Source organism: Bradyrhizobium sp. AZCC 1588, assembly GCF_036924735.1.
Taxonomy (GTDB): domain Bacteria; phylum Pseudomonadota; class Alphaproteobacteria; order Rhizobiales; family Xanthobacteraceae; genus Bradyrhizobium.
The window spans coordinates 6,086,152-6,201,044 of the sequence record NZ_JAZHSC010000001.1 but is presented as its reverse complement, the minus strand read 5'-3'; the positions used below and the strand labels follow the sequence as shown (position 1 = coordinate 6,201,044).

The following is a 114,893-nucleotide window of genomic DNA, read 5'->3' as shown; positions in this document are numbered from 1 at the left end:
CCGGAGCAGCGTGCGCAGGCGGCACGCTACGCCGACCAGATGATCTTCGAGGGGTTCCTGCCGGGAACCTGATGCTGTCAGCGCCACCTTGAACTCGCCTGCCCGATGCACGATCTTTGCAGGGCGTTGGTCGCCATGCGCGCTGGCTGATCGCATGATGGGACCGGTTTGAATTTCTAGATGGCATCATCCGAAATCACCCTTGAAGCCGTCCCCTCCGTCAGCGACATCAAAGCTGCGGATTGGGACGCCTGCGCAAATCCGGCGGGCGACCCGAACGGCCTCGAAAACCTGGACACGCTGGCTGCGCGGAACGGCTCGTGCGCCGCTGCAAAGCCGGCCTATAACCCTTTCGTTTCCCACGCATTTTTTGCTGCCGCCGAGGCTTCCGGCTCGGCCTGCGCCCGCACGGGCTGGGGCCCCCGGCATCTGCTGGCACGGCTCAACGGCGAGATCGTCGGCGTCGTGCCGTGCTATCTGAAAGCCCATTCGCAAGGCGAATATGTCTTCGACCGCGGCTGGGCGGATGCCTATGAGCGCGCCGGTGGACGTTATTATCCCAAACTGCAGGTCTCGGTGCCGTTCACGCCTGCCACCGGCCCCCGACTTCTGGTCCGCGACGGCGTCGACCGCAAACAGATCGGCTCGGCGCTGGCGCGCGGGCTAATGGCGCTGTGCAACGCGACCAACGCCTCCTCCGTGCATGTGACCTTCGCCCGCGAGGCGGAAGCGAAGTTGTTGGGTCAGCATGGCTTCCTGCAACGGAACGACCAGCAGTTTCACTGGCACAACGAGGGCTACGGTAGTTTTGACGATTTCCTGAACTCGCTGAATTCGCGCCACCGCAAGGCGATCAAGCGCGAGCGACGCGAGGCGGTGGCCGCCGGCATCACCATCCACCGCTTGACTGGAGCCGATATCACCGAGGACACGTGGGATGCGTTCTTCGCGTTCTATATGGAGACCGGCTCGCGCAAATGGGGTCGCCCCTATCTCACACGAAAATTCTTCTCGCTGATCGGCGAGAGCATGAGCCGCGACGTGCTCCTGGTGATGGCCAAGCGCAACGGCCGCTGGATCGCAGGTGCTATCAATTTTATCGGCTCGGACACACTGTTCGGCCGCAATTGGGGCGCGGTCGAGCATCACCCGTTCCTGCATTTCGAGGTCTGCTACTATCAGGCGATCGATTTTGCGATCGAGCGCGGCCTCAGGATCGTGGAGGCCGGCGCGCAGGGCGAGCACAAACTGGCCCGCGGTTACCTGCCGCAAACCACCTATTCCGCGCATTTCATCGCCGATCCCGATTTGCGCCGCGCGATTGCCGACTATCTGAAGCGCGAGCGCGCCTATGTCGCGGAGGTCGGACGGGAACTGACCGAGGCCGGCCCGTTCCGCAAGGCCGCCGATGAGCCTTGACCGGTTGAGCCGGCGACGTGAGATTTGAGATCAACCTTGAGGGAAGAAGCCCATGCCCGCCTACGACGTCAACAACCCCTTCGCAAAAATCCTGCGCGGCGAATTTCCCTGCCACAAGGTTTATGAGGACGACCATGTGCTGGCCTTCCTCGACATCATGCCGCGTTCGCCGGGCCACACGCTGGTGATTCCAAAAGTCCCTGCCCGCAACATCCTTGACATCACGCCCGACGACTACGCCCATGTCGCGCGTGCCACCCACAAGATCGCCGCCGCCGCCATGAAGGCGTTCAAGGCCGACGGCATCACCGTGCAGCAATTCAACGAGCCCGCCGGGGGCCAGGTCGTGTTTCACCTGCACATGCACATCATGCCGCGCCATGACGGCGTCGCGCTGTTGCCGCCGGCGAGCCGCAAGGAAGATGTGAAGGTGCTGGAAGACAACGCGACCAAGCTGATGGCGGCGCTGGGGTAGCCCAATACTTGGTCATTCCGGGGCGCGCCACTTGGCGCGAGCCCGGAATCCATTCATCCACGTGTTACCTTCGTTGATCATCGCGAAACGGTTCCGCGACTACCTGATGGTCATCCTGGAAGACGACATACCCCGACCTGTTCGTCGTCCTCCCGCTCTCAAGGTCATATCAGCCCGCTTGTTTATCCAAATCCTTGTTTCGCAGCTCACAAGGTGCACGATGGATTCCGGGCTCGTCGCTGCGCGACGCCCCGGAATGACGGCTGACTACTCCCCCTCCACATCCCCGCTCTTCGCTACCGCCGGCGGCGAGAACTCGCAGCGGTCCGGCTTGACGTCGAGCAGCGGCGTTTCGTCGAGGCAGTCGAGGCCGCGCACCAGGATGACGTTGTCTTCGACGCCGACGAACTTCACGATCGACGTGCCGATCGGATTCGGCCGCACCGGCGAGCGCAGCGAGAAGGTGCCGCGGGTCTTCTGGTTGTTCTTCGGGCTCTGCAGCACCAGATCGCGGCGCGAGTGATGCAGCCAGTAGATCACCTCGAGATTTTCATAGAAGTCGACGCCCTTGATCGCAGGCACCCAGGGCTCGAAAATCTCCAGCCGGCAGACCGGGCCGTCGTGGCGGCCCTGTCGCGGTGTCTCCAGCCGTGATTTCCAGGGCGTGCGGATGCGGCCGATGAAGACCAGCCCAGCATCGCGGGCCGGCGGCATGTCGACGGTAACTTCGCCCTCGCGGAGCTTGGTATCCTGAACCATTGCCTAATCCAGTGAGATGGGTACCGATCGCGTGCAACTTTTCTTGTCGGGCGGGACAGTACCGGATTATGGGCCATGCAATCAACCGAGCCACCATTTGCCGACCAGAAGGATGATCTCGCCGGAGACCACGCCGGCAAAGATCGAGCGTCGCGTCAGCATGAACACCGCAAAGCCTGCGGCGACTGCGCCATAGCGCAGCCAGTCCGGCACGCCGGCCAGCGCGCCCGGCGGCTGCACCAGGATTTGCGCGATGACGCCGGCGAGAATCGCGGTCGCCACCGCCCTCACCCACACCAGGACTTCCGAGCCCTCGTCGACGCCGGCGCCGAACCACAGCCCGGCCATCCGCCAGATCTCGTTGGGCAGGAAACCTGCAAGCATGAGGACCAACAGCGCGTGCGGGCTGCCGAAAAACTCGCTCATGCGCGCGCCCTCTCCCGCCACCAGTGCACGCCGTAGGCAATGCTGCCGGCGGTGACGCCGCTGATCAGGATATCGACGCCGGTATGCAGCATCGACACCAGCGGAAACAACGAAAGCCCCAGCACCAGCGCCAGCACATCCGACACCTGCTTGCAGTTGCGTGCCGTCGACAGCAGGAACGCCAGCGGCGTTAGCAAGAGGATCGCCGCCGCAAACAGCGGCGGCAGCTTGGCGGCAAGTGCGTAGCCAAGCGTGGTCGCGATCATGCATACCGTGACAAGTCCGCAGCCGAGCCCATGCGTGAACGCAATCCGCCGCTCGCGCGGCACTTTTGGCAGCAGCCGATAGCATTCGACCCAAAGCGTGACGGCAATGAAATGCGTCGCCAACACGAGATGCCGGCGCCTGGTCTTGGGCGTCTTCATCAGAGGCAACACCGATACCACCATCGGAAACAGCCGGATCGCGCTCACAGTCACCGCAATCGCCGCCTGCACCGCGGTCGCCCCGGAGCCGAGCGTCGAAATCAGGATGATCTGCGCCGGCCCCGCCCAGACCAGCAGCGTGCTGCCGAGCACCCAGCCGAGGCTGAAATGGCTGTCATGGGCCAGCGCGCCGATGCCGAGATAGGTCGCAAACAGCACCAGCGTGAGCACCGTGGACGCAACCGAACTCACGCCCCATGCGAAGGCGCGGATGGGGCTTTTCCATTGGGGAGAGTCGATTGGAGGCAGCGCCACGGATGACCGGATGGAGGTTTGAGTCGTCGCGGGGCATAGGGCTGGCGAAAGCGGCCTGCGTCAACTAAGCCAAGGCTCAGGGCGGCTATGCGATGGACGACAATACACGCCGTCATTCCGGGGCGATGCGAAGCATCGAACCCGGAATCTCAAGATTCCGGGTCTGGTGCTTACGCACCATCCCGGAATGACGGAGCAAGTAAACTCAACCCGACACGCCCCTGTTCCTGAGCACAAAGCACGCCCCGCCCGCCTTGCGGATGCGGTTGCAGAGGTCGTCGGCCTCGCCGCGTGTGTCGGCGCCGAAGCGCACCTGGTAGAACGTCGCCGGGCCGCGGCTGCGCAGGCGCGAGGCGAGAATGCTGGGGTCGCGATTGCCGATCGCGCTCGAAAGGCGCGAGACCGCGCGCCCATACATCGCAAGCGCCTTGTCGCGGGAAAAGCCGGCGGCGAGCTGCACGCCCCACACCTTCGCGGCGGCGAGCTTCACGCGCTGCTCGAGCCCGGCGATAAAGGGATTGGGCGCCTGTTTCAAAAGCGCCATCAACTCGCGGCAGCTCGAGGTCCGGGCTAGCTCCGGTATCTTGCCGCTTCGTCCCGCCGCGGCCCACTCCTCCACCGTCGAACCGGTGATGGCGATCACGTAGCTGCGGGTCTCCTGCGGCATCCCGCCGGCGCCGGCCAGCCATTCCTGCACGCGCCGAGGGCCAGCATTGTACGCCGCGGCGGCGAGTCCGAGATTGCCGAACTGGTTGCGCAACTCGTCGAGAAACTCGGCCGATTTCGGCAGCGCCTGCACGGGATTGAGGGGATCGAGCAGGCCGCGTTCGTTCGCCGTTCCCGGCATGAACTGGGCAATGCCCTGCGCCCGCGCGCCGCTCCGCGTCACCGGCCCGACCGCATCCGACTGAAAGCGGCTCTCCTGCCAGATCACGCGCGCGAAGAACTCCAGCGGCAGGTCCGACGCCCTCGCCGCCGACTCGATCATCAGGCACATCGCTTCGCGCGCCTCGCTCTCGCGCGCGGTGGCCGGCTTTTGGCTAGCTGTCGCGCTCGACCGGGTAGCCTCACCCGCGTCCTCGGCGAAGGCGTTCGCAACTGAGGACAAAAGCCACAGCATGCACCATAGGGCGCGAAGAAACCGATCTCTTTGCATGGCAGTTCGCAATCCGGGAATGCGCATTGCGGTGAAAACGTTGGTCAAACGATCATGGCTTGCAGGTGGATCCGCCGCCTTTCCGCTGCGCGCCGCCTTTTTTGCGTTGCAATTGCTCCGAAATCCCCGCCATCGGAACCGGCGTTAATTTACGTTAACGCCGCATTTTGCGGCGGCCGGACTTTTACGGGCAACAAAGCGGGGTAAAAGTCTCCTCACTTTTTTGGGAGACTTTCAATGCAGGACCGGCGCGAGAGCGTGCGCGACAAGGTGATGTATGGCGGCGTCGCCGAGATCGGCGAATGCGGCGCGACGCGCGAATGCATCGTCCGCAATATCTCCGATCACGGCGCGACCATCGAATTCAGCAATGACGTGCAGTTGCCGAAAGAGCAGCTCTCGCTGCGCATCGCGCGCAAGGGCCGCTCTTTCCTCGCCAGGGTCATCTGGTGGCGCGACAACTTTGTCGGCGTCGCATTCAGGGCGGAAAGCCCTGCCGAGCCGGTCTCCGATCTCGAGGAGCGGCTGCGCAGAAGCGAAATCAAGAAGCGGCAGCTCCAGCGCCGGATCGACGAGTTGCTCAACGAGCGCTGAAGCTGCAAGACGCCAAAGAAAAAGGCCGGCTGTCGAGCCGGCCTTTTTGCATTCTCTCGTCGCGTCGCTCGGTCGAACGGCGATCAGACTTTAACCAGCGGACCCTTCGACGCCGGCCCCTTGGAGCCTCCGCCTCCGTTCGGACCGCCCGACTTCGGCTTGCGCTTGCGCGCCCCTGGCAGCTTTTCGGGCTTCGGCGTGACCGGACCCTCGACAAACTCGAAGCCGATCTTGTCCTTGCCCTCGGCGTCCTTGACCAACACGACGCGGACATGGCCGCCGCCCTTGAGCTGGCCGAACAGCACCTCGTCCGCCAACGGCTTCTTGATGTGCTCCTGGATCACCCGCGCCATCGGCCGCGCGCCCATCTGCTCGTCATAGCCATGCTCGATCAGCCATGCCTTGGCGGGCTCGGACAGCTCGATGGTGACGTCGCGATCGGCAAGCTGCGCCTCGAGCTGCAGCACGAACTTCTCGACCACCATGCCGATCACGTCGGCGTTGAGATGGGCGAACGAGACGATCGCGTCCAGCCGGTTGCGGAATTCCGGGGCGAACTGCCGGTTGATCGCCTCGTGGTCGTCGCCTTCCCGCTTGTTGCGCGTGAAGCCGAAGGCCTGCCGCGCGAGGTCGGCGGCGCCCGCGTTGGTGGTCATGATCAGGATCACGTTGCGAAAATTGACCTGCTTGCCGTTGTGGTCGGTCAGCCGGCCGTGGTCCATGATCTGCAGCAGCACGTTGTAGAGATCGGGGTGCGCCTTCTCGATTTCGTCGAGCAGCACCACGCAGTGCGGATGCTGGTCCACGCCGTCGGTCAGAAGGCCGCCCTGGTCGAAGCCGACATAGCCGGGAGGCGCGCCGATCAGGCGCGATACCGTGTGCCGCTCCATGTATTCGGACATGTCGAAGCGCAGCAATTCGACGCCGAGCGAGGCCGCGAGCTGTTTTGCCACTTCGGTCTTGCCGACGCCGGTCGGCCCGGAGAACAGGTATGAACCGATCGGCTTCTCCGGCTCGCGCAGGCCGGCGCGTGCCAGCTTGATCGACGCGGACAGCGACTCGATCGCCTTGTCCTGGCCGAACACCACGCGCTTCAGCGTCTGCTCGAGATGCTTCAGCACCTCGGCATCGTTCTTTGACACGCTCTTGGGCGGAATCCGCGCCATGGTCGCGATCGTGGTCTCGATTTCCTTGATGCCGATCGTCTTCTTGCGCCGGTTCTCTGCGACCAGCATCTGCGCCGCGCCCGACTCGTCGATCACGTCGATCGCCTTGTCCGGCAGCTTGCGGTCGTGGATGTAGCGCGACGACAACTGCACCGCCGCCTCGATCGCCTCATTGGTGTATTTCAGCCGGTGATAATCCTCGAAATAGGGCTTCAACCCCTTCAGGATCGCAATCGCGTCCTCCACCGTCGGCTCGTTGACGTCGATCTTCTGGAACCGGCGCACCAGTGCGCGGTCCTTCTCGAAATGCTGACGGTATTCCTTGTAGGTCGTCGAACCCATGCAGCGGATCGTGCCGGAAGCCAGCGCCGGCTTTAGCAGGTTGGACGCGTCCATCGCGCCGCCGGACGTCGCGCCGGCGCCGATCACGGTGTGGATTTCATCGATGAACAGGATGGCGTTCGGATGCGCTTCCAGTTCCTTCAAAACCTGCTTCAGCCGCTCCTCGAAATCGCCGCGGTAGCGGGTGCCGGCGAGCAGCGTGCCCATGTCGAGCGAGAACACGGTGGCGGCGGCGAGCACTTCCGGCACTTCGGAATCGACGATGCGCTTGGCGAGCCCTTCCGCAATCGCGGTCTTGCCGACGCCCGCCTCGCCGACGAACAGCGGATTGTTCTTCTGCCGGCGGCACAGCACCTGGATGGCCCGGTTGATCTCGGCATTGCGCCCGATCACCGGATCGATCTTGCCGTCCCGCGCCTTCTTGTTCAGGTTGACACAATAGGTCTCGAGCGCTTCGCCCTTCTTCTTGGCGTCCTCGTTGCCCTTGGTCTCGGTCTCCTCGTCGACGCCGCGCACGGGGCGCGCTTCGGAGACGCCCGGCCGCTTGGCGATGCCATGGCTGATGTAATTGACCGCGTCGTACCGCGTCATGTCCTGCTCCTGCAGGAAATAGGCGGCGTGACTTTCGCGCTCCGCGAAAATCGCGATCAGCACGTTGGCGCCCGTCACTTCCTCGCGCCCCGAAGACTGGACGTGAATCACCGCGCGCTGGATCACGCGCTGGAAACCGGCCGTCGGCTTGGCGTCGTCGGCTCCGTCCGTCACCAGATTTTCGAATTCGGTCTCGAGATAATTGACGAGGCTGGTGCGCAGCTTGTCGAGATCGACGCTGCAGGCGCGCATCACCGCAGCAGCATCCGAGTCATCGATCAGCGACAGCAGAAGATGTTCGAGCGTCGCATATTGATGATGGCGCTCGTTTGCAATCGCCAATGCACGATGCAGGGATTGTTCAAGGCTTTGGGAAAAAGTTGGCATTCGCGTCCTCTATGGTCCCCGGTCATCATGATCGCCATTACCCGGTGAGGCAACAACAACCTTCGTCATCCCCTGTCATATAGTTACACACGATCGTGGCGAAAGACCGGTTCCGCAAGCGTGGTTTTCCTCTAAATTCGCGGCACCACGGCGGCGGCACGCGACCTCTCCCCCGAAAAAACTGCCGAGAATACGGTCGGCGTCCATCAACACCGATCAATGCAATCCCGTTCCTTATTTCCGGCCGGATCGCGAGCCACGCGCGGCTATTTTTTTTCCATCACACATTGCAGTGGGTGCTGGTGCTTGCGCGCAAAATCCATCACCTGCGTGACCTTGGTCTCGGCAATCTCGTAGGTGAACACGCCGCACTCACCGATTCCGTGGTGATGGACATGGAGCATGATCTTGGTGGCCGCTTCGGCGTCCTTCTGGAAGAACTTCTCCAGCACATGAACGACGAACTCCATCGGCGTGTAGTCGTCGTTCAGAATAAGGACGCGATAGAGGTTCGGACGCTTGGTCTTCGGCTTGACCTTGGTGATGACCGACGTTGATGGACCGCCGGTTCCGGCGTTGCGGTTCTCGTCATTGCTCATTCGGGGAGCAGAAGATGACTTTGCCGGCACGGACGGACAAGCTTTGAAGGTTGGCTGCAACATGGCTCAGGCGTTCGAAATTCCAAAAGGGATGACCGGAGCGCATCCTGGCCCACACGCGATCGGCTCTGACATAAGCCACCGCCTAGTACCCAGTAACGCTTATTCCAGATCGCCGCTCCCGGTCCGACCCGTTGGCCGGATCGGCACCTGGAATATGGGTCCGTCGCCGGATCGCCGCAAGCGCATTGATGTTGCCTGCCACGTCCCGCGACCGGCCCGATTCCCGGTTCGGCTATCCGGAGCAAGGTTAATCGTTTCTGCCGGATTTGACAAAGGACCGCGACGGCCCGTTTAGCCGCCGTTGAGCATACCGGGGTCTTTTGGCGACCGGTCTGGCGGTGCACCGGCTTTGACCCGTTTTTACCGGAACCGGTTTACCGCCTGTTTAGCGGCCCGGGCGGAAATGCCCGCAAGAAATCACATTTGCGGTGAGGCCATGCTCGATACAGTCGCATTCCGTCGCTTTCGCACGGCTGCAAGCCGGTTTGCCGGCGCTAATGACGGCAACATCGCGATCCTGTTCGGGATCGCGGTACTCCCGATCATGGCTTTCGTCGGCGCGGCGGTTGATTACACGCGCGCTGTCAGCGCGCGAACCTCGATGCAGGCCGCCCTCGATTCGACTGCGCTGATGCTGGCGAGGGACCTGACCGAGGGCACCATCTCGACCTCGGAAATCCCGGCGAAGGCAGACGCGTATTTCAAGGCCCTCTATACCAACCCGGAAGCCAAATCGATCACGATCTCGGCAAGCTATACCCCAACCTCCGGCAAAGGCTCGACGATCCTGATCAACGGCTCCGGCGCCGTGGATACCACGATCATGCGGGTCGCCGGTTACCCGAACCTGGGCTTCAATACAAGTTCCACCTCGGCCTGGGGCAACGTGCGCATGCGGGTTGCGATGGCGCTCGACGTCACCGGCTCAATGGCGTGGGACGGCAAGATGCCGGCGATGCAGGAGGCCGCCAAGAGCCTGGTCGATCAATTGAGCAAGCTCGAGAAGAATAAAGGCGACATCTACATCTCCATGGTTCCCTTCGCCAAGGACGTCAACCTCGGCACCAGCTACAAGGACGAGACCTGGATCGACTGGGATAGATGGAGCAATCAGAACCCGTACTGGGGGACATGCAGCCAAGCCAACAAGACGGACAAGGATTCCTGCCTGGACGCCGGCAAGATCTGGACGCCGGACAAGACCAAGTGGACCGGCTGCGTCACCGACCGCGACCAGAATGAAGACACCACGAACACACCTCCGAGCTCGTCCAATGCGCCGACGATGGTTGTGGCGGAGGAATACGGCTCATACTGCAAGTCGGGCAACAATCCCTATGTCGGAAAGATCCTGCCGCTGAGCTACAACTGGGATACGATCAAGACAGAGATCGGCAAATTGCAGCCCACCGGCAATACCAACCAGGGCATCGGTATGGCATGGGCCTGGCTGACGCTCGGCGTTGGCGTGGCGCCGTTCAATGCCCCGCCCAAGGACACGGCGAACTATGAGTACCAGGACGCCATCGTCCTGCTGTCGGACGGCCTGAACACGCAGAATCGCTGGTACTCCAACGCGTGGCAGATCGATGCCCGCCAGAAGATCCTGTGCGCAAACGCCAAGAAGGCGCCGTACAACGTCGTGATCTACACCGTCCAGGTCAATACCGGCGGGGATGCGGAGTCTACCGTGCTCAAGGAGTGCGCCAGCGATGCGAACAAGTTCTACCACATCAAGGAGGCCGGCCAGACCGCGTCGGTCTTCAAATCGATCGGCCAGTCGCTGGCCAAGCTGCGCGTCGCGAAATAAGCGCCTCAATCGAGACGGAAAGAAAAAGCCCGGCCGTTACGGCCGGGCTTTTTGTTTGCGAAATATGAAGCCGCGAATTAGTGCGCGGCCGGGGTGAACTTCGCGACCAGGCCTTCGTAGGGCTTGTAGGCCTGCTTGGCGAGGTCGGTGTAGAGGCCGGCAATCTTCTGCGACTCCGCGACAAAGGTTTCGTAGGAAGAACGCGCAAATTCGGTCTGGGCTTCGAGCGCCTTGTCCAACGACTTCACGCCGGAGAGCTTTTCGACAAACGACTTGGTGTCTTCGAACGATTTCTTGGCGTAGTCGCCGTAGGCGGTGGCGATCGCCTGAACGCCGCTCTGCACGTTGGTTGCGGAAGCGGCAACCGATTCGAGATGCTCTTTGCCGTAGTTCTGAATGTCTTCAATTTTGACCATCATGGAGTCCTTTCCCAGACTGAGCGTTCCTATTGCCGGGAGGTCCCGGCTCCCTGACCACAACGCCCCTATATGTGCACCGCACAATAAAGTCAAGGAATCTTGTGCGACGCACAAATATGGTCAATTAACGGAAAACCCCGGGGTCTTACGCAACGGTTAATTAATCTTTTGGCAACTCGCTCCGCCTAACCTGATTCCTGGACTTGTTCGCCTTCCGACAGACAGCCCGAAAGCTGTTTGTGAACAGCATCTTAGCTAGAAAAGCGACCTGATCGGCCACTCCAGCCTCGCGTCATGGCCGGACCGGCGCTTCGAACGGGGAACCATCAGCGGCTGGTGGGCACAATTTTGCCTCACGAGCCGGTGATCAAGACAGAAATTGGGACGGGGAAGTAAATGCTTCGTACAACCTTGGCTTCCTCGCGCGCGTTGCGGGTGTGCGCCCTCGGACTCATTACCTTCACCACGGCAATACTGATCTCGAGCGAGAGCGCCGAAGCGCGCCGCTCCAAGCACCGTCGCCACCACCACGTCGCGCGCGAAAGCTACAGCCCGCAATTCTCCTCGATCATCGTCGACGGCAATTCAGGCGCGGTGCTCGCCTCCAACAATCCCGACGGTATCCGGCGCCCAGCGTCGCTGACCAAGATCATGACGCTCTATCTGCTGTTCGAGCGCCTGGAATCCGGCAAGATGAAGCTCGACACCGAAATGGAAGTCTCCGAGCACGCCTCCGAGCAGGCGCCGACCAAGCTTGGCCTGCGCCCGGGCCAGACCCTGAAGGTCGAGGATGCCATCAAGGGCCTTGTGACGCGTTCCGCCAATGACGCCGCCGTCGTGGTCGCCGAAGCGATTGCCGGCGATGAAGCCGAATTCGCCAGGCTGATGACGCGCAAGGCGCGCGCGCTCGGCATGAGCAAAACCACCTATCGCAACGCCTCGGGCCTGCCCAATGACGAGCAACTGACCACCGCGCGCGATCAGGCGACCCTCGGCCGCGCCATCCAGGATCGCTTCCCGCGCTACTACCGCTACTTCGCGACCTCGGTGTTCAATTATCGCGGTCAGTCGATCCGCAATCACAATCGCCTGCTCGGCAATGTCGAAGGCGTCGATGGCATCAAGACCGGCTACACCCGCGCGTCCGGCTTCAACCTCGTAAGCTCGATGCGCCGCGGCAACCGCCACCTGATCGGCGTGGTGCTGGGCGGCCGCAGCGGCGGCTCGCGCGATGCCACCATGCGCAACCTGCTGGCCGAAAACCTCGAGAAGGGCGCGACCAAGCGTACCGTCGTTGCGATCACCGAGCGCAATCCCGCCGACGGCACCGTCGATGTCGCCGCAGCCGAGACCGTTGCGCGTCCGGCCGAAACGGCTCAGTCCGGCGGCGCCCTCGCCGCCGCCGAACCGGGGCTCGCCGCCATGCCGGCAACCCGTTCGATCGCGCCGGCCAAGCCGTCGCTGATGGCAGCGGCCGCCGCTGCCCTGCCCCCGCCGCCCGCCAAGGTCGAACAGAACAAGTTCGAGCAGCAAGCCCGGCCCGAACCTGCACCATTGACCAACGGGGTCATCCAGACCCAGCCGATATCAGCCATCCCCGGCTCGGCTGAGCCGATGAAGCCGGTCAGGGTCAAGACGGTTCAGGTCAAGGCTGGACCGATGAAGCTCGCTTCAGCCGGCCCCTCGCAGCCCGCGGCGCCGCCGATCACCAACACCATTCCGGCGCGCCCTGAAATCGCCGAGACCTCCAGCGCCGTCGTCGCAAAGGCCGCGGAGACCAAGGCCGAAGCCGCCAAGGTCGCGATGCCGCCGCAGCCGGCCAATCACGGTACCGGACAAGGCGTGCTCGGAGTGTTGCCCGCTTCCAGCCTGACACAGACCCCCTCGCAAGCCGCGCACGGGCAGGCGCTGGCCTATGCCGATCCGGCGCCCCACGCCCAGCCTCCGGCCATGCAGCAGAACAGCGCCGTCAAGCCGGCCGCGCCGGCGGTGGTCCGCACCGGCTGGATCATTCAGGTTGGCGCGCTCGAAAGCGAAAGCGAGGCCAAGCAGCGGATCGATCTCGCCCGCGCCAAGGCCAGCGCCCTGCTCGGCAAGGCCGATCCGTTCACCGAGCCGGTGGTCGCCAAGGACAACCGCACGCTCTACCGGGCCCGCTTCGCCGGTCTCGAGCGCGACCAGGCCGAAGCGGTATGCAAGACCCTCAAGCGCGCCGACATTTCCTGCATCACCGTTCGCAACTGATCCGGACGTTTCGTTGACGTTCGCGAAGCCGGCGCCGCAAGCGCCGGCTTTGTTGTTTTCCAAACACAGTCGCGACGGCTCTCGCGAGATCACGCCCAAGGCGGTCCGCGAAAACTTCTCGTCAAGAATTTCCGGTTAGGTTTCCCTGCAATGAACGATCGACCACGCCGGACAACGGCGGGCGATGTGGGGCGTCAGTCAGAGAACGGCATGGAAGCAACTCGCGGTTTGTAGCGTCGGTGGCGTGAGCCGGAGTTAGCTAGAATGCGTGCGAAGAAGAGTATCCTTGGCCTCGTTTACGCGGGCAGCGAGATACGTCGAGCCCCCCTGGTCGGGATGGAGTTTCTTCATCAGGGCGCGGTGAGCCCGGCTGATGTCGTCACGCCCCGCCCCCGGCTGCAGGCCAAGGATCTGATAGGCTTCCTCGTTCGACATTTTTCCGCTCGCCGCCGTGCGGCGCTGCCCCCCTGCCGCATCGCCTTGCGCGTTCTGACGCCAAGCGGGAAACCGGCGGTCAAGATAGCTTTCAAGTAAGGCGACGCTCTCGGCGTCGAAGGCCGGTATCATCGCGATCAATTGCGGCAGGTCGAACTCGCCGAGCGAACGCCCGGCATTCGGCCCGTCCACGATCCGCCCCGACAGCTCGCCGCTGTCGTGATCGAGACTCATGTCGAGAAACTGCGAGCGGACGCGCGAGGCCTGCCCCGACGAACGCTGCGCGCCGCCGCCGAAGATTCCGCCGATATTGCTGAAGCCGCCCGGCCCGAATGGCGACCAGCCGAGCAGGCCGGCGCCGAAGATGCCGAGCGGAATTGCCACCGCAAGCTCGCCGCGCAGCCCGGTGAAGGCTGCGACCGCCAGCGCCACCACGCCGCCCACGATCTTGATCGTGCGCGCGAGCACGACCGGGTTGGCTGCACGAAACATCTGCAGCAGCAAGTACAGAACGACAACGGCGACGACGCCGGCAATCAGGGTTGCCATGGCTCTAATATAGCGGCACCGGCGCCGAAAAGCATGACGCTGGGCTTGATCACAACCAAAGTCGTAATCACTTCATCTGGCCGATCAGTGCGGCCGCGCCGCTTGCGGTCTTCGACAGCCGCAGCAGCGCTTCGCGCCCGCCGGCGGCGTAGGCTGCGGCGGCGCGCAGCAGCTCACGCAACTGCGCCGCGGCGCCGGGGTCGAACCTGCACCATGCGCCGCCGGTGAGCCGCGCAATCTCCCGGAACGCCTGCTCGGCGGTCGGGTCGTGGCCTTCCTGGAACATGAACACGGGCACCTTGAGCAGGCCGAGCTCGCCGGCCTTGGCGCAGAGGTCGTCGACGGACTCCTCCATGGCGTCGCCAACAAACACCATGGCGCGCACGCCGGACGCCACCGCCTCGCGGCGCGCTTCCGACAGCACCTTGCCGATCTGGGTATTGCCGCCCTGGCAATCGATCTTGCTCATCAGCCGTGCCAGTCGCGCGGAATCGGAGATCCAGCCCGTGGCGCGGCATTCGTTGAAGCCGCGGTAATAGACCAGCCTGATATCGAGGCTGCCGAGCGAGGCCGCCTCGCGAAACATGTCGGCCTGCAGCGCGCAGGCCATATCCCAAGTTGGCTGCCGGCTCATGGTGGCGTCGAGCGCAAACACCAGCCTTCCCCTGGCGTCCGGGCGGTGTGGCGACATCGCGCGCGCTTTCGCCACGAAGGCTGCGATGTCCTCCGACGCCGACGGCTTGGTCTCCGGCAACGGGCCGCCTTTGCGCGCATCGGCTCTTGCCGAAGCAACATCGCCTGCCGATTTGGGTTTGGTAGGTTCGCCGGCCATGAGCGCTCGCGGATAAGCAGCGAGCTTTATGTGGGACATTGCTTACAGCGGGTCAATGCGCCGGCCCGTGACGCAGCCGCAAATGCACGATGGCGGTCAGTCGTCTAGTTCGTAACCGGCTTGTTTTTCGGCGCGGGATTGCTGGCCAGCGGAACGGACAGCGGCACCGGTCCCGGGCTGCTGGTCAGAACGTCCGGCACCCTGGTCGGCACGGGCTTCAACACGCCACTCTTGTCGGACTCGTCGAGGAACCTGTCGAGCATCGACTGGATCGAGGATTTGGCGGCGTCAGGCCCGGTATCCCGCATATCGTTGTGCTGGAAGCCGGTGTTCACGACGGTGATGCCGGCCTGCTCGCATTGCTCGTCGTCAGGCACGACGCCGGGGTCCGCTTTGAAATGCGTGTCCTGGGAGCGGAACGACAGAATCTTGAACTTGCCGTCGGTCAGGAACGGCACGCGCAAATTGTCCAGTGTCACGACTTTCTTGATCTCGTCGGGATACTGCTTGGCGAAATACATCGAGATGTCGCCGCCCATCGAATGGCCGACCATGGTCACCTTGTCATAGTCGGCATTGGGCTGGATCTTCTTCATTTCGTGGACAGCGAAATGGATGTTGGCGACGCCGCGCTGAATCTGCGGCAGACGGCCGACATAGGGTTCACCAATCTTGGTCACCATCGGCGGATCGGTCGGTAGATCGTGCTGCGGGCTGACCGCAAGATAACCGCGCCAGGCGAACACGGTCGACAGGAACGAATACTCGGTGTTCTTGACGGTGTTGCCGTGATTGAGGATCGCAACCGGCAGCTTGATCAAGCCGGCATTGGCCTGCATTTCCTTGTCGCGGCGAACGGCGATGCTGACCGCCACCAGACGATTGTCGCGGACGGGATCATGAAACGCGATTGTCTCGTGCCGGATCGCCCACTTGTTCGCGGTAAAAAACGCGACAGCGACCAGCACGGAGAGTGAAAGCAGAACGAGAATTCCACGTTTCATATTTGTCTTCGTCCTCGCGCCCGCTAGGGGCTCAACCCTGTTTGAGACTCTTTCGGTCCCTTGTTGATGATATATGTCACGATGGCGTGACATAAAGGCCAAATGTTGTGTATTGACCGCCTGATCATTGTGCGACGCACCCATCCATTGGGCAGCCGCTCAGTTCCACAAATTCGACCTCTTTTTTACTACGACGTCTCCTTTCAAGCTTCGGTTCGAACATCCGATAAAAGTCTAATGAAAACGGCGTAGTGCGGGACCGGTTCCCGGGAACCGCTGCGTCACAACGCGTCACGGTGCGCTAGTACCGGCAACGGGATCCCCAGAGGGGATCTTAAACCGTCGTGTAGATGACAAGCTTCAAGGCCGGGTCGTCATTGGCCTGGAAGCTCGCATACTCCAGTTTGAGCCGCCCCTTTTTGGGATGGGTCAAGGATTTCCGTCCCGCCGCGACGCCGCTGACGTCATGGGCCTCCCACCAGCCAATAAATTCCGGACAGCCTTCACGCAGTCGCGCCAGCAGGTCGCGAAAGGCCGGATCGCCGGCCCACAGGTCATGCGTCGCCCTGAACTGGGCGACCATGCGCCGTGCCTCGTCCGCCCATGACGCACCGAACAGCCGCCTCGTCGCCGGATTGGTCAGTACCGAGAGCAGGCTGTTGCGGTCGGCTTCCGCAAGCCGGCTGAACGCAAAGATTTCGTCGGCGGCTGCATTCCAGGCGAGGATGTCCCAGCGTCGGCCGGTGACATAGGCCGGCAGGTTGAGTTGCTCGACCGTGCGGCGGACAGCGGGTGGCACGGTCTCGCGGACAAAGGCGCGCCGGTCGGCATTTTGCGTCAGCTCTCTCAGATGCCGGTGTTCGGCCCTGGTCAGCCGCAGCGCGCGCGCCAGCGCATCGATCGTTGCTGCCGAAGGGCTGACGGACCGTCCCTGCTCGAGACGGATGTACCAGTCGACGCCGATGCCGGCGAGGTCGGCCACTTCCTCCCGCCGCAGGCCGGGCGTGCGGCGCCGCCGGCCGCCGGGCAAGCCGACCGCCTTCGGCGTCAGCTTCTGCCGCCGCGAGCGCAGGAAGTCGCCGAGTTCGCTTTGCCTTGAATTCGTGCCTGATTCCGCCATGCGCGCCGCGCCCCGAGGAAGGGCTTTTCGGTCCTAGGATAATACCAGGTCTTGTTGGGGCAATGAAGCCTGCGAGAATGCGGCTTCATCGAAACGAGGAGGCCCCATGAAGGCTGCCGTTCTGAACGCGTTCGGATCGCCGCTTGCGATCGAGACCCTTCCCGACCCGCTGCTCGGCACCGGCGAGGTTATCGTCGACGTCATGGCGAGCCGCGTGCTGGCCTATGCCAACGAAGTGCTCGGCGGGCAGCGGAAGTACCTGATGGAACTGCCAATGGTGCCCGGCCCCGGCGCGATCGGCTGTGTCCGGGCTACCGGTCCCGACGCGACCCGCCTTCGCCCTGGCGATTGGGTCTATTGCGATCCGACCGTGCGCTCGCGCGACGACGCACTGTCGCCTGACATCGCCCTGCAGGGCCTCACCGCCGGCAGCGAAGGCGGGCTGCACCTGCAACGCCATTTCCACAACGGCGCCTGGGCCGAGCAGATGCGCGTGCCGACCGAAAACGCCGTTCCGATCGGCGACATCGACGAGAAGGATGCCGGCCGCTGGTGTGCGCTCGGCACCTTGCTCGTACCCTTCGGCGGCTTCCTTGCCGCACAACTGCAAGCCGGAGAGATCGCGCTGGTCAACGGCGCCACCGGCAGCTTCGGCAGCGCGGCCGTCGCCGTCGCATTGGGGATGGGCGCGCAATGCGTGGTCGCGACCGGGCGGAACGAGCAGGCGTTGTCTGAGCTAACGCGGCGGTTCGGTGCGCGCGTCCGGACCGTGCCGATGCGTGGCCACGAGGCCGACGATCGCACCCGCATCCTGCAGGCGGCGCCCGGCCCGATCGACTGCGTGCTCGACATCCTCCCGCCGGCGGCCAACACCGCGCAGGTGCGAACCGCCATCATGGCGGTGCGGCCTTACGGCCGGGTGGTGCTGATGGGCGGCGTCGGCATGCTCGGCGGCACCGGCCTCGACCTACCCTACCCCTGGATGATGCGAAACTGCATCGCCCTGCGGGGGCAATGGATGTACCCACCGCATGCGGCCGTGCTGATGGCCGGCCAGATCCGCGCCGGCCTGGTCAATCTCGATCATTTTGAGATCGCCGCGTTCGGTCTGGACCGCGCCAACGAGGCGGTCGCGCATGCCGCCGCACACAGTGGTCCGTTCAAAATGACGGTCATCCAGCCGCGATAGGCTGAGCCGGCTGCCGATGGAGATCAGGCGCTGATGATGTCGCCGATGATGTCGTGGACTTCGAGCGGCTTGTCGACCTGGGTGAACCATTCGGCGCGGTTGGCAGCGCGGCGGCGGCCGCGCTCATCGAGCGGCAGCTTGAGCTGGCGCAACAGGCTGGTCACTTCCTCGCGCGCCGTGACATGGCCCATGCTGGGCCGGGTGCCGAGGGTGGCCTCGTCGATGTTGTCCAGGGCCGTCAGTCCGCGCGGGAAGAATTCGCGGTAGACCACCCGCTCGGCGAATCCATCGATGGAACGGAAGCCGAGCCGCAGCGAAAGGTCCTTCAGGCTTTCGGCGACGAGCTGCTTGTTGCGCGATCCGATCATCGACAGGCGGTTGCGCACCACGATCCAGTCGGTGGTGGCGCCGTCGAGCTGGCGGCGCTTGCGCCTGGTGTCGCGCACCATCTCCGCATAATGGCTCTCGCCGGTTACCGTGTAGGTTGCAGGATCGACGGTGCCGAGCACGTCGAAATCGAGGAAGCTGTCGTTGATCGGGGTCACCAGCGTGTCGGCCATCGAATGCGCCAGCCGCATCAGGTAGGAGTCCGAACCGGGCGTATCGATGACGATGAAGTCGAAAGCGCGCTCGACCGTGCCGACCGCCGCCGCGAACTGCTGGAACTCGGAGTTTTCATTGTCGGCGATCTGCATCGTCTCGCCGAGCTTGATGCAATAGTGCACGGGGATTTCGAGATCGAGACCGGTGCGGCGGGCCCACGCGCTCCGGTTGGCGATGTAGCGGGTAAAACTCTGCTGGCGGCAGTCGAGGTCGATGGTGGCGACGCGCTGCCCGGCCTTCATCAGCGCAACAGCGATATGCAGGGCGGTGGTGGATTTTCCGGAACCGCCCTTCTCGTTGCCGAGCACGACGACATGCGCCGAACCAAATTGACCCTGACTCGCCTGAAGCAACATGATTCAACCCCCGCTCGATATCTTCAAATCACAGCGCGGCTGCGGTCAAGTGAAATGCGTGACGACGCATTCAATTCGCTCGCGGTGTGTCTTAATCATGAATCCGATGGTGCGGATTTCGTTCCGTTGCAGCGATCTGCTCGCAGCCTTTTCAACCAGCGAGGCGCGCACATCTAGCTTTCGCGTTGAGCTGCCGCAGGCTTGTTGAGCTGCCGCAGGCTTGCCATTCCCGAGTAAGCTTGGCGGCAAAGCTCCGGCCTTATAAGGTCGGCGCGCCCGCCGAAAGTATCGGGGCCACCGGCCCCCTCACCCCGTCACAAGCTGCAAGAGATCGAGGCAAGATGTCGCGAAGTCCCATGGTCGTCCGTACCGTTCCCGCATTGCGCCGCGCCGTCGAGGCCTTGCGCGCCCGCAAGGCCGCCGTCGCGCTGGTGCCGACCATGGGTGCGCTTCATGACGGACACATGTCGCTGGTCCGCCTCGCCAAGCGTCGCGCACAGAAAGTCGTCGTCTCGGTCTTCGTTAACCCGACGCAGTTCGCGCCGACGGAGGATTTCGGTTCGTATCCGCGCACCTGGAAGGCCGACCTTGCCAAACTCACCGCCGAGAAGGTCGACCTGGTCTGGAATCCGGACGTCAAGGCGATGTACCCGGACGGCTTCGCGACAAGGATCGTGCCCGAAGGTCCGGCTACCGCCGGGCTCGAGGATCGTTTCCGGCCGCATTTCTTCGGCGGTGTCGCCACCGTGGTTGGCAAGCTGTTCACGCAGGTCCGGCCGGACGTCGCGATCTTCGGCGAGAAGGACTTTCAGCAACTGCGGGTGGTGACGCAGATGGCCGCCGATCTCGACCTCGGCGTCAACGTGATCGGCTCGCGCACCGTGCGGGAACGAGACGGGCTGGCGATGTCCTCGCGCAACGTCTACCTCTCGGCCGAGGAACGGCAAACGGCACCGACGCTCCATCGCGCCATGAAGGAAAGCGCAAAACGGCTGAAGGCCGGCGAGGATTTCGAGGCCACGATGGCGGCCGGCCGCGAACTGATCACCGCCGCGGGCTTCGCGCTGGACTATTTCGAGGCCCGTCACGCCGGGACGCTGGCGCCGATTGCATCGATCAAGGAAGGACCGGTGCGGATCCTCGTCGCCGCGAAGCTCGGCACGACCCGCTTGATCGATAACATCGGCGTCTAGAGCCTTTTTGGTTCTGATTGAATCAGAACCGGGCTCTAGATTCTTGTTTTGACGCGTTTTCTTGACGCGAACCGGTGTCCACTTCGCTGGAAAACACTCTAAGACGTAGCCGCAGCCCCGGTCAGAGCAGCCCCAGATCGCGCAATTCGCGCCGCATCGGTTCCGGCATCGCGGCGACGCTGGCGGCGGAGGATTTGGTGAGGTCCGGCGGTGCTGCGTCCTCGGTCAAATAGCGCCAACCCTGGAACGGGCGCATCGGCCGCGGCGAGACAGCAAACACCTTGGGCTGCATCACCAGGCGGCACCGCCCGATACCGTCCTTGTCGCGGAATGGCTCGATCGCGATGATTTTTTCGCGGGCGGCGATTTCACCCTTGATGACCCAGTAGAGCGAGCCGCCGGCGAGGATCTCGCCGTCGCGCTTCGGCGTCATCCGCGTGATGTGGACGTGACGAAGCGGCAGGCCCTTTTTCTTGGCGGCTGCCATGCGTTCGGCAACCCACCCTTTGAGTTCTTTGACCGACTCGCAGCCAACGGCGAGCTTGATGAGATGAAGCGGCATGATCCCGCCGATGTAGCGGCCCAGGCGCTCTTTGAAAAGATCACTCCTTGTGGAGATCACTGCTCGTTGTCGGCAGCCCCCGAAGCCGACGGCGCGAGTTGGACCGGCGCCGCAGTGGACGGCCGTTTCGGCGGCGGTGGCTGCTTCTTGGCGGCGGCCAGCGCTGGTGAGGGTGACGGTGATGGTGCCGGCGGCGGCGCCGCGGCCGGACGCGGCGCCGCCGTGGCCGGTGGCGACGGCTTCGCCGGCGGCTCGGGCGTCATGATGCTGACCGGCGGAGTAGAGGCCGAGGTCGGGAATTCGGCATTGGTCGGCTTCCCCGTCGGCTGGGACGGCGGTAGCGCCGCCATCATGCCGGCCGCAGTCTGCGGCGGCGCGTTCCACGACGCCGCGTGGCGCATGACCAGGCTTTCGTAGACACGGTCTTCCATGTTGGCCGCCACCTGGCGCGTGTCGGTCAGCGAGCGGAACGCACGGCAGGCCGCTGGCGTACAGCGGTCACGCACCGTCAGCACATAGGCCATCAACCCGTAGCGGTCGCGCTCGACGGCGCGGCGCAGCGCTAGCAAGTCGGAGCCGCCCCCCTTGTTAGCGGTGGCGACATCGCCCAGCGAGGTCAACAGGGTGATCTGCGAGGCGGCGTAGGCGACCGCCGCCGCCACCGACTCCGCCGAACCGAACAGCGCCTTCTCGCATGCGGCGAGGACGGCATCACCGGCAAGCTCGTCGATACAGGAAAGCTGCGGCAATGCGGCGGTGGCCGTTGGAACCGGCCGTGCCTCGGTCGGCTGAACCGCGTTCGCCGTGCCGAACCCGCGGAAGGTCACGGCTCCCGCGACGCCGATCGCAAGCAGCGTGATGAGCGCCAGCACGCCGTTGGCCACGGATCTCTCCGAGCGCAGCAGCGTGATCAGAACGACAAGCCCGACAAAGCCGGCCGTGGCCAGCGTCAGGTACAAAGAAAGGTTCGGCGAGCGCCAGATCTGATCCAGCGAAGCAGCCCAGGCCCAGTTCATGCGCAGTGTCCCTCAACGCAGCATCAAACGCGATCGAAAGGCGAATGCGTCTTTATCGCATTCGCTTTTCGGCAGAATGGTTCTGCGAACGGGGCCTTTTGACGGCGCTTTGAATGGAACTCCGTCAGCGGGCTGCTTGCGCACAACTGTTTCAGGAAATCGCGAGCTGGCTTTCCTTGGCGACCCGTTCGAAAGCTTCGGTCGAGCTTTTGATGCGATACTGACAGTCGTCGCCATCAGTCGGCAGCAGCCGGATCACCTCATAGGTGCCGCTGGCGGCCGGACGGGCCACGTTGCTGGCAGTAAAATAGACAGTCTCTCCAACGGAGTACTTATGCTTCAACGCCCTCTCCATTACGCAAGAACGCCGGCCGCGCTCACGGTCCCGCTAGCTTTCGGCCGACTTGAGAACCCCGCGGCAACCTAGCACAGGCCATCGCCCAAAAGCCAGCGGCATCGAGGCATGGCAAATGCGCAAATTCTGCATGTTTTTCAGGGCGATAAACGCCAATCCAGGGGGTTCCCGGTCATCCGCCTACCCGGCATCGAAGCCGTCTTTCCCAAAATCGGACAGCCCGGCGGCAGATTGATCGAGGGCAGCAAGCCGCGGGCGGAGCCGCAGGGCCCCGCCGGCCCGCTCCGTCGTCAGACCGTCTCGAACCGATCGATGACAAGCGTTTCGGCAAGGCCGGCGCGGGTCCATTCCTGGAATGCCGGTAACGACGTCATCGCATCGAAATAGTGCCTCGCCTCGCCCGTCACCTCGATCGCATAGGTGCGAAAGCGATGCACCACCGGCGCAAACATCGCGTCTGCCCCGCCGAACGCGCCGAACAGGAACGGTCCGTCCTTGCCGTAACGGCGATAACAATCGGACCAGATCTCCTGAATGCGCGCCACATTGGCGCGTGCATCGTCCGACAGATCGACGGCACCGATCGGGCGGTGCAGGTTCATGCCGCATGCGTTGCGCAGCGGCATGAATCCCGAATGCATTTCCGCCGAAATCGAACGCGCATGCGCCCGGCGGGCGCGGTCTTCCGGCCACAGCTTCGCCTGCGGGTATTTCTCGGCGAGATACTCGATGATTGCGAGCGAATCCCACACCGTGACGTCGCCATCGATCAGCGTCGGCACCTTGCCCGAATCCGAAAAGCTCAGGATCCGGTCCTTGTCCGCCTTGTCGTTGGTGTAGAGCGGGATGAACACCTCCTCAAAGGGGATGTCATTGGCGCGCAGCGCCAGCCATGGCCGCATCGACCATGACGAATAGTTCTTGTTGCCTATAACCAGTTTCAACATTTGCGGGGAAATCCTGTTGGGACCGGCATCTTGCCATAGTGCGCCGCACACGTCCAACCTGTACATCACGATCGCACAAGCCATCATCGGGGATGCCGCCACATGGGCGCCTATTGGGTCGATATCGCCGCCGTCGCCTTCTTCGTCGTCGAGTGGCTGGCCTATGGCTTCACGCTCGAACACACGGCTTACGGCCGCGACAGCCTGTCGGCGCGCATGAATGCCTACCGCGAGGTCTGGGTGCGCAACATGCTCGATCGCGAGGCACGCATGGTCGACATGCAGATCATGGCCTCGCTGCAGAACGGCACCGCCTTCTTCGCCTCCACCAGCCTGATCGCGATCGGCGGCGGGCTGGCGTTGCTGCGCGCCACCAACGACGCCTTGGCCGTGCTTCGCGAGCTGCCGGTCGATCTCACCCCCTCGCCCGCGCTGTGGGAGATCAAATGCGTGGGGCTGATCCTGATCTTCATCTACGCCTTCTTCAAATTTGCCTGGTCGTATCGCCTGTTCAACTATGTCGCGATCCTGCTCGGCGCGATGCCGCCCTCGTCGCAGCGCGACACGGCGGAAGCAGAAGCCCATGTCATGCGCACGACGCGCCTGTTCGAGGCGGCGGGGCGGCATTTCAACCGCGGCCAGCGCGCGTTCTTCTTCGCGCTCGGCTATCTCGGCTGGTTCGTCAGCCCCTGGGTGTTGCTGATCACGACCGCGCTCGTCGTGATCGTGACCTGGCGGCGGCAGTTCGCCTCGAACGCCTGGCGGGCAATGGGGAACTGACGAGCCGGTGGCTTTATTGATGCCTCAATCCGCCTGTGTTATTTCTCCGGCCACCATGATGATGATCCGCATCTTCAATTTCGCTTCGGCCTTCTTCCTCAGCCGCTAACGGCTTGCCCGCGCCAGCGGGCGGAAACGAGCGCGTTTGTGCCGTTTTCGGCGCCAGAGCGATTCAAAGGACCGAATGAGCCGACCCATTCTCGCTGCGCGCGATGATGCCGGCTGGCCAAGCGATACGAGGATTTCATGCCTTCCAATACAATTCGACACGTGCGCGCGCTCAGCGACGCACAACTGAATCAGTTTGTTCAAGACGGGTTTGTCCGACTGGACAACGCTTTTCCCGAGCAGCTTGCCGAGGAAGCCCGCGCTATTCTCTGGCGCGACACCGGATGCGATCCCTTCGACAAGAAAACCTGGACGCGGCCGGTGATCCGGCTCGGCTATTACGGACAGGAGCCGTTTCGGAAAGCGGTGAACACGCCGGTGCTCCACGCAGCCTTCGATCAGCTCGTCGGAAGCGGCCGCTGGCGGCCGCGCGCGGACCTCGGCACTTTTCCGGTGCGCTTCCCGCATGCCGAGGATCCCGGCGATACCGGCTGGCACGTCGACCTCAGCTTCCCCGGCCCGTCGGACGATCCAAACGAGCGCAACGATTTCGCCTCGTGGCGAGTCAACGTGACGTCGCGTGGCCGCGCGCTGCTGATGCTCTTCCTGTTTTCCGATATTGGCGAACTGGATGCGCCGACCCGTATCCGGATGGGATCGCACCTCGATATGGCGCGACTGCTCGAACCTGCGGGCGAAGTCGGCATGTCGCACCTGATGCTCGCCGATGTGGCGGCCGATCGTCCGGAAGCGCTGACCGTCGGAAAAGCCGGCACGGTCTATCTATGCCATCCCTTCCTGATCCATGCCGCGCAGCCGCACCGCGGTTCGAGGCCACGCTTCTTGGCGCAGCCGCCCTTGCATCCGGCCGAACCTGTCCGGCTCGAACGGGAGGACGGCGATTATTCGCCCGTTGAAATGGCTATCCGGCGCGCGCTGCAGGAACATCCGGACTGAGAAGCGAACTCATGCCGCCCGGGTTGGGACCCCCGAACCGGGCGGCATTCGCGAAAATTGCTAGCCGCTCGTAAGATCCTGCGGCGTAAAGCTGAGGTCGAGCACCTTCCATTCGCCGTAGCGGTCTACCGGCAGCATGACATAGGGCTGGCAGGCCGAAAGCGCGCGGATGGCGCCCTGCATCAGCAACGGTCCCTTCATGGAGGCGCTGGCCTCGATCAGGATCGGTTCCGCGGCGAGCCTGCCGTCCGGCGTCATCAGGACACGCAGCTTGACCTTGACGTCGTCGGTGCCCGACAGCGAGGCCGGCAGTTTCGAGCAGGTCTTGAGGTGCCGCCGGAATTCCGCGATCAGAGTGCTCGAGATGTCGGCGGCTTCGGTCGCCGGCCCATCGAACTTGTCGTCGTCCTTGTTGCGGGCTTGCGCCGGCGCCTGCGGCTGCAGCGAGAGGTCGGGCGGCAAGCCCAGCAGCACGTGGTACTTGATCGAGATATCCGGCTCGGGCGGCGTGTAGGCTGGCGCCGCCGGTTGTGATGGCGGCTGTGCCACCGGCTGCGGCGGGGCTGGGCGCGGCGCAGCAAGCGCAGCCTGCTTCTGCGGTGGCGGCTGTAGCTGCCCTGATGGCGGATGTGGACTGGCAGCGGCAGGCGTTTCCAACAGCGAGAAATCAGGCTGCGGCGTTGGCGCTGGTTCCGGCCTGGTCTCAGCGGCTTGCTGTTCGGCCGGCTTTGGCTGTTCGGGAATTTCCTGCGGCGTAACGATCTCGACCGGGACCTGCTCGGCGGTCACCGTGCCGAACGGATGCACCTCCGAAAACAGCAGGAACAGCGTCAGCAGCGACACATGTGCGACTGCCGACGCCGTGATCTCAGTAGGTATGATCCGCCGCAGCTCCATCGTACCGAAATGAGGTTCGTCTTTTTACGGTCGCCAGAATAGCGTTCGGCCGCGCGGCTCCTCAATCCCATTTCGGCGCGAAGCCGAAATCCGTAAGCCGGCCGCCGGCGCTGCCCATGGCGGAAATCTCCTGCATGTCCTCGTCCGATAGCTCGAAATCGAAGATCTCAATGTTCTCCGAGAGCCGCTCGAGTTTCGAGGTGCGCGGAATTGCCGCCACACCCTGCTGCACCAGCCAGCGCAGGCAGATTTGCGCCGCCGTCTTGCGATAGCGGTCACCAATCCGCTGCATCGCGCGATCGCTTTTGATGCGCCCCTTGGCGACCGGGCTGTAGGCCACCAGCGCCATGCCGTGACGTGCGCAAGCCTCGCTCACCTTGGTCTGGTCGAGATAGGGATGGTACTCGACCTGGTCGCAGACCAGCGGTTCCGGGCATGCCGCCACCGCCTCCTCGATCAAGGCCACGGTGAAATTGGATATGCCGATGTGGCGGGCGAGGCCCTGCTGCCTGATCCTTGCCAGCGCGCCCAGCGTCTCCACCAGCGGCACCTGCGGGTTCGGCCAGTGCAGCAGCAACAGGTCGACCTCGGTCAGGCGCAGCCGCACCAGGCTTTCCTTGGCGGAACGTTCCAGGTCATGGGGCGCGAAATGCGAGGGCCAGACCTTGGTGGTGAGAAAAACCTGATCGCGCTTCACGCCCGCAGCCCGCAGCCCCTCGCCGACCTCGCGTTCATTGTCATACATCTGTGCGGTGTCGATGTGGCGATAGCCGAGCCGCAAGGCCTGCTCGACGATCCGCGCGCAGGTGCGTCCGCGCAATTCCCAGGTACCCAGCCCGATCGCCGGGATTTTTGCGCCATTGGCTTCGACAAACAGCATTGGTTGTATCCGCGGACCGTTCCCATTATGGGCTGCGGAAACAGCCGTGCCAACAGATAGCGCTTCGAGCGGAGCGAATTCCGGATAAGCGCGAAGAAACGCGCCAAATAAGCGCTAGGCCGGCGACGGTTCCGTGGCCAGCGCGGCGAAAACGGTCTCCGGCGAATGGGCGATCACCGCGAGCAGCGCCCGCGCCGGCCCGCGCGGCACGCGCTTGCCCTGCTCCCAATTCCGGATGGTTTCGACGGGCACGCCGAGCCGTGCCGCGAATTCGATCTGGGTCAGGCAGGCGCGACGACGAAGGTCGCGCACGGCGGGCAGCGCGGCGGTTTCGCCCGGCGCTGCGTCAGGCATGACGGTCGCGGTTGAAGGCGGCCCCGGCGCGAGCCCGGGCATCGTCGGCACGAGCGGGAACTCCTGCCCGTCCCGCAGTTCGACGATCCGCCCGTCCGCTTTCAGCCGCAACCGCTGCATGTTGACCTCGTGGGCCAACATCATCGGCGAAGCGCCTTAAGGTCCGATTAACGATAAATGAGGCGCTCGTTTTGACGCGTTTTCTTCACGCGAACCGGAATCCACCCCGGATCAAGTCCGGGGCAGGCTTTCGCTTGAAAACGCTATGCTACTTCAGCCCGAACCACAGCGTGGCGATACCGAGGAACGAGAAGAAGCCGACCACGTCGGTGATGGTCGTGACGAAAGTTCCCGACGCCACCGCCGGATCGGCGCGCACCCGGTCCAGCACCATCGGGATCAGGATGCCGCCGAGCGCGCCGGCCACCAGGTTGCAGATGATGGCGAGGCCGATCACGACGCCCAGACCGGGGATCTTGAACCATGCCACCGCAGCGACGCCCGTGATGACGGCAAAAGCGAGACCGTTGACGAGGCCGACCATCGCCTCGCGCATGACGACGCGGAACGCGTTGTTGGAACCGAGCTCGCGGGTCGCCAGCGCCCGCACCGCCACCGTCATGGTCTGGGTCGCGGCATTGCCGCCCTGGCTCGCCACGATCGGCGCGAGCACGGCGAGCGCCACCATCTTCTCGAGCTGGCCCTCGAACAGGCCGAGCACGGAGGACGCCAGAAACGCGGTCGCCAGATTGACCAAGAGCCAATTGAATCGGCCACGCGCGATGGTCCAGACATTGTCGGACAATTCTTCGTCGCTGGTGACGCCGCCGAGCGCCTTCAGGTCTTCATCGGCCTCTTCCTCGATGACGTCGACGACGTCGTCGATGGTGATGACGCCGACCAGCCGGTTGGTGGTGTCGACAACGGGGGCCGCGACCAGATTATACTTGCCGAACATCCGCGCGACCTCTTCCTGGTCGTCGAGCACCGAAACGCGGCGGCGGTCCTCCTCGATCAGGTCGACAAGCGGCACCGGGCGGCGTGCCCGCAACAGCGTGTCGAGCGAAACCGCGCCCTGCCAGTGCTGTTCGGAATCGACCGCGTAGATTTCGTAGAAGCGGTCGGGCAGATCGGGCGTGTCGCGCATGTAGTCGATCGCCTGCCCGACTGTCCAATCCGGCGGCACCGAGATAAACGCGGTCTGCATCCGGCGGCCGGCGGAATTTTCCGGGTAGAGCAGAACGCGCTCGATCGCGACGCGTTCGGGCGGCGGCAGCCTTTCGAGAATCTCTTCCTGGTCCTCCTCGTCGAGGCCCTGGAGCAACTGGACGGCGTCGTCGGACTCCAGTTCGCGAACGCCCTCGGCAACCGTTTCCGGCTCGAGCTCCTCGAGGATCTCCTCGCGGACGGCGTCGTCGACCTCGTTGAGCGCCGAGAAGTCGAAATCGGTGCCCGTGATCTCGACGAGGGTAACGCGGTCCTCGGGCTCGAGGGCCGCGATCAAATCGCCGAGATCGGCCTCGTGTAGTTCCGCCACCACCTCGCACAACAACGGCCGATCGGCAGCATGGATCGCGCGCGTAATCTCCTCGACAAACTCGCGGCGGAGCTGCCCCTCCTCGTCCCGCATCAGAAGATGATCGAGCACGGAGCGTTGCGCTGACAGCGCCTCGGCTTGGGCAACGTCGATATTCTCGGCCATGCCGCGCCTCGCCGGTTTGACAGATGAAAGGGAACTTGCCTGAGTTACGCTGCACGCTTACCCAATCGGCAACACCGAGCGCAATGCCAAATATGTCCAACCGCAAATGACCCGACATTTCAGCGTGGCATCGTTCATGGCGGCCGCGGCATTGATGACCTTGGCTGCGGCAGCGACGGCTGCCGAATGTCCCCGCAAGGACGCGCTCGGCACCTCACGCGTTCTCGCGTTGGACGCCGCTACCTACCCGCGCGTGGGCCTCAAGAGCTTTCCGCAGACGCTTCCGCTGGAAGACCGCGAGGTGGTGCTGACCTTCGACGACGGACCGTGGCGGCCGACGGACCAGAAGATACTGGCGGCACTGGCGCAGGAATGCGTCCGCGCCACCTTCTTCCTGCTCGGAAGGCGCGCCTCCGAACATCCCGAACTGGTGCGAGGAATGGCCGCCCACGGCCATACCATCGCGCACCACACCTGGACCCACCACAATCTCAAATACATGAAGCCGGAGGCTGCCATCAGCGAGATCGACAAGGGCATCGCGGCGGTCGAAAGGGCGCTGCACGGCACGGCCAACAAGACCCCGACCACGCCGTTCTTTCGCTTCCCCTATTTTGAAATGACGCCCGCCACGCTGGAGACCTTGCAAAAGCGCGGCATCGCCGTGTTCGGCGCCGATCTCTGGGCCAGCGACTGGACCCCGATGACGCCGGCGCAGCAATTGAAACTGCTCACGGACCGGCTGCAAATTGCCCGCAAGGGCATCATCCTGCTGCACGATCCGAAAGCGCAGACCGCTTCGATGCTGCCGGCCTTTCTGCGCTACCTCCGCGACAATCACTACCGCGTGGTCCACGTCGTCCCGGCAGATGCCAAAACCGTGTCCGGCAAGGCACATTAGAGCCAAAATCGGCATGAAGTTCAGTCGATTAAAGCACGATTTATCGCGTCTCGTGTAAGCATGGCCCGCCTGAAAGATTGAACCTTGGTGCTGGTCGTCAGGACCAAGGGTTGGAATGAAGCCGGTGTTCAATGATTGTTAGCGTATTCGAAGGCCCCCGAGCCCGGCCATGGGCCGCCTTGTGCATGGGAGTGCTGGCCTGCCTCACCGTACAAACAGCTTCCGCCGCCGAGTGCCCAGGTCATCCTGACGCCATCGGCACGTCACGCACCATCGTCGTCGATCCGCGCGCCTATCCCATCATCGGCACCATGCAGTATGGCAAGACGCTCCCGCTCGAAGACCATGAGGTGGTGCTGACCTTCGACGATGGGCCGCTGCCGAAATACAGCAACCAGATTCTCGATATTCTCGCCGCCCATTGCGCGAAGGCGACCTTTTTCCTGGTCGGAAGCCAGGCCAACGCCAATCCCGAAGGCGTGCGCAAGGTACGCGATGCCGGCCACACGGTGGCCACCCACAGCCAGAATCATCCCGCAGGCATGGATCGCCTGCCGTTCGACCGCTCCAAACAGGAGATCGAACAAGGCATCGCATCGGTGACCGCGGCGCTCGGCGACGGCACCGCGCCGGCGCCGTTCCTGCGCATTCCCGGCCTGCGCCGCACCGACGAGATCGAGGAATTCGCCGCTTCCAAGGGACTTCAGCTCTGGAGCGCCGATTTCCCGGCCGACGACTGGCGCGACGTCTCCGCCAATCGCGTCTATGAGCTCGCGATGCAGCGGCTGGAGCGAAAGGGCAAGGGCATCCTGCTGCTGCACGACATTCAGCCACGCACGGTCACGGCGCTGCCGAGAATCCTGAGCGAGCTGAAGGCGCGCGGCTATCGCATCGTCCATGTGGTGCCGGCGACGCCGGAGCGGCCGGCGACGCCGACCGAGCCGCAGCAATGGCAGTTGCGTCCGCCGTCGGAAGTGGTGGCGATTTCGCGCTGGCCGAAGGTCTCGAAATTCGCTGCTGCCGGCCCCGCCGAGCTCCCCGTTCCTGCGTTGTCCGATCTCGACTGGCACACGGCCGATCTTGGTGCCCACGCCCCGCGACGCGGGCGCGGCGTACCCCTGCCACCGGCAACGCCGTGGCCGCCCCAGACAAGTTTGTCGCCAGTCGGCACGCTGGCCGCGCTGCCGATTCCGGCGGAGAGTATTTTCAATATCCCGGAATCGACGCGCGTAGCCATGCTGGCCTTGTCCGCGCGGCGGACGACGTCGATTGCGCAAGTTCGGTCAACGGAAGTCTCCTCGGCAAGACTCGCCGGGAAATCCCGTCGCCACGACCGCGCAGCGACCGCTCAGCCGCCGGTCCCCTCCGGACAGACCGCTCAGGCGCCGGAGGGCGCCAGCGGGACCGCGCCGAAGCCGGCGGCACAAGCCAAGCGGAATGCGCGGTCGGTTCGCGTTGCTGGTCTGAAAAAGCGCTGATCGGGCGCGGTCCTGGCCTATTCGTTTTCCTGACGTCGGGCACCGCTCGCCCGCCATCGCAACAAAAGCTCAACTGGCCACGATCTTGGCAATGCAGAGTAGGATGACGATGGCGAGAAACAGCAGGTCGATATAGGCCTTGATCTCGCCGGCTTGGCGGAGCCCGCTGACTTCAGCGATCACCTGCTTGCGCGTAGACGTCGAACTCGGCCCCTCGCCCAGCGCCGCCACCAAACGGCGGGCCTCCAGCTCCAGCCGTTCGATGCGCTGGAAGAAGTGAAACGACCGCAGCGCGGACGCCGCATGCATGCCGGCATAGACCAGCACGAGAACCGCGACGACCACGCGATGCTGGTACTTTTCGAGGAAATTCAGAGCAAAATAGACCAGCGCCAGGAACACGAAGTTGGAGAGGAATCGATAGGCGTAGCTCAGAAACAGCATGAAGATGCTCCGGGTGGTCTTGGTAGTCTCGAACGTCTTGGAAGCGCCGAACCGCGGCGAAGCCAGCGGGAATCAGCCGCCGGCCGGCTCATTCAGTTTACGCGAACCGTGCGACGGCAGGGGCGTCAACCCGCGCCCCGTCCCACAGGAATTGCGGCGGCGTGTCATTGCGGACACGCACCTGCCTCACCGTAACCGATTGTGCAGGGCAAAAATCTGCAACTTTTGGTCTGAGCGCAGACCGGCCGATCAGGCGTCCCGGCCATCGCAGCACCGGCGCCGTGCGATCCCTGTTGCCGGATACCGCAAAGGAGACCCGCCATTTGCGGCGGGTACAAGTTTAGGGAGGAGACTTCAAAATAAGCTGATTCGTGGCACCAGCCGTGTGCCGCAATTCACACACGCTATTCAAAAACAAGTCTTCCCGTCGGGACGACAAAGCTGGTCGATGTTCCGGATAGCTCAACGCGGCTATGGCTTGCCTTCGATCATCTTGAGTTTGACGGTTTCGCAGGTCTTGCGGACGTGCTCGGTAAAGATCGAGCATTCCTCGATGCGCTTGAAAATCTTCTTGGCTTCCTCACGATACGACGCCGCGGTATCGCGCATGAAGGCAATGGCATTATGCACTTCGGCGGTCATTGCCTCGCATCTCTTCGCCGCACTGATCAGCTCTGCTCCCATTGCTTCGATTTCCTTGGCCGCGGCTTCATAGTCGCGTACCACGGCCTCGGCCGAGAGCGCGCCGACGCGCGTAACGCCCTCTTCATGCTCGACGTAGTCCGGCATCGGCCCCGATGGAGCCGCCCTGATCGCAGGAAGGCTCCCTACGACATCTTCCTCAAGCTTGGCTAAATCCAGCGGCGCAGTTTTGTGAAGTCGTTCGATACTCGCCATCGGTCATTCTCCATCACTCGATGAAAAACCCCAGCGCATGAGCATGGCGACCGATTCGTGGCGAAATCCTGCATGGAAGAAAGCAACGAAAAGGCAGACGTGTGAATGCAAGCACCGTGGGATAGTGCCGAAGTCGCTTCTGTTCATCCGAAGCGGCACCGGCTCACGCATTAACCATGCCGGTGCATCAGGCTGCGCGTGGCCTACGCTTAATGCGCATTTAACAGTTTTGCATCATTGATTGAGGATCAGCGCAAACTCCTTCAAGCCGCAAGAATTGCGGGCAGCACTCAACCTCTTTCAGGAGGATCGATTGAGGACGCTCCTTATTTGCGCCCTGGCTGTCGCCTTGGTCGGTTGCAGTAGCCAACAACCAACACAGCCATCCTGCGTTGGCCTGAACCCGTTGGCCTGTCTGACCGCGGTTCATGTGCCGATCGAACCTGAGTCGTATGAGAGCGATTCTGCCGCAACGAAACCGGTGTCCGCCGTCGCCTTGCGTGGCGACAGGCCGCCCCGATCTCACGCGGACCACGCGGTCCGTCGAACACCCAAGCCAATCAAGGTCGCGGCGAAGGCTGCCATTCCCATACCGGTTCCTTCTCCGCAAGCGAACCAGCAGACGACGGGCAATGCCGTTGCTTCCCAAGCGCCTCCAGCAAGCGCCGCCGATCCGCATCCAACGACTGACGTTCCGCCAACCCGAACGACAGAGGAGCAGGTGGCGGCCGCATCTGCCGTCGCGGAGCGAATGTCGGTCCCGACATTGGATGCGTCGCTGGATGCTCTCGTGGCCGTCCTCGTGACAGGTCCCGACGTCAAGGCGGTCCCCGACCTGGCCGGTAAGACAATTGCCATCGACGATAGATATTCCGAGTCGTCGATCGGCCGCGTCAGGACCGCGATGGCGGCAGCGGGTGCGCCCGACGTCCAACTGAGCAAAGGTCAAACCACGGCGATCAGTCGGCTGGTCGGCAAAGAAGTTCCGGCCGCGGTCGTCGGGTTAGTCTCTACCCGCGCCGCGGACAGCTTTCCTGAGATCGCGCGATACAAGACGTTCCAAATCCCGCTCAAACCTCGATCGAGCCCGGCCAGGCCGTAACGGGTTTGCTCCCTCCGCACCCGCAGGTTGATTTTTATCCGAGATTGATTGTGACTACTGTAGTCACATTTGATCGAGGTCGTTATGCGTGAAATTCAGCTTCGGGACGCGAAGTCCGGCCTGTCGGCGCTGGTTGATGACGCCGTCGGCGGCGAGCCAATCGTCATCACGCGGCACGGCAAGCGAGAGGCCGTGATCTTGAGCTATCAGGAATGGCAGCGGCTGTCGCAAGTGCCCTCCTTCGGCCGCTTACTGATGGCGGCGCCACTCGCGCCGGACGATCTGCCGCCGCGTGACACCAGGCCGCTGCGTCAAACCGAGTTCTAGTCGTCTTGTATCTAGTGGGCCATCGAGATCGGCATCACCCGACGACAGAGGTGAAAGCAGCGGCACACGCCTTGAAGTTCGGGCACCGAAACGCTATGTTAGACAAAATTGAAATCTGTCTAACATAGGCAAATTGCCGTGACAAAGGCGTCAGCAAGCAAATCCCCAGCGCGCCGCGGTAAGCAGGCGCCGGGCACGACCAAAGATAGCCTGGGGCAGATAAAGACCGTTCATCGCGAGTCGGCGACCGCCCGGTTTATCGTGAGCAAGGCGCGGTTCGAAGCGGTTATGCGGGCAGCGGAAAAGTCCGGTCTCCTGAACGAAAAAGGCAGCCGCATTGGCGGTAGGGTGAGTCCGGCATTGGTGAGGCAGGCCAAACGGCAGACAGGCATCGAGACAGATACGGACTTGATCGAGTTTGCCCTGGCGACGGTCGCGCTTGAGGATAACTTCGCAGACGTGTTCAAGGAGTCTCGTGGCAAGGTCGACCCAAAGCTGAAGCTCGGTTTTTGAGGTGGCGGAGTTTGATTTCGACGTTGCCCGGCGGTGGGCGCGCTTCGATCCGCAGAAAACGCTGACACGACGAAGTAACAATAGGCTGCCGTTCGTCAATCCGAGCTTAATCGGCGGACAGGGACTTCTGCTTGATATCTCCGTTTACATCGATCAGATGCAAGATCGTGCGCCTCAGATCCTGGACGATCTGATCGCGCAGCGACAGGTCAATCATTCGACTGTCGCGATCCAGGAACTGATGCACACGGTCGGCGCATTGAATCCATCCGACGCGCGAACTGCCACCGTCATTGACGTCATCGGCAAGCAGATCAGGGCGATGCCACCACATCGTATCTTTGCGCCGGACACCGAGGTCCTCGGACGTGCTGCGCTGCTGTCGGGGATACTCTGCCGTCTCCAAGGCTACGAAAAGGACGGCAAGCTACGCGCGCTTCAGGACTGCGCGCTGTTCCTTCAAGCGCAAAAGCTGGGCCTGGTTGTCCTGACTGCGAATGTCAGCGATTATGATATCCTACTCCAACTCATTCCAACCGGACGGGCGCTGTTCTATCACGCGAAATGACCCCCCATTGATGGTTTGAAAGAGCTTTTGACGGGGCCCGATCCGCCCGCACACTTTCGAAAACACCAGTCGTTGCAAGATTCGGCTAACCCCGTTCCGTGACGGCAGCTCTCGAACAGGCGGGCCTGGATGTCCATGCGGGGAGCGATTGGACGAACGAGCCTGTCCTCCTGCTGGCGGAGAAACGCGGGCTTTGAACGGCACGTAATCAGCCGCACGCCAGCGATCAGGCCGACACGATTCCGGCCAGACGTGTGACCACATCATCGATCTCGTCTGACGTGGTGGCCCTTCCCAAGCTGAAACGGATCGCTCCCATTCCAATTCTCTCGGGTATGCCCATAGCGGCGAGAACGGGCGAGAGCTCAATGTGCCCCGAATGGCACGCCGAACCCGTGGATGCTGCGACACCGTGCAGCTCTCTCAGAATGTCCGCGCCGATCCTGTCCACGAACGATACGTTGAGCGTGTTGGGCAAACGATCTATCGCATGGCCATTAAGCACGACACGATCGCCAAAACGATCCTGCAGTGTCTGCCAGAAGCGATCACGTACCGACTGGATGCGCTCCATCGGCGCAACGTTTGTGGCCAGCACGCAGGCCGTCCCGAGCCCGACCGCCAGCAGTGCGCTCTCGGTCCCGGCACGACGCCCCATCTCGTGGCCTGCGCCGTGGATCAACGGCTCCAGTTCGACGCCGCTTCGTACATAGAGTGCGCCGACGCCCTTGGGGGCGTAGAGCTTGTGACCTGCGATCGACAGCAGATCGACGCCGAGGTTGCCGACTTTGGTCGGTATCTTTCCGACCGACTGCGCTGCGTCAGTGTGAAAACGTATCCTGCGCTCCCGTGCGAGCGCGCCGATTTCCTCGATCGGCTGGATTGTGCCCACCTCGTTGTTAGCGTGCATGATGCTGATCAGGACCGTCTGCGGAGTAATGGCGCGGCGCACGTCCTCCGGATCGACCCGGCCCGTGCGATCGACCGGAAGGTAAGTGACCGCAGCGCCGAACCGTTCGAGAAACCGGCACGGAGCAAGAACAGCGGGATGCTCGATGGCCGAGGTGATGATGTGCGCACCTTTGCGGTTGAGCGCGAAGAAGGTGCCCTTGATTGCCAAGTTGTTTGCTTCGCTGCCGCCGCTGGTGAAGACGATCTCGTCGGGCGCAGCCCCGAGCAGCGCGGCGACTTGGCCACGGGCCTGCTCCAGGGCGGCTTTTGCCGGCGTGCTGGCCCAATGTCCGCTGGACGGATTCCCAAACGCCTCGTCCAAGAACGGCCGCATAGCTGCCGCCACCGCTGGATCGATGGGCGTGCTCGCGTTGTAGTCGAGATAGATCGGGAGCATATCAGTGAGACTCACTTTGAAATTAGGGACGCTGCACTGCTCTGGATCTAGGATCGCTACGGTAGCGCAGCGTCCGTCAATTCATTCTGTGACCGTCGCGGTGGTGGTGGCAGGTCCAGCGCCGGTCGCGCCTTCGCGCATGAACACCGCAACGACGACGCCAGAAACGAACGTCAGCGCCGCGATCGAGATGATAGCCGCTGCAAGCCCGAATTGGTCGGCGATGATGCCGGCCGACAGCGCGCCGATCGCGTAGCCGAGATCGCGCCAGAACCGGTAAACGCTGAGCGAGCGGGCGCGCCAACTCGGATGCGATGCGTCGGAGACCGCGGCGATCAGGCTCGGATAGACCATGGCCGTGCCGAGACCGAGCAGGAGGCTCGCGACGAGCCACCACTCGAAACGACTGGTGGCGGCAGTCAGGAACAGGGCCGCGGCCTGAATCCACATGCCTCCCGCGATCAGACCCTTGCGGCCCCAGCGGTCTGACAGCGGGCCGGTTGCGATCTGCAGAATGCCCCAGGTGGCCGGATAGACCGCCTTCAGGATGCCGATGCGCTCGACCGTCAGTCCAAACGACACAAAGAACAGCGGGAAGATTCCCCAGCTCATGCCGTCGTTGAGGTTGTTGACGAGTCCGGCCTGCGAAGCGGCAAACAGATTTCGGTCTTTGAAAGAGGTAAGGAGGAAAATCTCCCTGAAACTGATCGGAGCTGCCTGCCGCGCATGGCCCGCGGTCTCGAGCCGAACGTGATCGCGGGTGTCGCGCACCAGAAGGATCGAGAGCGCGGCGCCCAGGATCGCATAGACAACGCCGAGATAGATCGGCGCCGGACGCAGCCCGTATTCCGACGCAATATAGCCGGTGAGGAAGGCGGTGACACCGACCGCGAGGTAGCCGGCGAACTCATTCAGGCCTACGGCCAGTCCGCGCGACTTCGGTCCGACAAGATCGATCTTCATGATGACCGTCATCGACCAGGCAAAGCCCTGGTTGATGCCGAGCAGGGCATTGGCGGCAATCACCCACTCCCAGCTTGGTGCCCAGATGATCATGAACGGCACCGGTAGCCCAACGAGCCAGCCCAGAATGAGAACGCGCTTACGCCCCCAGATGTCGGCAAGCTGGCCAGAAACCAGGTTGGCGCAGGCCTTCACTACTCCGAAGCTGACGATGAAAGAGACGACAAGCGTCGTCGAGCCGATTCTGAACTCCTCGGCACCGATCAGCGGCACGACGGTTCGCTCGATTCCGACCATCCCGCCGACGAAGGCGTTGATCAGGACAAGCAAAGCGAATTGCGGCCAGTTCTCCTTCAGGCCGAGCCTGACTGATGGGGCAGCTTGTGGACTGGGTACAGCTTCGCTCATCGGATCACGCAGCTTCAGCTGCGAGGCCTGAATTGACGGCCCTGATCTTCGCGGCCTCCGGCGGTGCCGGCGGAATCTCCGACACCATGAAGCGAACGAACTCGGCTTCATCCGCTATCATGAACGCCTGATTGTGCCGTTTCTCGAAGCCGATGGTCGACCATGGCTTGCCGCTGAGCTGCCGGCCGCAGACTGATCCGGCATAGGCGCCCGCCAGAACCTCGACATCATCTGGAAGCTCCTTCAGCCGACGTGCGCTGCGGAACAATTGCTTCGCGCCTTCTTCGGCGCTCGTGGCAAGCTCGGTGCGGCCGAGATCGCCGACCATCAGCGTGTGGCCGCTCAGGACGAACCAGGGCTCTTCGCCTCGGGTGTGGTCGGTCACGAGAATGCAGATGTGCTCGGGCGTGTGGCCGGGTGTGTGCAGAGCTTTTGCAGTGACGTTGCCGAGAGGAAGGATTTCTCCTTCGCGTACGCCCTTGAACGGAAACGCGACGCCTGCCTCGGCCGAGAGCACATACGGGGCGTCGGCCGCCTCCGCGAGCGCCCGCCCGGCGGAGATATGGTCGGCGTGAACGTGCGTGTCGATCACGAAGTTGATTTTCATGCCGGCATTTTCTGCGGCTTGGAGGTAGGGTTGTATATCGCCAACGGGGTCAACCACAGCCGCCGTTGCCTTGCCGCCGCAGCCGAAGAGGTACGAGATGCCGACCGGATCACGATGCAAGAATTGACGCAGGATCATGGGCTTGCACTCCCCTCTGAGAGCAGCTAAATGAACATTCAATCGATCTGCTGAATGATATATCTAGGAGTAGCCGTGTCAAGCACCGGACCTAAACAGGCGATCTACGAGAACCTCGCCGAAGTGGCGCAGGCGCTGGGTCACTCTCACCGGCTTGAACTCTTGGAGCACCTCGGCCAAGGCGTGCGGAGCGTCGAGGAGCTATCCGATCGGGCGCATCTGACGTTTGCAAATACCTCGCGCCACCTGCAGATTCTTAGGCGGGCACGCCTCGTCGAAACGGAGCGTCGCGGCAAATACATTCTCTATCGCTTGGCTGGTGATACCGAAGTGGTCGCACTGATCAAAGCTCTCGGGCGTGTCGGCGAGCGAAATGTTGCCGAGATCGGCCGAGTCGTAACTGATTATTTTCAGGCGCGAGATGCGCTCGAACCAGTATCCCGCGATGACCTGGTCGCCAGATTGCGCGACGATCTGGTCACAGTGCTCGATGTGAGACCTGAAGACGAGTTCGCGCTGGGCCATCTTCCGGGGGCTCTCAATATTCCTCTCGCCGAACTGGAACGACGCTTGGATGAACTTCCCAAAAGCCGAGAGGTGATTGCCTACTGCCGGGGACCCTATTGCGTCCTTTCGTTTGAAGCTGTGGCAGCGCTCAGAACCCGCGGCTACCGCGTCCGCCGGCTCGAAGATGGCTACCCCGAGTGGAAGGCCGCTGGTCTACCGGTCGAATCTCTCGCCTGAGCCAAGCTGATCCTGGTGCACATCATGGACAAGAAAATTGATCGCGCAGACAGCGCTTGGCCGATCGTTGACGGGAAGGACCACAGGGCGCCCTCAGTGTTCCGACCGGAAGCCCTCTTGAGGGAGGCGCGCAGGCAGAGGGGGTTGCCACTGGTCGCCGTCCCCGAAATCTGCGTGCTCGATCCCGACGGCGATGTCGTCCGCCACCTCAAACGGACGGGCACGGGCCGCATCCATGAAGGATGGGCCTGCTATCACACCGAACTTCTCGCCTTCGATATCGCCGGCATCGGCGAAGCTGGCATCGTCGGTTGCGCCGTCGGCGCGCCCTTTGCCGTGCTGGTCGCCGAGCAGCTTTTCGCATCCGGTTGCCGGCTGCTCATCAGCGTGACGTCCGCTGGCCAGATTACTCCGATCGGACCCACGCCGTACTTCGTACTCATCGATCGCGCGCTCCGCGACGAAGGGACGAGCTATCACTATCTGCCGGGCTCCACGTTCGCCGATGCGCCCGATGCGCCGCTTCTCGCTCGCGTGGAACAGGCCGGACGCGCCCTGCCAAGCATCGCGCTACATCGAGGCGCGACATGGACGACGGATGCTCCCTATCGCGAAACCGCGTCGGCGATCGCACGGGCGCGCCAGTTGGGCGCGCTGGCCGTCGAAATGGAAGCCGCAGCCCTGTATGCCTTCAGCACGACAAACGGACATTCCATAGTCTGCTTCGCCCATGTGACCAACTCCATGGCGCAGACGGAGGGAGATTTCGAGAAGGGCGAAGCCGACGGCGCAGAGGCGACGCTGGCTGTCGTCGCCGCCACGGCTCGCGCCTGGCGCAGTTAGTAGCGATCACGCAAGTCAGGGCGACGCCGGCGTGGGCCAAATCGCGAAAATATTTTTTTGCATCAATAGCTTATGTGCCTGGTGCGCTCGGAGGGCGGTCGCATTTGCTGCGATTTCAACGGGTTGCCTAGATGGGTAAAGAAACTAGGTGCATTTCCTGCTTATAAGTGCCTTTCTGTCCGCTCTCCCGCCCGATGGCTTCCGCGTAGGCGACTAGGTTGCGGTGGACGGGGCCGGCAACTCGATCGTGAGTTTTACCGGCTCGCGAGTTGGGTCATTCGATCGAGTGCTGTGCCGAAGCCGTTCAATGACACATCGAAGGTAACGGCGTCACCACTGGACAGATTGAGGGATGCGACGACAAGTTTTCCCGCCTTGCGCATGGCGTCGGTCGCCGCTGCTGGGAAGCTAACCGGCAAGAGGCAGCCCTGCGGCACGCAGGTAGAAAATCGCAATCCTTTGCCGAGGTCCTTGTCGTCGAGCTTGAGAATCGCTCCGCTGTCGAGATTGAGCCCGAACGGCATCAGGATGGCGCCTTCGGTCTTGCCTTCGCTGGGCGGGTGCAGCTCGACCGCAAAGATGCGTTGTCCGGTCTGGTTGTTGCCCTGGGCCTGCGACAGCAAGCATTGCTTCTGGCTGTTGGCGATGCGGCAATCCACGGTCCAGTCGCCATAAGTCTCGTTGATCGACGACGCGCCGTTTGGCAGTGTCGTCGCAGGCGGCGTCGGCTGTTGCACTGTCGGCGTCTGTACCGGACGCGTCGAGGATGCCGGCTGCTGCGCAACAGCCTCATCCACCATCGCAGCCAGGAGGATCGAGGCAAGCCAGATCAGCGAAGCGGCGCTGCGAGACATCATCGGTTGAACCTGATGGGAACGGCGAGCGTGACGGAGCCGCCACCGACATTTGGCGGCGGCGCGGGCACCGGACTGGCGCGGCGCGGCAACGAGACCGCCTCCGCATCAAGCGCGGAATCGCCGGATGATCGAACCAGCCGTGACGAAAGCACCCGGCCCGAGCGATCGATGGTGAAGGCAACCATTGTGACGACGGTGCCGGCCGCAGCCGCCGGACGCTTGTGGCGATTGAGATGCGCCATCAGCGCACCGCGCCAAGACGCAGGTGACATCGATGGATCAAATGACGCACTGGCATGTGACGCGGCCGCGCGATCGGAGCGTTGGGCTTGCGATGTCGGCGGCGCGGTGGTCTGTGGCGCGCGGATATTCTTCGGATCTATCGGCTTCTTCTTTTCGACTGTCTTCACCTTGGGCGGCGGCTTCTTGACGGGTTCGGGTTTTGGCGGCTCCGGTGACGGCGGGGTAAGTACCGCCTCCGCATTTTCTTTCTCGGGCAGCTTTTCGATCGGCTTCTCGACCACGTCCTGCGGGACAGGCTCCTGCACCTCTTCAGGCTTTTCGACGGGTTTCTCCGGCTCTTCAGGCGTAGGCTCGGTTTGCGCCTCCGTCATCTGCGGCCCGGGGGCCACGTCCTGCGGCGGCGCTTCAGGCGAGACCGCCAATGGTGCCAGTTCGATCATCACGGCGGGCGGTGGCTCGCCCACTGCCATTGCCGGCTTCCAATTGAGTGCGAGCCACGCCCCGCTGCCATGCGCGGCCGCGACAACGATCGCCGCAGCGCTCCATCGTATCAGGGAGAGCGCGGTGATGTTGCGGTCGGGCCGGCCGTCGGGATCGCGCCAGTCGATCATCGCTGCGGCGGCCCTCCGGTTGGTGGCGGAGACGCCGGCAAGCCGCCGGCAGCCGTGACCTGCCCGATGTCTTCCAATCCGACCAGCGCGATCTTCAGGTAACCGGCTTGGCGCAGCAGGTTCATCACGTTCATCAGTTCGCGATAGGCTACGACGCCATCGGCGCGCAGGAAAATTCGCTGCTCGCGGTCGTTATTCGTTTGCTGATCGAGCGTGGCCTGCAGCACGCTGCGCGGCACGTCCTCATTCCCGAGTGCCAGTGTGAGGTCCGACTTCACGGTCAGGAAAATCGGCTTGTCCGGCCGCGGTTGCTGCTGCGCGTTCGATACTGGCAAATCGACAGCCACGTCCACCGTGGACAAGGGCGCTGCCACCATGAAGATGATGAGCAGCACGAGCATCACGTCGATAAACGGCGTGACGTTGATGTCGCTAACCTCCGTGAGGTCGCCATCCTGCGGGTCTTTGAGGGTAACGGCCATCGGTCACTCCGCGGAACGAAGCGCGGCGCGCGGCGGGCGATCGACGGCATCACGATCACGTACGGCCGTGTAGTAATCCGGGGACGCAGAGGCTTGAGGACCGGCGTTGCCCCTCTCGCGTCGTTCCAGGTCGCGCGAGAGGTGCTGGAGGATTTCGCCGGAGGCGTCGGAGAGAAGCGCGCGGTATCCAGCAATCGCACGCGCGAACACGTTGTAGATAATGACGGCCGGGATCGCGGCGACGAGACCGATCGCGGTCGCGAGTAGCGCCTCAGCGATGCCAGGCGCCACCACAGCAAGATTCGTGGTCTTCGACTGCGAAATGCCGATGAAGGAATTCATAATTCCCCACACGGTGCCAAACAGGCCGACGAAGGGCGCGGTCGCGCCGATCGTCGCCAGGAGGCCGGTGCCGCGCGCCACGTTGCGGCCGCCGCCCGCCTCGATCCGCGATAGCGCGATCGCGAGACGCTCCTTCACGCCTTCTGCTGACAAGTCGGGCGAGCGCCTCAGTTCTCGTGCGGCGGCCTGTACGAGATCCGCAACCGGACCGCTTCGCGTCCACCCTGCCTCGATCGCGGTTGTCGCCTCGGCAAGGCTGTCGGCGCGCTGCAGTTTGCGCGTTGCGCTTCTCGCCTTGCGCTTGGCGCCTGCAAGTTCGAGCCCCTTGCCGAGCCACACCGTCCACGTCACTAGCGAGGCGAAGGCCAGACCGATCATCACCGCCTTCACGATGATGTCGGCCTGCATGAACATGCCCCACGGCGACAAGTCGTGCGGCAGTGTTGCGGGCGCGGTCGTCGCCGGCGGTGTGGCGGCCGGCAGTTCTGTCAACGGATCGGCCGCAGGCACTCCGGAGCGAGGTTCGCCCGGTGCGACCGATGCAGGCGAAGCGGGTGCTGGATCAGCGGTCGGCGCAGGTGGTGCAGATACCGCCGGTGGCTGAGGCGCCGCAGCGGGTTGCTGTTGCGGTTGTTGGTCTTGCGCACGCACGGGGCCGGACACGCTTCCAAACATGAGCAGCGACCCGAGCACGACGCGCGCGATCTTTCGGATCGGCATTCTTCCTAATGTTGCTTCAGAGGCTCGCTTCATTTCTGGTTCTTTCTATCCGCTGGCTGGCTTGCGGCGCCCTTTCCGGTCGGGAAGGTCGTGGTTGACATGTCTTTTCAGTTTCAGCGCGCAGGCCCTGGCTGTGAGCCCGCGTGCATGGTCATTCCGCCGGGATCACGGCAGCCTCATGCGACACCGTGCGGCCATTGGCCTTGCGGATGGACCAGATGCTGTCGGCGGGACCGCTCCTGATCCGGCGTGTGGTGGCGATCGTCATCCAGGCGAAGCAGAACGCGCCGATGAAAGCGACGACATCGACGCCGATCGTCGCGGCGCTGCCATGCGCCCACATGCCGAGCGCCGGGAACAGCAGCGCGATGAGCGTGGTCAGTGGGATCGCCATCGTGGCGGCGGCGCAGAGCCATAGCAGATGCACGGCGGAGCGCGCCGCGCCCCATGCGAAGGCCCATGCAACCGAACCGAGGAACACCGCGTAATAAACAAGCTCATGCCAATGATTGAGATCGGCTACGCGACCATGCAGCCATTTGGCGGCAACGATGGTGAGCGAGATGCCCGCGACGCAGCCGAGGCAAACACCTACGGTCGCGCTGCCCAAAAGGCGCGTCGAGCGCGACTGCTCGACCTCGCCGCCATTGCGAGCCTTCTTCCGCCGCGTCTCTATCCACAGCAGGTTGCCCGAATAGAACAGCCATGCCCCGGAAAATCCGAGGAAGAAATAGGCCCATGTAATCGTGATCCCGCCATATTCCCCAGTGTGCAAGGCGAAGATCGTCGTTGACGCTCGCCGGTCCGGATCTTGGCGCGATGCACGATTATCCTTGATGAGATTGCCGGTCACGGCGCTGAGCATGACGCCTCCGAAGCTTGTATGCCCAACATAGCCGCGCTCGGCTCCTACGAATCTCACGGCAGCGGCTTTATCTCCGAAATTCTTGAAGACCATGACCCTGGGCTCAAAATCGGGCACCTGAGCGTGCAAGCGTTGGAGCAACTGTGCGGGCGGCAGCATCGCGCCCGCCTCGCCGCTCGGCCTCGGCGCGGTCCACCGCTCGAAATCGCGTTTCATCACGATCTGTTGCCTACCGCCGAAGATCACAATCTCTTGCGCGGACCAGAGCGGGCCGCCGAAGCCCCATGCTGTTGCGGTCACCGCCATCACAAGGTGAAACGGGAGTGCTGTAATCCCGACGACATTGTGCGCGTCCAGCCACATGCGTTTGAGGTTTCTGCCTATGCGCAGAGCGAACAAATCCTTCGCGAGCGACGGAAGCAGCACAATGACGCCGGCGATCAGCGCCACGCCGTAGAGCAGCGAGACCGTGCCCATTAAATACGATCCCCACGGTTCTGGAATCCCGACGCGCATGTGGATTCTATTGATGAACTCCGCCAATTCGGATGGCTCTTCCTGCTTTGCCTGCAGCGTGCCATCAGATTTTAGCGTCGCCCACCAATGGAGGTGCTTGTGCGCTTGGCCCTCTTGATGCGGCGCGTCTTCTTCCCAAGTTACCCGCGCAGGCTCATTCTCGTGCCCACGCAGATGAAGCGTGATGCCTTCCTCTCGCGCTTCAGGATGCGCGGCGGCCACTAATTCGAGGAGTCGGGGCGTATCCTCCAGCGGCACGGCCGCCACCCCCACGGCGGGCGGCGACGCCCAACGCGCGATCGGCTCCTGAAACATGGTGAGCGCCCCCGCATAGAAGGCAATGAACAGGGCGAAACCGCAACTGATGCCAATCCAGGTATGGACGGCCTTGTAGAGCTTGACGATATCGGCGCGGATCATGTTGCCCTCACGCGAAGAAATAGAAGCGGCAGGCAAACAGCGCCGCGAAGGCGATCAGGTTCGCCGCGCCCAGCCATGTCCAAGCCGCGCGACCGCTGCGAAACAGGAAGCAGAAGCCGAACACCGCGATCCAGACGAACGCTTCCAGGTGGCGCATCAGCGAGTAGCGTCCAGTCGGAGCGTCTATGCCGCCCGGGCCCAGGTAGGCATACAGACCGACCAACGAGAGCGCCAAGCCCAAACCAAGGATTGCGCCGGCACTGGCCTTGCCCCACCAATCTGGCTGGATTTCCCTCGCCATGTCAGTTCTTCCACAAAGTGCCACGAAGCGCGGCGGCATAGGGAAAGGCGAACAGGCACACCATCATCACATGCAGGGTCACGAAAAGGCCGGACAGCGGAAGAAATGCCGCAATCCATGCGAAGAGGCCGGCCACCGACATCAGGCTTCCCGCCGCCATAAGCGGCTTCCGCGGGAGATTTTGCGAAAGCCATTTCTGGTTGGGGCTGGCAAGGTACAGGCACGCACAGCCGCAAATAGTCATCGTCAACGCCACAATCACGACCATCGTTCAGAAATTGAACGTGGTCGAAAGGCGATAGGTGCGCGGCTGACCTCGGTACACGAAGCCAGACGCATAAGTACCGGCCCAGTAGTCTTTGTCGAAGACATTATCGACATTGAAGCGGACAGTGACCGGCTTCTCGTTCCACGGAGAATTGAAGGTATAGCGTGCGCCAAGGTCTAGTGTGGTCCATGATGGAATAGTGACGCCGGAGGAGGTTGACACAACCGCATCACCAGTATGGGTTAGCCGGCCGGTGAGCGTCAGCCCTTCCATGAATGGCGTGTCCCATTCCGCTCCAATCACCGCGCGGAATTTCGGAGCGGTATCGTTCCTCTTGCCGTCGAGAGTACCGCCTTCGGTCTTAGTCAGGCGGGCGTCGAGCAGGGTGAGCCCGCCCAACAGGCGAACGCCGGGCATGAGTTCGCCATAGGCGTTCAGTTCGATGCCGCGATTGCGCTCTTCTCCGTTCTGCGCCAATGTTGGGTCCCCGCCCGCGGGATCGTCTATCGAAATTGAAGCGGCCTTGGCGATCTGGAATACAGCCAACGTCGTCATCACCTGACCCCAGTCGACTTTGACACCGGCCTCGTACTGCTTGCTGACGTACGGCGGGAATACCTCGCCAGCATTCGCGTACGTCGTGCCGACGATGGTTCCTGCTCTCAGATCCTCGATATAGTTGGCATAGAGCGAAACGTTTTCCCACGGCTTAACGACCAGCCCAAACGCAGGAGTCCAGGCATTGGCGTCGTATTTCGAGGATAGCAGTCCCGTTGTCCTATTGAAGTCTTTGATACCCACTTCCTGATAGCGAATTCCGGCCATAAATTGGATACGCTCATCGAATATAGATAAGGTGTCTGCAAAGCCAATGCTGGACGCCGTCGTCTGGGAGCTCTTCTTGGGATCGCCGGGATCAGCAACAGAGGACAGGAGCGGAAATACAGGATTATATATGGAATCTATTATCGAAGCGGATCCTTCGGACTCTGCGCGTTTGTATGTAAGTTCTGACCGAGACAGGTTAAGGCTCAAAGCGTGATCCACTGGGCCAGTATTCGCTTTAGCCCGAATGCCGCCTTGCATAGATAGGATGTCCCGCGAATAATGTTGTATTTCTCGCGCGATACTGTATCGGCCGGTGCTGTCGAGCAGCCGGACCTTTTCGTAGCCATTCAAGTCGGCTTCTGAAATCTGCTTACCTATGGCGGCATAGGCTGTGACGTTCTCAAGTATATCGACTTCGCCTCGTATCATGCCCAAGGTTGATTTGGTTTTATATTCCGACCCGGGAGGAACGAGACTCACTGTCGAGCTTGGTGCGCGGGGAAAGGATGATAGCGAGCCGGCGACAGACCGAGCCTGGATATATACCCCATTCGGATCCAACTTTTGGGATTGATGTGCAAAGTCTGCTGACAGTCGGACACGTTCGCCGGAATAGTCGAGGTTGAGCGCCGCAGTACCGAGTTTCGAGTGTTGTGTATCGATTGGCGTATGACCGCCGTCGATAGATCCGTTGAATCGGATACCGAACTCGTTGCTTGCTCCGAAACGACGGCCGACGTCAAGATGTGTACCAATTTGGGAGTTCGACACATAGCGCGTAGTCAGCTGCGTGATCGGTTCATCCGTTGCGCGCTTCGTGACTAGATTGACCGAGCCACCAATAGCGCCGGTGACCGCTGCGGACGCAAGCGTCATACCGTTCAGGAGTGCGCTTGGGCCTTTTAGAATCTCCACGCGTTCAATGTAGTCGGACGACGGGAAAAACAGGGGTGCCATACCGGCCACGCCATTGAGGGTGCGGGTTCCGTCGATTCCGTAACCCCCAAATCCCCGGATGACTTGATAATCGTGGGGGGTACCGCTCGAAGTGCTCGCTACAACAGAGGGATCATTGTTCAATACATCCTGAACAGTCCGCGCCTGCTGATCCTTGATGAGCTTGCTCGTGTAACTGGTGAGGCTGAACGGGGTGTTCATCACGCTGCGGTTGCCGAGCATTCCGACCTGCCCGCCGGTCGCCACCTGACCGCCCGCATAAGCAGGCATTGGCGTCATTGTCGAATTCGGATTGGCCCCCTGCACGTCGATGGTGTCGAGCGGGATCGCGCCCGCCGGCAGCGCGCCGCCGTCGGCGGGCTTCGACGGATCGTAAACCTGCACCGTGTTTCGGCTCGTGAACGATGCGCTCAACCCCGTGCCGGCCAGCAGTTGCGTCACCGCCTGCTGCGGGCTCACCTGTCCGCTGACACCCGCCGTGCGCTTGCCTGCGGTGAGATTGCTTGGATAGAGCATCCGGAGATTGGCTTGACGCCCGAGGCTGAGAAGGCCGCTTTCGAGCGATCCAGCCGGGACCGAAACGTTCACCGCGCCGGCAGATTGGGCGGCCGCTGGTTGTGCATGGGCCGGCTGCGCGTGAAGCACCGTGTCGATGGCAAGCAGCGAAACGCCGGCCAGCGCCGCCGCTGCAATTCTGCCGCCTGTCTTACCCCACGCACTTCCAAACGTCATGTTCGCCCCCGTTGGTCAATACCGAGAGAGCGTCGCCGTGCGCGCACCCTCCTACTGACTAAGAGTCAAAACCGGGGGTGCCTCCTGACGTCGGATCAGAAATAAATTTGAGAGATGTTCCTTTCGCTGCGTTTTCGGCCCAATCGCTTCTCTTTAGAAAGCTTCAACGAGAACGGACAACGACCATCAGACCGGTCAGATGCGTGACGCTCACTGGCAGACTTTCCTCCAGCACGCGAAGCGCTTGGTCGGTATCGTTCAGGTCGAAAATGCCGGAGACTCGCTGCTCTGCCGCCGTGTTGTCCAGGATGACAATTCGTCCGCGACGATAGCGATCTAGGGTGGCTAACACGTCGCGAAGGGGTTGGCCTGAGAACACCAGTTTCCCACTTCGCCACGCGGTGTCGTTGGCGATATCGGCTTTCGTCACAGCGAGACGGCCTTGCGCGGTCAGCCTCGCGACATCGCCAGCCTCCAGCACGACGCGATCGCGGTCGCCGGTCACCTCCACCTGGCCCTGTTCCACCCGGACGTCGCCCAGGGAGTCCCCCGACTGCGCCCGCACGCCATATTGTGTGCCTAGCGCACGCGCTTCCAAAGAAATGTCTTTGACGACGAATGGCCGCTCCCGGTCGCGGATCACAGCGAAGAAGGCTTCACCGCGCAACAACTCAATCCGCCGCTCTGTTCGTGAGTAGTGGATGGCAATGGCCGAGTCCGTATTCAGATCAACGCGCGAGCCGTCGGAAAGCGTGAAGCTGCGCACCTCACCCACAGCCGTGTAGTGGTCGGCACGCATACGGTCGACAAAGCCCATCTGATAAAGTGTGGCTGAAAGCATCGCGACGATTCCGAGCGCAACGACATTTTTCACTACGGCTCGCCGCGATATCCGCAGCTTCCTCAGGCGGTTTGATGGGATCGGAACGTCCTTTAGCTCGGCCCAAAGCTCTTTGAACTCGTCGTAGGCGGCTTGGTGGGCGACATCACGCCCGAGCCAGGCCTGAAACTCGTGCCTATCTTGCTCAGTCGCGTCAGCGGATTGCAGGCGCGCCACCCAGCAGGCGGCCTCCTCCGCGATCCGATCATCGGCTTGGTGCATATTTCTGCCCAACATATCCGCCTATATAGCCAATCTCAGCCCGAACGGGTCCGAGATTGCTGCTACTCTATTAGAGTCGGAAGCGGGCGTTCTACCTGACGTGTCTTTAGAAAAAAATCTCGGAGCGAATTCTTCGGCAGTGAATCAGCGCCTTGATGATGTGTTTTTCAACCATGTTGCGCGAAATGCCAAGATTGGAGGCGATTTCGCTGTTTGACAGGCCATGCAGGCGGCTCAGGATGAACACCTCTTGGCAACGGTTCGGCAGCTTTTCGATCGCCCTCGCCAACAGGATCAGGCTCTGCCGGCCGTTGACGATGCGCTCCTGATTTGGAGCGTCCTCGGCCTGGTTCTCGCCAGCGTTCTCCGGCAGGAACAGCTCGGCGTCCGCAGCGAGGCGGGCGGCTTTGATCCGGGCAACGGACTTGGCGATCTGGAACAGGTAGGCTTGCGGGTTTTCGATAATGGTTTTTGAAGGGGCGTCGAGCATCCGCAGGAAGGTCTCCTGCGTGGCGTCGGCAGCTTCAGTAGCGTTGCGAAAACGTCGCATGAAGAAGCGGCGGAGCCTGCCCTCCTCCGAACGCTGAAGATCGTGAACCAACGCCCCGAGCATGTCGGGCTCTCCTGACCATCACACGGAACGAGGCTTCTTCGCGCCGACACGTGGTCGTCGGCACTGCCTCGCTCATTTGATCGGCATCGTTGAGCACGAGTCAGGACTCGCCTCGCAGAGTGTCGATGTCAGGACGTCTTAGCCGGATCGGATTTCTCCTGCAAATTCAATAGTTTAAATTCATTCTAAGCTCACGCGTCAGATACCACTTAGAACCGTATGCGGATGCCCCAACGCATTGAAAGTAAACCGCGTTTTGGCGGAAGTGGCACACGCGTGACACCCCTAATAAACCAGGTGGGCATTAGGACGTCAGTTATACCGCACGCCCTCTGCCGCCGATGCGCGACGCGCAGGCCCGAAGGAAAGCCCGTAAGGAACAACAGCGAAGCCAGTGCGACACCTTACCGACAGAATGCTGCTCGCTAGGCCGCATTGCCTAATAGAGATTAGTCTTGCAGTCGCGGTGCAAGCCTTCTTGCATCAATCCAGGCAGCGAGACGGCCGCCCGAACGAGCGTTGCTTGTAGGCCGCGCTCATTGCTCAACTTAACATGAGCGCCGAGCATTGCAGCCGACAGGCGTCGACCGCTACCGGTAAGGAGTACGGCATCGGGCAAAATCGTAGTTTGTCGTAGAAAATCGTAGCCCGTGGTAGCGGGGGAGCGAGTCGAGCCCCGACCCAAACAATCCGATTCTGGTTCTGCAGAAAACGGCACCCGATGCGACGCTAGAACGGATTGTCCGTTTTGATCGCCCTAATATCCTATTCTACGACGAGCGAGGATTCGACGTGTACCAACTGATCTGCGCACTGTATCGCATGGCGTGAAGATACAGAAACAAAGAAAAAGGAGAAGTCGCACAGCAATCCGCGACGTCCGACCACAAAAAAAGTCGCACGAGATCCGTTTTATTCTCGGCCGCCATCTCGCGAAGTTATTGGAAAAGAAGGTTCTTTCCTTGGTGGGCGCACCAGGGCTCGAACCTGGGACCCGCTGATTAAGAGTCGTATGATTTGCTAGGAAAATCAATGCTCGTTCCGACAAAAGGGGCAACAAACCTGCATTGAAGCCACAAGAGCTTTTCTCCTTGTCGGAATGACGGGTTCGATAAGCGAGGTTGGTCTTACGGCAGGGAAGACGGACTGCGAGTTGTCGGGGGTTCGAGTCACTGGACCGCTACATCGCTAGACCCACTACTTCGGAAGCCCTGTTTTCTTATCGGCGCGCAGCGTAACTGGCTTAGCTGCGCATTGATGGTCCGCCAAATGCCGCCCTTTGCGCGCGATTTAGCTACGGCATCGAAAGCTACGGAGCAGGTTCGCCGGGCATCCTCGGCGCAGCGTCTAATCGATTGCAAACGTAAAGGTTCCGTCATTCTGCTGCGATGGTGTTCTTGGCGAGCCGGACGGCAGCGAAGCGCGTCAATGCTTCGCGAACGCCGGCACCGTAAGCAGGGTCGGCCTTGGCGCAGTTGACGATGTGCCGTTCCTGGATATGGATCCCAGCGCCGCCGAGGGCACGCGCCGTGTTGTCGAATAACGCCTGGCGCTGGGCCGCATTCATGTTACGGAACAAATCGCCCGGCTGCTGATAGTGGTCGTCATCGACGCGATGGTCCCAGTGCGCGGCCGCGCCGTCGAGCTCGAGCTGCGGCTCGTTGATGTCGGGCTGGTCAGTCCACTCGCCGTGGCTGTTTGGGAAATACGTCGGCGTCCGGCCGAGATTACCATCAGTTCGCATCGCCCCATCACGGTGATAGCTGTGAAACGGACATTTCGGCGCGTTGACCGGGATGTGGTTGAAGTTGACGCCAAGCCGGTAGCGCTGCGCGTCTCCATAGGAGAACAGGCGCGCTTGGAGCATCTTGTCGGGCGAAAAGCTGATACCCGGCACAACATTAGCCGGCGAGAACGCAGCCTGCTCGACTTCGGCGAAGACGTTTTCCGGATTGCGGTTCAGCTCGAAATAACCGACCTCAATCAGCGGGAACTCCGCCTTCGGCCAGACTTTTGTCAAGTCAAAGGGATTGAAGCGGAAGGCCTTGGCCTGTTCGTCCGTCATGACTTGGACGAACAGCGTCCAGCACGGAAAGTCTCCACGCTCGATACTCTCAAACAGATCGCGCTGATGGCTCTCGCGATCCTTGCCGACCAACGCTTCCGCTTCGGCGTCGGTCAAATTCTGGATGCCTTGTTGGGAGCGGAAGTGGTACTTCACCCAGGTCCGCTCATTGGCAGCGTTGATGAAGCTGTAGGTATGGCTTCCGAACCCATGCATGTGGCGGTAGCTGCGCGGAATCCCGCGCTCGCTCATCACGATGGTGACCTGATGCAGGGCTTCAGGCAGCAAAGTCCAGAAATCCCAGTTGTTGTCAGCGCTGCGCATGCCCGTGCGCGGATCGCGCTTAATCGCGTGATTGAGGTCGGGGAAGCGCAGCGGATCGCGGAAGAAGAACACTGGAGTGTTGTTTCCGACCATGTCCCAGTTGCCTTCCTCGGTGTAGAACTTCAGGGCAAAGCCCCGAATATCGCGTTCGGCGTCGGCCGCGCCGCGCTCGCCGGCCACGGTCGAAAACCTCGCAAACATCGGCGTCTGCTTGCCGGTTTGTGAGAAGATCTTCGCCTTGGTGTAGCGGCTGATATCGCGGGTTAACGTTAAGGCGCCGAACGCGCCCGAGCCCTTGGCATGCATGCGCCGCTCAGGGATGACTTCGCGATCAAAATGGGCGAGCTTCTCGATCAACCAGATGTCCTGCAGAAGGGCCGGTCCGCGCGGGCCGGCGGTCAGGATGTTGAGATTGTCGTTGACCGGAGCACCGGTGGCATGGGTCAGATGTTGGGGCTTGTTGGTCATGAGACTATTCCTTGTTGAGTGGCTGGCAGCACAATGCGTAGGGCGCGCTTAGCCGTGCCAGTGCGAGCGGCGGATCACGCTGCAGAAGTTGCCGCGATGAAAGTGTGGCTCCTTGTCGGCGATCACGTCGGCCTTGACGTTGCCAAAGGTCGTCTCAGACTTATGCTTGATGCCGTCATAGAACGCCTGGATGATGTCTTCCTTGAAGTGCGGCGTGCGCGGGAAGGCTTTCACGACGGCTTCGCGTTCCTGCTCGGAATATTCTTGGTACGTAAGCCCGAGCACGTCCATTTCGACGCCTGCGGTGACTAGGGCGACGACGGGGTGCATATGCTGCGGCACGCCCGGCGTGGTGTGAAGCGCGATTGCAGTCCAGACCGTGTAGGCATCCTCCTCTGGGACGCCGTGACTGCGCAGGAAATTCCGCGCTGCATGGGCACCATCAACTTCGAACCGCTCGTCTTTGCTGCTGTGGCTGGGCATCAAGCCGATGTCGTGAAACATCGCACCGGCGTAGAGCAGCTCGCGATCGAACTTGAGGCCGCGATGAACTCCGGCCAGCGCGCCGAAATGATAGACGCGGCTGGAATGGTTGAAGAGCAATTCGGTCTCGGTGTCACGGACATATTCGCTGATAGCCCGCGCCAACTTGCTATCCGGAATGGCGGCATCTTGGTCGATAAGTGTCACTACCTTCTCCTGCACTTCTTGCTTTGTCCGCACGATAAGACTGCGCTTGCATGTCAGCAATCGAAGTAATACGTCAAAAACGGACGAAACCGGATTGAGGCGGACATGAAGGTGAAAGCAAAGACCGTTGTGATCGTAGCCCTCCCCGGCGTGCAGCTCCTGGACGTCGCCGGGCCGCTGGACGTTTTTGCCGAGGCAAACGCTCAGGCGGGTCGTCCGGTGTACCGGTTGTTCGTGGCGGCAGGACTACCGGGCCCTATCCGTAGCTCGTCGGGTGTACTGCTGACGCCCGACAGGATCATTGATCGCAACTTCAACGAGACGATCGACACGCTCCTCGTCGCGGGATGCCCGAACGCGGCCGAGGTTCCGGCTGACGGCATCGTCATCGAGTGGCTTCGTCGCCGGGCACCCGCGGCGCGACGCTTCGGCTCAGTGTGCAGCGGCGCGTTTTACCTCGCGGCTGCCGGTCTGCTCGACGGCCGGCACGTCACTACGCATTGGGCGGTGGCGGACGTGCTGGCCGAGAAATTCCCCTCCGTCATCGTAGATCATGACGCGATTCACGTCGCTGACGGCCGCCTCAGAACAGCGGCTGGCGTCACCGCCGGCCTCGATCTGGCGCTCAGCCTTGTGGAGGAAGATCTCGGACGCGAGCTCGCCATGCGAGTGGCCAGCCAACTCGTGATGTTCTTCAAGCGACCAGGCGGTCAGATGCAATTCAGCCGTAAGGGTGAAGCTGTGCCGGCCGGTCGCTCGGCACTGCAGGAACTACAGCGCTGGATCGCCGCCAATCCGGCACTGGATCACAGCGTCGCCAGCTTGGCCAAGCGCATGGGGCTCAGCCCCCGACATTTTGCTCGGCTGTTTCGCCGCGAAGTCGGAATTACCCCCGCGACCTGGGTCGAAGAAGTCCGTGTCAACGCCGCCAGACGCTTACTTGAGCTTGGTCGTGAGGCGCCAAAACAGGTGGCGACACAATGCGGCTTTGCCGACGTTGACACATTGAGGCGTGCTTTTGCACGTCACATCGGAATCACTCCTGCCGAATACCGTAAGCGTTTTGCGCCAGCGGTTGCGTGATGGATCTGGGCGTGCTTGAAGCCTGCGTCAGGCAGATCTGTTCGCGAGACCCACAATTCAGGGAGCGAGCCTCGTGAAGACGTAGTCATGGCCCTTTGCGCGGGCTTCGTGGCAGGCGAAGCAAGTGCGGTGCTGGGCCTCGCCGACCGGCTTGCCGTTGACAAATCGGCCGAAGCCCCAGCCGCCGGTCGCGGCATATTTCCGCGAATCCTTGAACTGTCCGCTGAGTAGGTTCAAATCCCTACCTGCAACCATCTCAAATTGCTATTTGAGGCAGCGGCCTGAACGGGTCGATCGGTCGGCCGCTCCGTGGTCAATATGAGAACCGAAACGCCAGCGACGAACTATGTTTGTGGATATGGATGGAGAGTCTGGATCGTCCTGCGAACCCGGCGTCCCGAACGCAGTGAGTATCCTCTAAGTTGTTGATTTTTCTTGCCGTGACGGGTGCTCTCGTCACGCTTTGTTCACGTTCGTTTCAGCTAATTCGTTGCGATTTCGTTGCGGCGCTCCTGACGAGAACAGACGGGACCGTCATTGTTCCAAAGCCCCTCACCCGCTTTAGAATTGCCTGCGGATCGACTTCGCCATTGCTGGATGTCCACGCGACGAATTGATCCGGTCGGACAAGTACCAGCACCGCCTCATAACGCGCACGTTCCCCAGTGCGACGGTCCTCGATCACCATGAGGGGCACAAATAAGAGCATATGCCCAATCAAGGGGCAATAACCCGGATTTGTGCCTATGGGGCCGTCTCGCCCCGACGCATCTGGGTGTTCGCTCGCCAGATTCGCGTGGAAATGGTTGGCGTCGGAGGCGAGCACAACGAAACCCCGATGGGTCCTGACGCGGAGAAACTGAAGTCCGGCCGACTGGAGCGGTCGGTTAACGCCTCACTCCCGTGCTCCGTCGATCCACCGGCGCTACCCCGCGATCATCGGATAAGAGCGCAGCCGTTCGCCCAGCCGCCCCAGCGGAGATGCCATTCATTGCATGCGAATTCACGGGAACACTCGCTTTCGAAGCCGTAAATGTCGGAAATCTAAAGCCAAAGAGCACGACAGCAATTCTTCCAACGGACGATCGTACATTTCCAGTTGCAAGCCGTAGTGCGGGAACCTTTAGAGTGCGGCTAAATTAATAGGCGTATCCGAGTATACCGCGTCTCTAGGGTGTTCCGAAATGCCAAGTAACGCTGCGCTGTTCAAGCGTGTCAGGCAGCAATGTGGCCTCAAGCAAAGCCACGTTGCAGAACTCCTTGGCGTCACTCAAGCAACGATATCCAGATGGGAACGTGGCGAGCTCAACATCTCGCCCGAGCGCATTGAATGTTTGCACAAATGCGCAAGCATCGCGCCCCCTCTGACAGATTGTCATATAAAGCGGCTTATCCGAAATTCATTGAGCCCAATCCATTTGATTTGCGATACGACCCACCAGTTGCTCGCAGCTTCCCCTGCCAGGCTGCAAGAATGGGGACGCGAGGCATCCGAGCTTTGCGGGCAATCGCTTTGGCAATTCGCGACGGACGAAATCAAGGAGGCCGAGTACCGTTTGTCCTGTATAGGATGGTGCAAGGGGCTCACGCGTTCGGCGGTAACGTACACGGGAGGGTGTGAGGAACGGGGCCTTCGTATTTTGCCCGGTTGGCTACTTTGGGAGCGGATACCGCTCAGTGACGGCGGCGTAGGCCGCTTGGTAACTACCATTTCAAACGACGATCTCCGAGCCGAGCTCAGCGATTACGTCGTGTTAGTGGCTGCGCCCTAGCGTTCCGGCTTGATGAGGCCCGTTGCCGCTTTGCCGTTCGCCGCGGGCCGAAAGGTAACTTCACTATTTCCGTTTTGATCGAGAGTTTCCAGGGTTGGCCGTTGACCATCCATCGTGCTCTTGCCTCCCCAGGATATCCATAACGCCTTCTTGTCGGGCTGCGTGGCGGCAGCGGCACGCATATTTTATACGTAGCTACCGGAGGATATTGCCAGTCTACTCGCCGCATCGACTTCGTGCGCGTCCAAGGTCCCTGAACCGCTATTTGAGATTCCGATGGTCATCTTTCCGCTTACAGCAGAGCCGCCGCTGACGGACCAGGTTCTGTCCGATCAAGACGCGATCATGTGGCGCGAAGGTGTCGATCGCACAATCATGACGATCGTAACAAACATCGCCTTGCTTGGTCGTTCTCCCGACCGTCAGCGTTTCTTCGACGTCGTTGCGACAGCGGTTCAGCAGACACCGCGATTACGTTCAGTCGTACGCGCACCCCGATGGGGTGAGATTCTCCCGCGCTGGGAGGCAGACACCGCATTTGCATTATGCAATCACCTTCATTGGACGATTTGTCCCGACAACGGCAGCGAACGCGGATTGCTTGATTTGGCTGCGCGCATCGCAGCCCATGCTTTCAGCCTTGAATTGCCAATGTGGTCCGTCACGCTGGTCGAAGGATTGACGGGCGACCGAGCCGCCGTGATCATCAAGCGGCATCACGCAATCCTGGACGGGCTTGGCCTTGCCAGATTACTGAACCGAATTGTCGATTCCTCGAAGTCCGAGGAGAGCCTTCGTCCTTCCGAGGTGAGAGAGGAGGCAAAGGAATCCGAGAGGACCGCCAAAGTTGCGGAATCTTCAGCCTTCCCAGAAGATCCTGGCAGATTTAACCAAGTGACGACAATAGCTACCAACCTCTATAGGTCCGCCCGCCTGCTCGCACCGGCGCCGAAGTACCTCAGTTCCGTGATGCAGCCACGCTCTCGCGGGCGGCAATTCGCGATGGTGACCTATCCGCTCGAACCTTTGAGAAACGTGGCGCGCGCCACCGGAAGCACGCTGAATGATGTGTTCATCGCCACAGTGGCGGGGAGTATACAGGAGTATCATGCAAGCCATAACGGCGTTGATCCTAGGGTGCGTCTGTCTCTGCCGGTGGCCGGTCCAGTGGAGAGCCGGTCTGCGAGTGCAGGAAACCAGTATTCGCTGGTTCGCATCGTGGTTCCTTTGAACGTCCGGAAGCCCCGCGACCGCATTTCATGCTGTCGCAATCTCGTGCAGGATGCGCGGAACCGGCTTCCAAGTGGCCCAGGCGCCGCTCTCGGGTCGGGAATCCTCAGCCGATTGCCATCGCAGGGGCCGCGGTTTTTGGCGCCGTGCTGAAAGGCGTCGATGTTTCAACCACCAACGTGATCTGCTCAAAAAAGCGTCTCAAGTTTTCCGACATCGACATCGAGCGCTACTTTACCTTCGCGGAGACGTGTGGGGCGGCCTTCGCAGTGGCGCTGTACAGCTATGCCGAAAATGCCAACTTCGGCATTACAATCGACACTAGTGCCGTGCCGGATGCGGACAATTTGATCTCTCTTTTTGAAAAGAGCCTCGAAGAGATAAGTCAGGTATAGCCCATCCTGGCTTGAAGCGATCCATGAACGAAATATTGCGCGTGGGCATCGTGCGGCGCTCCACGCGACAAACCCGCGAGCTCGGCAGAAAATGCCTGACAAGAAACCAACCGAGAGGAAATTGCCCGCTCGTTCTTCGTTGTGGTCATGGACTTATGTTCTCTTGATCTTGGGCGCATTTTTCGAAGCGCTTTCGTTCACGTTTCTCTATCCGGTACTACCGAGACTCGTAATCCAGCTGGACGGAAGCGCCACTGACATCGGTCTCGTAATGGGCGCGTTCAACTTTATCTCGTTTATCAGTCGGCCAACTGCCGGCTGGCTGAGCGACCGCTTTGGACGCAAGCCCCTGCTCTTGATCGGATCGATAGTCTCGTCAATTGCCGTCGCAGCCATTTCGATTGCGCCCTCTGTTGGAACACTCGTGATGTTGCGAATGCTGCACGGCGCTGCGGAGGCTGCGTTTTACGTTGCGGCGGCAACCGCGGTGACCGACATAGCGCCCGAGGATCGCCGCGCAGAGGCGGTCAGTATTTTCTCCATTGCATTTTTCGCTGCGCTCGGGTTTGGCCCCTGGGCAGGCGACGTCCTTCTGGGGGGCGGACTTTCTTCTACCTTGATCTTGGCAGCTGCATCGGCGATTCTGGCAACGTTGCTTACGACCTGGATCGCCGTTCCTTCGCCGGTACCGCCAGAACACCTCCAGCTGGCCAAGCTCCTCCACCCGGCTGCCCTCCTTCCCGGCCTTCTCTTCGCGCTCTCGCTGATCGGGTATGCCGGCTTTACCGGGTTCATTGCGATCTACCTCGAACAGTACCGGATACCACATAGCGGCTGGTTCTTTGCTGTCTACGCAGTGACTGTCGTTGGCGTTCGCATTTTCGGCGCCCGTATTCCCGAGCAGCTGGGACCGCGCACGGCTGCGACATCGGCCATGGTGGCCATAGCGATCGGACTGGCGTTCCTCGGTCTCCATCCCACCCTGCTCACCGCGCTCCTGGGGACGATCATTCTAGGCGTCGGCCAGGCGATCTGCTTTCCTGCGCTCCTCGCCGTGGCGCTTCAGCGCGGAAACGAAAGCGATCGTGGCGTTATTGTGGGTACTCTGGTCGGGTTTCTCGACGTTGGCGTGGCCTTGGGCTCGCTCGTCTTCGGAGTTATAGGCGAAAGCGTCGGCTACGATGTAGCGTTCCTCGTCGCCGGGGTGGCAAGTGCGACGAGCGCCGGTATGTTGTGGATGATCCGGGGGACCAACAGTACAAGAGAAAGTTCGCGCTAGATCACGGACGCTGCTTCGGCATTGAGCGAGAGGGTATCTTCGCCCTCAGCAGCAAGCTTGTTCTCCGCCTCACGCCTTACCAGATCACCAAGGACACAAAGCGCGGGATCAACCTGGCAGTACCTCGTCATCCAACGGGGCTGAAACACCATGAGTTTCTCGTGATGTTCCCATGACCCAAGCATCGCTTCGTTGTGTTGGATCTGGACTTCGAGTTTGTCCAAGGCCTTGACTACCTTTGCACCGAAGGTGGATTGCTCCTCAAACTCGACCCAAAGCGACCGGAGCTCGTCACGGATTCCCGGCGGCACTAGAGCCAGAATTTTATTCAGCGCGGCACTTTCGACCGCAAAACGATCCCTGATGCCTTGCTCGCTGGCATAATTGAACACCGGGATGTCGCCCGCTTCGGCCTCTGCAATGTCGTGTATGATCGCCATCTTCAGGTACTTGAGGACATCGATCGGTTGCTCCAACATTGGAGCAAGCAACACCAACATCAGCGAGACACGCCAAGTATGCTCCGCGACGCTTTCCTGCCGCCCGTTGGACAGCCAGCTGTGCCGTAGCTCGAATTTGAGCCGCTCGGCAATATCGAGAAATCGCAAGATCTGCGTGAGCTCCGACTCCAGCTTGCTCGTTGCTTCCATTTTGCACCGCTCCTACACCAAGGATGAGGCAATCCCCTTCCATTGCCCATCGTCAGTGTATCTTGTGACAAAGTCCGGCGCCAGATTGCGACACCCGGGAATATTGAGCCAGAGACGCAACAGCAGCCGCCGCTTGTGCGGTTCGGCAAAGTCGTCATACGCGGTTCGCGCGTGCAGCATGGTGTGATTGTTGCAGAATTGGATGTCGCCAGGTTCGAGCATCATCGACAGGGCCGCGCCCGGACGGTTTGAAAGCCCATCGAAGAGATCCAAAGTTTCGCGCTCGATGGCTGAGAGCGCTATTCCGCTCTTCGAGACGGCCGATTCAATGAGGCCTCTCACGTACCGGCAGCTCAGGTCGTCCCGATAGTAGCTGAAAATAGGTATCCGCGAACTCACCGCTCGATCAGCCCCACGCTGTTCTCCGCGCCGATCGTAAACAAAGCCGCTGTAGAACAGCCCCAATAACTCACGATGCTTCACGAGTATCTCGTTGTACAGACTCATGGAGCTGACGACGGCGCTTTCGCCTCCGCTTCTCGCCCGCCGTACGCACAGCAGGGCGACGACATCACAGCTATCGCAGTGAAACGGCAGGTAATCTCGCGTCTGATAGCCGCGAATCTCGGATTTGCTCGTGTCCGCATCAAGGCCGGTCACCTCGGTGACCGTTTCGTCCATCCGATTCTGCGACACCGGTGCGCCAATCCAGCTTCCGAGCAAGCGGAATGCGGTCTTTAACGCCGACAGCTCTCTTCCCTCGATGGGTGCCCCTCGTAGGACGGCGAAGCCGCGTCCGCTCACGACTTCCTTCTTGACGTTATGGATCATAGCGTAGAGGTGAGGGTATTCAGACGCGCTGGGTGGTTGATCCTTCGGATCAATTTGCACCAGCCGCTCAAATTCACGGCGGCATTCCGGTGTGAGCTCACATACCCAATTGGCCTGATCGCCCAGTTCGTCGCCTACCCATGCGCTCGGGCCGTATACCGGTGCGAAGCGTATGGCAAACCTCGTTTGCTGGATATTCATCCTATGGCCTCCTCTGGCGTCCGGAGCTCGCCGGAAATGAATTGCTGCCTGCACTTGAGCCGCGGCTTCTTGGCGCTGGTGTGGACGCGCGGCAGACCGCCAGGCCTGACGTAAACGATGTCAATGTTGCCGATGCCAAATCTCGCTTGTATGTTTTCCATGACCATTTTCCCGATAACAGAATGCTGGAAGTCATGGGAGGATGCTGTTTCAAGACAGACGACGAGCCTGGCCCCTCCCCGCGATGCTTCGAATGCCATGCATGGCGCGCCAGCCAGAGCTGGATGAGCGCCGGCGACGCAAAGTTCGATGTCGAGAGGGAAATAGATCATGCCATCGAGACGGATTGCCTCTTTGCTCCGCCCAAGCACGAAGACTTCGCCGCCTGACGTAAAGGCGAGATCTCCCGAGCGGAAGTACCCACTGCGTTCTTCATCGCCGAGGTCTCGGAAAGAGACAAAATCGGTGGAGGGATGGCCGAGATAGCCGCTGAACAGGGACGGACTGGAATAGCATAGCTCGCCTACGATCGAGTCCGGAACCTCGACACTGTGCTCGGGATCGACGATCGCTAAACGCACGTCGTGGCTCGCCCGGCCGCAGCTAATGACCGCGCGTGCAGTGCGGGCGTGACGGGATATCTGCTTCGCGCGGCCGTGTGAAAGCGCGACCAGGTCGATATCGAGAACGGTGGGCTGGGCTCCCTTTGTCCCCATAGCAATAAGGCCGGCCGCCTCGGTCATGCCGTATGCGGTTACGACGCGATTGGCAGCAAATCCCAGTGGTTTGGTCAGCCCCTCAAAGATCGATAATGTCTCGTGCTGTAGCGGCTCGCCGCCGATAACCGCTGTTCGCCAGCTGGTGAGGTTAAGACCTTGTCCTCCTCCTTCACGCAGCACGTGAATGAAGCGGTCGACGGTCGAGTCTCCAAACGCCGTGTGCCGGATGCGAAGGACGTCGATCAAACTTAGGAAACGGAGCGGGTCCGCCGTGAACGCCTCCGGCCGCACGGAATATGAAACGCCTCCCGCGAAGATGGGCATCAGATAGCCAACCATCAAACCAGCGGAATGAAACGGTGCGCCAAAGGTCAGGTGAGTGTCGCCGACGCCATATTCCCAGCGCTCGGACGTATAGCGTAGATTATGCAGCACCGCGTGGTGATCGAGAACGACGCCCTTGGATGGCCCGGTCGATCCCGAGGTGTAGATGATATGAGCGATAGATCGGGGTGAGACTGCGACATCGCGACAGTCATCGCCCGTATCGGTCAGACCGGATGTCACCTCGATCATGGGCACTCTGCTTAGCGCCGACAGCCGCGCTCCTATGGTCTTCATCAAAGCCACAAGCGCACTTCCGACGAGCGCACAATCAGCATCGGCATCGGCGACAACATGATCAAGGATGGCATCGACCTGATCGATATTGTCGATTGTTGGGCAAACGATTGGAACGGCAACCCGACCCGCATACAAGCATCCGAAGTATGCCGCCAGGAACTCCGGGCCCGACAATCCCACGATGAGCATCCGCCCCCGCCCTGGTTTGATTGCCTGGAGCCGGGCTGCGACAGCGCGAGCGCGACGGTCCAGATCGCGATAGGACAGCGTTGTTAGAGGGACGCCGTCATCGTCGAGGGATACGTGACAAGGGCTTTGAGGCTTCCTGGCTGCCCAGTACTGGATCATCTCGGTGAGGGTCGAGTAGTTAGCGCCGGTATCATGCGTCATCGGTCGCCCTCCTTGTCTAGGCGGTCGCTCGTAAAAGTGAAGCTGGGTTGTGTTGCTGCAGCCCACCGAACAGCTTCTCGCCGGCGTCGCCATTGATCCGGGGGATCAGATATCCGCTCCCGTCGACGGACTGTGACCGCACGCCGACGATCGAAGCGTGCACCAGGCCGGCACTTTCGATGGCGGCCAGGCCTTCGGGAGATGCGTAACAGGTGCAGAAGGTGATCGACGGATCATGCAACTCCCTATGCAGCTGCGCGGCCACCTCATTAACGGTGTCGCCGGTAGCGACAACGGTATCGAGCAGCAACACATCCTTGCAGGAGGAAGGCAGGCTGCTGAGTCGTACGGACACTTCGCTCGTTCCCTTTCTCTTCTTTGCTACTGCAAAGCTCGAGGCTGAGAAGGGAAAGAGGCGATTGGCCGACGGCCACATTGCCATGCCGGCGCGGAGGATTGGCATCAGCAACAAGCCGGCACGGTGAACGTGACCGCTGCTCGAACGCAAGATCGATTCGGTCATTTCGTCGATGATGCATTGGGCTGTCGCCTGGTTTGTGGCTGGCATCGAAAACAGCTTCAACAGCTGATAAATGCTCGCCCCGGATCCTCGGCGCTCCCCGGTGTTCACATCGTGCAGGATTTCGGTGTTCACGGTACTATCCTCCCAGCGCGTCCTGAGATGCGGATTGGCAGGGGTGCTGGTGTCGGGATGCCAAGGATAGGCACCAGTTCGTTGAGTGAGCTGACGATATGGTCAGGTGCAAGAGCACGGCATTGAACCGGGTCACCGTAGCCATAACTAGCCCAGCAGGATCGTGCGCCGATATTGCGTGCGAACTGTATGTCGGCGACGGTGTCGCCGATGACGATCGTGTCCGCGGGCGCAACGAAGCCGAGCGCGGGCTGAATGATCTCGGTGAAACACGCCGGGTCTGGCTTCATTTTAGCGCCCGGGCGGTCGCAGACCAGCAACGAGACGAAAGAGGAGATCCTGAACTGCTCGAGCGCAATCTGTATGGCCTTCTCACCCTTGTTGCTGACGACGACGATGCCGATCCCGGCTGCCGAAATCGCTTTCAGCGCTGCGTGTGCGTAAGGAAACAGTTGGGTGCGTGATCGACCCCTGATCGCTGTTGTAATACTCCCGATAAGTGCGAACCCAGGCATCCAGCACGTCTTTGTCGTTGAAACTTGTTGCGTCGAGTGCCCCGAACGTGTCGGCGAGCCCAATGCCGCGGCTGATGGTCTCGTTGATCTGCAATGGTGATGGCGCCCTTCGGCCGTGGTGCTGAAAGCTGAGCCCAATGCAGTGGACGATCGCGTCATGCGTGGCGCAGAGCGTTCCATCGAAATCAAATATTGCGAATTGCATTGCCACCGCGCGCCTCTCTCTGCCGACTTTTCAAAGGCTACTGTTGGGCTTCATAATGCAGTTGATCCGTCATGCGATCTGGCGTGACGTCGACGAACTTCCGAATCCAGCTGCGCATCACGGCTTCCTCAAACTGCGCCCGGCGGTTGCGACCGACTGCGTCGGATCGCTTTTCTTGGCTGAGGCCTGCGGCAACCGACATTAGGTCCTCCTGATAGGCGGTGGTGTATTCGGGATGCGCCTGGATCCCGAGGGTAGGTCCTGCCAAGCGAGAACATCTGCGCGGGACAGTGTCGATCGCTTGCCAGCAGCTGGGCCGACCGGGGGAGTTCAATCACTTGCTCACTGTGATTGAAGATCAGGTCCAATGTGGGCCTGAAAGGCTCCATCCATGGCGCAGGTTTGGAGATGTGGAGTTTGCGAACGCCAACATTCCACCCCGACGGCAGGCGCATAACGCGCCCGCCCAACGCCTGCGCAATGATCTGATGGCCGAAACAGAAGCCGATGACCTTGGCCGAGCCTTGGTCGGCACTCCGGATGAAGTCCCGTAAGGTAGCGATCCAATCTTCATCGCCGTTTGCGGAAAATCGGCTGCCTGTGATCGCGAAGACATCGCAGCGATAGCTGCGGTCAGGAAACTGGTTCTTGTACGCTTCGAAGACGTCTATCCTGACAGCGTCTGCGCCCAGGTAGGCAGCAAACATGTCGGGAAGGTCACCGTGCTTTGCGATGAATTCGGCGTTTACCCAATCCGCCTGTAGCAATCCGAGCCGCATATGACTTTCTCTGCCGTTGTTGAAGGACAGGCGGTTCGAATTTCACGCGGCAAACCGGATGAAGTCGACAATCAACATGTCGCGGGCCGCTGGAGTGCCACCAATTCGGCAGGTCACGGGGGTTGCCGTGTGATACAATGCCCGGTCATTGAAAAAAAGAAACTCGCCCGGATTGAGGCACTGCTCGATGACGACATCGTCGGCCCGTGGCGACTTTGCGACAATGCTGATGCCACCGGCGACGTTTCGGCGGCCGACAGCGATATGGCATGAGAAGTCATAACCGTCCTGGTGCAGTCCTGGCGCGGGAGAGCCCATGCGTTCGTCATCCGCGACGACGCGGATTTGGTTGACGCCGATCGCGTAGGAATCGACGGATATCGGCAGACACGGCTTCTTTAATATAGCGCTACGGCAAGCTAAAAAGCCTGAAGGACGCCTTTGTTGTTGCGCGCTCGCTCGTCAAAAAGCGAGAAGTGCGCGAGCGCTTCGAGCCGTCGAATCCCCTAATGGCAGGCGGCGAAAACTTGCAGCCGTTGCTCATCTCGCCTCCTAATTGAAGTCCGGCCTCACATCAGCACCCCGCTTGCCGCCAGCCGGTGTGGCTTGCAACAAAGTCCCTGACGTGTTCGGGCACTGGTACGCCATCGATATCGCAGCGGGCTTTAATTTCTTCGACTACTTGGTTGGAAACATCCTCGATCCAGTGCTCAAGTGTGTTGAAGGCCATGACGCGAACCGGAGCGTTGAATTGGCCGGTTAGGAGATCGGAGATGATCGTTTCGAGGTCGTCCCGCTCGATCCCAGGGCAGTCAATGCGTGACGCGCCGAAACTATCGAACACAAGGTAGACGGTCTGATCAGCGCCGTAAGGCACTCCCGTCAGCAAACAATTTGGCATATGCACCGCCACGTTGCTCTCCTTCGATGGAAGTTACTGTAACGTCTGCCATGCTACTTCTAGTCGGAAGCCGACAATCTGGATGCACTGTTGCGCAAATTTTGCGTACGGCATTTGATGGCCGCCTTTCATCGCCACGCAGCCCGGGCATGATTGCCGAGTCGCACGCCGTCGCCATCCTTCCGACGTTCGGCGCCAGGCACGCCCTGGATCGTTTCTCTGCATCGGCTTGCCCGTAACTGAAACCATCAACAGCTTCGGTAAGAGGCGCGGAAGCGCATCCAGATAATCGTCGCCATTCAGCGACTCGCGGTGCTCGGGATTGACGACCAGATTGCTCGTTTCATTCAGGTTTCGCGGAAAGCGCGGGAGAAGCTATCGAAGGCCGGCTTCATGATGTACTCGAAAAACGTACGCTCTCCGGTCTTGATGTAAATGTCGGCCGGCATGCCGGGTGTCGGGATGAATTCAGGCATGTGCTTGAGAATATCGTCTTGGTCTAGGCGCACCCGAACCACATAGAATTCCCGACGCGTGTCACTCGCAGGGCGTGTTTCGGCCCTGATCTGTACCGGCTCCGCCAACGCGTCCGCTGACACGTAGATGACGCTCGCGCCGACCATGGGCGTGATGCGCTGGTTGAGCGCCGACAGCCGCACCAGCGCCTCCTGACCTACGCTCACGTGCGAAATGTCCTTGGGACTCACATGTGCCTCGATGACGCGCTCTTCGCCTATCGGTAGGAGCTCAAGCAGCACGGCGCCAGGAGAGACGACGCCGCCCGGTGTATGGAAGTTTCTCTTCACCACGATGCCCCGGACCGGCGAGCGAACGTCGACACGGTCGACGACATCCTGCGCGGCGCGAATCTGCTCCTCCACGTCATCCAGGTCCGCTTCGGTCTCGCGCAGCTCCTTGATCGCATCCCGGAGCGCCGTCGAGTGGAGCTGGGCTATTCTTTCGTTCGCCTGAGCGATCCTCTCCTTCGAATCGGCAATGCGACCAAGATACTCGCCGAGCTCTCCCTCGAGACTCGCCTCGGAGCGTTGCAGCGCCAGCACATCCGACTTGCGGACCAACTGCTGGCGAAGAAGCGAATTCTTGTCCTTCAGCTCTTCGGCGAACAAGGCAATACGCTGTTGGGTGGACTGCACTTGAGCCTGGTATCCGCGGATGCTTTCCTCCAGCCCGGCGATTTGCTTCATGAGTACGCTTTCCTGGGTCACGAGACTAGTCCGGCGTGCCCTCAGTTCGGCACGTTGCCGCTCAAGAACTGCTTTGATTTCCGGATCACGTGCGCTCGCGCTGAATGCTGCGGGAGTTTCGATTGTCTCTGAAGAGCTCATTTCAGCTTCGAGACGCGCCTTCATGGCGAGCAGCCGATACTTTTTTAAAACCAACCGCCTCAGCTTGGAGTTGGCAGCGGTGTCGTCCATGCGAACGAGCACCTGGTTCGCCTCCACGGCATCACCGTCCTTTACCGCAATCTCGCGAATGATGCCGCCCTCGAGGTGCTGCACCAGCTTGTTCTGTCCGGTAGCCACGAACGTGCCCGAAGTGACGACCGCACTGTTCAGTGGAGCGACTCCGGCCCAAACACCGAAACACCCGAGCCAAACGACCAGCATGGCGAGGCCGGTGAAGATGGGCCATTTGGCGCTCAGCGGAACGCCGCGGTACCACTCACCGGTGCTGTCCTTTTTTGCTTTCATGCTGTCCTCCCGCGCGGTCACCTCACGGGCCAGAGGATTCGATGCGTTGCGGCTGCTCCGGCTTACCTGCGGCGGCCCCGCCGGGCGACCGAACCAGGCGATGCAGCACGTCGCTCGGAGATCCGAATGCTTCGACCCGTCCGGCCCGCAGGATGAGCACTTTGTCCACGCTGTTCAGCAGCGCAGGGCGCAGGGTTACCACCACCGCGGTGACCCCCCGCTTCTTGGCGCGCTCCAGGGTCTCGGTCAGAGCCAGCTCCCCCGCCGCGTCGAGATTCGAGTTGGGCTCGTCGAGGACGACAAGGCACGGATCACCGAAGAATGCCCGGGCGAGCGCGATGCGCTGCTTCTGTCCCCCGGAGAGCGGCCCGCCGCCACGGTCGAGCACGGTCTCGTATCCTTGCGGCAGCTGACAGACCATGTCGTGGATGCCCGAGAATATCGCCGCCTCATAGATGCTCGCGTCGGGCAAGTCGTCCCGCATGCGGCAGATGTTCTGCTTGATCGTCCCGGGAAATAGCTCGACCTCCTGGGGCAGGTAGCCGGTATATTCGCCAAACTGGCGGCGATCCCAGTTGCGCAGCTCTGTTCCGTCCAGCCTGACCTTGCCGGCGGTCGGCACCAGACAGCCCACCAGAATGCGCGCGAGGGTCGACTTGCCCGACCCAGACGGTCCGACAATGGCAAGAGACTCTCCGGGCGCGAGCTCGAGCGACACGCTATTGAGCACCGGCTCCTTCGAGCCGGGCGGCAAATACAAGACCCGATCCACGGTCAGGCGCCCTTGCGGCTTGGGCAGGCGCAGCTTCGGCGTCTCGCGCTGGAATGACTCGACCGCCTGTTTGACACGCGCATAGGCCGATCGCGCCTGAACGCAGCTGCGCCATCCCTCGATCAGGCCCTCGAGCGGCTGCAGGGCGCGGCCGACGATGATTGCGGCCGCGATCATCATGCCGCCGGTGATCTCGGCGTTGAGGGCCAGATAGGCGCCCACTCCGAGGATCGTGATCTGGGTGACGAGCCGGACGAACTTCGACGCACCACTGATCCAGAAATTCCGGTCAAGGGCCTGGCTCTGCACCGTGAGGGCCGGCGCCTGCCGGCGACCCCAATGAAGAATGCTCTCGCTCAGCATTCCCATCGCGTTGATCACCTGCGAATTTCGCGCCAACGACTCGGCTGCCGCATCGGCCTCAGCAGCATGCAGGCCTGCCTCGCTCAGACGCGCCGAGGTCGCTTTCTGATTGAGCACCGCAATCAGCACCAGTACCAAGCCCGACACGACAGCGATTAAGCCGAGATCTCGGTGAATGAGAAATATGGCTCCGAAGTAGAGGGGCGAGAGCGGCGCGTCCATCAGCATAAGCATGACGGGGCTCGAGATGAATCCCCGCACCTGGTGAAGGCTACGAATCGCCTGGATGGTCCCGCCCTCGCCGGCCCTGGCGTTATTGATGCTGCTCGCCAGCACTGCACCGCCGAGCACCGCCCCCATCTTGGTCGCAAAACGCCCCAGCACCTGCCGACGCAGAATGTCGATGATCGAGAGGATGCCGATGAATGCCAGCGCGAGAGCCGAGAGCATCAGCAGTGTTTCGAGGCTGCGGCTCGTCAGCACGCGATCGGAAATCTGGAACAGGTAGATCGGCAGCGTGAGCATCAGCAGATTCACGACGACCGAAAATGCAGCGACCGCAATCAGGTTCGTGCGCGCGACCGAACGCCAGGTGGCCAGCGGGTTTACAGGTCCAACATAGTTGCGGGCCTCGCCGCCGGGTGCGACGCGAAGATGATCTGCAGAATGGCTGCGCGGCGGATTGTCCAGTATCTCGACGGCCGCCATGTTCGCCCCCGCTATAGGACAGCAAGTTCAGGTTCTGTTGGCTGATTCGTATCCACGATCTCGGGAGGCGGCGGCGCAGTGTCAGACGCCGACGCGGCGTCGGCCGAAGACCCGGTATCCTGCGGGGGAACTGCGCTGTCGCTGCTAAGGTTAACGCCGTAATCGGTGTACTCGGTTCCCGTGTGCAGAGCGTTTTCTGGTGGCGGTGGCTCATCGTTCAAGGCGATCACGTCGCCTGCGGCCTCATCGACCGGCGCCGCATCCGCAACAGTCTTGCTGGCCGCGGTCCCGGTGTCGGCCGGATCTAACACGTCGCTGGCCGGATCGCTCACGGTGGCAGCTGTTGTCGTCGGCGCCGGCTCGGTCGTCTCAACTGGCGCCGCATCCGCAACAGCGTCGCTGGCCACGGTCCCGGTGTCGGCCGGATCTGACACGTCGCTGGTCGGATCGCTCACGGTGGCAGCTGTTGTCGTCGGCGCCGGCTCGGTCGTCTCAACGACCGGCGCCGCATCCGCAACAGTGTCGCTGGCCGCGGTCCCGGTGTCGGTCGGATCTGACACGTCGCTGGTCGGATCGCTCACGGTGGCAGCTGTTGTCGTGAGCACCGGCTCGGTCGTCTCAACGACCGGCGCCGCATCCGCAACAGCGTCGCTGGCCACGGTCCCGGTATCGGCCGGATCTGACACGTCGCTGGTCACGTCGCTGGTCGGATCGCTCACGGCGGCAGCTGTTGTCGTGAGCACCGGCTCGGTCGTCTCAAGGACCGGCGCCGCATCCGCAACAGCGTCGCTGGCAACGGTCCCGGTGTCGGCCGGATCTGACACGTCGCTGGTCACGTCGCCGGTCGGATCGCTCACGGCGGCAGCTGTTGTCGTGAGCACCGGCTCAGTCGTCTCAACGACCGGCGCCGCATCCGCAACAGCGTCGCTGGCCACGGTCCCAGTGTCGGCCGGATCTGACACGTCGCTGGTCGGATCGCTCAGGGTGGCAGCTGTTGTCGTGAGCACCGGCTCAGTCGTCTCAACGACCGGCGCCGCATCCGCAAGAGTGTCGCTGGCAACGGTCCCGGTGTCGGCCGGATCTGACACGTCGCTGGTCACGTCGCCGGTCGGATCGCTCACGGCGGCAGCTGTTGTCGTGAGCACCGGCTCAGTCGTCTCAACGACCGGCGCCGCATCCGCAAGAGTGTCGCTGGCCACGGCCCCGGCGTCGATCGGATCTGACACGTCGCTGGTCACGTCGCCGGTCGGATCGCTCACGGCGGCAGCTGTTGTCGTGAGCACCGGCCCGGTCGTCTCAACGAGGGGCGCCGCATCCACAAGAGCGTCGCTGACTGCACTTAACGGTTGTGCCACGTCACCGGTCACCGGCGCGATCGTGGCGCCGACGTCATCGCTCAGCGTAGCCGCGCTATCGGTCACCGTCGCCAGCACCGGCTGCGCCGCCGCCTCGACCGGCGCGATCGTGCCACCCACGTCGCGGGTCAGCGTACTCACAGTGTCGCTCACCGTTGCGAGCACCGGCTGCGCCGCCGCCTCGACCGGCGCGATCGTGCCGCCGACGTCATCGCTCAGCGTGCCCACGGTGTCGCTTACCGTTGCGAGCACCGGCTGTGCCGCCGCCTCGATCGGCGCGATCGTCCCGCCGACGTCATCGGTCAGCGTGCTTATGCTATTGGTCGCGGTCGTGAGCATTGGCTGCGCCTCGACCGGCGCAATTGTGCCACCCACGTCGTGGGTCAGCGCACCCACGGTGTCGCTCACCGTTGCGAGCACCGGCTGCGCCGCCGCCTCGACCGGCGCGATCGTGCCACCCACGTCGTGGGTCAGCGCACCCACGGTGTCGCTCACCGTCGCGAGCGCCGGCTGCGCCGCCGCCTCGACCGGCGCGATCGTGCCGCCGACGTCATCGGTCAGCGTACCCGCGCTGTCGATCAACGTCGCGAGCACCGGCTGCGCCGCCGCCTCGACCGGTGCGATCGTGCCGCCCACGTCATGGGTCAGCGTGCTTACGGTGTCGGTCACCGTTGTGAGCACCGGCTGCACTGCCGCCTCGACCGGCGCAATCGTGCCGCCCACGTCATGGGTCAGCGTGCTTACGGTGTCGGTCACCGTTGCGAGCACCGGCTGCGCCGCCGCCTCGACCGGCGCGATCGTGCCGCCCACGTCATCGGTCAGCGTGCCAACGGTGTCGGTCGCCGTCGCCAGCACCGGCTGCGCCGCCGCCTCGACCGGCGCGATCGTGCCGCCCACGTCATCGGTCAGCGTGCCCACCGTGTCGCTCACCGTCGCCAGCACCGGCTGCGCCGCCGCCTCGACCGGCGCGATCGTGCCGCCCACGTCATCGGTCAGCGTGCCCACCGTGTCGCTCACCGTCGCCAGCACCGGCTGCGCCGCCGCCTCGACCGGCGCGATCGTGCCGCCCACGTCATCGGTCAGCGTGCCCACCGTGTCGCTCACCGTCGCCAGCACCGGCTGCGCCGCCGCCTCGACCGGCGCGATCGTGCCGCCCACGTCATCGGTCAGCGTGCCCACCGTGTCGCTCGCCGTCGCCAGCACCGGCTGCGCCGCCGCCTCGACCGGCGCGATCGTGCCGCCCACGTCATCGGTCAGCGTGCCCACCGTGTCGGTCGCCGTCGCCAGCACCGGCTGCGCCGCCGCCTCGACCGGCGCAATCGTGCCGCCCACGTCATCGGTCAGCGTGCCCACCGTGTCGGTCGCCGTTGCCAGCACCGGCTGCGCCGCCGCCTCGACCGGCGCGATCGTGCCGCCGACGTCATCGGTCAGCGTGCTTATGCTATTGGTCGCGGTCGTGAGCATTGGCTGCGCCTCGACCGGCGCAATTGTGCCACCCACGTCGTGGGTCAACGTGCCCACGGTGTTGCTCACCGTTGCGAGCACCGGCTGCGCCGCCGCCTCGACCGGCGCGATCGTGCCGCCGACGTCATCGGTCAGCGTGCTTATGCTATTGGTCGCGGTCGTGAGCATTGGCTGCGCCTCGACCGGCGCAATTGTGCCACCCACGTCGTGGGTCAGCGCACCCACGGTGTCGCTCACCGTTGCGAGCACCGGCTGCGCCGCCGCCTCGATCGGCGTGATCGTTCCGTCCACGTGGTGGGTCAGCGTGCTTACGGTGTCGGTCGCGGTCGCGAGCATTGGCTGCACCTCGACCGGCGCGATCGGGCCGTCCACGTCATGGATCAGCGTGCCCACGGTGTCGGTCGCGGTCGCGAGCGCCGGCTGCGCCTCGACCGGCGCAATCGTGCCTCCCACGTCATGGGTCAGCGTGCTTACGGTGTCGGTCACCGTTGTGAGCACCGGCTGCGCCGCCGCCTCGACCGGCGCGATCCCTCCCACCACGTCATTGCTGAGACTGCCGACAGCTCCAAGCAGGGGAGCGAAGCCGATCATCGACGGGCTGAAAGAGTAGCACGTTGGACTGAACGGATTCGAGCGTTGACCCACCCTGCATTTGAGTGATTCCGAGGTGGGAATCCACTGATAGCGGGTTGACGCAACTATCTTCGATTGAGGTGTGAGCGTTATGATGGCGGGACTCGGCATCATCGCCGCCTCCGCCGCCCCCGCCCCCTCGGCGGCGACCGCCTCATTGCGGGCGGGGCTCGGCTTGCGCGCATCGTCATGCGGCTGCGCCAAAAGCCCCGTCGGATCGAGCTGGGCCGCACGCGCCTCCGACGAAGCGGCGGGCCTTTTGGCCGTCTCATCCTCTGCGCCCGTTTTCGAAGGATCAATCGCCGGCTGATGGTCATTCGCCTCCTGCGGCGCGGCGCCTGGCTGAGCCGTTTTGGCGACTTCCTGCTCGGCCGCCGCGGATTTGAAAATGCCGACAAGGAACTCCTCGCAGGCAATCAGCGGGGCCGTGAAGAACGACCAAGTCAAGAAATTGAAAGAGCCGGATCGCTTGTCCGCACGCTGCACCCCAGCTTCGAAGATTTTCCGCTCTTGTTCGAACAGTTCGCGTTTTTCTACTTCGTTCATGACTGCCGCCTTTTTTCTCGTTCGAATCAGAAACTACTCTCGCGGCATTCCGTGCCGTGCGCGTCTTTCGGCGCATCAAGCGTCCGTATCGTGCGACGTGTCCGCCGGCACGTGGAAATGCCCTACGTCGAACTGATCCGCAGGACCCATCTGGCCGATGGCGTATTCGAGGGCATCGTCGGACGACATGGAGGCGAGCGCGGCCTGCATGTCGCCCGAATGATCCGGACCACGAGAGCCGAAATTACCATGTGAGAAGTCGAACCTGGCCAACGCTTCACCCGGGTTAGGATAAGTGTCACTCTCGCCACAGTGGTCGGATGGCTCGGGGTCGCAATAGGCCTTCTGCGGCGGGCCGTCGTCGTTCTTGGCGTCCTTCCAGCCACCATCGAGCTTGGAGTAGTCCTCGCGACCCCTGTGACCGTCATTCCACATGAAGTGCTCGCCGTTGCCGCCGTCGTCGAGGGTGGTTGGCTTGTATTCGTCGCGTGCAACGGCGATTTCCGGAATCTTTGCCAGTCCGAGAATGCTCGTAACCCAGCTCAAGATAGACATGGTTTCGCTCCTCACTTCGCGGTTGCGACGGACCCATGCCTGCTCCGGATCCCGGCGCCCTCACCCTACTGTCGTCGACACGCCCCGATGGATGCAGCGTGCAAAACAAATTCACGCCTCATTCGAGCTGCCGCCGCATGGCCACGAGTTCTCTCCGGATCCACGCCTTGACCGTTCCCACCGGAACCCGGAGGTATTCGGCGATCTCCTCATGCGTACGTCCGTCGATGATCGCCAGAAGCAGGCTGGCGCGGCGCTTTGGCTCGAGTTGATCGAGCATGGTCCGTAGGGTCATACTATCTGGGATGCGAGACGCGGGGTTCGAGACGGTCTGTTCCCGCTCGCAGACGGCGTTCAGAGTGTGGTCCTCGAGCACGAGTTCCCGCCTCGCGTTCTTCTGCATCCTGAGTGCTGTGTGGCGGACGATCGCGTAAATCCAGCCCCGCGCGGATCCGCGTGCAGGATCGAAGCTTTTGGCGCATCTGAGAATCTGCGCGAATGCATCGTGGATGACGTCCTCCGCACGCGACCCGTCGTGGACGATCCGGTGCGCCACCGCGCGCAACTGGTCTTTCTCCCGGGCGTAGATCTCGCCGACGGCAGACCGCGATCCGGCGGCGCACTCGATTAGCGCCGTTTCGTAATTCAGAGCCGTCTCGCAATCGAGATAGGTATCATCCTGCGCTGCGCCGGAGCGAGACTCTGCCTTTGTGAAGTCGGCTCCGTGGTGGGGCATGGTCGAAGTCACCCCTTCGTAACGCAGACGCAACTATTCCCGTGCAGCGAATATTGCTGGCTTGCATTTCCAGAACACTGATGGCTTGCATTTCCAGAAAACTGGTGGCTTGCATTTCTTGATGCGAAATGAGCCGTTGGGGGAAATCAACTTTGATGCTGAAAATTGTTTCAATCTACGCCATCACAAGATCGTGACGCTTTCGTCAGGGCGCAGCCGGCGCTTAACACTTCATGCTCGCTTGCCGCGAGTGATGCTCACTTGCCACGCGAACCGCGGTGACCTGCCCAATCGAGGCATGCGATGGACATGATTCTGATTTTGCATTTTTATTTTACCCCGGCGAGTAGCACTTCATGCTCGCCTGCCACGCGAGTGATGCGCACTTGCCACGCGAGCCGCGGTGACCTGCCCAATCGCAGCACGCGAGGGACATGATTTTGAGTTGCCTCGGCGAGGGTTCCAGTCTCGGAGCACAGATCGACGATCTCGTCGACGGATTTCAAAACGCGAAATTTGAGAGCCCGTCATGGCGCATGAAGGTCCAATGTCTTCTTAGTTCGGAGTCCGCGCCAGGAACTGGAAGTCGCTCGGAACCTTAAGGGGCTTGGCCAACACCATCTCGCTTGATCGAGGAGGAGTGGCGTGAGCACCCGCAGTGATCCTGATTGCGATCTCCCCGAGGTCACACGGCATCAATGAACGGCAGGCGTTATTCCTTATCAGCAAAATTCGAGCGACGTTGCATCCAGATCGGCGGCTTCTGACTAGAGGTGGATGGCAGCCGTTACCACGGCGCCGTCAACACCCCAGGAATGTAAACGCCCCAGGAATGTAACATGAAGGCACAACCCGTTGACAGCGATCTTATCCTGTTTGAGGGCTGAGCACATGGATATGCACGATGATACCATCGACGAACTGAGCGGCGACGGCACGATCATTATCGGACAAGCGAAACTGGGCGCTATCTATTACTGGCTCACAATAGTACCGGTGGCAGGACCTGTCGTCGCAGAAGGCTCCATCACTGGGCCCGAGGAGTTCATGAGGATGGTCATGAACGCGACTGGTTCGAAGTTGGTGCTGCAGGATGGTTATGTCTTGACGCTCCAATGCGAAGGCGGTGCTACAGGCGTTCGATGGGTGAAAGCTATCGCGGACTGTGATCCGACAGAACACTGCACGGCTCGGAGCGATGCCCTCCCAGTCCTGAGTTGAGTGTTGGAGCGCCGCGCTTAGGTCGCTCCGACGCCGAACGGAATTGGTGACTCGTATCATCACCGTCGACAATGCTGACATTCAGTGTTTTCGCATTGTTCAAGGGCGGGTGAGGACTGCAAGCCATCGCTGGACCCCCCATCAGAATGATTTAGATACGCCTCATTAACTCCCCCTGGACTTATAGCTGGTCACTCGGCAATGGCAGCACCGATCGCCGATCCCGGTCGGCGGATTGAAACGTGAATTGAGGGCCCGTTGTCCCGCACAACGGCCGTTGTTTTTGGCTGCTTGAGTGCGCGCCTGATCGAGAGTGGCGCGAGCGCTCGCAACGAGCGAGATTGCGATCTCTTCGACGTCAAGCGGTATCAATGAACGGCAAACGTTATGCCGCGCAAAATTTACGCGACGTTGCATCCAGACTGGCGGATTCAGACTAGAAGATACGTGGCACCGCTGGTACGGCGCCATCAACACCCAAGGAGAGCAAAAGGAGAGTAACATGCATGAACTGACCCACCCTGTTGAACTGCGCGACCAAGAACTCGACCTCGTAGCCGCCGGCAGCGGAAAGCACGACGGCAGGGACAAGTGTTGCGATGGCGACAACACACAATTCGGCTTGGTCAACGTCAACGACACGAACATCGGAGTCAACGTCCTCGGGATCCAGGTGCAATCTACGTAAAGGCGAGATGGGTGGGCGAACCGCTTCTCCATAGCGGGGGAGCGGTTCTCCACCGCATCATGCGATACCCATCCGCAGCCGTGGCGCGGCGTAGAGAATACTACGCGCAGCCTCAAATCGACGAATGAAAGCGTAGCAACAAGGTGCGTCCATGGCGGCACGGCCAGCTCTATTTCGCCAGGAAGCAATCGACTTTCTGCATCAACGCCACAGCTGGGGCGAGGTCGTATCGTTGCAGCCGATATCGAGCACGATGCTCAGCTGGACTCTTGCGGGCCTTGTTGCATTCATTTTGGTTTTTATCTCCATCGCTCAATACGCGCGCAAGGAAACCGTAACCGGCTATCTAACGCCGACCTTCGGCACGGCTAAAATTTTCGTGCCGCAACAGGGCATCATCAAAGAGGTCCAGGTGAACGAGGGTCAGGACGTTGCGGAGGGCGAACCGCTCTTGACCATAGTCACTTCCCAAATCACCTCCAACGGCGACGACGTTAATGCTACCGTGCTCGCAGTGCTGACGCAGCAACGCGATGTGGTCGAGCGACAGATCGCGGCGGAAGAGCGCCGGACCGCCTCGGAACACGATCGCCTCGCTTCCACGATCAAAGGGATTGAGGGGGAGACTGCTCAGCTCGAGGATCAGCGAACCATCCAGAACGAGCGGCTGCAGCTTTCCGAGAGTTTTGTATCGACGGGCGCTACGCTAATCGCGAAGGGAGCATTGCCGGCCATCGAGCTGAAGCGCCGCGAGCAGGCCGCGCTTGAGCAAAGGCAGCACTTGGCGTCGCTCGATCAGCAGATCACCGTACGACGCACCCAATTGGCCGACGCTCGGCATACGCTCGAGCAGCTTCCGATCGTCGCCGCAGAGAGAGTTCGCGTACTGCGCGGCGATCTCTCCTGGATCGAACAGCGCATCGCCGAGGTGGACGGACGGCGGGCCTACGTTATCAAGGCGCCGACAAGTGGGCGCGTGTCCGCGCTGCATGCAAGTATCGGCCAGGTCGCTGATCCAAGGCATATGCAGCTCGAAATCATTCCGCTTGATTCGACCTTGCAGGCGCAGTTGTTCTTTCCGACGCGCGCGTTCGGATTCGTGCGCCCCGGCCAGCAGGTCAGGATACTTTACGATGCATTTCCCTATCAGAAATTCGGCACCTACCGCGGCACCGTAACAAAAGTCTCTCAAACGATCCTGACCAGCAATGATGCTACCGGGCCGATCACCCTCAAAGAGCCAGCGTACCGCGTGACTGTGGCTCCCGAGCGGCCCGATATCGATGCCTATGGTCTCAAGATGCCGCTTCAGCCAGGCATGCTGCTCAAGGCCGACGTGATTCTTGAGCAGCGCTCGCTGATGCGGTGGCTGCTTGATCCGGTGTTGAGCGCAAGGATGTAGCCGCATGCAGGGACTGTTGAATTTCAGCGGACGTGGGTTCCTCCCGGTCATCAGGCAGACAGAGGCAGCGGAATGCGGGCTGGCATGCCTTGCCATGGTAGCGTCCTATCATGGCTATCGAACTGACATGAATAGCCTGCGGCGTCGGTACGCAGTCTCGCTGAAAGGTGTCACTCTCCGCGACCTCATGGAGATAGCGGCTCACCTGGGTCTGGCATGCCGGCCGCTGCGAATCGAGGTTGACCATCTGCGCCAACTGCGTCTCCCGGCTATCCTGCACTGGGACATGGATCATTTCGTTGTCCTGAAGGCGTGCAAGAAAAACGGGATCGTGGTGCACGATCCGGCCGCCGGCGAGAAATGGTTTCCCATCACCGAAGCGTCGAGACATCTCACCGGAGTCGTGCTTGAACTCTCACCCAGTGAAGAGTTCTGCTGCACAGACCAGAGAGCGCGATTACCGTTCTCAGCGTTCTGGAGCGGAATGAGGGGAAACTCTCATGCCTTAACGCAAATATTGGTTCTCTCGGTGGTCATCGAGATTCTTATCCTCGCCGCCCCTTTCTACATGCAGCTCACGGTTGACGAGGTCATTGCCAGAGGCGACGTCGATCTTCTGCTCGTACTCGGGCTTGGATTCGCGCTGCTCGTCCTGATCAAAGTCGCGTCGACCGCGACCCGCTCGTTCATTGTTCTTATTCTGCAGAACACGCTGAGCTTTCAGATCGGCGCCCGGCTGTTTCATCATCTGGTGCGTTTGCCACTCTCATTTTTCGAAAAGCGGCACATCGGCGACATCCTGTCGCGCTTCGGCTCGATCGAGCCCATCCGCAACATGCTCGCGGAGGGACTGATCACGGGCTTGATCGACGGTCTCATGTCGGTGCTGATGCTGGCATTGATGTTCGCCTACAGCGTCCAGCTCGGATTTGTCGTTCTGGTCGCGTTCGCGCTGTACGCCGCTTTGCGACTCGCTCTGTTCAGGATGTTCCGACAACGGAGCGAAGCGGCCATTCACAGCAAGGCACAGGAGAACTCCACCTTCATCGAAACCGTGCGGGCGGTGCAGAGCCTGAAGCTGCTCAACCGAGAGAACGAGCGGGAGAGCCAGTGGCTGAACCGTTATGCTGCGTACGTAAATGCCAACGTGCGGCTAGGCCGGGCGAGAATCAGCTTCAAAGCGATCAACGACACCATATTCGGCTTGGAGAACGTAATCACAATCTACCTCGCCGCTCGCCTCGCACTAGACAACCTCATCACGGTTGGCATGATATTCGCGTTCGTCAGCTACAAGCTGCAGTTCGCCGAACGGACAGCGTTGCTAATCGAGAAGCTAGTGGACCTGCGCATTCTCGGACTGCACCTGGAGCGTCTCGCCGATATTGCGCTCACCCCACTCGAGCGGGGGCACGACCAGGACCTGTCGTATATGCGACCGATCCGCGGCTCGATCGAACTGCGCAACGTGTGCTTCCGCTATGCAGAAGCAGAGCCTCTGATTCTTAACAACGTCAATCTGTGCGTTGCACCGGGACAATTCGTGACAATCATGGGACCTTCCGGCTGCGGCAAGACAACTCTAGTCAAGATTATGCTTGGGCTGCTCGAGCCAACGAGCGGGGGTATCCTGATCGACGGCCTTCCACTAGGCCAGATCGGACCGCGCGTTTATCGCGAACACATCGGCGCGGTTATGCAGGAGGATCAGTTGCTGTCAGGATCTATTGCCGACAACATCTGCTTTTTTGAGACAACATTCGATCGGCAATGGATGATCGAGTGTGCGCAGATTGCCGGCATCCACGACGACATCATGGCAATGCCGATGACCTACAATAGCCTCATCGGTGACATGGGAAGCTCACTATCTAGCGGGCAGAAACAGCGAGTACTGCTTGCGCGTGCGCTCTATCGCCGACCAAAGATCCTGTTTCTGGACGAGGGCACAGCACATCTGGACACCGAAAAGGAAAAAGAAATCAATGCGAATCTCCGCTATCTAAATATGACTCGCGTGAGCGTGGCACACCGACCCGAAATCACCCACGGAGCGGATATGATCATCCATCTTGCCCCGGCGACCGGGCCCTTCCAGGTCGGAGTTATAAGCCGCACACCAGCAGCGGCGCCTGCGCGCGATGCTGGTGTCACTGGGTTTGCCGCCGAAGGTGCGAAATCGGCCGAGGCCGCGCAGGGCCACGACGACTGTTCCGATGACGGCCGCAAGGGCGATTATTCGAAGCATACCGGGAAGGACGACTACTCGAAAGACGGCAAGGGCGACTGCTCCAAGCACGGTGGTGGCTGGAACGACGCCAAGAACGACGACTGCGAGCCGCACAAGGACTATCGCCAGCCGCAGAAGGACTATTGCGACCCCAAGCCGTCCGACGACTGCGGCAAGGGAGACACCTATCGTAACCCGGGTGAAGCGCTGGCCAAGTTCGATTTCTCACATGGTGGTTTCGGCTCGCATGGTCCAGGTCGTTCGGAGTGACATGCAGGGCGCGCTCGCTTCGATGTCGTCCGAGGATGCGCTCGAATAGGCCATTGGCCAGCACCACGCGAGGATTTTGAGCGGCTGCCACAGCGTATATCCGGTCGCGGCAGTCAGGATCATCTGACGACTACTTTGTGAAATTATGATAACCGCTCACGGGGCCGTTCTGCCGCCAGGAGTTTTTCTCGACCATATGGCTACGACGCTTGCAGCGGCTTCAACGGCGCTGTCGAGGCGCTGTTTCATTAAGGCGTCCATACGATTGTCCAAGGTGTAGCCAGGGAGCCCTATGGCAAGCTGCAGTAAGTCGTTGCGAACCCAACCATCGTCAATGGCACCGGCAAGAAGGCCGACATCGAGGCGCGCGTGCAGCAGATCAAGGCGCAGATCGAGGAAACCACCTCGGACTACGACCGAGAGAAGCTGCAGGAGCGTCTGGCCAAGCTCGCGGGCGGCGTCGCCGTGATCCGCGTCGGCGGCGCGACCGAAGTCGAAGTCAAGAAGCGCAAGGATCGCGTGGATGACGCGAGGCACGCGACCCGCGCCGCGGTCGAGGAAGGCATCGTGCCGGGCGGCGGCGTCGCCCTGCTCCGCGCCTCCGAGCAGCTCAAGCGCATCAAGACCACCAACGACGACGAGAAGACCGGCGTCGAGATCGTGCGCAAGGCGCTGTCCGCGCCGGCCCGCCAGATCGCGATCAACGCCGGTGAAGACGGCTCCGTCATCGTCGGCAAGATCCTCGAGAAGGAGCAGTACAATTATGGTTTCGACTCGCAGACCGGCGAATACGGCAATTTAGTCTCCAAGGGCATCATCGACCCGACCAAGGTGGTTCGTGCGGCGATCCAGAACGCGGCTTCCGTCGCGGCTCTCCTGATCACCACCGAAGCCATGATCGCCGAACTGCCGAAGAAGAATGCCGGCGCCGGCGCCGGCATGCCTCCGGGCGGCGGCATGGGCGGCATGGACTTCTGATCCGGCCTTTCCCGGGCGCGGTGCGGCATTCTTGATGCCGCTCCGCAGAACCGGAACCTCAACAAATGCAAAACCCCGGCAGCGATGCCGGGGTTTTCGTTTGGGCAGATGACGCTGTTAGCTGGGCTGCCGTCAGCGGACCTTGGTTTACTCGCCCCTCACTTCGAGCAAATATCGCTCAAACGAGACGCGGTGCTGGTGCGATCGGGAGATCGGAGTGAAAAGGTTTATTTTCCGCACAGCGGGACGATTTCGTTCATGCTCGACATGCCGAACGGAGAAACAGTAGCAACCTCGGTCATTGGGCCTGAGGGAGCGGTGGGCATGCTGTCAGTGCTCGGGCCCTCGCATTCTCCTACCACGGCGGTCGTGCGTGTGCCGGGGATCGCATCGCAGATCTCCGCATCAAGGTTTCATGCAGCCTTCGGTCAGAGCAGTGTCATCAAACAGGCGGTCCAGACCCACACAAGGGCAGTGTTGATGCAGCTTCAGCATGTGGCAGCCTGCAACGCACTGCATCCTGTCGAAGCCCGCATGGCCCGATGGTTGCTCCACATCCACGATAGGATCGGCGCTGATGCTATATTGCTAACGCAGGAAGCGCTTTCAGAGTTGCTTGGAGTACGATGAACGACAGTGACGCTGATTATGCGCAAACTACGGGCGTCGGGTGCTGTACGATCTGGTCGGCGGGGCTTGGTCGAGATTGACAGACCGCGGCTCGAAGGAGCGGCATGTGGGTGCTACAAGGTCATGAGCTGCCAATATCACCAGATTTTTCCCGCTGGATACAATGAAGCCTCGCAGTGGGGCCGCACCGGCGACCAAAACTCCGGAGATCAACATTCCGTTTTGGCCGAATAAGAGATCCAAAATCATTCTTCGTGGAGCGATGCATAGCACACATGCCGCGATCCCCAGACGAACGACTACCGCCTTGCTCCGCAAGGCTTCATTCAGCGGAATGCCGGATGATTTGGCAATTACCCATTGGCAGGGGCTTCGTCTCCAAGAGAACGACGGAAACGCATTGATAGCTCGATGTCCGTGTTCTGCCTTATACCTACTTTGCCGGTCCGGATTGCGCGATCACCGAATCCAGCGGGTAGATAACAGGAGAAATAGTGCCCGATTCCCCCTGTAGTTGGCCGCTGGTCGGGTGCTTTCATAACCGCCCATAATCGTGGCCCCATAGCGGTCACAGACCCGCCATTCCCACTTGGTCGGGCTTCGCCTGGTAATCAACACTTCCAACACGGTCGCGTCCCGCATCCCCAGTTGCGTACCATCAAGATTACCAATGGGTCTCAAGATGTCGGTTCGCTTTTAGACTCTCAGCCGTAGCGTGCGGCTGACGCGTTCCAGATCGTCGGATAGACGGCAGTCGCGAATTGCCGGCTAACGGCAACGCCGGCGTGCAAGGTTCGGAAACCGGAGGCCCGCGCGCTATCTGACGCGAGCCTCTGCCGTTCAGGAAGTGATCCGTCAACGACATTGCCCCATATAACCGCGGATGAGCATGAAGGTTAGCACTCTGGTATGTTGGTCGGAAGCCAACACGCCTCGAGAGGCGCGACCGGCGAAGAATCTCGGGGACCGTGTTTGAGAAGATCAGCAATTCCAAGCTCGGTTGCGACCGGCAAACTCGGCGATGCAAGATACCCAACGCCGTGCCCATGACGCACAGCTTTCGTTGGTGAATCAGATGACGCATAGCGGCCAAAAGGGTTTCGGCATGACCAAGCACGGCCGATCGGGGCACGCGACCCAATCGCCGCGTTTCCGTTTCCTGCAGAAGCTCGAAGCACAGAAGAACGATCGCAAGGACCGTTCTCGGATCAAGAACCCGAAACAGTCCGTCGAAGAGCTATTCCATCCCCGGAAGCCAACACGAACCTGACGAACTATCCTTGGATGAGCTCCGGGGGTGGGCACATTCGGAACTTCGGGTCTTTGTGCTCAGCACGCGAACGGAGCTGAAGGACCGATGCCATTAATCGCTGGCGCGTCAATGATCTGGATGCTATCTCATGCAGTCGACAAATGCCCGGTTTGGGTCAAAATGCGAAGAACTCAGCATGAGCAAACCTAGTCCGCTACACGTCCATGAGCGAACCTCAATGCAACGTGCCGCCACTTCACCTACGGGCCATTTTCAGACTCATGCGCTGCAATAAGCAGCACGGGTATCCTTGAACGTCATCCCTCAGGCCTGCCTCCGCATGCCCTCAATGATGCGTTCGCGCCCCGCAAGGAAGGCCGGATTGTCGCTCCATGTAATGGTCGTACGCAAGCGGCGGACAGTGAAGCTTGGATCCCGTCTGCACCACCGCCCGTGCCTGGTGCGCAAGCGCCGCGGCGAGATGGAAATGCGCGACTGAATAATTTGGGTTTGCCTCGAGGCCCCGGTGGAACCCGCGACCGGCTTTAGTTGTCCTTCCATTTGATCGAGCAGCCAATAGACGCCTTTTGGTCAGCCGGCGCCAGACCGGTGGTCGCAATCGCGCGCATGGCCCCGACAAGCTCTCGCGGCGCCCCCGCGCGAGGCGGAGTTGTGCGGCCTTCGTCGAGCCGGCCGCGATACTTGAGCTTGCGGTCGGCATTGTAACCGAAGAAATCCGGCGTACAGACCGCCCCATACGCCCGAGCGACTGTCTGGGTCTCGTCGTGGAGATATGGAAACGGGAAATCATGCGCCTTCGCGAAACGCTTCATATTCTCAAATGAGTCTTCGGGATAGCTCGCCGCGTCGTTCGAACAAATCGCCGCAAAGCCTATGCTCTCCGACATCAGCACACGGGCGTCCGAAACCATGCGGTCGATCACCGCTTTAACATAGGGACAATGGTTGCAGATGAAGACGACGACGGTACCTTTTTCGCCCGCAACGTCGTCCAGTGCGTAAGTCTTGCCGTCGGTGGCCGGGAGTCGAAACTCCGCCGCAGGCGTATCAAGAACGACTTGGGTAGCTGTTGTCGCCATATCGCACCTCCTTGTGTCCAAATATATGCTGACGACGGCCTGCCGGGGCACATTTTCCAAAGCCTGCTCGCCAGTTGCGTCGTTTTGGCCATACGTCAGCCATTTCCGGTCTACCCCCTGACAGCCGACGTGGAAAGAAGAGTTCACGTTGGTCGGTCAGGGCCATTTGGCGACATACGAAAAAGACCGCCAACTGAGGCGGCCTTTTCACTGCACTAGCGGTAGCCGTTGCATTTGTCTCTTCAGGCATGTCCGATCATGTCACGCATTCCGACTGTCACTTCCCTGGCATTGAGCGGCTTGCTGAAAAATCTGCTGCGGGGCGGAAGATCGAGGTCAGACAGGTTCAATTGCCCCGATACCACGATGATTTCAATTGTCGGCCAACGATCATGCACGGCATGGGCAAGTCCTATGCCGTCCATTTGGCCAGGTATCTAGATGTCGGTGCACATCAGCACGACGTCGGACCTGGATTTCAGGACGGCGACGGCCCGGCGGCGTCCATCGCCTCGAGTGGCATGTATCCCGCGGCTTCCACGATGTCGATCGCACGCATGCGGAGCATCATCTCGTCCTCGACAACGAGAACTACGGCGGGAATGCATGGATGATCAGGGGTCATCATAGGGCGCGCTCGCGGGGACGGCCATCGACTGGAACAGGCGGTCGACCTGGGACAAGCATCTCGTTGTCTATAAGATCCCCCGTTGGCTCAACAATGACGCAATAAAGTCGCCGCCAACCGAATAAGCTCGCAACAAGCTGAATGCGCCCACCGGATACCAGCGGTAGGTTGCTCGCGTGATGGGTTTCACGCCAACGCTGCCGTCATACCGCCGGCCCGTCGCGCTTGCCGGAGAGAAGTTCGTGAATCTCGACGGCATTCTGAAGGATTGTTGCTTTGTGAATCGCCTCGGTCGCTCATCCTCCGGCGGCATCCCGCGAGCCTCGTCGAGGGCGATCACCGCCCTTGCGTCCAGATCGCAGGCAAGCGGCGATCGGGTTTGTTTGCTCGGAGACGGCCGGTCCTGCGGCCTAACCGCGCTACGCCGGATCACCATTGAATAGCCATCGCAGCGGCGACCAGCAGCACAAGAAACATCGGCATCAATACCGGGGGTACCAACCACTCACGAAGATTGAATGGGGGGAATTTTGGCATATGACCGCCCTTTTGGTTGAGGCGGGAGCGCAACGCTCTCAGTCACCGATAGTAGCCTGGGAGGCGCGCGGTGATGTCTTGCATATAGGGACGATCTGCCACTGGGGCCGGCTGGCAAGGCTTGTAATGCGGCATTGAGTAGCCATCTGAATCCCAGCGCCATCGTATCGCTTCAGCATCGCCCTTACGGCAGCGCGAAGCTTAGCCCACGCCAGATCTCGTCAACGACATTGACCAAACGCACGTCGCTTCGATGGGCGGGTCTCGAGGCCATTGATTCAGGCCTCGACAGAGGTCGTGAGAAAGCTGGTGAGACGCGGCGGCTGATAATCTGATCGGTGGCAACCCATGATCGAATTTCCAAATCATAGCCGTTCATATGACCAAACCCGGCGAGCCGTGCGGTTTTGGGGACACGACAGCGCGCTGGAAGCGTCATTCTTCATCGACGAAGGCGCACTGAGGCGAATTCAACCAGAAGCCCGCCCCGACGAGCCCGGCTTACTGGACGCGTTCGATTGCAACCGTGATGTGATATGCGCAGCGGCTGCGAAGGTTTACGTCCGTGGCCGCCGCGGCTCTTACGATCTGGTCGCCGCAAATTTCTGAAACGAAACACTTACGACCTTCCGACTAGAGACCAAGAACGTGCTGTACAGCATCACGACAAGGGTCTACCGTTGAACGACAAGGTACAGTTGTTCGCCTTGAAGCTGTCCATGAAGCGGTGACGTCCGAAGTCGCTGCTCGTCCTCGTAGCGGCAGCTTGCGTGCCATCGGAAGGCGCAATCTCAATAGGCTGAATGTTTTTACCAAGCGCGGACGCAAGCGGCGTCCAGCGGCTGCGAACGCGCTCGTGCGCGCAAACAACAACAAAGGAGACCATCATGAGAATGCCCGACATTTTGCAAGGTGAGGCGCGGACCCGTTTTCTCCAGGGTATCGCGTTCGGCGCTGTTGCGGCGATGGCGATCGGATTCATGTGGGGCGGCTGGGTCACCGGCGGCACTGCCAAGACCATGAGCGCCATGGCAGAGAGCAACGGCCGGATGTCTGTCCTGGTCCCGATCTGCGTCGCGCAGTTCACGGCGGCCGACGGCGCCGTCGCCAAGTTCAAGGCGGCGGGCCCCTATTCAAAGGACAACGTCGTCAGCGAATACGTCAAGACCGTTGCCTCCACGAGCATGGACTATTCATTCGCCAGGGCCTGCGCAGCCGGCGTGGAAGCCGAGCTCTCCAAGACGGCCACAAAGAGCTGAGCGGCCGGTTCGCCAAGACACGGATTGCAGCGAAATGAGCGGTCAGAGATCCGGACAGCGTTCCTATCTTGTCTATGGCTTGCTGACCGTCATCCTGTTCGGCGGTTATGTGCTGGTCAGTGATCTGCAAAACGACAACTCCGCAACCATTGCGCCGACCGTGTCACTCAATCGCTGACGAGGCGCGCGGGCTGGTTTGGGCAGTCGGTATCCTGGGGCGTCAGAAAGTATATCCGGCGGGAGTGAAGTTGATCTTTCCGAGAGCTGGTCGGGGCGCCCCCCGTGAGCGACATATCCCGGATCTGTTGTCGATGCCGTCGGAAGACATGCTTGCTGACGCCAAGTGGAAAAAATGTGAGTTGGCGGTTGGGGACCAAGGGCAAACTGAAAGCACGTTTTGCCGCCGTTCGCGTGCGGACCGCCGATGGACCACCACAGCGGATCAAGGACATGGGCCAACGGCATCTCCCGGTGAGGAAGCGTGGCTGATCGGCGAGCATCGCCGTTCGGGAGAGAAGAAATACTATCTCGCCAACCTGCCCGCAGCGACAGACCTGCGCACGTTAGCCACCACCATCAAGGCACGATGGATTTGCGAACAGGCCCATCAGCAGTTGAACGAGGAAGTCGGGCTTGATCACTTCGATGGACGATCCTGGCAAGGCCTTCATCGTCACGCACTTATGACAACAATCGCCTACGCGTTCCTCCAGCATCGCCGACTCGCACAAGCGGGCGGAAAAACGAATCAACGGGCCTCCGCCTCAGCCGAGCCTGCCGGCCGTACGCCACGCCATCGTCGAACTCATCGCTCGACCACGACCGCAGCGATGCCCGTAGACAAATCAGCGAAAAGTAGCAGCGTGAATAAATCTGCCAAAGTAGTGCTAGTTCACCATTCCGCCGCTTCGCGCGCCGAACGGCGAATGAGGTGCCGGCGCTTGCGGCCTTGCGCGATCTCGTGCGGCCGCCGGACGGGATGACAGCAGTCGAATTAGAAGATGGACGCCGCGTCTTTTGCACCGGCGGGCAGCAACCCGGCGGAGGTGAAGCGGCAGCTCGCCAACAAGGAGAAGGCGTCATGATCGTCATCCCGGCAGGCGTGCAAGTGCACTTGGCGCTCGGCTATACCGACATGCGAAAAGGACCCGACGGCCTCTCCACATTGATCCAGGAACACCTGAAGAAGGACCCTTTCTCGGGTCATCTGTTCGTCTTCCGCGGCAAGAATGCTTCGCTCTTGAAGATCCTGTTTTGGGATGGGACAGGGCTGTGTCTCTTCACGAAGCGGATCGACCGTGCGCAGTTCATGTGGCCACGCGCGACCGAGCCTGGCGGCATGGTGATGCTGACACCGGCGCAACTCGCGATGTTGATCGAGGGTATCGACTGGCGCACGCCGGAGCGCTTCTGGCGCCCGCTTCTCGCGGGATGAATCGCGAAAACCTGCGTCGAATAAGGCGAAGTTGCTTCTTCGAATCAGCGTGTCGAGTAGAATGTTGAATCTTGGTTCCAACTGTTGGAACTGCACGCCAGGGCCGCGGGGATGAGTCGGCCCTTTGATCAGAACCCACGTGCGCAGCATGATCGTTCTGATGGCGGACACGTCTGTACCTAAAGGTACGTCGATAAGCTCAAGGAGACAAAGGGACAGCCGACGCGTTAGCATCCTGGACCTCCTCAGCGTTTTAATAGCTTGCAAGCGGAGAGACCATGCGGGTTGTGATTTGCGGTGGCGGCGTAGTGGGCGCCTGCACAGCCTACTTCCTCAGCCGACGCGGCGCCCAAGTAATCGTGGTTGAGAGCACTGAGGTTGCCGCCGCCGCATCTGGAAAGGCCGGCGGATTTCTGGCACTCGACTGGTGTGCCGGCACGTCGGTAGACGCGCTGGCCCGACGCAGTTTCCAGCTGCACGCTTCTTTGCCGCAGGAGATCGCCGACGATTGGGGCTATCGTCCCATGACCGCTTACAGCGGATTCGTCGCTTCCGAGCGCGACCCGCGCCGCCAGAAACCTTCGGAGCTCGATTGGCTCTCCAACGGCGTTGTTATTGCGTCGCGGTTAAGCACCCCTGAGACGACGGCAATCGTTCATCCCCGCATGTTCACCTCCACTATGATGCGCGCCGCCCAAGCGCGCGGCGCCGAACTGCGCCGCGGGCGCGCTACTGGCGTGGTGAGGCATACCCACGCCACGACTGTGCGGGGCGTAGAAGTTGATGGCGACATCATTGAGGCAGACGCCGTCGTTGTCGCCATGGGACCGTGGTCATTGCTGGCGGCGGAATGGATGAGCTTGCCGGCCGTTTTCGGGCAGCGTAGTCCGAGTCTTGTCTACGACACCGGCGCAGACGTTCCCCCACACGCACTATTTCTAGACCATCACGATGAGACCGGCGACATGGTAAGCGTCGAGGTGTTTCCGCGCGCAGACGGCAGCACCCATATTACGGCTCTATCCGACGTGGTCCCGCTGCCGATCGACCCCGCCGCGGTAAAGCCGGATTCAGAGGCCATCGGTCGCCTGCAGGCCATTGCCGAACGGTTGTCGCCGGTCTTCCGCCGAGAAAGGATCCTAGCGCGGCAAGCCTGTTTCCGTCCGGTCACACATGACGGCTTGCCGCTGATAGGCAAAGTCCCACGCAGCGAGGGGCTCTATGTCGCTACCGGGCACAATGTCTGGGGTATACTTAACTCACCAGCGACCGGGGAAGCGATTGCCGAATTGATCGCTGACGGTGCAGCACAAAGCATCGACCTAGCGCCGTTCGACCCGATGAGACTGCCTGCGCTCGACCCTTCGCTGCTGCGCATGAGTTGAATTTCGGTCGGCACGTTGATCTGAATCCTGCATCATGTACTGGTCGTGGACCGGATCGAGATCGGCGTTGCTAATAGCAGGGACAGTAGCAAACGCATTGCTTATTGGTGGAACCTGACAGAACTAGGAGATGCCGTGGCGGACTTCACGTTTCGGGCGCGAACTGCCGTCGTTGGGGGAGCTCTCGCGTTTCAGATGCGCCGCGCAGCTGCAGCGCGTTCGAACGAACGCGGCCTTCAGATCCTGACAATACCACAGCTCGCCGCGAGGCTGCCAGGTGGCTTCACGACATCAATCTCGTCAGAACATCTCGATCTTGCGGTTCAGCGCGCCCTCGCCGAGGGCGGCTTCCTTGAGCTGGAAACGGTCCGATACCTGCCGGGGATGATCCGAGCGGTTTCCCGAACCTTGCGCAAGGTCTGGGATGCGGACATCGATTTGCAATCGAAAGGGCGCGCAATAAAATGTCCGTCTCGGCGACTTGGCACTGATTGAGGAGCGTATCCGACGATATCTGCCGTGCACGACATTGCTACCACGCGACCTGCGGGACGCGGCTCTCGGACGAATTCGTCACGCGACGCGCGTGGTCAGTCCGGTGACAAACGCTTGCACCTCTTCCAATCTTTCTGGCGATCCTTTTATGCTATTTGACTATCCGAACGATCGGATGGAGCCTCGAAACGGCAGGCTATATATCCTGACCAGGCAAACACCATGAAAGTTGGAAGAGAGCTTGTTCATCATCACGTTCCAACCTGATGTGAAGCGACGAGCTCCAAAGGCTGCACGATGAAGGGCGCAATCAACTCAGCACCGTCGCGCCGCCACTTTTTGCGGCTAACATCAATGGCTGCGGCATCAGCCCTGGCTCCAGCGTGGGCCGAGCAGCTAGAACCAGCGGATTCGGCCACATCCCAGCCCGTGTCCGGACGCATCGCCACGTTCGAGGAGGTATGGCGGACCGTCCGAGACCGATTCTACGATCCGCACCTACGCGGGCTCGATTGGTCGGCTATTCGGGAACGTTACTTGCCAGACGCCATACGGGCGAGTTCCGAAGAGGCGCTGGCCAGCGTCACTAATAGCATGCTCTCCGAGCTGCATGCTTCGCACACCCGCTACTACACACGGTACGAACCAGAGTACTACCAGCTTTCCGATATTTTTGCCGGTGGGCTAAGACGACGCGGACTGGAACGCGCTTTTCCGGGTGGCCGTATTTCCTATCCCGGCATTGGCATCCTCTCGCGTCTCGACATGCAGGGCCATAGCGTGATTACCGGTGTTATAGAGCGCACGCCGGCCCAACAAGCCGGCCTGCTCGCTGGCGATGTGATCGTCTTCGCAGACGGTGCACCGTTTCAGCCGGTACAGTCGTTCCGCGACAAAATTGGCAAGGAAGTAGTGCTGAGCCTGCGTCGTGTCGGCGCGCTTATGCAAATATCGGCTACCCCAGTCGATATCGAACCCAACAAAATGTTCTTGGACGGCTTGAGGGCCAGCGCCCGCATAATACGAGCCAACGGCCGAAGCATCGGCTATGTTCATGTCTGGTGCTACGCTGGCTCCGTGTATCAGCGGACACTCGAGCATCTTCTATCGCAAGGTCCGCTGAACGAAGCCGACGCGCTGATCTGGGACCTACGCGATGGCTGGGGCGGCGCGATTCCCGAGTATCTCGATTTGTTCAACACCCGAGCGCCGACGATGCGAGTCACTGATCGAAATGGCGCCGGCGAACTCCGGAACGTGAAGTGGCGCAAGCCAGTCGCCATGCTTATCAACGGTGGCACCCGCAGCGGCAAGGAGATCCTTGCCTACGGCTTCAAAAAATACCGGCTTGGCGAGGTCATCGGTACCCGTACCGAGGGAGCTGTCCTCGCTGCGACAGCATTCCTCATTGGCGGCGGCTTGCTGTTGCTCGCGGTCCAGGACGTGCATGTCGACGGGGAGCGGCTGGAAGGCGTTGGCGTCGCACCCACGATCGAAGTCCAAGCTGACCCGGACTCCATGGATCGCAGTGATCCTCAACTCAATCGTGCAATCGCGGTCCTATCCAGGGTCTGATCCTCGGGAGGCAGCCAGCTGGCTCTTACATTGTTCCGGAGGACCGGACGCCACCAGTGAAATGCTGCTTGCCTGAGCATTCGCGCCCACGGCCGCTAGATTAGAGCTAGTCGACTCGTGTGCCCAATCGCCTTGGTACCGCGCCAAATCCTCTCTGATCCCTTTGAAGAACAGCTGCCCACCAAGACGGCCTGGGCGACGTCATTCTGTCGATTGCCTTCGGAGGCGCTGGTTTCAACACTATCCGCCAATAGCGGGAGTCCGACGTATTCATTCGATCACTTCGTCGGTGCAGGCGAGCAAAGTCGCCGCCTGAGCGGCGCAACGCGAACTAGTCGCTCGGCTGCTCGATCCTTCCGGTGCGCTGAAAATACGACATGAGCATCTGGCAAACTAGCGCCCACGAAGTGCCGAAGCACCAGCCCGCCAACACATCGCTCGGATAATGAACTCCGAGATATATGCGGCTGACTCCGACCAGCAGGGTAAGGATCGCGGCGGTCACTATAAGATGGATGCGAACAGAGCGGGAAGCTTGCGTTTGAGCAAGCATCAAGCCGAGCGTCAGATAGCAGACAGCCGAAATCGCTGCGTGCCCGCTCGGAAAGCTCAGCGTAGAGACCTGAGTGAGTTGAGCGACGAGATCGGGGCGCGCTCGCGCAAAGGCAAGCTTGAGAAGGGTATTGAGAGCGGCGCCGCTCAGGACCGTCGTCAGGACGAACAAACCGGCGTGACGTTTGCCTATGGCAAAAAGGAACGTGGTCACAACCGTGACCAGCAGTGCAAGTACCGCGGTACTGCCCAGTGCGGTGATGTCTCGCACAACGTCAAGCAACCATGGCGGCCCGATTGGCCGCGACAAGTCGGACGCATGGCGAAAGGCGACCATCAACCAACGGTCGAACGCGATAGGCTCTCCTTCGGTCACTTCTAGTGCGATGAACGCAAAACCGAACAGAAGAACGGCGACGAACAAGGTCGGAGCCCAAGACTTCAGATGCCTGGCAGCATTCTGCGATTCAGTTGTTCTCATCTTCGTCGCCTCCGGGGAGTTCAACTTCCATCAATCTCCAAAGATACGAAGTGAGGTTTGGCGGCTAAGCGAGCATTGGCAATGCGGATTATGCGCTTTGCCAAAAGTCCACGCCGCGGCCCGAGCTGCGCCGGCTTCCATTCACGGCTACGTCGCCGCCACTACGTTCGCGGGCTGCCTGACGCAGCCTTTGCGAAGGCTCGCCGGGCTGGTAGCCCGGATGCCGGGATTGAATCACCTGGCCGACACTTGCCGCACGCATGACGTCACCAAGCGGGATCATCGGAATATAGGTGTCTCTCCTCATCCAGCCGCTCTGGGTGGGATCGAACGAGAGCCAGAGATTGCGAACCAGGACCTGGCCCTGATCGGGTGTCGGTACTGGGCTCTCTACAAAGCGGAAATCGTCTTCACGAATATTGCCTTCAGGTCTTCTGACAAGGAGCCATTGGCGATGACGTCGTTGCTCATTGCTTTCCCTGTGCCGGAAATGGCAGCACCGAGGATAGCCTGTGGCATTTTGCCCTGACGCGGTGATCTAAAATGTCACCCGGTCTGGGCTATCGAGTGCAGCTCATTGACGAGCACGCGCATGTTCTCGCTGTAGTCCACGGGCACTACGACGAGATGGACGCCGCCTTCCGCGAAAGCCGCTCCCAGCGTCGTCGCGAGTTCCGAGACTTTCCCGACGCGGGAGCCCTTGGCGCCATATGACTTCGCATAAGCCACAAAATCAGGATTACCGAAGTCGAGACCGAAGTCGGAAAATCCGTCGACTTCCTGCTTCCATCGGATCATGCCGTAGGCACGATCCTCGAGCACGAGCACGACGAGATTCAATTTGAGCCGCACGGCCGTCTCAAGCTCCTGCGAATTCATCATGAAGCCGCCATCACCGCAGACGGCGAGCACGCGCCGATCCGGATGGATCAGCGACGCTGCGATCGCCGAAGGAAGACCCGCCCCCATGGTCGCGAGCGCGTTGTCGAGCAGCAGCGTGTTGGCGACGCTGGTGCGATAGTTGCGGGCGAACCAGATCTTGTACATGCCGTTGTCGAGGGCAACGATGCCGTCCGGCGGGATGACCTGGCGGACGTCGTGCACGATGCGCTGCGGCGTCAGCGGAAACCGATCCTCCGTCGACCGTTCGGCGAGGTGGGCAAGGATCCCTTCCCGCAGACCCAGCAATGCCTGACCATTGGGGAGCTTGCCTTCGAGGCGATCGGCCAGGCTCGTGAGGCTCACGCCGACGTCGCCGACGATCTCCGCCTGCGGGAAGTATACCTGTTCCACCGTCGCCGGCGTGGCGCCGACATGGATAACCTGCGGTCCATCATGGCCCATCAGGAAAGGCGGTTTCTCGACGGTGTCGTGGCCGATCGAAATAATCAGGTCGGCCTGGTCGACAGCCTCGTGAATCCAATCCCGCTCCGACAGCGCGGCTGTGCCCATATAGAGATTGGAGCCGGCATTGACCGCGCCCTTCCCCATCTGGGTGTTGAAGAATGGAATCCTGCATCGTCGCACGAACGCCGACAGCGGCTCGGCGAGATGCGGGCGGCTCGCCGCGGCGCCCAGCATGACGAGCGGCCTGCTGGCGCCCATGATCATGGCTGCGGCGCGCTCGATGGCCGCTGTAGGCGCGACCGGAAGCTCGACGACATGCGGGGGAATGATGTCGGCCGCGGCTTCGTCGGCCGCGATATCCTCGGGTAGTTCGAGATGCACCGGGCCCGGCCGCTCCTGCTGCGCGACCCGGAAGGCGTCGCGAACCAGGGTCGGAATACTCTGCGCGGAGACGATCTGCGTCGCCATCTTGGTGAGCGGCCGCATGGTCGCGACGATGTCGACGATTTGGAAGCGCGCCTGGCGGCTGCTCCGGATCGCCTTCTGGCCTGTGATCATGACCATCGGCATCGCGCCCAAATGCGCGTAGGCCGCAGCCGTCGTCAAATTGAGCGCACCGGGACCCAGCGTCGTCAGGCAGACGCCCGCGCGCCCGGTGAGGCGCCCGTAGGTGGCCGCCATGAAGCCGGCAGACTGCTCGTGCCGCGTCAGCACCAGCTTGATCTTCGAGCGCCGCAGCGATTCCAGCACGTCGAGATTCTCCTCGCCGGGGATGGCGAAGATGTACCGGACGCCCTCGTTCTCAAGGGCGGCCACCAGCAGATCGGAGGCTTTTGTCATGCGGCCGAAACTCCGCTCGCGCCTGTTGCAGCTTTCTCCGCCCGATGCCGCAGCGTCCATTCCGGCCGAACGAAGTGACAGGTGTAGCCGTCAGGATATTTTTCCAGATAATCCTGATGCTCGGGCTCGGCCTCCCAGAACGGTCCGGCAGGAGCCACCTCGGTGACAACCTTGCCCGGCCAAAGGCCGGAAGCATCGACATCGGCGATGGTGTCTTCCGCGATCCGCTTCTGCGCGTCGCTGGTATAGAAGATGGCCGACCGGTAGCTCGCGCCCCGGTCATTGCCCTGGCGGTTCAGCGTCGACGGATCATGGATCTGAAAAAAGAACTCCAGCAGCTTGCGATAGCTGATGGTCTGCGGATCGAACGTGATCTCAATCGCTTCGGCGTGATTGCCGTGGTTGCGATAGGTCGCGTTTGGCACCTCGCCACCGGTGTAGCCCACCCTGGTCGAGATCACGCCGGGATGCCGGCGCAGCAGATCCTGCACACCCCCGAAGCAGCCGCCGGCCAGGACTGCCCGTTCCGCCGAAACTGTCATGTCTGTTCTCTCTGGTTCGCTGCGGTCGTCGCTCCCGAGTTCTATCAAGGACGCACAATGAGGCCGAACGATGCAAAAGCACAAATATCAATGAACCTCTGGTTTGCTGCCAGAACCGGACGTTCGGTCAGCGGCGCTTTTGACCCGTTTCGGACATCGCCATAGCCGATCGGCGCACATATCTGCTGTATTACCAATTCGATTTCCCCGAGCTCCGCCAGACGCATGCCCTCATAGGATTGCCCGCGGCTATATCGAAGATGTTGGCTGACTGTGAAGTACTTTACATCCCGTGTTCTTGGCCCGGGCTAAGATGGCGGAAGGCTTCTTACTTTGAAGGAGGCATCCGATGTTCGCGACAATCAAATGGAACTCCCGATTTAACGCTCGCGAATGGGTGATGATGGCTGGGGCGCTCGTCGTTCAACTCAGCGCACTGAATTCATTACGAGAGAAGGGTGAACGCAAACCAGGGCGGCCACTCTGGAAACACTTTGACGACACCCATCATTGGGACTCAACCGCGGAGGAATGGGTCCCCAACGATGATCGGTGATCGTACACCTGTTATGGGTCCCGCAGGCCGGATTCTGAGACTTCAGGATCCCTCTCGCTGACAGGCCCGTCGAGCGCTGCGGTCGCGTACAAGTAGCTGGATCGGGATGTGAGTTTGTGCCGGACGCTTGATAGTGGTCAAGCGATTGCTTCTGGCTGTTTGCCGACCTCTTCGGTAACCATCTGGATGGCGATCCTGGCACGTTGAGACCCGCCAACGCACTCCGAAGAAGTCCGTTCATCGGGGCGGACCGGATCTGGCCAGTCTCTGTTCAGACCGATGCGACTGACCCACAGCCGACATCGGCGGTGCGGTAGTTTCACAACCCACCCAATGCGCTGGTAGGAGCGGAAGCGTTAGCCACAGTTCGCGAGCGATTCCGAGAAAGGTGAATGATTGCTTGCTTCACTGTGGCTAGAGTGCGCCGAATTTCTTGAGAAGCCAGTTCAGAGCCTTGGCTGTCACCTCATCGACGTCGCCGTTGCCTCTGCCGCTAGACGAGATCGTGAGGTTTTGGAATGGGAATCTCTGTAGCGCGCCTTCGCGCAGGGCATCGCCGGCGATGAAGGTCGGCAGCAACGCAACGCCCCTGCCCGCGATCGCGGCGTCGCGCAGCACCTCGGCGCACAGCGTCCATTCCGGCTGAACCCAGTGGTCCCCATCGGGGCCAGTCAATTTCCACTGATTGCCGGTCAGCAGAAAGCCATAGGTCAGCAGCGCGTGACTCCGCAATTCGTTGGGATGTTTCGGCGTGCCATACTGCTCAAGATAATCCGGCGCCGCGCAGATTGCCCGATCGATCGCCAGGATCTTGCGCGCCCCACCAAACAATTCACCCGCAGCCCTCAACTATCGGCACCGTATTCCACTCTGAATAGCCGCCGATCCTTGCGTGCGAAGTGCGGCAGTATCAACATGGTGCAGGCCGCGGCTGCTGCACAATTCTAACGGCGTTTGCCAGCGGTTGTCGCCTCCTTAGACACAGTCGAGAGTGCGGTCCTCAGCGGCTAAAAGCCGAATTGCGCGCGCCCAAGGTTATCTCGGAGTACGTGCGCACGTATCGCGAGGAGCGGAAGCGCCTCGCAGCTACATCAAATGCAGCGCCTTGAGCAGCGGCTTGGGCGATCGAGCCGGGAAATCGAACGACTGGTGGATGCGATTGCAAAAGGACATGGCGATCCATCCGTTCTCGGACCGCGATCAACTGCCTTAGCTGCCGAGCGAAATCGGATATCTGAGGAGTTGCAGAGCGAACCGAACCGCCCCGAAGGAAGTCGCGCTGCATCCGGCCATCCTCAAACGATATGAGGAGCAACTCGGTCGGCTTGAAGAAGCACTCGCGAAAGGTGGCCAGTGCGGACGATGGAGAGGCTGCAGAAGCCATCAGAGATCTGGTGGAGACCGTCACTGTGTTCCGCGATCCGGGGCCGCCCAGGTGGTGTAGCCGTGGAGATAGCAGGCTGGCTAAATGCTTTACTCGGGGAAAAGGCCTATCCGAACCAAGTCAAAGGAGTGTGAGGAAAGGTGGTAGCGGGGGAGCCGCAAGAGCTGTTCTGCTAAGTTGGACCAGTGGAGCATCGCGAATTCGCGGCAAAGGGGTGAAGCTTTCTACCTCCAGCAACTGATACTGCTCGTTAGCACCCACCCATCTCCCCTACCCTCGGAAACCTGGCTGTGCTCGTCGGCCGCCCGAGGCAGCCCACTCTTACCTCACAAGGTCTGCTCACATTGGCTGTGATGAGATTTTTCTTGATTTCCCGGTGCACACGTCATGCACACGCCGCCTTCTAACCAGTTGAAAAGCTTGAATTCTCGCTCCAGTCCATCATGGGGGCGCAAGAAAATTTGCAGCGTAAGTCATTCATTTCGTTTATCTATTTTTCTCTCGCTCGGTCCTGCGCATGATTGGACCGACTGAAGAATTTCATGCGACCGAGCTTCGGCAGATTGGTTTGTCTAGGATCATATCCGACTAGATTGGAAGCGAAAATCGCGCTTTCGCATTCTCAGTGCACACGGCTCGCACCTGGGACGGCCGATTAAGAAGCGCATGCTTCAGCGAGTTATCAGAGCTCGAGCATCGCCGATACGCCGAAAGTATTGCGACGCTCGAATGTAGCGGTCTCGAATTTGAGGCCTAATTCGCGAGCGCGGCGCCACGACTCCTCAAGCTCCGCGTGCGTCGGTCGGCGGGCGATCTCGGCGTATTTGTCCCGGTACTTGGCGCTCGCCGGGTCACAGAAATTGTCGGGATGGAACTGCGCCATCACGTTCACCGGCGCGGCGGGCACGCGCTCGGCAATCCATTCCAGCACCGGATACGTGCAGCAATCGATGTGATTGGGCATCACCAGGTGGCGGATCGAGAAATCCTCCCCCCACTCGTCAAGCAACTCAATGTTGCGCGTCACCGTCTCCCAGTACCATGGCGTCTTCGCCAGCGTCGTCGCGCAGCCGCCGGGACCGAATTTGAAATCGGGGAGCCACACATCGGTCAGGACGCGCAGGATCTTCATGCTTTCGAGAGTCATGAAGAAGTTGCTGTTCCAGAGCATCGGCGCATTGAACGCCCCGTCATAGAGAGCAGCATCGGGCACCTCGTCGAACCAGAGAAAACGGTCAGCCTTCGTTTTGCGCGCTCGCGCCAGCTCCGCCTGCGTGGGCGTGTAGTCGCGGCCCAACAACGCGATGGTGTCGACGATGGCATGCAGGTGAATGACGACCTCGCCGCCGACCCAATTGATATTGTGGCAACCCTCGCGGCGCAGCGTCCGGGCCATCGCCGCTAGCGTGCGCGGGTCCGTCTCTTCGCCATTGTCTTTATCGGTGCTGATGTCACCGTTCTGGCAGAAAGCGCACCGCATGTTGCATGAGGTGAAGAAGATCGTCCCCGAGCCCTCGCTGCCGCGATAGAACAGTTCCTCGCCGGTGTGATGGAAATGCGAGCTGACCCGTGAGCCGGCGGCGAGCTTGCAGGCGCCGAATCTGGCCCCCACCGCACGGTCGACGCGGCAATCCCACGGACAGAAATTGCAGTGGCCGAGCATACGGTAGGCGAGCTCGCGGCACAGCTCCAGGAGGCTCGGTCCATCCGCCGCACGCGGCAACCGTTGACCCGCCCGGATCGCTTCCCAGCGCGCGAGAAATATCGGCGTGAGGCGGTCGAGTTCGGCCCAGAGCGCATCCTCGCTGCTGGTCGCCGGGTCGAGCTTCGTGGCGACCGTCGCAGCAATGCGAAACTTGGCCGGTCGCTGGTTCTCCGCAACGGCCAGGTACCAGGACAAGGCATCGTAGATGGCCGGGTCGTCCCAAACTGTCAGTCTGGTCAAATCGCTCATGGGACCTGCTCCCGCGCCGTGGCCGCGGCTGGTGAAGCGCGATCGCGCTCCGGCGACCACAGGAGGCTTGCTTCAAAGTTCAGACTTCGCGATTTCACTGCACCCGGTATTTGCTCATGTAGTGTTTGCGCAGGATCTTGCGGGTCTGCTCAGCAAGGCGCCTGTTAGCGTCAGCTTGCGGCTTGTCGCGGCGCTCCGGCGCCTTCGGCCGATGCGGATGTGGGCGCTGTTTGGTCGAATGTTGTCTTCGGGTCAAAGCGGCACGCCTTTGTTCATGCGACGATCTCGACCGGACTGCCGATGGCAAGACCGAGATCGCGGTCCGCCCGCCCCTGATTGACGGCAATTTCGGCAAGCCCGTTGGAGTTCTCATACCAGAAAGCCGCGCCTGGCGGCAGATCACTGAAGGTCCTCGCGCGGTCCAGAACCCGCCCCACCGCGGTGAGCCTTGCGCCGGGCGGCAGCGTAGCCGCCCTCAGTCCGGTCATCGCATTGCCGTAGTGATCGACGTAAACGATCTCGCAGAGGTCATCCGGCCAGTCTGCCCGGCGATCTGCGCCGTCGTGACGTGGCCGGCCGGGGGGCGGATCACCGCGCGCCAGCATGGCTGCCACCGGGGCGAAGAGGTCGCGCCCGTGAAAGCTGGCCGAGAGATGCTTCGGCTTCCAGTCGATGTCCCAGCTGCGCGTCTCTTGGGCTCTGCGCTGGATCAGCTCAAACAAGCCATTGCCGGGGCCGATATACCAGCGGCCATCGGCTTCGACAAAAATGGATGGCCGCGTCCCGCCGACGCCCGGATCGACAACGCAGAGAAAGACGGTTCGTACCGGAAACCATGCAGCATAGGCGGCCAACAGATACGCCGATGCCTTGGGATTGCTGACTGGCGCATCGGCGAAGAGGTCGACAACGGGAATGCGCGGCGCCATCTGGTGCAGCACCGCCTTCATCTGACCCGTATACGGGCCGTGCAACCCAAAATCCGTGAACAGGGCAATCATGGTGTCAGCCTGCCCAACTGTGTGTCCGCTTCGCTCGAAAACGCTATACTGACCCATCCGAGCCGTGCGACGGACCGCGGTCACAGCAGCACGCCAAATCCTGCTTGCTCTCCCTCAATCGGCTCGCCCACTGTGATCGTAGGCTCGGCGCAATGTCGATCTCGCGTCTGCTCATCATCTTCGGCTTGTCGCTCGTTGCGCTTGGGCTGCTATGGCCCGTGATCAACAAGATTGGCTTAGGCCGGTTGCCCGGCGACATCGTCATCGAGCGCGACAACTTCCGCGTTTATATCCCGCTCGCAACATCGCTGCTGGTCAGCGTGATCCTTTCCCTGATCCTTTGGCTCGCTAACCGTTAGCCGTCGGCGCCTCTTGCTCAGGGTGGACGACGCTCGGGAGCGTTCGCGGCCGGCCTGCCGGCAGCATCATCGTCTGCGCCGTGAGCAGCCACGGCATCCACATAAATCGCGTGGCCTGCGCCCAAAACGTGAAAGGGTTGGCCGCCTCGAACGAGGACCCGAGCGCTTCGAACGATGGCGTTGCCCGGAGGTTGATTGATATCTGCTCCCAATCACCAGTCGGCGATTGCCGGTGAATGATGTCGATGTCGAGGCCGGCCAAACGAGCGCTTGCTCTCGTGGCATCGATATCGCTGCCTCGACTGTACGTTCGCTCAGGCATCGGCCTTTACCATCTTCGTGCACCGATTCCGTCCGCTCGGCACTTGCCGCCGCGGCCGGCTTATTGATTATCGCTCATTATTCCCGGCAATGAAAGCTCGGAAAGTTGCTGCCACGACCATGGCTGCACCCTGCGGAAGGACGGAACCCCGCCTCCTTGAGGCGCGCGAGGAGCTTCATCTGGATCGGTTGAAGCCGGTTAGCTTAGTCGCTTCTGCGGTTGGCTACGATCGCTGGAATCCGCAGTCGAGCCTTCACCATACCACGATGCCTTGCGCATCTTGCCGCCTTCATGTTTGCAAGTTACCGGAAATCCCCGAAAAGGCTCGTTGGTTAAATCAGCATCACTGGATTTTCGTTCGCAGACCGGTGCGCTCGTGGCGGATACATTGCGGCCAGGCGGGCGCGTTCAGCGCGTTCTTCACCATCTGACCAAGCGCCAGGAAATCGACCTTGCGTGGAGACGTCCGGCGCCACGCCAGCCCGATACTACGGCCGGGTTGCGGTTCGACAAAACGTAGGAGCTTCACTCGGTCGTCCCGCAACTCGGCATCGGCCGCGACTTCCGGAACTAGCGTGGCGCCGTATCCGCTTGCCACCATTTGCATGACCGTTGCAAGGCTCGTTGCACTGAGGCTCGAGGCCACGGTCCAACGCCCCTTGGCACAATAGTCGAGCGCCTGATCCCGCAGACAATGGCCTTCTTCCAGCAGAATGAGCTTACGCTTCTTCACGTCGCCGGGCGTCACGCGCGCCGTTTCCGGAAGAGGGTCGTCGGCGGGTACAGCAAAGAGGAAGCGGTCTCTCATGAGATGGAAAACTTCAACCGCGGCCGCCTTGAGCGGCAACGCCAACAACAATACTTCGAGAGCGCCACGCTCGAGATCAGCGAGCAGCACCTTTGTCTGTGCTTCCACCAAATCAAGGCGCAGGTCGGGATACCCGACTTCCAGTTGCGGCAGCAACCGCGGCAGTATGTACGGCGCCAGCGTCGGGATGACGCCGAGGCGCAACGTTCCGCTCAGCACCTTGGCTCTGTGTTGAGCCAGGTCTGTCAGATCGCGCACTGCACCAAGGATCACTCCGGCGCGTTGCGCAATCTCGATGCCAAGTTCGGTGAACATCGGCGCGCCCGGGCGCCGCTCGATCAACTCTATGCCGAGAAGCCCTTCCAGTTCGTGGATCTGCATTGAAAGAGCGGGCTGGCTGACACAACACTCCGCCGCGGCTCGTCCGAAATGCTGATGACGGGCAAGCGCATCAAGATAACATAGCTGCCGGGTCGTGATCACCCCGATAAGATATTCTTAATGCCGCGGCAAAGCAATTTGATTGGCTTTTTGGCCGCTAGCTTAAAACATTAGACTGCCTGAAATCGTGTGGGTTGAAATCACCAGCGCAAGCGCGCCGCACGTGCACGCTCCGAGGGTCGTTGTTGTACGGACAAGCAAAGGGAGGACCGCAAATTCGGACTTATACGCCCGCGGGGCCCGCGAGGTCACCTGATCAAATCGGGAACCATCCATGGTAGGCAAGCAGATCGCATTTTCCGGCAGGGCGCGTGAAAGCATGCTGCGCGGTGTCGACATTCTCGCCAACGCGGTGCAGGTGACGCTCGGGCCCAAGGGCCGCAACGTGGTAATGGAAAAGTCATTTGGCGCACCCCGCATTACCAAGGACGGTGTGACGGTCGCCGGAGATATCGAGCTCGAGAACAAATTCGAGAACATGGGAGCGCGCCTCGTGCGCGAGGTCGCGAGCAAGACCTCCTATGTCGCCGGTGACGGCACAACCACTGCAATCGTGCTGGCGGCTTCCCTCGTTCGCGAAGGCACCAAGGCAGTCGCCGCCGGCATGAATCCGATGGATCTGAAGCGCGGCATCGACCTTGCGGCCGAGGCTGTCGTCGAGGATCTCAAGAAGAACTCGAAGAAGATCACCTCCAACGACGAGATCGCGCAGGTCGGCACCATCTCCGCCAATGGCGATGCCGAAATCGGCAAATTGCTCGCCGAGGCCGTGAAGAAGGTCGGCAACGAGGGCGTGATTACAGTCGATGAGGCGAAGTCGCTCGGGACCGAGCTCGACGTGGTCGAGGGCATGCAGTTCGATCGCGGCTATGTCTCGCCCTACTTCATCACCAATTCCGACAAGATGCGGGTGGAGATGGAGAATCCTTACGTCCTTGTGTATGAGAAGAAGCTCTCAGACTTGCGTGAACTGCTGCCACTGCTGGAAGCCCTGGCGCAGACGGGCAAGCCGCTGCTTGTTATCGCCGAAGAAGTCGAAGGAGAAGCACTCGCCACCCTCGTGGTCAACAAGCTGCGCGGCAGCCTCAAGGTCGCGGCGGTGAAAGCGCCCGGCTTTGGCGATCGCCGCAAGGCGATGCTGCAAGACGTCGCCATCCTTACCGGTGGTACTGCCATCTTGGAAGATCTCGGCATGAAGCTTGAGAACGCCACGCTCGACATGCTCGGCCGCGCCAGAAAGGTAATGGTCGACAAGGGGAGCACCACGATCGTCGGCGGCGCCGGCAAGAAGGCGGACATCGAGGCCCGCATCAACCAGATCAAGCAGCACATCGCGGAGACGACCTCCGACTATGACCGCGAGAAGCTGGAGGAGCGGCTCGCCAAGCTCGCCGGCGGCGTGGCGGTGATCCATGTCGGAGGGGCCACAGAGATCGATGCGAGGGAGCGCAAGGATCGCGTCGACGACGCGATGCATGCGACGCGCGCCGCGGTTGAGGAAGGTATTTCGCCGGGCGGCGGCGTCGCGCTGCTGCGCGCCGCCACGGTGCTCGACCGGGTAAAGCCAGCCAACGAGGACCAGAAGCATGGCGTTGACATCGTCAAGAAGGCAATCAGCTGGCCAGCGCGCCAGATAGCACTAAACGCCGGCGACGACGCCTCGGTCGTGATCGGCAATATCCTGGAGAAGGAGCAGTACAACTGGGGTTATGATGCCCAGACCTGCGAGTACGGCGACCTGGTCTCCAGGGGCATCATCGATCCAACCAAGGTGGTGCGCACCGCGCTGCAGGACGCGGTCTCAGTCGCCGGCCTAATTATCACCACTGAGGCCATGGTTGCCGAGCTGCCGACGCCGCCGCCTCCACCTTTGCCGGGCCATGACCACGACCACCATCGCGGCGATATGGAATTCTGAGCCGATCGCGATCGCGCACACGGGCTCCCCTCGACCGCGCCTACGGTCGCAGGCGCCCCCGGGCGAGGAGTCGTCTTGTGAGAGCACCCATGGTAAGATTTTAACGTCAGAAGTATCGAGCGCCCGCTTGGAGAGTTCCGCCTGTCGGTAGCGAGGATCTCGCGTTGAAGACAAAACCACTTGGCGTTACGCGCCGAACCATCTTGACCGCTGCCGTTGCGGGAAGCGCCGGATTTGCGAGCGCCGCTCTCGCCTCGACACAGCCGCCCAGCGATGACGCGGTGGATGTCGTTAAGCGACTGACTGGAAAAACCCCGACCGCGTCGGATCGTCTGCATCTGGTGATGCCGCGGACCTTTCCGAATGGATACACAGTGCCGCTTACGCTCGCGATCGATAGTCCCATGACGGAAGCCGATCACGTCAGGCACGTTTCTGTGCTGGCGCCACGAAACCCACTGATTGAGGTCGCCACCTTTCATTTCGTCCCACAACGCAGCGAACCCCGCGTGTCGGCACGCATTCGCCTTGCCGAACCGCAATATGTTCTGGCGGTTGCGGAGATGAACGACGGTACATTGCTGATGACAGAAAGCTGGGTCGAGGTCGCAACCAACGGATGCAAGTGACGGAAGGAGGTGCGGAATGTTCACTTCGGCGCCCCGTGTGCAAGTGCCAAGCACCGCCGCGAACGGTGAAGTGTTTCCGGTCAAGACCCTGATCAGCCATCCGATGGAGACCGGGCTGCGGCACGATGACCGGGGCAACGCCATCCCGCGCATGATCGTCAACAGGTTTATCTGTCGCCACAACGGCGTCGTGGTGTTCAGCGTCGATCTCCACGAAGCCATGGCGGCGAATCCTTTTATCGAATTCTACTTGCGCGCGACGGAGAGCGGCCGGCTCGAGTTCGTTTGGGAAGAGGATGGTGGCGACGTCTGTGTGTTGGAGCACCAGCTCACTGTCGCCTAATGATCTCGTGGTGATGTTGCTATGCTCCTTTTCGCGGCCAATGAGCAAAGGGATCGGCGATCGAAAATACCGGGATGGAGCCGGTCTCTGCATGCGCAAAATGATCGCTATTTCGATTGCTGCAGGTTTGTTGACTATTGTCGCCGATCGCAGCCCGGCAGCGGATCGCGATGGTGGAGCCCAACTCGCTGCGATGTGCGCGTCGTGCCATCGTCTGGATGGCGGCGATGGTGGTATTCCGACCATCCTTGGCATGAGTCCGGAGATGCTCACCCGCACAATGCTTGCGTACAGATCGCACGAGCGCCCAAGCCATATCATGCGCGCCATCGCCCTGTCGCTCAGTGATGAAGAAATCGCGACGGTGGCGCGCTATCTCGCGGCGCTAAACAGGCAGGTTAGGCCATGACGTCCTGGACGCGTCGAGAGTTCGGCCGCTTGACGGGAGCAATGGTCCTTGCAGGGCTCGGTCCTCGATTGGCCGCAAGCGCGGCCAAGGCGAGGGTTGTGGTTGTTGGCGGCGGCATTGGCGGAGCCACGGCCGCCAAATACTTGGCCACCAGCGCGCGAACGATCGAGGTCACGCTGGTTGAGCCAAAGCCGAATTATACGACTTGCTTTTTTAGTAACCTTTATCTCGCCGGACTATGCTCGTTCGAGTCGCTTACGCACGGCTACGAGACACTTGCACAACGATACGGGATCAATGTCATTCATGACTCCGTGACATCGGTTGATCCGGTCGCAAAAACCGTCGAGCTCAAGAGTGGTCCAAAATTAACTTACGACCGCGTCGTCGTTGCCCCTGGCATCGCTTTCAATTACGAGGCCTTCGCGGGGTATGACGAGGCGGCAACGCACGTCATCCCGCATGCCTGGAACGCAGGCCTGCAGACGCAGCTGCTGCGACGGCAGCTCGAAAGCATGGAGGATGGCGGCGTCTTCGTGCTCGTCGCGCCCCCTAACCCGTTCCGCTGTCCGCCCGCGCCATACGAACGTGCCTCTCTGGTTGCTTATTATTTCAAACAGCATAAGCCGCGCTCGAGGATCCTGATCCTCGATGCGAAAGATAGCTTCAACGCGCAGGATCTGTTTCTGGATGCGTGGGAGCGACACTATCGGGGTATGATCGAATGGTTACCTGCCCAATTCACCGGTGGAATAAAGGCCATCGACGTGAAGGAGCGATCCGTCAAGACTGCGAGCGAGACATTCAAGGCCGCGGTCGCAAATGTCATACCCCCGCAAATGGCCGGCCAGTTCGCGCAGCAAAACGGCCTCGTGGATCAATCTGGCTGGTGCCCGATCGATCCCATAACGTTCGAATCGAAGCTACAGCCGGGAATCCATGTGGTGGGCGATGCGAGCAGTGCCGGCGACATGCCTAAATCGGCGTTCGTTGCGAATAGCCAAGCCAAGGCCTGCGCGTTTGCCATAGCCGCGGCGCTGACCGGGTCCGAGCGCCAATCGCCTCATTTGTTCAACACTTGCTATACTTTTCTTAGTCCCGACGATGCGGTGAGCAATGCTGTCAGCTTCAAGCCCGTGGCCGGAACGATCAAGATCGTCGACAATTTCGTCAGTCAGGTGCAGGAAAGCGCCGAAACCCGCCACCGGACCGCACGCGAGGCGCAAAGCTGGTACACTGCCTTTACGCGTGACACGTTCGGCTAGCTCCCGCTTCCGAAGGGTCAACCCGCTTGGAGAACTTCACTATTGACCGGAACGGCGGTGCTGCGAGGTGGAGGAGCGCTCTCCGCCGCGGCGAATGGAGCTGGCTCAGGCAGCCGCTCCAGCCGCAGCGAATTCAGTGCGACGACAATGCTTGAGCCTGCCATCACTGCCGCCGCCCACACCGGCAGGAGTAATCCGGCCATCGCCAGACCCACGGCGATGAGATTATAGCCGAACGCCCACGCCAGGTTGGTGAGTATAGTCGCGCGAACGGCGCGAGCGACGTCGATCACCCACGGCAGCATCCATAGCCCTCCCGGAGGGAGCACGACCGCAGCAGCCTCGCGGGCGAGGTCAGTCGCCGAACCAACCGCAATCCCCACATCGGCTCCGGCCAACACCGGCGCGTCATTAAGGCCATCACCGACCATCGCGGCCATGCCACGGTTCCGCCGTCGCCGTTCCAGCGCCGCGCGCTTGGCCACAGGCAAAAGGCCTGCCTCGATGTCGTCGCTCGCGATCCCGACTGCTGCGGCAATTCGCTGTGCGGCCGCCGGAAGGTCGCCGGTCAACAGTATCGCGAGCACTTTGCGGCAACGCAAAGCTTCGACCGTCGCGCGCGCCTCTGGGAGCGGCGTATCGTCAAGCGACAGCACGGCACGCACCCGCTCGCCCCAGCCGACATAGATCACTGAGTGGCCCGTCGCTTCGCGCAATCGCCCGCGCTCGGCCAGATCGGACGCCAGCCACCAATTCAGCTCACGCATCAAGATCGCGCTGCCGGCCACCACGGTCCGACCGTCCGACTTGCCACGGATGCCACGCCCCGGCACGACTCGAACGTCGTGGATGGCGACTGGCTCGAGCCCGCGCGCAGCTGCCGCTGCAGCTATGGCGCGGGCCAAGCCGTGCTCGGAATGACGCTCCAGTCCGGCGGCATGCGCGAGCACCACATCGGCGCTGGTTCCATCGCTGTCGATAGCGACAACGCGCGCCTGACCCGAGGTGAGCGTGCCGGTCTTGTCAAAGGCGATCAGCCGGATGCGCGCCAGCGCCTCAAGCGCGGCTGGGTCGCGCACCAGGCAGCCGTGTCGGGCCAGCCGTCCAATGCCCAGCGAGGTGGCCATCGGTGCCGCCAGCCCGACTGCGCAGGGACAGGCCACCACCAGTACCGCAAGGCCGATCAATAGCGCACGGTCGAACGGTAAGTGCTGCGCCCAGTACACCGACGCTCCAATGCCCAGCACGAGGATAATCGGCACGAAGACGCCTACAATGTTGTCGGCGAAACGCTGGCTCGGGCTGCGGCGGATCAATGCATCCCGTACCGATCGACAAATCTGCGCCCAGCGGGTCGCGTTTGCCACGCCGCAGCTTTGGATCAAGAGCGGCCCGTCAAGATTGATGCTGCCGGCGATCACATGCGAGCCGACGCCCTTGGCGATCTGCCGGCTTTCGCCTGTGATCAGGGCCTCGTCAGTGTGCGATTCGCCCTCCATGATCATGCCGTCGACGGGAATGCGTTCGCCCGGCCGAACTCGAACCAGCACACCTGCGTCAACCTCGCGCACCGGCCGGCGGTACTCTCCGTCGCCAACGACGACGGTGGCCCACTCACTTTCCGCGGCCAAGAGTGGCTGCAGGTCACGCGCCGCCCGTGCACGCCCGGCGGCGTCGAGATAGTAGCCCGCGGTGAACAGCATCAGCACCATGGTGGCCGTATCGAAGTAAACCTGTGGGCTGCCCTCGATGGTGGCAAAAGCGGAATAAAGGTAGGCGGCGCCGACGCCGAGCACGATGAGTGCCGAGGAGGTCAGGCGCCCCTCCATGCCGTGGAGCCACGCCTCGCGGAGAAACGGTCCGCCGAGAATGATCACCGCGGGCGTTGCGAACAGCCAGAGCAGAAGATGAATCCAGGGAAGCATATCGGCATCCGCGCCGCTGAAGGCGTCGCTGTACAGGAGCAGGCTGAACAGCATGATGTTCATGGAGAGAAAGCCGCCGACACCGAGCCGAATCAGCAGCCAAGCGGCCTCCCATTCCTCGGTTTTGCCGTGCTTGACCTGGTAGGCGATACAGCAGCCGTAGCAGCAGAATGCGCAAGCCTCACCGTTCACCGTGAGTCGCATCGCCCGCCGCCCGATGGGTAACAGGCAGTGGCTGCACAGCGCATGGTCCTGGGCCGTCATGCTGGTTCTGTCCAGCCATGCGCGAAGTGCACGGCGAAGGGCAGGATGCCGCGGCCGACGGTAACGAGACCGAGCAGCAGGATGCAGCTGCCCGCTAGCCATACGCCCCGTTGCCGCCACGCTGGCGCCAGCGCTTGACCAACGCCGCCCGTCAGCAGCAATGCGGGGAAGGTCCCGAGCCCGAAAGCGGCCATGGTAAGAAAGCCGTGCAGTGCCCCGGCCGTGCTCGCTGCCTGGGCTGCAAAGGCGTAGACCAGCGGACAAGGCAGGAAGCCGTTGAATACGCCAAACGCGAGCGGGGCGGCATGTCCCGGCGCCGTCAACAGGCTGCGCAGCGATGCCGCGAGCGTACTGGCGCCGAAGCCGGCCGTGACGCGATGCAGGTGCGGCAGCAGGCCAAAGAACTGCAGCGCCATGGCGATCATCAGCAGTCCGGCGAGGATCGCGAGAATTCGCTGACCCGTGTCAAGCGGACCGCTCAGCAGCGGGACGGTCGTTCCCTGCGGCGTGCATATGACCTGACCGACGGCGCCCGCGAGTCCGCCGAGAAAGCAGTAGGTCGTCAATCGACCTGTATTGTACAGCAGATGGCGCAGAACTGTCGCGCCGCGTCCCTGCGGATCGCGGCCCAGCGCACAAGCGAACCCGCCGCACATACCGATGCAGTGAAAGCTCCCTGCGAACCCTGCGACAAAGATCACGAGATAGGCGGCCATCGGCAGATTGCCCTGCCCATCCAACGCTTGTGCAGCGACGGCACCACTTCGCCGCCGCTACCCACGCACGAGATAGGCGACCCAAACGAAGAAGGCGACGGTGGCTATCGCGAAGCCGACTAACGCGATGATCTGGATCGCACTCGCATCGGCGAGCGAAAAAACCGGATTCTCGATCATGCGCGCCCTCCTGGTCAGCCGAAATAGACACGGACTACGTTTATGGCTAACTCGATGAACAGGAACAGCAGATTCAAGGCCACGAGGGCGAGAATGATCCTGGCTACCAGCACCTTCTGCTCCTTCAGAACCGGCAATTCCTGCTCCTTTATTTCGAATCGGAATCAGTCAGTCACCAGCTTGCACGTGGGTCGGGATCGCTAGACACGTCCCGGTCCCAGCCCACCCCAATAGACGACGAGATAATACAGCGCCCAGATGAAGAGGACGGCATAGACAACCAGCAGCCACATGGGAATGTAGCCGTGGCGGGACTGAATAGTGCCGCCGGCATACTCCTCCATCTCCTCCGTATCGGCGGGTGAGCTGTTATTCGCCGTCGTGTTTGGCGTTCGCGTCGGATCCGTCATCGCCGATCTCCCTCTGCAGGAAACGTATGGATGCATCGTTGGCGCCGCTGAAGGCGCCCGAGAGCACGCCCCAAATGAAGACGCAGAGTGCACCGAGACTCATCATCAATGCTGCAATGTAGGGGCCGACGATCTCGAAATAGATGGTCATCGCTCATTACTCCTTGGCGGCCCGTTGTTCGGCCGCACCGTTCCCGCTGCGACCGGCAAGGACGCTGGCGCGGCTCGCGGCACGGCCGCTTGGAGCGTAGGCTTTGTCGGGCGTACCGGCCTCGAGCGCGGGATCGTTGAGCGCCCTGCGATCACTGGGGGCGATCGGCAGCGGTTCACCCGACAGCGGATCCTTGTAGGCCGACAGCGCAAGCACGTAGTAGGAGAGCGCCCAACGGTCCTCTTCCGACAGCGGATCCCGGTAGGATGGCATCGGTGTGCCGCTCAACCCGGTCGTCATGGTGCGGAAGATGTCCTCAACTGTAGGACCTGACTTGAATTGGCCAGCGGTAAGGTCCGCCGGAGGGCTCGGAAAGCCCAGATCGTCCTTCAGCCCGGGAGCCTTTTCGCCATCACCCTTCCCGGTCTGACCATGACACTCCCAACACTTTGCACTCTGCCACACATCCTTGGCGCGAGTGAGCATCTGCTCAGACGGAACAGGCGGCCGCCCGATGTACAGGGGCGCGCCTGGCGGTTCTTCCTTGAAATACGCATAGGGCTTTGCGGGGTCGGAACGGTCGACCGCCAGTTCAAACTTGATGTACTGAATGACGGCGAGGCGGTCGATTATATGCAGCTCGTGCCAGGCCGGCATCGCCGTGCCCCGAACGCCGCGTGTAATGGTGCGCAGAAGGTCGCCGTCGGTTGGCAACGGCTCCTTGGTCAGCCTGAACTTGAAAACCGCCGCAGCGAAGCTTCGCGGGCGCTGCTTGTACATAAAGGTTGCAGCTGGTCCATTGCCGTCACCGCTCTCCCCGTGGCAGCCGAGGCATCGCCGCTGATAGACCTCTTTGCCGTAGGCGATCCATTCACTCGATCGCGGCACCGTAGCATCCGTAACGTCGAGCTTTTGCGGCTCAAACAGGTCCCGCCACTTGCCGCGATTCATGCCAAGTTTTTGAAGATAAGCGATGAGCCCCTGCAGCGCTTCTGTCTCGGCGGCGATGTTGACGGTGTCGCCTGTATATTCCTTGTTCGGTGTCCAAATGATCGGAGCTTTGCCGCGCGCCGCCATGGGCACAAACAGAAGTCCATCGGCGTTCGGCGTGAGCTTAACCTGCTCCTTGCTTTCGAATGCGAAGAGCTTCTCAGTAGCTGGCGTTCGTTCCAGGCTACGATTACCAGCTCCGTCATCGACGATCTTGACTCGTTCCGCGGACGTCTCGAACAGTCCCCGAAAAGGCGCCATATTCGAATCCGGCGAGAGCATTCGGGGATTCCAGAAATGCGCGAGATGCCATTCGTCGCTGAACTTGAGCCCGACCCGCGTCAGATCCGGCCCAATACGCCGGGTGCCCCATAGGTGCGGCACGTCGAAGGCGTATTCGCCTGCTTCGGAGACCGGACCCCAACGGCGCGTCTCGCCGGTCACCGGACGCACGTATTGCGAATGGCAGTACCAACACCCCTCGCGCAGATACACCTGGCGACCGAGCTGCTGCAGCGGCGTATAATCAGTGGCATCGGTCACCATCCATTTGAGCTGGCCAAAATCGGTGCGGACCACGGCGGTCACGTCGGTCGTCCGCGCCGTCGGCTCAATAAAGGGTAGGATGCCCTGGGTGACCACGGCGAGGAAGAAGAAGAAAACCCCGGCTACCAGAGCGACAAAGCGCGCACTCATTCAGCTGGCCCTCCGGCGGGAATCGGGGCTGCACCTGGGGCTGCGATGGGCTCTCTTTCCTCGGCCGGTCGACTGAGCGCGGTCATCATAAGATTGAAGACGAGCAGGGACATCCCGATGTCCATGGTGATGCCGCTGAGCGTACGCACCAGCCAATAGGCTTTCATCCGGACCACCGTGTCGAGCCACTCGGTGCCATTCATCCATTCGAAGCCTTGCTGCAGACCTCCAGCGGTCAGCACCAGACCCATGGTCGTAATACCGACGGTGATCAGCCAGAACGACCAGTTGCCAAGGGTCCATGACCAAAGCTCGCGTTTGAACGCGCGCGGCCACACGTAAATCAGACCGCCCATCGCCCAGACCACGAACGTGCCGAAAACGGTGAGGTGCGAGTGTGAGATGACGAAGTCGGTGAAATGGGTGGGCTGCTGGATCGAGCGCAACGCCTCGGTCGAGCCCTGGAAGCAACCCGCCAGATACATCAGCGAGCCCATGATCAGGAACTTCGCGGGGAGATTCTTCCCGAAACCATCCCAACGCCCCTTCACTGTGCCGAAGAAGTTCACCAGCACCGTCCACACGGGAATGATCAGCAACATGGAGGTGATGATCGCGAGAGTCTCGGTCCAGTCGGCGATCGGGCTATACAGATAATGGTGGATGCCGACGAAGGGATAGAACAGCGCGAGCGACCAGAAGCCCACCAGCGACAACTGGTGTGCATAGAGCGGATTCCGCACGCTGACCGGCAGGAAATAGTAGATGAGCACGTAGCCTGCCGGCGTGATCCATAGTCCGACAATGTAGTGGATATAGAGACCGTGGAACGCAGCGCTGTTAATGCCTGGAATCGTATAGGGGAGGATAAAGCTGCCCAGCAGCAGATTCATCGTCGTCCATACGAAGGCCCCAATGAGATACCAGAGCGCCACATAGAGCGGTGCCTCGAGACGTTGAGCGATGGTGAAAAGGAACTGTGCCGTCGTCGCCGCGATGACGATGAAGATGGGAATCTCGGCGAAGAGCGGGAGCTCGCCCGCCTCCAGACCATGGTTCTGCGCAAAAGGCAGCGAGATCAGCCCCGCCGCCAAGCTGATGTTATACAGCCATGCCAGCGGTACGCCCCATTGTGCCCATGGTACCCGCACGCCGCAGAGGCGCGGGACCAGATAGTGACATTCGCCGATGAAGAGGGCGGAAAAGGCGCCGAAGATGACGCCATTGACATGAACCGGCCGCAACCGGCCAAAGGTCAGCCCTAGATTACTGGTCCCGAGATAATCCGGATAGTTGAAGAGACCCGAGATCGCCACGCCGATCGAAGGCGTAACGAGGAGCCAGAACATGCCAAAATAAAGCCAGGTTCGGACCACCCGCCAATCGACCAGATCATCCAAGTTGACGCCGCTGAACCTGCCGCGCAGTCTCTCTGCAGGAAACACCTCCGCCATGGAGCATTCCCCCTTGCCTGTCTGTTAGCGCCCTCTCTAATGTTCCCGGATAGACGCAGCTTCGACAGCAATGACCCGCGCTAGAAGCCTCCGCTTCGCAGCATCGAAATCAGAACTTGCCCGGGTTCAACACCGAGCCGCTCTGCGACCAGTAGATGTACGCTTCCAAGGCCTTCATCGCTTCCGAGTCGTCGGCGATCTTTTCTCCCTGGTTCGGTTTCTCGATGCACCAGTTGATCATGTCGCGCAGCGTCGCGAACTTGGCCATCTGCGCCTGGAACTTCGGGAACGTGGCGGGGTGCGTATCGGCCGTCATGGGGTGGCACATAGCGCAGGCCATTCCCGTTTTGGACAACACGACACCCATCGCTTCCTCGGTTGCTGCGTCACCGTGGAACAGCAGGTCGCCCTTGCGGACCTGCTCCATGAACACTTGCTGGTAGGAGTTCAGCAGTTGCGGCGTCACCGGATCCTTGTGTGCAACCGCAGGGCCGACCAGAACGGCCAGCGCTACCGCCGGGGCAGCGCGGAACAGGGTGAAACTCCATGTAATGGGCGCGGTCATGACCATTCCTCCTAGTATGGCCAGATATTGTCGGCGATTCGAGGCCGCAAAACTTCGGGAATGCTCTTCGCATAGTCATCTGGGGACTGCGCGAATACCTGCTTGCGCCACATGACGTATTCGGCTTCGACTTTGTCCTGGGCGCCGACGTCGATCTTGGCCCAACCTACGCCGTCAAAGTGATCACCGGGGTCGACGCGTATCATCGGCTTTGTAAGCTTCGGCACCCCCTCCGGCGCGTACGGCCAAGGCCACGAGGTTGCCAGCATGCCGATCGAGCGCATGGTGCCGATTTCGTTGTAGAGCACCTGATGCGTGTGACCGTGGATGTTGGTGACTTTGGTGTAGGGCTTGAGCACCTCGTTCACCTCGCGCCAGTCGCGCACCCAGAAGTTCCACGGCGGATAGTACTCGTAGAGCGGATTGTGGCTGAAGATGACGACCGGCCGGTTCGGATCCCATGTAGCAAGCGTCTTCTGCAGCCAGTCGAGCTGATCGCGACCGACGCCCGCCCACGCG

Annotated in this window: 109 protein-coding genes and 6 pseudogenes (2 of these 115 only partly in view); 43 read left to right on the top strand and 72 right to left on the bottom strand. The window is 61.4% G+C overall.

Annotation, left to right across the window (positions count from 1 at the left end):
• From V1277_RS28785 to V1277_RS28775, 3 genes are all read left to right on the top strand, one after another.
• A protein-coding gene (locus V1277_RS28785) for a glycerophosphodiester phosphodiesterase (protein ID WP_334419202.1) crosses the window boundary here: on the top strand, positions 1-72 show its final stretch. It extends 681 nt beyond the left edge of the window; the window shows 72 of its 753 coding nt (coding positions 682-753); its start codon lies beyond the left edge, outside the window; it ends in the stop codon at positions 70-72.
• 108 nt (positions 73-180) lie between these two features.
• Positions 181-1,419 (top strand): GNAT family N-acetyltransferase, encoded by a 1,239-nt coding sequence (locus V1277_RS28780; RefSeq protein ID WP_334419201.1) that lies wholly within the window; start codon positions 181-183, stop codon positions 1,417-1,419.
• 52 nt (positions 1,420-1,471) lie between these two features.
• Complete coding sequence (locus V1277_RS28775) at positions 1,472-1,894, top strand: HIT family protein (RefSeq protein ID WP_334419200.1); 423 nt, start codon at positions 1,472-1,474, stop codon at positions 1,892-1,894.
• Between the two features lie 267 nt (positions 1,895-2,161).
• Here the strand turns inward: V1277_RS28775 and tsaA are convergent, their stop codons facing one another.
• The 4 genes from tsaA to V1277_RS28755 all read right to left on the bottom strand — a co-directional run bounded on the left by tsaA (position 2,162) and on the right by V1277_RS28755 (position 4,939).
• Positions 2,162-2,653, bottom strand: a complete 492-nt coding sequence (gene tsaA / locus V1277_RS28770; protein ID WP_334419199.1) for a tRNA (N6-threonylcarbamoyladenosine(37)-N6)-methyltransferase TrmO — start codon at positions 2,651-2,653, stop codon at positions 2,162-2,164.
• Positions 2,654-2,734: 81 nt separating this feature from the next.
• Positions 2,735-3,079, bottom strand: a complete 345-nt coding sequence (locus tag V1277_RS28765) for an AzlD domain-containing protein (protein ID WP_334419198.1) — start codon at positions 3,077-3,079, stop codon at positions 2,735-2,737.
• Complete coding sequence (locus V1277_RS28760) at positions 3,076-3,819, bottom strand: AzlC family ABC transporter permease (RefSeq protein ID WP_334419197.1); 744 nt, start codon at positions 3,817-3,819, stop codon at positions 3,076-3,078. The genes V1277_RS28765 and V1277_RS28760 overlap by 4 nt, the downstream gene beginning before the upstream one ends.
• A 205-nt stretch (positions 3,820-4,024) precedes the next feature.
• Complete coding sequence (locus tag V1277_RS28755; protein ID WP_442894530.1) at positions 4,025-4,939, bottom strand: transglycosylase SLT domain-containing protein; 915 nt, start codon at positions 4,937-4,939, stop codon at positions 4,025-4,027.
• 273 nt (positions 4,940-5,212) lie between these two features.
• Between V1277_RS28755 and V1277_RS28750 the strand changes: the two genes are divergently transcribed.
• Complete coding sequence (locus V1277_RS28750; RefSeq protein WP_334419195.1) at positions 5,213-5,569, top strand: PilZ domain-containing protein; 357 nt, start codon at positions 5,213-5,215, stop codon at positions 5,567-5,569.
• Positions 5,570-5,652: 83 nt separating this feature from the next.
• Here V1277_RS28750 and clpA read toward each other — a convergent pair whose 3' ends face one another.
• Together clpA and clpS are read right to left on the bottom strand one after the other, a co-directional pair.
• Positions 5,653-8,055 carry an ATP-dependent Clp protease ATP-binding subunit ClpA gene (clpA, locus tag V1277_RS28745; RefSeq protein ID WP_065746969.1) on the bottom strand — a complete coding sequence of 801 codons (2,403 nt, stop codon included), beginning with the start codon at positions 8,053-8,055 and terminating at the stop codon, positions 5,653-5,655.
• Positions 8,056-8,321: 266 nt separating this feature from the next.
• Positions 8,322-8,654 carry an ATP-dependent Clp protease adapter ClpS gene (clpS, locus tag V1277_RS28740; RefSeq protein WP_028345585.1) on the bottom strand — a complete coding sequence of 111 codons (333 nt, stop codon included), beginning with the start codon at positions 8,652-8,654 and terminating at the stop codon, positions 8,322-8,324.
• A gap of 499 nt (positions 8,655-9,153) precedes the next feature.
• Here clpS and V1277_RS28735 point away from each other — a divergent pair, with 499 nt between their 5' ends.
• The gene (locus V1277_RS28735; RefSeq protein ID WP_334419194.1) at positions 9,154-10,527 is read left to right on the top strand and encodes a TadE/TadG family type IV pilus assembly protein; all 1,374 of its coding nucleotides are present in this window, start codon (positions 9,154-9,156) and stop codon (positions 10,525-10,527) included.
• Between the two features lie 77 nt (positions 10,528-10,604).
• Here V1277_RS28735 and V1277_RS28730 read toward each other — a convergent pair whose 3' ends face one another.
• Positions 10,605-10,943: a phasin family protein gene (locus tag V1277_RS28730; protein WP_028345580.1), complete on the bottom strand. Its 339-nt coding sequence runs from the start codon at positions 10,941-10,943 to the stop codon at positions 10,605-10,607.
• Positions 10,944-11,342: 399 nt separating this feature from the next.
• Between V1277_RS28730 and V1277_RS28725 the strand changes: the two genes are divergently transcribed.
• Positions 11,343-13,190 (top strand): serine hydrolase, encoded by a 1,848-nt coding sequence (locus tag V1277_RS28725; RefSeq protein WP_334419193.1) that lies wholly within the window; start codon positions 11,343-11,345, stop codon positions 13,188-13,190.
• 255 nt (positions 13,191-13,445) lie between these two features.
• On the opposite strand, the gene V1277_RS28720 is transcribed toward V1277_RS28725, so the two are convergent.
• The 4 genes from V1277_RS28720 to V1277_RS28705 all read right to left on the bottom strand — a co-directional run bounded on the left by V1277_RS28720 (position 13,446) and on the right by V1277_RS28705 (position 17,130).
• Positions 13,446-14,174 (bottom strand): DnaJ domain-containing protein, encoded by a 729-nt coding sequence (locus tag V1277_RS28720; RefSeq protein ID WP_334419192.1) that lies wholly within the window; start codon positions 14,172-14,174, stop codon positions 13,446-13,448.
• Between the two features lie 67 nt (positions 14,175-14,241).
• Entirely contained in the window at positions 14,242-15,006 is a 765-nt protein-coding gene (locus V1277_RS28715; protein WP_334419191.1) for a VWA domain-containing protein, read from the bottom strand.
• Positions 15,007-15,110: 104 nt separating this feature from the next.
• On the bottom strand, positions 15,111-16,010 hold the full coding sequence (locus V1277_RS28710) for an alpha/beta hydrolase (RefSeq protein ID WP_334419190.1): 900 nt from the start codon (positions 16,008-16,010) through the stop codon (positions 15,111-15,113).
• Positions 16,011-16,344: 334 nt separating this feature from the next.
• Positions 16,345-17,130: a helix-turn-helix transcriptional regulator gene (locus V1277_RS28705; RefSeq protein WP_334419189.1), complete on the bottom strand. Its 786-nt coding sequence runs from the start codon at positions 17,128-17,130 to the stop codon at positions 16,345-16,347.
• A 106-nt stretch (positions 17,131-17,236) separates the two neighbouring features.
• Between V1277_RS28705 and V1277_RS28700 the strand changes: the two genes are divergently transcribed.
• A complete protein-coding gene (locus V1277_RS28700) occupies positions 17,237-18,319 on the top strand; it encodes a zinc-binding alcohol dehydrogenase family protein (protein ID WP_334419188.1) in 1,083 nt (360 codons plus the stop codon).
• Positions 18,320-18,342: 23 nt separating this feature from the next.
• Here V1277_RS28700 and V1277_RS28695 read toward each other — a convergent pair whose 3' ends face one another.
• The gene (locus V1277_RS28695) at positions 18,343-19,278 is read right to left on the bottom strand and encodes a division plane positioning ATPase MipZ (RefSeq protein WP_334419187.1); all 936 of its coding nucleotides are present in this window, start codon (positions 19,276-19,278) and stop codon (positions 18,343-18,345) included.
• Positions 19,279-19,619: 341 nt separating this feature from the next.
• Between V1277_RS28695 and panC the strand changes: the two genes are divergently transcribed.
• Positions 19,620-20,471 (top strand): pantoate--beta-alanine ligase, encoded by an 852-nt coding sequence (panC, locus tag V1277_RS28690; protein ID WP_334419186.1) that lies wholly within the window; start codon positions 19,620-19,622, stop codon positions 20,469-20,471.
• 121 nt (positions 20,472-20,592) lie between these two features.
• On the opposite strand, the gene V1277_RS28685 is transcribed toward panC, so the two are convergent.
• The 4 genes from V1277_RS28685 to V1277_RS28670 all read right to left on the bottom strand — a co-directional run bounded on the left by V1277_RS28685 (position 20,593) and on the right by V1277_RS28670 (position 23,351).
• Entirely contained in the window at positions 20,593-21,033 is a 441-nt protein-coding gene (locus V1277_RS28685; RefSeq protein ID WP_334374871.1) for a DUF1489 family protein, read from the bottom strand.
• Between the two features lie 56 nt (positions 21,034-21,089).
• Positions 21,090-22,049: a hypothetical protein gene (locus V1277_RS28680; protein WP_334419185.1), complete on the bottom strand. Its 960-nt coding sequence runs from the start codon at positions 22,047-22,049 to the stop codon at positions 21,090-21,092.
• 151 nt (positions 22,050-22,200) lie between these two features.
• The gene (locus V1277_RS28675; protein ID WP_108517906.1) at positions 22,201-22,404 is read right to left on the bottom strand and encodes a hypothetical protein; all 204 of its coding nucleotides are present in this window, start codon (positions 22,402-22,404) and stop codon (positions 22,201-22,203) included.
• 290 nt (positions 22,405-22,694) lie between these two features.
• Entirely contained in the window at positions 22,695-23,351 is a 657-nt protein-coding gene (locus tag V1277_RS28670) for a glutathione S-transferase family protein (RefSeq protein WP_334419184.1), read from the bottom strand.
• A 102-nt stretch (positions 23,352-23,453) separates the two neighbouring features.
• Between V1277_RS28670 and V1277_RS28665 the strand changes: the two genes are divergently transcribed.
• Both V1277_RS28665 and V1277_RS28660 read left to right on the top strand, forming a co-directional pair.
• Positions 23,454-24,131, top strand: a complete 678-nt coding sequence (locus tag V1277_RS28665) for a DUF599 domain-containing protein (protein ID WP_334374868.1) — start codon at positions 23,454-23,456, stop codon at positions 24,129-24,131.
• Positions 24,132-24,377: 246 nt separating this feature from the next.
• A complete protein-coding gene (locus V1277_RS28660; RefSeq protein WP_334419183.1) occupies positions 24,378-25,196 on the top strand; it encodes a phytanoyl-CoA dioxygenase in 819 nt (272 codons plus the stop codon).
• A gap of 60 nt (positions 25,197-25,256) precedes the next feature.
• Here V1277_RS28660 and V1277_RS28655 read toward each other — a convergent pair whose 3' ends face one another.
• From V1277_RS28655 to mgtE, 4 genes are all read right to left on the bottom strand, one after another.
• A complete protein-coding gene (locus V1277_RS28655; RefSeq protein WP_334419182.1) occupies positions 25,257-26,039 on the bottom strand; it encodes a hypothetical protein in 783 nt (260 codons plus the stop codon).
• Positions 26,040-26,154: 115 nt separating this feature from the next.
• A complete protein-coding gene (locus V1277_RS28650; protein ID WP_334419181.1) occupies positions 26,155-26,973 on the bottom strand; it encodes an aldo/keto reductase in 819 nt (272 codons plus the stop codon).
• Positions 26,974-27,087: 114 nt separating this feature from the next.
• Entirely contained in the window at positions 27,088-27,447 is a 360-nt protein-coding gene (locus tag V1277_RS28645; protein WP_334420482.1) for a helix-turn-helix domain-containing protein, read from the bottom strand.
• 148 nt (positions 27,448-27,595) lie between these two features.
• Positions 27,596-29,029: a magnesium transporter gene (gene mgtE, locus V1277_RS28640; RefSeq protein ID WP_334374864.1), complete on the bottom strand. Its 1,434-nt coding sequence runs from the start codon at positions 29,027-29,029 to the stop codon at positions 27,596-27,598.
• A gap of 106 nt (positions 29,030-29,135) precedes the next feature.
• Between mgtE and V1277_RS28635 the strand changes: the two genes are divergently transcribed.
• Complete coding sequence (locus V1277_RS28635; RefSeq protein WP_442894529.1) at positions 29,136-29,930, top strand: polysaccharide deacetylase family protein; 795 nt, start codon at positions 29,136-29,138, stop codon at positions 29,928-29,930.
• 185 nt (positions 29,931-30,115) lie between these two features.
• On the top strand, positions 30,116-31,408 hold the full coding sequence (locus V1277_RS28630; protein WP_334419180.1) for a polysaccharide deacetylase family protein: 1,293 nt from the start codon (positions 30,116-30,118) through the stop codon (positions 31,406-31,408).
• Between the two features lie 69 nt (positions 31,409-31,477).
• On the opposite strand, the gene V1277_RS28625 is transcribed toward V1277_RS28630, so the two are convergent.
• Positions 31,478-31,852 carry a hypothetical protein gene (locus V1277_RS28625; protein ID WP_334374862.1) on the bottom strand — a complete coding sequence of 125 codons (375 nt, stop codon included), beginning with the start codon at positions 31,850-31,852 and terminating at the stop codon, positions 31,478-31,480.
• A 471-nt stretch (positions 31,853-32,323) separates the two neighbouring features.
• Positions 32,324-32,749, bottom strand: coding sequence for a hypothetical protein (locus V1277_RS28620; protein WP_334419179.1), 426 nt, complete (start codon positions 32,747-32,749; stop codon positions 32,324-32,326).
• Between the two features lie 241 nt (positions 32,750-32,990).
• Here V1277_RS28620 and V1277_RS28615 point away from each other — a divergent pair, with 241 nt between their 5' ends.
• The 4 genes from V1277_RS28615 to V1277_RS28600 all read left to right on the top strand — a co-directional run bounded on the left by V1277_RS28615 (position 32,991) and on the right by V1277_RS28600 (position 35,259).
• Positions 32,991-33,851, top strand: coding sequence for a hypothetical protein (locus tag V1277_RS28615; RefSeq protein ID WP_334419178.1), 861 nt, complete (start codon positions 32,991-32,993; stop codon positions 33,849-33,851).
• Positions 33,852-33,935: 84 nt separating this feature from the next.
• On the top strand, positions 33,936-34,178 hold the full coding sequence (locus V1277_RS28610; RefSeq protein WP_334419177.1) for a type II toxin-antitoxin system Phd/YefM family antitoxin: 243 nt from the start codon (positions 33,936-33,938) through the stop codon (positions 34,176-34,178).
• A gap of 138 nt (positions 34,179-34,316) precedes the next feature.
• Complete coding sequence (locus tag V1277_RS28605) at positions 34,317-34,691, top strand: hypothetical protein (protein WP_334419176.1); 375 nt, start codon at positions 34,317-34,319, stop codon at positions 34,689-34,691.
• 1 nt (position 34,692) lies between these two features.
• Complete coding sequence (locus V1277_RS28600) at positions 34,693-35,259, top strand: DNA-binding protein (protein ID WP_334419175.1); 567 nt, start codon at positions 34,693-34,695, stop codon at positions 35,257-35,259.
• Positions 35,260-35,485: 226 nt separating this feature from the next.
• Here the strand turns inward: V1277_RS28600 and V1277_RS28595 are convergent, their stop codons facing one another.
• The 3 genes from V1277_RS28595 to V1277_RS28585 form a co-directional block, all read right to left on the bottom strand.
• Positions 35,486-36,607: a cysteine desulfurase family protein gene (locus tag V1277_RS28595; RefSeq protein WP_334419174.1), complete on the bottom strand. Its 1,122-nt coding sequence runs from the start codon at positions 36,605-36,607 to the stop codon at positions 35,486-35,488.
• An 81-nt stretch (positions 36,608-36,688) separates the two neighbouring features.
• Positions 36,689-37,978: an MFS transporter gene (locus V1277_RS28590; RefSeq protein WP_334419173.1), complete on the bottom strand. Its 1,290-nt coding sequence runs from the start codon at positions 37,976-37,978 to the stop codon at positions 36,689-36,691.
• A 4-nt stretch (positions 37,979-37,982) separates the two neighbouring features.
• On the bottom strand, positions 37,983-38,723 hold the full coding sequence (locus V1277_RS28585; protein ID WP_334419172.1) for an MBL fold metallo-hydrolase: 741 nt from the start codon (positions 38,721-38,723) through the stop codon (positions 37,983-37,985).
• A 75-nt stretch (positions 38,724-38,798) separates the two neighbouring features.
• On the opposite strand from V1277_RS28585, the gene V1277_RS28580 reads away from it, so the two are divergent.
• Both V1277_RS28580 and V1277_RS28575 read left to right on the top strand, forming a co-directional pair.
• Positions 38,799-39,467: an ArsR/SmtB family transcription factor gene (locus V1277_RS28580; protein WP_334419171.1), complete on the top strand. Its 669-nt coding sequence runs from the start codon at positions 38,799-38,801 to the stop codon at positions 39,465-39,467.
• A gap of 24 nt (positions 39,468-39,491) precedes the next feature.
• Positions 39,492-40,310 (top strand): nucleoside phosphorylase, encoded by an 819-nt coding sequence (locus tag V1277_RS28575; protein WP_334420480.1) that lies wholly within the window; start codon positions 39,492-39,494, stop codon positions 40,308-40,310.
• A 254-nt stretch (positions 40,311-40,564) separates the two neighbouring features.
• Here V1277_RS28575 and V1277_RS28565 read toward each other — a convergent pair whose 3' ends face one another.
• The 12 genes from V1277_RS28565 to V1277_RS28510 all read right to left on the bottom strand — a co-directional run bounded on the left by V1277_RS28565 (position 40,565) and on the right by V1277_RS28510 (position 53,714).
• Positions 40,565-41,167 carry an invasion associated locus B family protein gene (locus tag V1277_RS28565; protein WP_334419170.1) on the bottom strand — a complete coding sequence of 201 codons (603 nt, stop codon included), beginning with the start codon at positions 41,165-41,167 and terminating at the stop codon, positions 40,565-40,567.
• Positions 41,164-42,021: an energy transducer TonB family protein gene (locus V1277_RS28560; RefSeq protein WP_334419169.1), complete on the bottom strand. Its 858-nt coding sequence runs from the start codon at positions 42,019-42,021 to the stop codon at positions 41,164-41,166. The genes V1277_RS28565 and V1277_RS28560 overlap by 4 nt, the downstream gene beginning before the upstream one ends.
• On the bottom strand, positions 42,018-42,503 hold the full coding sequence (gene exbD, locus V1277_RS28555; protein WP_334419168.1) for a TonB system transport protein ExbD: 486 nt from the start codon (positions 42,501-42,503) through the stop codon (positions 42,018-42,020). Before exbD ends, V1277_RS28560 begins: the two co-directional genes overlap by 4 nt.
• Before the next feature lie 3 nt (positions 42,504-42,506).
• Entirely contained in the window at positions 42,507-43,520 is a 1,014-nt protein-coding gene (exbB, locus tag V1277_RS28550; RefSeq protein ID WP_334420479.1) for a tonB-system energizer ExbB, read from the bottom strand.
• Positions 43,521-43,716: 196 nt separating this feature from the next.
• Positions 43,717-45,366, bottom strand: a complete 1,650-nt coding sequence (locus V1277_RS28545; RefSeq protein ID WP_334419167.1) for a PepSY-associated TM helix domain-containing protein — start codon at positions 45,364-45,366, stop codon at positions 43,717-43,719.
• 7 nt (positions 45,367-45,373) lie between these two features.
• Positions 45,374-45,667: a hypothetical protein gene (locus V1277_RS28540; RefSeq protein WP_334419166.1), complete on the bottom strand. Its 294-nt coding sequence runs from the start codon at positions 45,665-45,667 to the stop codon at positions 45,374-45,376.
• 1 nt (position 45,668) lies between these two features.
• Positions 45,669-45,827, bottom strand: coding sequence for a hypothetical protein (locus V1277_RS28535; RefSeq protein WP_334419165.1), 159 nt, complete (start codon positions 45,825-45,827; stop codon positions 45,669-45,671).
• A 111-nt stretch (positions 45,828-45,938) separates the two neighbouring features.
• Positions 45,939-48,452 carry a TonB-dependent receptor gene (locus V1277_RS28530; protein WP_334419164.1) on the bottom strand — a complete coding sequence of 838 codons (2,514 nt, stop codon included), beginning with the start codon at positions 48,450-48,452 and terminating at the stop codon, positions 45,939-45,941.
• 163 nt (positions 48,453-48,615) lie between these two features.
• Positions 48,616-49,554, bottom strand: a complete 939-nt coding sequence (locus tag V1277_RS28525) for a FecR family protein (RefSeq protein ID WP_334419163.1) — start codon at positions 49,552-49,554, stop codon at positions 48,616-48,618.
• A 106-nt stretch (positions 49,555-49,660) separates the two neighbouring features.
• Complete coding sequence (locus tag V1277_RS28520; RefSeq protein ID WP_334419162.1) at positions 49,661-50,167, bottom strand: RNA polymerase sigma factor; 507 nt, start codon at positions 50,165-50,167, stop codon at positions 49,661-49,663.
• A 1,375-nt stretch (positions 50,168-51,542) separates the two neighbouring features.
• Positions 51,543-53,024 carry a catalase gene (locus tag V1277_RS28515; protein WP_334419161.1) on the bottom strand — a complete coding sequence of 494 codons (1,482 nt, stop codon included), beginning with the start codon at positions 53,022-53,024 and terminating at the stop codon, positions 51,543-51,545.
• Positions 53,025-53,072: 48 nt separating this feature from the next.
• Positions 53,073-53,714 carry an HD domain-containing protein gene (locus tag V1277_RS28510; protein WP_334419160.1) on the bottom strand — a complete coding sequence of 214 codons (642 nt, stop codon included), beginning with the start codon at positions 53,712-53,714 and terminating at the stop codon, positions 53,073-53,075.
• A gap of 105 nt (positions 53,715-53,819) precedes the next feature.
• Between V1277_RS28510 and V1277_RS28505 the strand changes: the two genes are divergently transcribed.
• On the top strand, positions 53,820-54,797 hold the full coding sequence (locus V1277_RS28505) for a GlxA family transcriptional regulator (RefSeq protein ID WP_334419159.1): 978 nt from the start codon (positions 53,820-53,822) through the stop codon (positions 54,795-54,797).
• A gap of 57 nt (positions 54,798-54,854) precedes the next feature.
• Here V1277_RS28505 and V1277_RS28500 read toward each other — a convergent pair.
• Positions 54,855-55,010: pseudogene (locus V1277_RS28500) on the bottom strand (cytochrome P460 family protein); the annotation flags it as partial.
• Between the two features lie 971 nt (positions 55,011-55,981).
• Between V1277_RS28500 and V1277_RS35100 the strand changes: the two are divergent.
• The 4 genes from V1277_RS35100 to V1277_RS28480 all read left to right on the top strand — a co-directional run bounded on the left by V1277_RS35100 (position 55,982) and on the right by V1277_RS28480 (position 59,473).
• On the top strand, positions 55,982-56,569 hold the full coding sequence (locus V1277_RS35100; RefSeq protein ID WP_442894528.1) for a helix-turn-helix domain-containing protein: 588 nt from the start codon (positions 55,982-55,984) through the stop codon (positions 56,567-56,569).
• Positions 56,570-56,845: 276 nt separating this feature from the next.
• On the top strand, positions 56,846-57,952 hold the full coding sequence (locus V1277_RS28490) for a wax ester/triacylglycerol synthase domain-containing protein (protein ID WP_334419158.1): 1,107 nt from the start codon (positions 56,846-56,848) through the stop codon (positions 57,950-57,952).
• A complete protein-coding gene (locus V1277_RS28485) occupies positions 57,946-58,194 on the top strand; it encodes a WS/DGAT domain-containing protein (RefSeq protein ID WP_334419157.1) in 249 nt (82 codons plus the stop codon). The genes V1277_RS28490 and V1277_RS28485 overlap by 7 nt, the downstream gene beginning before the upstream one ends.
• A 91-nt stretch (positions 58,195-58,285) precedes the next feature.
• Positions 58,286-59,473 (top strand): MFS transporter, encoded by a 1,188-nt coding sequence (locus V1277_RS28480; RefSeq protein WP_334419156.1) that lies wholly within the window; start codon positions 58,286-58,288, stop codon positions 59,471-59,473.
• On the opposite strand, the gene V1277_RS28475 is transcribed toward V1277_RS28480, so the two are convergent.
• The 15 genes and pseudogenes from V1277_RS28475 to V1277_RS28415 form a co-directional block, all read right to left on the bottom strand.
• The gene (locus V1277_RS28475; RefSeq protein WP_334419155.1) at positions 59,470-60,123 is read right to left on the bottom strand and encodes an HD domain-containing protein; all 654 of its coding nucleotides are present in this window, start codon (positions 60,121-60,123) and stop codon (positions 59,470-59,472) included. The genes V1277_RS28480 and V1277_RS28475 overlap by 4 nt on opposite strands.
• 12 nt (positions 60,124-60,135) lie before the next feature.
• On the bottom strand, positions 60,136-61,155 hold the full coding sequence (locus tag V1277_RS28470) for a TauD/TfdA family dioxygenase (RefSeq protein ID WP_334419154.1): 1,020 nt from the start codon (positions 61,153-61,155) through the stop codon (positions 60,136-60,138).
• Positions 61,152-62,888, bottom strand: a complete 1,737-nt coding sequence (locus V1277_RS28465) for an AMP-binding protein (RefSeq protein ID WP_334419153.1) — start codon at positions 62,886-62,888, stop codon at positions 61,152-61,154. Before V1277_RS28465 ends, V1277_RS28470 begins: the two co-directional genes overlap by 4 nt.
• Positions 62,889-62,904: 16 nt before the next feature.
• Entirely contained in the window at positions 62,905-63,543 is a 639-nt protein-coding gene (locus V1277_RS28460) for a uracil phosphoribosyltransferase (RefSeq protein ID WP_334419152.1), read from the bottom strand.
• Complete coding sequence (locus tag V1277_RS28455; RefSeq protein ID WP_334419151.1) at positions 63,540-64,058, bottom strand: HAD family hydrolase; 519 nt, start codon at positions 64,056-64,058, stop codon at positions 63,540-63,542. The genes V1277_RS28460 and V1277_RS28455 overlap by 4 nt, the downstream gene beginning before the upstream one ends.
• A 22-nt stretch (positions 64,059-64,080) precedes the next feature.
• A pseudogene (locus V1277_RS35095) lies at positions 64,081-64,263 on the bottom strand (HAD hydrolase-like protein); the annotation flags it as partial.
• Between the two features lie 37 nt (positions 64,264-64,300).
• Complete coding sequence (locus V1277_RS28450) at positions 64,301-64,465, bottom strand: hypothetical protein (protein WP_334419150.1); 165 nt, start codon at positions 64,463-64,465, stop codon at positions 64,301-64,303.
• Entirely contained in the window at positions 64,392-64,970 is a 579-nt protein-coding gene (locus V1277_RS35090; RefSeq protein ID WP_442894605.1) for a type 1 glutamine amidotransferase, read from the bottom strand. The genes V1277_RS28450 and V1277_RS35090 overlap by 74 nt, the downstream gene beginning before the upstream one ends.
• A 114-nt stretch (positions 64,971-65,084) precedes the next feature.
• Entirely contained in the window at positions 65,085-65,360 is a 276-nt protein-coding gene (locus V1277_RS35085) for a 2OG-Fe dioxygenase family protein (protein WP_442894527.1), read from the bottom strand.
• 256 nt (positions 65,361-65,616) lie between these two features.
• Entirely contained in the window at positions 65,617-65,955 is a 339-nt protein-coding gene (locus V1277_RS28440) for a hypothetical protein (protein WP_334419148.1), read from the bottom strand.
• Positions 65,956-66,290: 335 nt separating this feature from the next.
• The gene (locus V1277_RS28435; protein WP_334419147.1) at positions 66,291-67,655 is read right to left on the bottom strand and encodes an HlyD family type I secretion periplasmic adaptor subunit; all 1,365 of its coding nucleotides are present in this window, start codon (positions 67,653-67,655) and stop codon (positions 66,291-66,293) included.
• A 22-nt stretch (positions 67,656-67,677) separates the two neighbouring features.
• Complete coding sequence (locus tag V1277_RS28430; protein WP_334419146.1) at positions 67,678-69,498, bottom strand: type I secretion system permease/ATPase; 1,821 nt, start codon at positions 69,496-69,498, stop codon at positions 67,678-67,680.
• Positions 69,499-69,509: 11 nt separating this feature from the next.
• On the bottom strand, positions 69,510-73,496 hold the full coding sequence (locus V1277_RS28425; protein ID WP_334419145.1) for a beta strand repeat-containing protein: 3,987 nt from the start codon (positions 73,494-73,496) through the stop codon (positions 69,510-69,512).
• A gap of 75 nt (positions 73,497-73,571) precedes the next feature.
• Positions 73,572-74,051 (bottom strand): hypothetical protein, encoded by a 480-nt coding sequence (locus V1277_RS28420; protein ID WP_334419144.1) that lies wholly within the window; start codon positions 74,049-74,051, stop codon positions 73,572-73,574.
• Positions 74,052-74,169: 118 nt separating this feature from the next.
• The gene (locus V1277_RS28415; protein WP_334419143.1) at positions 74,170-74,820 is read right to left on the bottom strand and encodes a sigma-70 family RNA polymerase sigma factor; all 651 of its coding nucleotides are present in this window, start codon (positions 74,818-74,820) and stop codon (positions 74,170-74,172) included.
• Between the two features lie 858 nt (positions 74,821-75,678).
• On the opposite strand from V1277_RS28415, the gene V1277_RS28410 reads away from it, so the two are divergent.
• The 6 genes and pseudogenes from V1277_RS28410 to V1277_RS28385 all read left to right on the top strand — a co-directional run bounded on the left by V1277_RS28410 (position 75,679) and on the right by V1277_RS28385 (position 82,440).
• Positions 75,679-76,008 carry a hypothetical protein gene (locus tag V1277_RS28410; protein WP_334419142.1) on the top strand — a complete coding sequence of 110 codons (330 nt, stop codon included), beginning with the start codon at positions 75,679-75,681 and terminating at the stop codon, positions 76,006-76,008.
• A 502-nt stretch (positions 76,009-76,510) separates the two neighbouring features.
• The gene (locus V1277_RS28405) at positions 76,511-76,696 is read left to right on the top strand and encodes a hypothetical protein (RefSeq protein ID WP_057851238.1); all 186 of its coding nucleotides are present in this window, start codon (positions 76,511-76,513) and stop codon (positions 76,694-76,696) included.
• Positions 76,697-76,847: 151 nt separating this feature from the next.
• Entirely contained in the window at positions 76,848-78,098 is a 1,251-nt protein-coding gene (locus V1277_RS28400) for an HlyD family efflux transporter periplasmic adaptor subunit (protein ID WP_334419141.1), read from the top strand.
• A gap of 4 nt (positions 78,099-78,102) precedes the next feature.
• Positions 78,103-80,598: a peptidase domain-containing ABC transporter gene (locus V1277_RS28395; protein WP_334419140.1), complete on the top strand. Its 2,496-nt coding sequence runs from the start codon at positions 78,103-78,105 to the stop codon at positions 80,596-80,598.
• A gap of 318 nt (positions 80,599-80,916) precedes the next feature.
• Positions 80,917-81,576 (top strand): annotated as a pseudogene (locus V1277_RS28390) (TCP-1/cpn60 chaperonin family protein); the annotation flags it as partial.
• Positions 81,577-81,660: 84 nt separating this feature from the next.
• A pseudogene (locus tag V1277_RS28385) lies at positions 81,661-82,440 on the top strand (Crp/Fnr family transcriptional regulator).
• A 1,563-nt stretch (positions 82,441-84,003) separates the two neighbouring features.
• On the opposite strand, the gene V1277_RS28380 reads toward V1277_RS28385, so the two are convergent.
• Positions 84,004-84,558 carry a thioredoxin family protein gene (locus V1277_RS28380; protein ID WP_334420478.1) on the bottom strand — a complete coding sequence of 185 codons (555 nt, stop codon included), beginning with the start codon at positions 84,556-84,558 and terminating at the stop codon, positions 84,004-84,006.
• A 1,513-nt stretch (positions 84,559-86,071) separates the two neighbouring features.
• Between V1277_RS28380 and V1277_RS28375 the strand changes: the two genes are divergently transcribed.
• The 8 genes and pseudogenes from V1277_RS28375 (at position 86,072) to V1277_RS28340 (ending at position 91,872) form a co-directional block, all read left to right on the top strand.
• Entirely contained in the window at positions 86,072-86,332 is a 261-nt protein-coding gene (locus V1277_RS28375) for a DUF1488 domain-containing protein (protein WP_334419139.1), read from the top strand.
• A 278-nt stretch (positions 86,333-86,610) separates the two neighbouring features.
• On the top strand, positions 86,611-86,982 hold the full coding sequence (locus tag V1277_RS28370; RefSeq protein WP_334419138.1) for a hypothetical protein: 372 nt from the start codon (positions 86,611-86,613) through the stop codon (positions 86,980-86,982).
• 34 nt (positions 86,983-87,016) lie between these two features.
• Complete coding sequence (locus V1277_RS28365) at positions 87,017-87,160, top strand: hypothetical protein (protein ID WP_334419137.1); 144 nt, start codon at positions 87,017-87,019, stop codon at positions 87,158-87,160.
• 7 nt (positions 87,161-87,167) lie between these two features.
• Positions 87,168-87,849 (top strand): annotated as a pseudogene (locus V1277_RS28360) (transposase); the annotation flags it as partial.
• 82 nt (positions 87,850-87,931) lie between these two features.
• Positions 87,932-88,417, top strand: coding sequence for an IS66 family insertion sequence element accessory protein TnpB (gene tnpB, locus V1277_RS28355; RefSeq protein ID WP_442894526.1), 486 nt, complete (start codon positions 87,932-87,934; stop codon positions 88,415-88,417).
• A 278-nt stretch (positions 88,418-88,695) separates the two neighbouring features.
• The gene (locus V1277_RS28350; protein ID WP_334419136.1) at positions 88,696-89,802 is read left to right on the top strand and encodes an NAD(P)/FAD-dependent oxidoreductase; all 1,107 of its coding nucleotides are present in this window, start codon (positions 88,696-88,698) and stop codon (positions 89,800-89,802) included.
• A 45-nt stretch (positions 89,803-89,847) separates the two neighbouring features.
• Positions 89,848-90,297: a hypothetical protein gene (locus V1277_RS28345; RefSeq protein ID WP_334419135.1), complete on the top strand. Its 450-nt coding sequence runs from the start codon at positions 89,848-89,850 to the stop codon at positions 90,295-90,297.
• Between the two features lie 297 nt (positions 90,298-90,594).
• Complete coding sequence (locus V1277_RS28340) at positions 90,595-91,872, top strand: S41 family peptidase (protein ID WP_334419134.1); 1,278 nt, start codon at positions 90,595-90,597, stop codon at positions 91,870-91,872.
• A 331-nt stretch (positions 91,873-92,203) separates the two neighbouring features.
• On the opposite strand, the gene V1277_RS28335 is transcribed toward V1277_RS28340, so the two are convergent.
• The 7 genes and pseudogenes from V1277_RS28335 to V1277_RS28310 form a co-directional block, all read right to left on the bottom strand.
• Complete coding sequence (locus tag V1277_RS28335) at positions 92,204-92,905, bottom strand: phosphatase PAP2 family protein (RefSeq protein ID WP_334419133.1); 702 nt, start codon at positions 92,903-92,905, stop codon at positions 92,204-92,206.
• Positions 92,906-92,993: 88 nt separating this feature from the next.
• Positions 92,994-93,443, bottom strand: a complete 450-nt coding sequence (locus V1277_RS35080) for a hypothetical protein (RefSeq protein ID WP_442894604.1) — start codon at positions 93,441-93,443, stop codon at positions 92,994-92,996.
• 8 nt (positions 93,444-93,451) lie between these two features.
• Positions 93,452-95,092, bottom strand: a complete 1,641-nt coding sequence (locus V1277_RS28330) for an acetolactate synthase large subunit (protein WP_334419132.1) — start codon at positions 95,090-95,092, stop codon at positions 93,452-93,454.
• Positions 95,089-95,634, bottom strand: coding sequence for a peptide-methionine (S)-S-oxide reductase MsrA (gene msrA / locus V1277_RS28325; RefSeq protein ID WP_334419131.1), 546 nt, complete (start codon positions 95,632-95,634; stop codon positions 95,089-95,091). Before msrA ends, V1277_RS28330 begins: the two co-directional genes overlap by 4 nt.
• Positions 95,635-96,604: 970 nt before the next feature.
• Positions 96,605-97,009 (bottom strand): annotated as a pseudogene (locus V1277_RS28320) (LysR substrate-binding domain-containing protein); the annotation flags it as partial.
• Between the two features lie 1,247 nt (positions 97,010-98,256).
• Positions 98,257-99,528, bottom strand: a complete 1,272-nt coding sequence (locus tag V1277_RS28315; RefSeq protein ID WP_334419130.1) for a radical SAM protein — start codon at positions 99,526-99,528, stop codon at positions 98,257-98,259.
• Between the two features lie 272 nt (positions 99,529-99,800).
• Positions 99,801-100,529 carry an SAM hydrolase/SAM-dependent halogenase family protein gene (locus tag V1277_RS28310; protein ID WP_334419129.1) on the bottom strand — a complete coding sequence of 243 codons (729 nt, stop codon included), beginning with the start codon at positions 100,527-100,529 and terminating at the stop codon, positions 99,801-99,803.
• Positions 100,530-100,681: 152 nt separating this feature from the next.
• Between V1277_RS28310 and V1277_RS28305 the strand changes: the two genes are divergently transcribed.
• Positions 100,682-100,888, top strand: coding sequence for a DUF2905 domain-containing protein (locus tag V1277_RS28305; protein ID WP_249727198.1), 207 nt, complete (start codon positions 100,682-100,684; stop codon positions 100,886-100,888).
• 665 nt (positions 100,889-101,553) lie between these two features.
• Here V1277_RS28305 and V1277_RS28300 read toward each other — a convergent pair.
• Entirely contained in the window at positions 101,554-102,501 is a 948-nt protein-coding gene (locus V1277_RS28300; RefSeq protein ID WP_334419128.1) for a LysR substrate-binding domain-containing protein, read from the bottom strand.
• Positions 102,502-102,733: 232 nt separating this feature from the next.
• Between V1277_RS28300 and groL the strand changes: the two genes are divergently transcribed.
• From groL to V1277_RS28275, 5 genes are all read left to right on the top strand, one after another.
• A complete protein-coding gene (gene groL, locus V1277_RS28295; RefSeq protein ID WP_334419127.1) occupies positions 102,734-104,377 on the top strand; it encodes a chaperonin GroEL in 1,644 nt (547 codons plus the stop codon).
• 281 nt (positions 104,378-104,658) lie between these two features.
• A complete protein-coding gene (locus tag V1277_RS28290) occupies positions 104,659-105,006 on the top strand; it encodes a thiosulfate oxidation carrier protein SoxY (RefSeq protein WP_334419126.1) in 348 nt (115 codons plus the stop codon).
• Positions 105,007-105,022: 16 nt separating this feature from the next.
• Positions 105,023-105,349: a thiosulfate oxidation carrier complex protein SoxZ gene (soxZ, locus tag V1277_RS28285; protein ID WP_334419125.1), complete on the top strand. Its 327-nt coding sequence runs from the start codon at positions 105,023-105,025 to the stop codon at positions 105,347-105,349.
• A gap of 91 nt (positions 105,350-105,440) precedes the next feature.
• The gene (locus tag V1277_RS28280; RefSeq protein ID WP_334419124.1) at positions 105,441-105,758 is read left to right on the top strand and encodes a c-type cytochrome; all 318 of its coding nucleotides are present in this window, start codon (positions 105,441-105,443) and stop codon (positions 105,756-105,758) included.
• Positions 105,755-107,023 (top strand): NAD(P)/FAD-dependent oxidoreductase, encoded by a 1,269-nt coding sequence (locus tag V1277_RS28275; protein WP_334419123.1) that lies wholly within the window; start codon positions 105,755-105,757, stop codon positions 107,021-107,023. Before V1277_RS28280 ends, V1277_RS28275 begins: the two co-directional genes overlap by 4 nt.
• Before the next feature lie 17 nt (positions 107,024-107,040).
• On the opposite strand, the gene V1277_RS28270 is transcribed toward V1277_RS28275, so the two are convergent.
• The 10 genes from V1277_RS28270 to V1277_RS28225 all read right to left on the bottom strand — a co-directional run.
• Positions 107,041-109,212 (bottom strand): heavy metal translocating P-type ATPase, encoded by a 2,172-nt coding sequence (locus V1277_RS28270; RefSeq protein WP_334419122.1) that lies wholly within the window; start codon positions 109,210-109,212, stop codon positions 107,041-107,043.
• Positions 109,209-109,928, bottom strand: coding sequence for a sulfite exporter TauE/SafE family protein (locus tag V1277_RS28265; RefSeq protein WP_334419121.1), 720 nt, complete (start codon positions 109,926-109,928; stop codon positions 109,209-109,211). The genes V1277_RS28270 and V1277_RS28265 overlap by 4 nt, the downstream gene beginning before the upstream one ends.
• A 57-nt stretch (positions 109,929-109,985) precedes the next feature.
• Complete coding sequence (locus V1277_RS28260; RefSeq protein WP_334359520.1) at positions 109,986-110,108, bottom strand: hypothetical protein; 123 nt, start codon at positions 110,106-110,108, stop codon at positions 109,986-109,988.
• 14 nt (positions 110,109-110,122) lie between these two features.
• Positions 110,123-110,245 (bottom strand): hypothetical protein, encoded by a 123-nt coding sequence (locus V1277_RS28255; RefSeq protein WP_334376150.1) that lies wholly within the window; start codon positions 110,243-110,245, stop codon positions 110,123-110,125.
• A 63-nt stretch (positions 110,246-110,308) separates the two neighbouring features.
• Positions 110,309-110,518, bottom strand: coding sequence for a hypothetical protein (locus V1277_RS28250; protein WP_334419120.1), 210 nt, complete (start codon positions 110,516-110,518; stop codon positions 110,309-110,311).
• Complete coding sequence (locus V1277_RS28245) at positions 110,478-110,669, bottom strand: hypothetical protein (protein ID WP_334376151.1); 192 nt, start codon at positions 110,667-110,669, stop codon at positions 110,478-110,480. The genes V1277_RS28250 and V1277_RS28245 overlap by 41 nt, the downstream gene beginning before the upstream one ends.
• A 6-nt stretch (positions 110,670-110,675) precedes the next feature.
• On the bottom strand, positions 110,676-112,355 hold the full coding sequence (locus V1277_RS28240) for a cbb3-type cytochrome c oxidase subunit II (protein WP_334419119.1): 1,680 nt from the start codon (positions 112,353-112,355) through the stop codon (positions 110,676-110,678).
• Positions 112,352-113,809, bottom strand: a complete 1,458-nt coding sequence (locus tag V1277_RS28235; RefSeq protein ID WP_334419118.1) for a cbb3-type cytochrome c oxidase subunit I — start codon at positions 113,807-113,809, stop codon at positions 112,352-112,354. The genes V1277_RS28240 and V1277_RS28235 overlap by 4 nt, the downstream gene beginning before the upstream one ends.
• 109 nt (positions 113,810-113,918) lie before the next feature.
• The gene (locus tag V1277_RS28230; RefSeq protein WP_334419117.1) at positions 113,919-114,374 is read right to left on the bottom strand and encodes a c-type cytochrome; all 456 of its coding nucleotides are present in this window, start codon (positions 114,372-114,374) and stop codon (positions 113,919-113,921) included.
• An 11-nt stretch (positions 114,375-114,385) separates the two neighbouring features.
• Positions 114,386-114,893: the final stretch of a metallophosphoesterase family protein gene (locus tag V1277_RS28225; protein ID WP_334419116.1), read on the bottom strand. 623 nt of this gene lie beyond the right edge of the window; the window shows 508 of its 1,131 coding nt (coding positions 624-1,131); its start codon lies beyond the right edge, outside the window — the gene reads right to left on this strand; its stop codon occupies positions 114,386-114,388.

Coding starts and splice junctions, on each gene's coding strand:
- V1277_RS28780 (WP_334419201.1), top strand. CDS start 181: ATGGCATCATCCGAAATCACCCTTGAAGCCGTCCCCTCCGTCAGCGAC.
- V1277_RS28775 (WP_334419200.1), top strand. CDS start 1,472: ATGCCCGCCTACGACGTCAACAACCCCTTCGCAAAAATCCTGCGCGGC.
- tsaA (WP_334419199.1), bottom strand. CDS start 2,653: ATGGTTCAGGATACCAAGCTCCGCGAGGGCGAAGTTACCGTCGACATG.
- V1277_RS28765 (WP_334419198.1), bottom strand. CDS start 3,079: ATGAGCGAGTTTTTCGGCAGCCCGCACGCGCTGTTGGTCCTCATGCTT.
- V1277_RS28755 (WP_442894530.1), bottom strand. CDS start 4,939: ATGCTGTGGCTTTTGTCCTCAGTTGCGAACGCCTTCGCCGAGGACGCG.
- V1277_RS28750 (WP_334419195.1), top strand. CDS start 5,213: ATGCAGGACCGGCGCGAGAGCGTGCGCGACAAGGTGATGTATGGCGGC.
- clpA (WP_065746969.1), bottom strand. CDS start 8,055: ATGCCAACTTTTTCCCAAAGCCTTGAACAATCCCTGCATCGTGCATTG.
- clpS (WP_028345585.1), bottom strand. CDS start 8,654: ATGAGCAATGACGAGAACCGCAACGCCGGAACCGGCGGTCCATCAACG.
- V1277_RS28735 (WP_334419194.1), top strand. CDS start 9,154: ATGCTCGATACAGTCGCATTCCGTCGCTTTCGCACGGCTGCAAGCCGG.
- V1277_RS28730 (WP_028345580.1), bottom strand. CDS start 10,943: ATGGTCAAAATTGAAGACATTCAGAACTACGGCAAAGAGCATCTCGAA.
- V1277_RS28725 (WP_334419193.1), top strand. CDS start 11,343: ATGCTTCGTACAACCTTGGCTTCCTCGCGCGCGTTGCGGGTGTGCGCC.
- V1277_RS28720 (WP_334419192.1), bottom strand. CDS start 14,174: ATGGCAACCCTGATTGCCGGCGTCGTCGCCGTTGTCGTTCTGTACTTG.
- V1277_RS28715 (WP_334419191.1), bottom strand. CDS start 15,006: ATGGCCGGCGAACCTACCAAACCCAAATCGGCAGGCGATGTTGCTTCG.
- V1277_RS28710 (WP_334419190.1), bottom strand. CDS start 16,010: ATGAAACGTGGAATTCTCGTTCTGCTTTCACTCTCCGTGCTGGTCGCT.
- V1277_RS28705 (WP_334419189.1), bottom strand. CDS start 17,130: ATGGCGGAATCAGGCACGAATTCAAGGCAAAGCGAACTCGGCGACTTC.
- V1277_RS28700 (WP_334419188.1), top strand. CDS start 17,237: ATGAAGGCTGCCGTTCTGAACGCGTTCGGATCGCCGCTTGCGATCGAG.
- V1277_RS28695 (WP_334419187.1), bottom strand. CDS start 19,278: ATGTTGCTTCAGGCGAGTCAGGGTCAATTTGGTTCGGCGCATGTCGTC.
- panC (WP_334419186.1), top strand. CDS start 19,620: ATGTCGCGAAGTCCCATGGTCGTCCGTACCGTTCCCGCATTGCGCCGC.
- V1277_RS28685 (WP_334374871.1), bottom strand. CDS start 21,033: ATGCCGCTTCATCTCATCAAGCTCGCCGTTGGCTGCGAGTCGGTCAAA.
- V1277_RS28680 (WP_334419185.1), bottom strand. CDS start 22,049: ATGAACTGGGCCTGGGCTGCTTCGCTGGATCAGATCTGGCGCTCGCCG.
- V1277_RS28675 (WP_108517906.1), bottom strand. CDS start 22,404: ATGGAGAGGGCGTTGAAGCATAAGTACTCCGTTGGAGAGACTGTCTAT.
- V1277_RS28670 (WP_334419184.1), bottom strand. CDS start 23,351: ATGTTGAAACTGGTTATAGGCAACAAGAACTATTCGTCATGGTCGATG.
- V1277_RS28665 (WP_334374868.1), top strand. CDS start 23,454: ATGGGCGCCTATTGGGTCGATATCGCCGCCGTCGCCTTCTTCGTCGTC.
- V1277_RS28660 (WP_334419183.1), top strand. CDS start 24,378: ATGCCTTCCAATACAATTCGACACGTGCGCGCGCTCAGCGACGCACAA.
- V1277_RS28650 (WP_334419181.1), bottom strand. CDS start 26,973: ATGCTGTTTGTCGAAGCCAATGGCGCAAAAATCCCGGCGATCGGGCTG.
- V1277_RS28645 (WP_334420482.1), bottom strand. CDS start 27,447: ATGCAGCGGTTGCGGCTGAAAGCGGACGGGCGGATCGTCGAACTGCGG.
- mgtE (WP_334374864.1), bottom strand. CDS start 29,029: ATGGCCGAGAATATCGACGTTGCCCAAGCCGAGGCGCTGTCAGCGCAA.
- V1277_RS28635 (WP_442894529.1), top strand. CDS start 29,136: ATGACCCGACATTTCAGCGTGGCATCGTTCATGGCGGCCGCGGCATTG.
- V1277_RS28630 (WP_334419180.1), top strand. CDS start 30,116: ATGGGAGTGCTGGCCTGCCTCACCGTACAAACAGCTTCCGCCGCCGAG.
- V1277_RS28625 (WP_334374862.1), bottom strand. CDS start 31,852: ATGCTGTTTCTGAGCTACGCCTATCGATTCCTCTCCAACTTCGTGTTC.
- V1277_RS28620 (WP_334419179.1), bottom strand. CDS start 32,749: ATGGCGAGTATCGAACGACTTCACAAAACTGCGCCGCTGGATTTAGCC.
- V1277_RS28610 (WP_334419177.1), top strand. CDS start 33,936: ATGCGTGAAATTCAGCTTCGGGACGCGAAGTCCGGCCTGTCGGCGCTG.
- V1277_RS28595 (WP_334419174.1), bottom strand. CDS start 36,607: ATGCTCCCGATCTATCTCGACTACAACGCGAGCACGCCCATCGATCCA.
- V1277_RS28590 (WP_334419173.1), bottom strand. CDS start 37,978: ATGAGCGAAGCTGTACCCAGTCCACAAGCTGCCCCATCAGTCAGGCTC.
- V1277_RS28585 (WP_334419172.1), bottom strand. CDS start 38,723: ATGATCCTGCGTCAATTCTTGCATCGTGATCCGGTCGGCATCTCGTAC.
- V1277_RS28575 (WP_334420480.1), top strand. CDS start 39,492: ATGGACAAGAAAATTGATCGCGCAGACAGCGCTTGGCCGATCGTTGAC.
- V1277_RS28565 (WP_334419170.1), bottom strand. CDS start 41,167: ATGATGTCTCGCAGCGCCGCTTCGCTGATCTGGCTTGCCTCGATCCTC.
- V1277_RS28560 (WP_334419169.1), bottom strand. CDS start 42,021: ATGATCGACTGGCGCGATCCCGACGGCCGGCCCGACCGCAACATCACC.
- exbD (WP_334419168.1), bottom strand. CDS start 42,503: ATGGCCGTTACCCTCAAAGACCCGCAGGATGGCGACCTCACGGAGGTT.
- exbB (WP_334420479.1), bottom strand. CDS start 43,520: ATGTTTGGAAGCGTGTCCGGCCCCGTGCGTGCGCAAGACCAACAACCG.
- V1277_RS28545 (WP_334419167.1), bottom strand. CDS start 45,366: ATGATCCGCGCCGATATCGTCAAGCTCTACAAGGCCGTCCATACCTGG.
- V1277_RS28540 (WP_334419166.1), bottom strand. CDS start 45,667: ATGGCGAGGGAAATCCAGCCAGATTGGTGGGGCAAGGCCAGTGCCGGC.
- V1277_RS28535 (WP_334419165.1), bottom strand. CDS start 45,827: ATGGCGGCGGGAAGCCTGATGTCGGTGGCCGGCCTCTTCGCATGGATT.
- V1277_RS28530 (WP_334419164.1), bottom strand. CDS start 48,452: ATGACGTTTGGAAGTGCGTGGGGTAAGACAGGCGGCAGAATTGCAGCG.
- V1277_RS28525 (WP_334419163.1), bottom strand. CDS start 49,554: ATGCACCAAGCCGATGATCGGATCGCGGAGGAGGCCGCCTGCTGGGTG.
- V1277_RS28520 (WP_334419162.1), bottom strand. CDS start 50,167: ATGCTCGGGGCGTTGGTTCACGATCTTCAGCGTTCGGAGGAGGGCAGG.
- V1277_RS28515 (WP_334419161.1), bottom strand. CDS start 53,024: ATGACCAACAAGCCCCAACATCTGACCCATGCCACCGGTGCTCCGGTC.
- V1277_RS28505 (WP_334419159.1), top strand. CDS start 53,820: ATGAAGGTGAAAGCAAAGACCGTTGTGATCGTAGCCCTCCCCGGCGTG.
- V1277_RS35100 (WP_442894528.1), top strand. CDS start 55,982: ATGCCAAGTAACGCTGCGCTGTTCAAGCGTGTCAGGCAGCAATGTGGC.
- V1277_RS28490 (WP_334419158.1), top strand. CDS start 56,846: ATGGTCATCTTTCCGCTTACAGCAGAGCCGCCGCTGACGGACCAGGTT.
- V1277_RS28480 (WP_334419156.1), top strand. CDS start 58,286: ATGCCTGACAAGAAACCAACCGAGAGGAAATTGCCCGCTCGTTCTTCG.
- V1277_RS28475 (WP_334419155.1), bottom strand. CDS start 60,123: ATGGAAGCAACGAGCAAGCTGGAGTCGGAGCTCACGCAGATCTTGCGA.
- V1277_RS28470 (WP_334419154.1), bottom strand. CDS start 61,155: ATGAATATCCAGCAAACGAGGTTTGCCATACGCTTCGCACCGGTATAC.
- V1277_RS28465 (WP_334419153.1), bottom strand. CDS start 62,888: ATGACGCATGATACCGGCGCTAACTACTCGACCCTCACCGAGATGATC.
- V1277_RS28455 (WP_334419151.1), bottom strand. CDS start 64,058: ATGCCTGGGTTCGCACTTATCGGGAGTATTACAACAGCGATCAGGGGT.
- V1277_RS28450 (WP_334419150.1), bottom strand. CDS start 64,465: ATGTCGGTTGCCGCAGGCCTCAGCCAAGAAAAGCGATCCGACGCAGTC.
- V1277_RS35090 (WP_442894605.1), bottom strand. CDS start 64,970: ATGTTTGCTGCCTACCTGGGCGCAGACGCTGTCAGGATAGACGTCTTC.
- V1277_RS35085 (WP_442894527.1), bottom strand. CDS start 65,360: ATGGGCTCTCCCGCGCCAGGACTGCACCAGGACGGTTATGACTTCTCA.
- V1277_RS28435 (WP_334419147.1), bottom strand. CDS start 67,655: ATGAAAGCAAAAAAGGACAGCACCGGTGAGTGGTACCGCGGCGTTCCG.
- V1277_RS28430 (WP_334419146.1), bottom strand. CDS start 69,498: ATGGCGGCCGTCGAGATACTGGACAATCCGCCGCGCAGCCATTCTGCA.
- V1277_RS28425 (WP_334419145.1), bottom strand. CDS start 73,496: ATGAACGAAGTAGAAAAACGCGAACTGTTCGAACAAGAGCGGAAAATC.
- V1277_RS28420 (WP_334419144.1), bottom strand. CDS start 74,051: ATGTCTATCTTGAGCTGGGTTACGAGCATTCTCGGACTGGCAAAGATT.
- V1277_RS28410 (WP_334419142.1), top strand. CDS start 75,679: ATGGATATGCACGATGATACCATCGACGAACTGAGCGGCGACGGCACG.
- V1277_RS28405 (WP_057851238.1), top strand. CDS start 76,511: ATGCATGAACTGACCCACCCTGTTGAACTGCGCGACCAAGAACTCGAC.
- V1277_RS28400 (WP_334419141.1), top strand. CDS start 76,848: ATGGCGGCACGGCCAGCTCTATTTCGCCAGGAAGCAATCGACTTTCTG.
- V1277_RS28395 (WP_334419140.1), top strand. CDS start 78,103: ATGCAGGGACTGTTGAATTTCAGCGGACGTGGGTTCCTCCCGGTCATC.
- V1277_RS28380 (WP_334420478.1), bottom strand. CDS start 84,558: ATGGCGACAACAGCTACCCAAGTCGTTCTTGATACGCCTGCGGCGGAG.
- V1277_RS28375 (WP_334419139.1), top strand. CDS start 86,072: ATGATCGAATTTCCAAATCATAGCCGTTCATATGACCAAACCCGGCGA.
- V1277_RS28370 (WP_334419138.1), top strand. CDS start 86,611: ATGAGAATGCCCGACATTTTGCAAGGTGAGGCGCGGACCCGTTTTCTC.
- V1277_RS28365 (WP_334419137.1), top strand. CDS start 87,017: ATGAGCGGTCAGAGATCCGGACAGCGTTCCTATCTTGTCTATGGCTTG.
- V1277_RS28350 (WP_334419136.1), top strand. CDS start 88,696: ATGCGGGTTGTGATTTGCGGTGGCGGCGTAGTGGGCGCCTGCACAGCC.
- V1277_RS28340 (WP_334419134.1), top strand. CDS start 90,595: ATGAAGGGCGCAATCAACTCAGCACCGTCGCGCCGCCACTTTTTGCGG.
- V1277_RS28335 (WP_334419133.1), bottom strand. CDS start 92,905: ATGAGAACAACTGAATCGCAGAATGCTGCCAGGCATCTGAAGTCTTGG.
- V1277_RS28330 (WP_334419132.1), bottom strand. CDS start 95,092: ATGACAAAAGCCTCCGATCTGCTGGTGGCCGCCCTTGAGAACGAGGGC.
- msrA (WP_334419131.1), bottom strand. CDS start 95,634: ATGACAGTTTCGGCGGAACGGGCAGTCCTGGCCGGCGGCTGCTTCGGG.
- V1277_RS28315 (WP_334419130.1), bottom strand. CDS start 99,528: ATGAGCGATTTGACCAGACTGACAGTTTGGGACGACCCGGCCATCTAC.
- V1277_RS28310 (WP_334419129.1), bottom strand. CDS start 100,529: ATGATTGCCCTGTTCACGGATTTTGGGTTGCACGGCCCGTATACGGGT.
- V1277_RS28305 (WP_249727198.1), top strand. CDS start 100,682: ATGTCGATCTCGCGTCTGCTCATCATCTTCGGCTTGTCGCTCGTTGCG.
- groL (WP_334419127.1), top strand. CDS start 102,734: ATGGTAGGCAAGCAGATCGCATTTTCCGGCAGGGCGCGTGAAAGCATG.
- soxZ (WP_334419125.1), top strand. CDS start 105,023: ATGTTCACTTCGGCGCCCCGTGTGCAAGTGCCAAGCACCGCCGCGAAC.
- V1277_RS28280 (WP_334419124.1), top strand. CDS start 105,441: ATGCGCAAAATGATCGCTATTTCGATTGCTGCAGGTTTGTTGACTATT.
- V1277_RS28275 (WP_334419123.1), top strand. CDS start 105,755: ATGACGTCCTGGACGCGTCGAGAGTTCGGCCGCTTGACGGGAGCAATG.
- V1277_RS28270 (WP_334419122.1), bottom strand. CDS start 109,212: ATGACGGCCCAGGACCATGCGCTGTGCAGCCACTGCCTGTTACCCATC.
- V1277_RS28265 (WP_334419121.1), bottom strand. CDS start 109,928: ATGGCCGCCTATCTCGTGATCTTTGTCGCAGGGTTCGCAGGGAGCTTT.
- V1277_RS28260 (WP_334359520.1), bottom strand. CDS start 110,108: ATGATCGAGAATCCGGTTTTTTCGCTCGCCGATGCGAGTGCGATCCAG.
- V1277_RS28250 (WP_334419120.1), bottom strand. CDS start 110,518: ATGACGGATCCGACGCGAACGCCAAACACGACGGCGAATAACAGCTCA.
- V1277_RS28245 (WP_334376151.1), bottom strand. CDS start 110,669: ATGACCATCTATTTCGAGATCGTCGGCCCCTACATTGCAGCATTGATG.
- V1277_RS28240 (WP_334419119.1), bottom strand. CDS start 112,355: ATGAGTGCGCGCTTTGTCGCTCTGGTAGCCGGGGTTTTCTTCTTCTTC.
- V1277_RS28235 (WP_334419118.1), bottom strand. CDS start 113,809: ATGGCGGAGGTGTTTCCTGCAGAGAGACTGCGCGGCAGGTTCAGCGGC.
- V1277_RS28230 (WP_334419117.1), bottom strand. CDS start 114,374: ATGACCGCGCCCATTACATGGAGTTTCACCCTGTTCCGCGCTGCCCCG.